The following is a 99,817-nucleotide window of genomic DNA, read 5'->3' on the forward strand; positions in this document are numbered from 1 at the left end:
GCAGGCTCTGGCACGCGCAGCGTGTTGCGTCTAGACCTGCGCCCGCAGGCGGAGAGACGAACATGCAGATCATCGGCCCCGAAATCGAACCCAGGCTGGACTGGCTGGCGCTGACCGACGCGCTGGCCCATGGCCACGAGCTGCCGCGCGCGGAAATCGCCGACAGTTTCCTGTATCGGGGCAAGGATACCTTGCTGACCCGCAGCGCCTGGATCGACGGGCTGGGGATGGCGGTCAAGCCGGCCACGATCTTTCCCGGCAACCCCGACCGTGGCGCGCCGCTGGTGAACGGGGCGGTCAACCTGCTGGACGATGCCACCGGACAGCTGCGGGCGCTGGTCGATTTCCATCTGGTGACGAAATGGAAAACCGCCGGAGACAGCCTGCTGTCGGCGCGGCGGCTGGCGCGGCCGGACGCGCGGCGGGTGCTGGTGATCGGCGCCGGCACCGTCGCGGAAAGCATGGTTCACGCCTATCGCGCCCTGATCCCCGATGCGCAGGTCAGCATCTGGAACCGCTCGCCCGCCGGGGCCGAGGCACTGGCGCAGCGGGTCTCGGCCAAGGCCGTGCGTGATCTGGAACCGGCGGTGCGCGACGCGGAAATCATCGCCACCGCCACCATGGCCACCCAGCCGGTGCTGCTGGGCGAATGGCTGTCGCCCGGCACTCATGTCGATCTGATCGGCGCCTTTCGTCCCGACATGCGCGAGGCCGACGACGAGCTGCTGAGGAATGCGCGGCTTTTCGTCGACAGCCGCGCCACCACGCTGGGCCATATCGGAGAAATCCAGATCCCGCTGGACGAGGGCGCGATCCGCGAAAGCGACATCCACGCCGATTTCTACGACCTGCCGGCGGGGGCGTATTCGCGCCGCTCGGACCATGAAATCACCGTCGCCAAGAACGGCGGCGGCGCGCATCTGGACCTGATGACCGCCGCCTGGATCCTGTCGGTGGCCGAGGGCTGATCGACTTACTGCGCGGGTGCAGGGCTGCGGGCCAGCCCCGCGGGCGCCTCGCGCACGGGCAGGTGGATCAGCGCCGAGAACGCGCCCACGCCGACGCCGACCCACCAGACCATGGTGTAGTCGCCATAGACGTCATACAGCTTGCCCCCCAGCCAGACGCCCAGGAACGACCCCAGCTGGTGCGACAGAAAGACGAAACCGTAAAGCGTCCCCATGTAGCGCAGCCCGTAGATATAGGCGACCAGCCCCGAGGTCAGCGGCACCGTCGCCAGCCACAGCGCCCCCATTGCCAGCGAAAACACCACCACCGTGACGGGCGTGATCGGGGTCAGGATGAACCAGGCCGCGATGATGGTGCGCAGCGTGTAGATCCCGGCCAGCAGGTATTTGCGGCTGTATTTGTTGCCCAGCCAGCCGGCGAGGATCGAGCCTCCGATATTGGCGATGCCGATCAGCGAAATCGCCACCGCCCCCAGCGCCGAGGTCGAGCCGATCCCCAGCGCCGCCAGCCCGCCGTCCGGGGAAATCGGGCCGCACATCTCGGTGATCATGGCGGGGAAATGCGCGGTGATGAAGGCCAGCTGGTAGCCGCAGGAAAAGAACCCGGCAAAGATCATCAGAAAGCTGGGGTCGACCATGGCGCGCTTGAGCACGCGGCCCATGCTTTCCTCAAGCTCGTGTTTCGGCGCGGGCTTGGTGTTGCCCAGCAGCGGCAGGAACAGCAGCACCGTCAGGATCAGCGCCGCAAAGACCATGAACACCTGCTGCCAGGGCAGGAACGCCATCAGCCCCTGCGCCAGCGGCGCCCCCACCACCTGCCCGGCCGAGCCGGCGGCGGTGGCGATCCCCAGCGCAAGGCTGCGGTTCTTGTCGCTGCTTGCGCGCCCGATCACCGCCAGCACCACGCCGAAGCCGGTGCCCGCGATGCCAAAGCCGACGGCGACCTCCCACAGCTGCATGGCCTCGGGGGTGGTGGCGACGGCGGTCATCAGCAGCCCCAGCGCGTAAAGTAACGCGCCCAGGATGATCGCCCAGCGGTCGCCCCAGCGTTCCCCCAGCGCCCCGAACAGCGGCTGCCCGAATCCCCAGGCGAGGTTTTGGATGGCGATCGCCAGGCTGAACTCGGCCCGCGGCCAGCCAAAGGTCTCGGCGACGGGGATCTGAAAGACGCCGAAACTCGCCCGCATGGCAAAGTTGATCAGCAGGATCATGCAGCCGCCGATCAGAATCGGGGTGAACAGCCGGGACTGGGATCTGGACATGGGTCAACGCTCCTGACGGATTGGCGCAACAGACACCCGCGGTGGTGGCGCGTCAAGCGGTCGCACCACCCAGCCGCCGCGCAGCCGCCAGCCCGGCGTGGCGGCCGGTGGCAAGGCAGGTGGTCAGCAGATAGCCGCCGGTCGGGGCCTCCCAGTCCAGCATCTCGCCGGCGGCAAAGACGCCGGGGCGGGCGCGCAGCTCAAGCGCCGGGGTCAGCGCCCCAAGCCGCACCCCCCCGGCCGAGGAAATCGCACGCTCAAGCCCTGCCGGGCCGGACACGCGCAGCGGCAGCGCCTTGATCAGCGCGGCCAGCGCCGCCGGGTCGTCCGGCAGCGGCCGGCCCCACTCCAGCAGCAGTGCCACCCTGACCGGATCGCGCAGCACCCGGCGCAGCCAGTTGCCGACCGACAACCGCCCGCGCGACTGCGCCAGCCGGGCCGTCAGCACCTCCACCAGCAAATCCGGCGCAAGATCGACCACCCCCGCCGCCCCGTCACGCAGCGCGGCCGAGATCTCATAGACCGCGCCGCCCTCGATCCCGTGCCTGGTCAGCACCCACTCGCCGCGGCTGGACAGGGCGCCTGCCGACAGCCGCGTCCCCTTGACCGCCGCCCCGAAATGCGGCGCCATCGCCGGCGACCAGCTAACCAGAAACCCCATGTTCGCCGGCCGGAACGACACCACATCGACGCCCGCATCCCGCAGCCAGCCGACCCAGGCGGCATCCGACCCCAGCCGAGGCCAGCTTGCACCCCCCAACGCCAGCACGGTGACGCCGGGCCGCAGCAGCCGCTCGCCCAAGGGCGTGTCGAACCGCAGCGCCTCGCCCGCAAACCCCTGCCAGCGCCAGCGGGTCCGCAGTTCGACCCCCTGCACCGCCAGCCGCCGCAACCACGCGCGCAACAGGGGCGAGGCTTTCATGCCCACCGGAAACACCCGCCGGGTCGAGCCGGTGAACAGCTCGACCCCCAGCAAGCGCGCCCAGCCGCTCACCTCTGCCGGCCCGAACCGGGCGACGATCGCGCGCAGTTCTTCATCATGCAAATATCCCGGGGGGGCGCGCAGCGCGGGGGCAGAGCCCCCCTGCACCCGCGCCGCAAACACCGCCGCATCCTCGTCCCGTGTCAGGTTCAGCCCCGATTTCCCGGCCATCAGGAACTTGCGCGCCGGGCTGGGCAGCGCCTCGGCGACCACCACGGGATGACCCGCCCCGGCCAGCGCCTCGGCCGCCATCAGCCCCGCGGGTCCGGCGCCGATGACCAGCGCCGGCGGCGATTCGGTCATCGCCGCCCCCGCGGCATCATCGCCAGCCGGATCAGCGCCCGTTCCATCACCGCGGCCGCCGGCGCACGCGAGGATGAACGCAGCGCCAGATCGGTATCGACCAGATGGCGCAACGCGTCCTCCAATGCCCGCATCCCCCAGGCCTGCGCCTGCCGGGTCATCCGGTCGCGCCGCGGCCCCCAGACCGGCGGGCGCAGCCGCCCAACCCCCGCCGCCGGGCCGCCGGGGTCTGCGGCGGCCATGTGCAGCGCCCGGAAATGCCGCAGCGCCGCGATGCAGATCGTCACCGGCAGGATGCCCTGTGTCGCCACCCGCTGCATCAGCGGCGCAAGCGCGTCGGCGCGCCCGTCGGCCACGGCGTCGATCAGGCTGTCCACGTCACCCTCGACCGTGGCGGGGGCGAGGGCGGCGATTTCCTCGGACGTCAGCGGCGAATCGTCTCCGTATTTGTAAAGCCCGATCTTTTCCAGAACCTGCCGGAAATCGCCCGGCTCAACGGCGCGGGCCAGCGCCAGCAGGTCGCGCATCGCCGCCTGGGGCACCGTGCGCAGCCCCGCCGCGTCTAGCAGCCGCATGATCTCGTCCTCGCCCATCGGGTCGTCGTAGATCGGCGCGACCACGGCGGATTTATGCGATTCAAACAGCTTGCGCAGGGCGGATGACTTGGCCAGCGCCCCCGCCGTCACCACGATCACCGCATCGCCCGGCGCCCATGCCTCCAGCGCCGAGGCGATGGCGGGGGCGGCGGTGTCGCCTGTATCCTCGACCAGCACCACGCGCGGGCCGGGGAAAAACCCGACCGCCTTGACCTCGTCCAGCAGCGAGGCACCGTCCTTGCGCAGATCGGCGCCCGACAGTCGGGTCAGGCGCATTTCCTCGTCCGCGCCCGGCCCGGTCAGCGCGGCCACCGATTCCGCCCGCTTCAAGGCCACCCGCATCGGATCCTGCCCATAGATCAGCAGCGCGGGCCTTGTCGGATCGGGGCGCGCCAGATAGCGCGCGATCTCGGCGCCCTTGAGCAGCATGGCCCTAGGGCACCATGGCCAGCAGCCGCGTCACCACCTGATCGGCCAGCATCACCGCCAGCCGGTCGCGGGCGTCCTGTTCGGCGGCATTGGTCGCGATGACGCTGCCCACGGCCGAGTGGCTGGAAAAATTGCTGACCTCGCCCTGCGCCACCACCGCGCCCGAGGCGCTGTCGGTCAGGGTAAAGGCGGCAGTGCCGTTCAGCGAATAGCGGGTAGTCACCTCGTCCGGGGTGATACCCTGCCCGACCGAGGCAATGCGCAGCGTATAGGCCAGATCGTAACCGGGGGACTGGTCCGGCCCCAGCCGTTCGGTCAGGCGGCGCAGAAAGGCATAGTCGTCGCGGGTCTTCGGTTCGGCGATGCGGATGCGGCCATGCAGTTTCGTCCCCGCGCCGCCCGGCCCGTAAACCGGCTGGAACCCGCAGGCGGACGCGGCGCCCAGTGCTGCCAGCCCGCCCAGCCGCGCCAGAAACCGGCGCCGAGGCTCAGACGACCACATTGACGATCCGCCCCGGCACCACGATCAGCTTTTTCACCGCCTGCCCGGCCAGATGGCGCTGCACGGTTTCATCGGCCAGCACCGCGGCCTCGACCGCCTCCTTGTCCATGCCGGCGGGCAGGGTGATTTCCCCGCGCCGCTTGCCGTTGATCTGGACCGGCAGGATCACGCTGTCGGCGACCAGCGCCGCCGGGTCGGCCTTGGGCCAGTGCGCATCGACCAGCAGCCCCTCGCCCCCGGCCCGTGCCCAGACATCCTCGGCCAGATGCGGCACCATCGGCCCCATCAGCTGCGCCATCAGCCGCAGCACCGCGCGCCGAGGCTCGCCCGAAGCCGGGGATTTCGCCACGGTGTTGGCCAGCTCATAGACCTTGGCCACTGCCTTGTTGAAGGCGAATCCGTCGATGGCCCGCGTCACCTCGTCGATGGCGCGGTGGGCGGCGCGGGTCAGCTGGGGGTCGTCGCGGTCCTCGGCCCCCGAATCCTCGGCCAGTCGGTGGACGCGGGCGAGGAACTTGGCCGCCGCCTCGGCCCCCGAGGCGGTCCATTCCACGTCCCGTTCCGGCGGGCTGTCCGACAGCATGAACCAGCGCGCGGTGTCGGCGCCGAAATTGGCGACGATATCCGCCGGGTCCACGACGTTTTTCTTGGATTTTGACATTTTCGCTGACGGTGTTACCCGAACGGTGTCACCCGTCTGCTTGTGAATGACTTGCCCTCCTCGGTGTTCGACCTCTTCAGGGAACACATAACTGAGGAACTTCCTTCCTCTAACCTGCACATTCGGATCGTCGTCAGGAACAGTGGTTGCGACCTGATAAATCTCATGCGTGACCATGCCCTGCGTGAACAACGCATCGAACGGCTCGCGCGCGGTTTCCGGCAGATGCCCGGTCTTGATCATCGCCCGCGCGAAGAACCGCGAATACAGCAGATGCAGGATCGCGTGCTCGATGCCGCCGATATACTGATCGACGTTCATCCAATAGGCCGCATCCTCGGCCACGGTCGGCGTCGTCGCGTGGGGCGCGGTGAAGCGCGCGTAATACCACGACGAATCGACGAAGGTGTCCATGGTGTCGGTTTCCCGCCGCGCGGGTCCGCCGCATTTGGGGCAGGTCGCCCGCGCCCATGTCGGGTGCCGGTCCAGAGGATTGCCCGGCCGGTCGAAGCTGACATCCTGCGGCAGCAGCACCGGCAGCTTGTCCTTGGATTCCGGCACCACGCCGCAGGTTTCGCAATGCACCACCGGGATCGGACAGCCCCAATAGCGCTGGCGCGAGATGCCCCAGTCGCGCAGGCGGAATTTCGTCACGCCCTCGCCCCAGCCTGCGGCCTCGGCATGGGCGATGGCGGCGTCGACCGCGGCCTCTCCGGTCTGGTCGGCCGCACCGGCAAAGCCGCGGACATAGGTCACGGCTTCGGTTTTCGGGGGCACCCACGGCTCGGCCGCGACCAGCGCGTCGGCCTGCGCCGCATCCATCCCCGGCTGGCCAAAGGTCGCGCGGATCGGCAAGCCGTATTTCACCGCGAAATCATGGTCGCGCTGGTCATGCGCGGGGCTGCCGAACAGCGCACCCGTGCCGTAATCCATCAGCACGAAATTCGCGACCCACACCGGCAGTTCCCACGAAGGGTCCAACGGATGGCGCACCCGGACCCCGGTATCCAGCCCGCGCTTTTCGGCGGTCTCGATCGCCTCTTCGGTGGTGCCGCCCTTGTGGAATTCCTCGGCGAAAGCCGCCAGCGCGGGGTTGTCCGCCGCCAAAGCCTTTGCCAGCGGATGATCCGGGGAAATCGCCACGAACGACGCCCCCATCAGCGTGTCCGGCCGGGTCGTGTAAACCTCGATCTGCGGGAAATCCGGGCGCTCCACCGTGTCAAAGCGGAACTGCAACCCGCGCGAGCGCCCGATCCAGTTCGCCTGCATCAGCCGGACCTTTTCCGGCCAGCCCTCAAGCCCGTCGATGGCCTCAAGCAGCTCCTCGGCGTAATCCGAGATGCGGAAAAACCACTGCGTCAGCTCGCGCCGCTCGACCGCGGCGTTCGACCGCCAGCCCTTGCCGTCGATCACCTGCTCGTTGGCCAGAACCGTCATGTCCACCGGATCCCAGTTGACCACCGCGGCCTTGCGATAGATCAGCCCGGCGCCCAGCATGTCCAGAAACAGCGCCTGCTGCTGGGCGACGTAATCGTCGTCGCAGGTGGCGAACTCGCGGCTCCAGTCGATCGACAGCCCCAGAGGCTTCAACTGCCCGCGCATTGTGGCAATATTGCCATAGGTCCAGTCGCGCGGATGGCCGCCCTGTTCCATCGCCGCGTTTTCCGCCGGCATCCCAAAGGCATCCCAGCCCATCGGATGCAGCACCGAAAACCCCTGCGCCCGCTTATACCGCGCCACCACGTCGCCCATGGTATAGTTGCGAACATGCCCCATGTGGATGCGCCCCGAGGGATAGGGGAACATTTCCAGCACGTAATACTTGGGCCGCTCGTCGCGGACGGCGCGGAAACTGCCCGCCTGTTCCCACGCGTCTTGCCAGCGCTTTTCGCTAGAGGCGGGATCATAGGGCATGGGACGAACTCCGGGCAGGGAAAATGCCCTGCGGGTTTAGCCGCCTGCCCCCGGCGCGTCCAGCGCCAGCTTGGTCCCCGTGCGCCGGCCCTACAGCCGCCCGTCGCGCACCCGCAGCTGCCGCGCGCGGGTCAGGATCGCGTCCTCGACCGCGCGAACCGTGTCGGGCGCCACCGCCGCGCCCCCCGGCCCCTGCATCGACAGCTTGAGCGAGCGCGCATCCAGCGCCGGGTCGGTTATCTGCACCGTGGCCCGATACGCCCGCCCCCCACCCGGAGGCGTCCCATACCCCGTCACGATCACCCCGGTGAACGGGTCCACCGACTGCACCGGCAGGAAATTCAGCACTTCAAGGCTGGCATTCCACAGATAGCGGTTCACCGCCACGGCGTCGTTGGCGTTGCGGCGGCTGCCGAAAATATCCCAGATGGTGCCGCTTTCGTTGCGCATGTCGGGATCGACGCGCTTGGTCGTCGGCCGCTTGTCGCCGCCACAGGCGGCCAGCGCGGCGCAAAGCCCGAAAGCGGTCGCCAGCGTCGCGGCACGTGCGATGTTCATGCGGTCCCCCATCCTTGACCCTGCCCGCCGTTCAGGTCGTGGCGCCCCTGCTTTAGCGCGGATCCCCCCACCCCCACAAGCGGCCAGTCGCAGCCGGTTTTCGGCCAAAGCGGGGGCCGCACCGCTGCCGCCGGATTGGTTCCATCAAAAAACTGTGGCCTCGCTGCATCACACATATGCCGAAAAGCTGCGGTTCGGGGCGCAAGCGTTGCATCATGGCGGGGGAAGGGCGAATTAATGCCCCATACCCAAGGCGGTAAAGCCGGTTTGGGCATCAGAGAGACAAGAGGGAACTTGATCATGAAAAAGGCTCTTCTCGCCACGACCGCCCTGGTGCTGTCCGCTGGCGTCGCCGCTGCCGACGTGACCATCTCGGGCTATGGCCGGACCGGTATCATCTACTATGAAGACCCGATCGCGGACAAAGAAACGCAGGTTGTTTCGCGCCTGCGCATGAATATCGACGCCTCGACCGAAACCGACGCCGGCGTTGAATTCGGTGCGCGCTTCCGCCTTCAGTGGGATCAGGGCGAGGAAGACACCCATGCGAACCCCGGCAAGCTGTGGATTAGCGCCCAGGGCCTGACCGTCGAAATCGGTAACGTTGATACCGCGATGGACTCGTCCAGCCTGATCTACGCCACCGAACTGGGTGCCTTTGACCGTTCGGTCGGCTTCAGCGCGATGGTTGGCGATTACTACGCCTATGCTGCAAAAAGCTATGGCGGCGAACCGGATCGTGTCGGTGTGGCTGTTGCTTATAGCTTCGGCGATCTGAACCTGCGCGCGTCCGTGGTCAACTATGACCAGACCATCGACGGAACTGACAAGGAAATTGGCCTTCTGGCCGAATACACTTGGGAAGACCGCTTGGAGCTGTCGGCTGCCTACACCAAGAATGCCGAAGGCTATGACGGCGAGGACCTGTTCTTCGTGGGCGCGCGTTATGCGGTCATGGACAACGCCCGTGTCGGCCTGAACTACGTTGACGCTGATGATCAGTCCTACGGGAAAACCGTTGCGCTGTATGGCGACTACACCCTCGCCGACGGCCTGACCAACATCGAAGCCTACGTCGCCAACAACGACCCGAGCACCGGCGTCACCAATGTCACCGACACCGCGTTCGGTATCGGCGTGAACTACGATCTGGGCGGTGCGCGTCTGGGCGCCTCGGTCCAGCGCGACTACGACAAGCTGGTCACCGCCGACATGGGTGTCCGCTTCAACTTCTGATCCGCGGATCGGTTGCAAGACCTGAAAGAGCGGGCCATGCGCCCGCTCTTTTTCTTTTCCGCCTCGCCGAACGGGGGACGCCATGGGACTAAGTGAAATCCGCCAGCAGATCGCCGCCGCCTGCGCCCTTGCCGGCCGCGACCCGGCACAGGTGACGCTGATCGCCGTCAGCAAACAGCAGCCCGACGACCGCGTGACCGCCGCGCTGGACGCGGGCCAGCGCGTGTTCGGCGAAAACTATGTGCAAGAGGCGCAGCGCAAATGGCCCCCCCTGCGCGACCGCTTTGCCGGGGTGGAACTGCATCTGGTCGGTCCGCTGCAATCCAACAAGGCCCGCGCCGCGGTGGAACTGTTCGACGCGATCCACAGTATCGACCGCCCCTCGCTCGCGCAGCGGCTGGCCCGGATGGTGCAGGACACCGGCCGCGCGCCCCGCATGTTCGTGCAGGTCAATACCGGCGATGAGCCGCAGAAAGCCGGCATTTCCCCCGCCCAGGCCGATGGTTTCATCGCCGAGTGCCTTGCGCTGGACCTGCCGGTGATCGGCTGCATGTGTATCCCCCCCGACAACGCCGACCCGACCCAGCATTTCCGCCTGCTGCGCGATATCGCCGCCCGCAACGGCCTGCCCGCCCTGTCCATGGGCATGAGCGCCGATTTCCAGACCGCCATCGCCCAGGGCGCCACCCACATCCGCGTCGGCAGCGCCATCTTTGGCGCGCGAACCACGGGATAACCCCGCAGCAGCCGACAGGCCCGCGCCGGCAACCACCGCACAGGCCGCATTCCTGCACAACCCGCCCGCGTTATCGAAAAGCCGCGCCCGGCGCCGCTTGGCATTTTGCAGGGTCGCCCGACCCCGCACCGCGTCGGCAGCGCGATCTTTGGCGCGCGAGCCACGGGATAACCCCGCAGCAGCCGACAGGCCCGCACCGGCAACCACCGCACAGGCCGCATTCCTGCGCAACCCGCCCGCGTTATCGAAAAGCCGCGCCCGGCGCCGTTTGGCACTTTGCAGGGTCGCCCGACCCCTCACCGCGCCGAATCACCCGGCGCGGGACCGGCGGCCCCCACGCAATGCCGCCACTAACAGACCTCGACGCCGTGCGGGTGTCGGCCAGCCAGCCCCGGCTCAGCCCGCCGCCGCGGTCTTTTCGGCCGGCGCCGGGTCGGGCGCAGAGCCTGGCGCTTCGGCCCCGGTCCGCAAGATGCCCGGCTCGGCGCCCGCGGCAATCGGCATCCCCCCCGCCACCGCGGTGGCAAAGCTGACCATGCGGCGGCCACCGGACAACGGCTTGACCCGCCACGACAGCAGCCCCTGATCCGGACCCGCGACCGCCCCCTGCAAGGGCGCATCGCCCCGGTCGGTCGCCAGCGCGCGCCGCAGATTCTGGAAACCGGGGCTGTCCGCGGCCGTCCGCCGCCACAGCTCGACATAGCCGCGCAGGCTTTGCGCGGTTTCGGTCCCCCAGATCTGCTCAAAGGCGCGATTGGCGCCCACCACCCGCCCGTCGCGGTCGAAGATCGCCACCGCCGCGTCGATTCCGTCCAGAATCTCGGCCCCCAGCGACAGTTCGGCCCGGAACCGCCGGGTCATCGCGATCTCGCTGGAAATATCCTCGAACAGAAAGGCGATGGCGCCGTCGGGGTGCGGGCGGCCGGTGACGCGATAGGTCTGGCCGCCGGGCAGGTTCCATGTCTCGACATGCCGCCCCGACGCCGCCCCGGCCTCAAGCGAGGCCATGGCGTTGCGCCAGCCGTTATAGTCGCGCGGTTCCGGCGCCATCCGCAATTCCCGCAGCCCGTCCAGCAGGGCAAACAGCGTCGGCCGCGCCGCCAGAAACCCGATGTCCAGCCGCGTCAGGTCGATCAACGCAGGGTTGAACAGTTGCAAGCGCCGGTCGCGGTCAAAGATCGCCAGCCCGATCGGCAGGTCGGCGAAAGTCTTGGTCAGCGTCTGGACGAATTCGCGCAGACTGCGTTCGGCCCGCACCGCGTCGTCGGCGGGCACCGCAAACACCGCGCGCTGCTGACCCGCCGGTTGCAGGTGGCAGTCGAACCAGCGCACCCGGTCTCCGATCCGCAGCTCGGCCCGAGGGCTGCCCTGTGCGTCGGTGGGCAGCTCGATCAGCCGGGGCAGGGGCCAGCTGGTTTCATCGGGATGGCGAGCCTCGGCCTGTTGCAGATATGCCGCGTTGGCCCATGTCACATGGCCGTCCCGATCCTCGCGCCAGATCAGCACCGGCGCCTGATCGACTGATTCGCGCAGCACCGACAGCTCTTGTTCCATCGCGGCAAGAGCGTGCGCGTTTACCATGATTCCGGCCTGTTCCAGATCGCGGTCGACCAGCTGCACCCGCAGGATTCCGTGTCCCGCATCCTCGATGTCCAGCCGCAGGCCGGACAGGCCGTCGCCGGCGCGCAGGGTGGCCGCGCCCTGGGCGGCGGCGAGGTCCAGCAGCAGATGCGGCTGGTCAAAGCGCTGCGCGAGCCAGCCCCACAGCTTGGCCCAGTCGTCCTGCCCCGGCAGCGCATCCAGCAGCGAACGCGCCGGGGCGGTGGCGTCGATCAGCCGCCGGTCGTGAAACAGCAGCGCGATCTGTTCCGAGGGCGGCAGCAGCGACGCGGCCGGGCCGGGCGACGCCCGACGCCCAAAGCGATGCGCCAGCCCCAGCCCCAGCAGGACCGAGACCACCCCCGTCAAAATCGCCGCTGCTACCGTGTAACCGTCCGTCATCCCCGGCCTTTTCGCGTTGCATCCCGAAAAGGTGATACTTCTTGCGCCTTAAAGAATGATTAATCGGCGTCCGTCTCCAGTTCAACCAGAGATTGTCGGGTTCGGCCCCAGCGCCACGCGGTCATCGGCCAGCAGCGCCGCTTCGGGCCAGGTTACCAGCGCGGTGGCCCCGTCGTGGTTGAAAAACGTCACCGCGCCGCCGCTGCGTTCCAGCAGCGTGCGGGCGATGAACAGGCCCAGACCCATGCCCTCATACGCATCGCCCTGGGTGCCGGGCTTGCGGGTGGTCAGGTAAGGTTCGCCCAGCCGGGCCAGCAGATGCGGCGGATAGCCTGGGCCGTCGTCGTGGATGGCGATGCGGATGCGGCCGTCGCCGTGGCTGGCCTGCACCTCGACGGTGTCGGCGGCGAAATCGACGGCGTTCTGCACCAGATTGCGCAGCGCGTGCATCACGCCGGCCTCGCGCCGGACGATCAGCGCGCCGGTGTCGCCCAGATTCATGCGGATATGCGCGCCGCGCTGCTGGTGGGGGGCGGCGGCCTCGGCCAGCAGGTCCGACAGCGGCGCCGAATGCAGCAGCAGGTCGTCCTTGCCCGCCTTGCCCATGCTGCGCATGATGTCGCGGCAGCGGTCGGCGGAACGGCGCAGCTCGGCCAGGTCGTCGGCGACGTCGGGGCGGTCGCCCAGATCCTCGGCCAGTTCGGCGGCGATCAGCTTGATGGTGGCCAGCGGCGTGCCCATTTCATGCGCGGCGGCCGCGACGACCCCGCCCAGATGTTGCAGGCGCTGTTCGCGTTCCAGCCCCATCTGGGTTGCGGCCAGCGCGGCCGAGGTAGCCATCAGATCGGCCGAAACCCGATAGACGAAGGCCGCGAAAAAGGCTCCGCCGATGAACAGCTCAAGCACGCGGCCGATATACAGGGCAAATTCCGGACGCAGAGGCGTCTGCGGCAGAAAGCTCAGCGGCACCGCGACGGTGGTCATCATCACCAGCATCGCCGCGGTCGAACCCGCCAGCATCAGGATGTGGCGCAGCGGCAACACGCTGGCACCAATCGTCAGCGGCGCCAGCACGAACAGCGCGAACGGGTTCATGATGCCGCCGGTCAGGGTCAGTACCGTGCCGGTCTGCACCGTGTCAAAGGCCAGCTGCGCCAGCGCCCGCCCGGTATCCGCGCGCCGATACCGATATGCCAGCCGCAGGTTCAGCGCCACCGCGACGCCCATCACCCCCAGCACCGCAGCCAGCGGGAACCGCGCACCCAGCGCCCACGCCCCGGCCACGACCGACGCCTGCCCGGCCAGCGCGATCCAGCGCGAGGCGACCAGCGTGCGCGGCCGGATCGGCCCGCGCCACGCCATCCGGGGCAGCGCCACCGGCCGCGAGGCCCGCTGCGCCGGGTCGGCAGTCAAGGTTTCGTCGGACCCCGGGGGGGATGGTGGCATCATTACGGCCTCGCCTAATCTGTGGAAAATTGATAACCGGCCTCACCGGGTTACGGCAATGCTGAGGAACGAGAAATGACCGAACGCAGAATGATGCTGCTTGGGGTGCTGGCCACATTGCTGGTGCTGCTGACGGGATGGCTGTGGTTGCGGCCGGCGGGCGGGGATCAATTCGCCGAATGCCGCAGGTCCACCGTTGCGGGAGGAACCGAATCTCTGGGCGGCAGTTTCACCCTGACCGATGAAAACGGGCAGCGGGTGACGGACCAGCAGGTCTTCGACCGGCCCTCGATCCTCTATATGGGCTATACCTATTGCCCCGATGTCTGCCCGCTGGATTCCGCCCGCAATGCCGCGGCGGTCGATCTGCTGGAAGAACGGGGAATGTCGGTCAAGCCGGTGTTCGTCTCGGTCGATCCGGCGCGTGATACTCCGGAACAATTGCAGTTCTTTACCGATGCCATCCACCCTGAAATGCTGGGGCTGACCGGCAGCCTGGAAGAGGTGACCGCCGTCAGCAAGGCATGGCGCGGCTATTTCCGGATCAACGATTCCGAGGACAAGGAAAACTATCTGGTCGATCATACAACCAACAGTTTCCTGGTGTTGCCGGGGCACGGCACGGTCGAATTCTTTACCCGCGATGCCAGCCCCGAACAGATGGCCGATCAGATTGCCTGTTTCATCGAGGCCGCCCGCTGAGGGGCAAATTGACGCAGGCGCGTTTTGCGCGATAATGGAAAGACCACAAGCGAGAATGGCATGACCGCAGACAATTCCACGCTTTCGGGGGCCGCAGGCAATGAACCCCTGCCCATCGGTGACGATCCCACCCTGCTGCTTGTCGACGACGACGAAGTTTTCGTGAACCGGCTGGCACGCGCGATGGAACGTCGCGGCTTTGCCACCCGCATTGCCACCAGCGTTGCCGCCGCCCGCGAAAGCGTGGCACAGGGCGCCCCCGCCTATGCGGTGGTCGACCTGCGGCTTGAGGATGGCAGCGGCCTGGATGTCGTCGACGCATTGCGCGCGCGCCGCGAGGATTGCCGCATTGTCGTGCTGACCGGATATGGCGCAATTGCCACCGCGGTTGCGGCAGTCAAGGCGGGGGCGGCCGATTACCTGCCCAAGCCCGCCGATGCCGACGAGGTGACGAATGCGCTGCTGGCGCAGGTATCGCGTTTCCCTCCGCCACCGGAAAACCCGATGTCGGCGGATCGGGTGCGCTGGGAACATATCCAGCGGGTGTATGAGCAATGCGACCGCAATGTCAGCGAAACAGCGCGGCGTCTGCATATGCATCGCCGGACATTGCAGCGGATATTGGCCAAACGCGGCCCGCGTTGAAATCAACTCTTGCGGGACGGATCGGAATTTGTCATTCGCTGGTTATTGATAATTTCCCGCGAAAGGAATGATCCGTGGAAATTGATGTCGACAACATGTCGCTGGATGATCTCCGCGCCCTGAAAACCCGCGTTGATCGCGCTATCGCTTCGTTCGACGCGCGCCGCCGGAAAGAGGCCCTGGCCGCGGCCGAGCGTGCCGCGCGCGAGCTTGGCTTCAATCTTTCCGACCTGACCGGTGCCGGCCGTGGCCGCCGCGGCGGCTCGGGGGCCGAGCGTGCGCCGAAATACATCAACCCGCAGGACGCGACGCAGACCTGGTCGGGTCGCGGCCGTCGGCCGGGCTGGGTGGTCGAGCATCTGGAAGCCGGGCGTAACCTTGAGGACCTGCTGGCCTGAGCAGGCGCGGGGACGGCGGGCGGGTTAACCGTCCAGCCGTCTCATCAGCGTGGCAAAGCGTTGCAGGAATGCGGCGCGGGTCTCGGTCGGGGGGCGCAGCCGCAGGGTCAGCCCCTGGATGCCCACGCCGCGGGGCAGGGGGAACAGGCGCTCGGCCTCGGCCGGGGTAAAGCCGGCGATGCCCTCGGCCTCGATCCGGGCTGAAATCCGGTCGGCGCGCTTGATCTGTGCGCGGACCGGCGCCGGAATGACCGCCGGCAGGCCAAAGCGGCGGTGGACCGCCGCGGCGATGCGCGCGTCCATGTCCTGATATTCGCGCCCTAGCGCCGCCTTGACCGGCGAAATCATGTCCCCGATCACATATTCCGGCGCATCATGCAGCAGCGCCGCCAACTGCCACTGCGGCAGCGTGCCGGGGTCAAGCCGGGTGTGGATTTCCTCGACCAGCAGCGAATGTTCGGCGACCGTATAGGCCCAGTCGCCGCGGGTCTGCCCGTTCCAGCGCGCGACAAAGGCCAGCCCGTGGGCGCTGTCCTCGATCTCGATGTCCATCGGCGTCGGGTCCAGCAGGTCCAGCCGGCGCCCCGACAGCATCCGCTGCCATGCCCGCGATTTCGCCATCACGCGCCCCCGCCGCTGCGCACCGCCACCGGCGCCGCGCCGAGCGGGTGGAAAAAGGCCGCCCGGCGGGGCGGCCCAAGATGCATTGTGCGGGGCACTGTCCGCGCCATCGCTCAGGACAGGGGCTGGCCTTCGGGACGCTCGGTCTGCGCCTGCTGGGCGCGGCGCGCGAGTTCCTGGCGATACAGCGCCACAAAGTCGATCGGATCCATGTTGAAGGGCGGAAAGCCGCCGTCGCGCACGATGTCCGACAACACCCGGCGCACAAAGGGGAACAGCATCCGCGGACATTCAATCATCAGGAACGGGTGCAGCTGGTCCTCGGGGACGCCCTCGATCTGGAACACGCCGGCGTAATCCAGTTCGCACAGGAACATCGTGGACTTGTCGGTCGAGTTCACCGAATTGACCCGGTATTTGCAGATCACCTCGAACTGGTTTTCGGCGCTGCGCTTGCGGGCGTCCAGGCTGACCTGCACCTGCATTTCCGGCGCGACTTCGCCGCCAAGGCCCTTTTGCGCGACGATGTTTTCAAAGGACAGGTCGCGGATATATTGCGCGAGAATGTTCATCCGCACTGCGGGCGGTTGCCCCGCGCCTGCCTGCCCGTCTGCGCGGCCGTCAGCGGGGGGTGCGCCCGAGGGGGCGCCGTTGGTGGTCTCGTCGGTCATGTCGGTCCTCGCATCAGCGTTTCGCAGCGGGTGTTACCATCCCGGCCCCGCGCGCTCAATGCCGCGTCCACCCCGAGCGGGGCCGCGACCCGCCACTCTGCCCGCCCGACTGTCCGCCAGCCTGCCCTTCACCCTGCCCGCGCAGCGGCGCGGGTCCGGCGTCGGGGTTGTCGTAATCCGCGCCATCGGACCGGGGAAAGCCGTCGTCAGGATCCTCGACCACCACGAATTCCGCGTCGATCACCGGCGGGCGATGCGGCTGCCGGGGCGGCCAGCCGGCGCTGGCCCTGCCCGCCGCAAGCACCCGCCGCCCCAGCAGCGACAGCAGCGCCGTGCGGACCGGCGCGATCAGCAGCAGAATTCCCAGCGCGTCGGTCAGAAACCCCGGCAGCACCAGCAGCCCGCCCCCCAGCATCGCCAGCGCCCCATGCGCCATCGGACGCGAGGGGTCGCGGACATCCTCGACCGCGCGTTGCAGATCGACCATCGCCGCCATGCCCTGCAACCGCATCGCCCAGATCCCGATCATCGCCGACAGGATCACCCACAGGATGGTAGCGGCAACGCCGATTTCGGAACCGATTTCGATGAACAGCGCGATCTCGGCGATCGGCCAGAGCAGCAGCAATATCAGTAACCACATCGTTGAACCCCGCAGCTGGGCCGCAACTGGACTCGCGGCCTGGTGCAACTTACATAGTCAGGCAACGCCATTACGCCAGACCAATCGCCCGAGGCCCGCACCATGTCGAATACGTTGCTTCAGATTCTGGTGCTGGCCGCCATCGCGGTATTCCTGATCCTGCGACTGCGCAATGTATTGGGCACGCGCGAGGGGTTCGAGCCGCCGCGCCAGCAGGCGCCCGGCCCGCGGCCGGCGCTGCGGGCCGTGCCGACGGAACCCGAAAGCGACATCCTTGACCATGTGCAGCCCGGCACCCCCGAGGCCGAGGCCCTGACCGCCATGCAGCGGATCGAGCCTGATTTCGCCGTCGGCCCGTTCCTGACGGGCGCGAAACAGGCGTATGAGATGATCCTGACCGGGTTCGAGCGCGGCGAGATCGACGAGATCCGGCCCTTTCTGGCCCCTCCGGTGGCCGAGGCGTTCGACGCCGTGATCGCCGACCGCAGCGCCCGTGGCATCACCACCGAGATGCAGTATCTGGGCACCCGCGAAATCGCCGTGCAGGCTGCCAGCCTTGATCCGGCGACGGGGCTTGCGTCGATCTCGGTCCGTTTCGTGGGCGAATTGATCGCCGCGCATCGCGACGCCGCGGGCGAGGTGGTCGAGGGCGACCCCAAGGCCGCCCGCAAGCAGCGCGATCTCTGGACCTTTGAGCGCCGGATGGGACAGGACGACCCCAACTGGCAGCTGGTCGCCACCGCCTGACATGGCCCGCCGCCGCAACCGGGGCGGGCTGTCGGACGAGGACCGGGCCTTGTGGGCGCATGTCGCCCGCAGCGTCACCCCCATGGCGGAAAACCAGCGCCGCCGGATCGAATCACCGCCGCCCGCCCCACAGCCCCCGGCAGCGGCGGCCCCGGCGTCGCCCGCACCGCGCCCTGTCCCGCCCGGCTTCGGGGTCGGCCGCGGCGCGGCGGCGGCGCCGGTCCATGTGGCGCGGGTGCGATCGCCGCATGAGCATCTGGCCGAACAGCCCCTGCGGATGGATGCGCGCGCCCATCGCTCGCTGACCCGGGGCAAGCTGCGCCCGGACGCGCGGCTGGACCTGCACGGAATGACGCTGGCCGTCGCCAAGACCCAGCTGACCGCGTTCATCCTGCGCTCGCAGGCCGCGGGGCATCGGCTGGTGCTTGTGATCACCGGCAAGGGCGAGCGCGGCGGCGGGGATCAGAGCCCGCTGCCCTTCCGCGCCGGCGCCCTGCGCCACGAGGTGCCGCACTGGCTGGCGATGCCGCCGCTGTCGCAGGCGGTGCTGCAAGTGGTGCCGGCGCATGTCCGGCACGGCGGCGGCGGCGCCTGTTATGTGTGGCTGCGGCGTGCGCGCTCCTAACCCATTAATCCTTAACGAACATTCCGGGTGAATACGCGGCGATTCGCGCGTAAAAGAAGCTCGGCGGCCCTTGTGCCGCGTGTGACCGGGGTTGTGACATGTTGGTGCTGCTGGGGTTGGCCAGCCTGATGATGCTGGCGGTGGCGTTCGACGTGATGTCGGACGGCGATCTGGACGATACCCAACAGGACGGCCCGGAAACGGACCTTCCCGACCCTGACGAGGGCGGGCAGCTGATCGTCGGCGGCGATGGCGGGGTCTGGCTGGACGGCACTCCGGGTGACGACACGATATTCGGGGGCGCGGGCGACGACGACATCCGCGCGGGTGCCGGGCATGATTATGTCGATGGCGGCGACGGCGACGACGTGATCCATGGCGACTGGTCAGTCGACGGGTTCGGCAACGATACGCTGCTGGGCGGTGCCGGCAACGACATGATCCACGGCAACGGCGGCGACGACTGGCTGTATGGCGGCACCGGCAACGACACGATCTTTGGCGGCGAGGGCGACGACTATCTTGACGGGGGCGAGGGCGACGACTGGCTGCACGGCGGTGCTGGCAACGACACGCTGCGCGCCGGCCCCGGCGCCGACGACCTGACAGGCGGCGAGGGCGACGACCTGCTGATCGCGGACGATGACGACATGGTCCGCGACTGGCTGCATGGGGGCGAGGGCGACGATACGCTGATCGGCGCCGGGGACGACTGGCTTGAGGGGGGGCCGGGCAGCGACCTGTTCCACCTGGTGGCCGGTGCGATCGTCGGGCAGCCGCCGGCGATCATTGCCGATTTCGATGCGGCCGAGGACCGGATCGAACTGCTGCTGGCGCCACAGGATCTGCACGCCGCGGCGGTGGCGATCGAATCGCAGCCGGACGGGACTGCCCTGATCCGGCTGAACGGTGCGGCGGTGGCGCATGTGCTGACTGCGGCGGGGCTGACGCTGGATCACGTGGCGCTGGTCACGACGCCGCTGGTCCAGCCGCCCGCCGCATATGCCTGAGCGGGCTTTCCTTTCGCCCCCACCTGCCCTATACGCGCCCGATCCGGCCCGACCGAATCGGGCGGACCACTCCACGGGCCTGCGCTGGACGACATCCCGGCCTGTGCCATCACCCTTTTGTTCAGGAGACCACGATGTCGATCACCGTCGAAGAAAAAGCCCGCGTCATGGGCGAATACGCCACCAAGAAAGGCGACACCGGCTCGCCCGAGGTGCAGGTGGCGGTTCTCAGCTCGCGCATCGCGACGCTGACCGAGCATTTCAAGACCCACAAGAAGGACAACCACTCGCGCCGTGGCCTTCTGATGATGGTCGCGCAGCGCCGCAAGCTGCTGGACTATCTCAAGCGCAAGGATGAGCAGCGCTATCTCGACCTGATCGCGCGCCTGGGTCTGCGCCGCTGAATTTGCGGCTTTCGCGTATGGACAGGAACGCCCGCGGCACATGCCGCGGGCGTTTTTCGTTGATGTGGCGAATGTTAAAATGCCGTTAATTCGAATCTGGATTCCCTGGGGCGGGGCACTAATGCTCAGACTGCAATCAGTCGGAGTTTGCGTCATGTTGATCCAGAATACCTTGAATTCCCTGGCCGAGTCGCCGGGTGTCGCCGCACCGGCGGCAGTCGTGGCCGTCTCGGGGGACTACACGCGGGGGCTCGCGCCGCACTCTTCGCCCGCGGCTGCCGCATTGCTGGCGCCGTTGGGCGAGGCTACGCGCTTTGATCTCGCCCCCGAAGCGGCTCGTCGCTCGGCCTTGCTGGGTCTCGTCGATGATACTTCAATCCGGTGGCCGGCCAATGAAAGCAGCATGGACATGATCATCCGCATCGCCAAGCTGGCCGACCGCCCTTGGCCCACCGACAAGGCGATCGAGGCGACCCGTCACGCCGAAGACACGGCCGAGCGGAAAACCCTGGCCGTGGCCTGACCCGTGGCTGCGACAGGCTGCGCCTGCGGGCGGCAATCCCGGCGGTTTGCCGCCCGCCCTGATTCCGCCCGCCGGCGGTAATGTCAAATCCCTTTCCTTGCGCCGCATTTTCGGCTATGGCCCGCCAATCTGTGACGTGCGGCCAGCCCCCGGCCGCGTGCAAAGGATAGGGGGCGGCGGCAATGGGGCCGCCACATGACACGGGCGGCCGGAGGGCCGGCGCGCCCAGAGGAAATCATATGTTCGACGAAGTTAAGAAATCGATCCAGTGGGGCCAGGAAACCCTGACGCTGGAAACGGGCAAGGTTGCCCGTCAGGCCGACGGTTCGGTCATCGCCACGCTGGGCGAGACCTCGGTCATGGCCAACGTGACTTTCGCGAAAGAGCCGAAGCCGGGGCAGGATTTTTTCCCGCTGACCGTGCATTACCAGGAAAAATACTACGCGGCAGGCAAGATCCCCGGCGGGTTCTTCAAGCGCGAGGCGCGGCCCACCGAAAAGGAAACCCTGACCGCGCGCCTGATCGACCGTCCGATCCGCCCGCTGTTCGCCCCCGGCTTCAAGCACGAAGTGCTGGTGATGTGCACGGTGCTGTCGCATGATCTGGTCAACGACCCCGACATCGTGGCGATGATCGCCGCTTCGGCCGCGCTGACCATTTCGGGCGTGCCCTTCATGGGGCCGATCGCCGGTGCCCGCGTCGGTTTCGCCAACGGCGAATACGTGCTGAACCCCGAAGTCGCCGACATGGACCGCCTGCGCAACAACCCCGAGCAGCGGCTGGATCTGGTCGTCGCCGGCACCCGCGATGCAGTGATGATGGTCGAATCCGAAGCCTATGAGCTGTCCGAAGAGGAAATGCTCGGCGCGGTGAAATTCGGCCACGAACAGATGCAGCCCGTCATCGACCTGATCGTCGAACTGGCCGAATCTGCCGCGAAAGAGCCCTTTGCCTTCAGCTCGCCGGATTATTCGGCGCTGTATGAACGCGTCCGGGCGCTGGGCGAAACCGACATGCGCGCCGCCTATGCGCTGCGTGACAAGGCCGAGCGCCGCGACGCGATCGAGGCCGCCCAGGCCAAGATCAAGGCCGGGCTGTCCGAGGACGAGCTGGCCGACGCCAACCTCGGCTCGGCGCTGAAAAAGCTGGAATCGGGCATCCTGCGCGGCGACATCATCCGCGGCGGCGCCCGGATCGACGGCCGCGACAACCGCACCGTCCGCGCCATCCAGTCCGAAGTCGGCGTGCTGCCGCGCACCCATGGCTCGGCCCTGTTCACCCGCGGTGAAACCCAGGCGCTGGTCGTGACCACGCTGGGCACCGGCGACGACGAACAGATCATCGACGCGCTGCACGGCAATTTCCGCGAAAACTTCCTGCTGCACTACAACTTCCCGCCCTATTCCGTGGGCGAGGTCGGCCGTGTCGGCAGCCCCGGCCGGCGCGAGATCGGCCACGGCAAGCTGGCGTGGCGCGCGCTGCAGGCGGTGCTGCCCAGCACCACCGATTTCCCCTATACCATCCGTCTGGTGTCCGAGATCACCGAATCCAACGGCTCGTCGTCGATGGCCTCGGTCTGCGGCGGTTCGCTGTCGATGATGGACGCGGGCGTGCCTCTCAAGGCGCCGGTCGCGGGCGTCGCCATGGGCCTGGTGCTGGAAGACGCCGACAACTGGGCCGTGCTGACCGACATCCTGGGCGATGAGGATCACCTGGGCGACATGGACTTCAAGGTCGCCGGGACCGAAAACGGCATCACCAGCCTGCAGATGGACATCAAGGTCCAGGGCATCACCCCGGCGATCATGGAACAGGCGCTGGCGCAGGCGAAAGACGGCCGGATGCACATCCTGGCCGAGATGGGCAAGGCCCTGACCGAGGGCCGGAACGAGTTTTCCGCCCACGCCCCGCGGATCGAGACGATGACCATCCCCACCGACAAGATCCGCGAAGTGATCGGGTCCGGCGGCAAGGTCATCCGCGAGATCGTCGAGGTTTCGGGCGCCAAGGTGGACATCAGCGACGACGGCACCATCAAGATCGCCTCGGCCAACGCCGATTCGATCAAGAAGGCCTATGAGCTGATCCACTCGATCGTGGCCGAACCCGAAGAGGGCAAGGTCTACACCGGCAAGGTGGTCAAGCTGGTCGATTTCGGCGCCTTCGTGAACTTTTTCGGCAAGCGCGACGGTCTGGTCCACGTGTCCCAGATCGCCACCCGCCGCCTGACCCACCCCAACGAGCTGCTGAAAGAGGGGCAAGAGGTCAAGGTCAAGCTGCTGGGCTTTGACGACCGCGGCAAGGTGCGCCTGGGCATGAAGATGGTCGACCAGGAAACCGGCGAGGAAGTCGCGCCGGAAAAGCGGGATGAGTCGCAGGGCGAGTGAGTCGCGGGAATTGAACTGATCGGAGCCCCGGCAGTGCCGGGGCTCCTTTACGTTATCCGCTTGAGGTTAGCAGGGTGCAGACAGATTGGCCGATTTTCGTGTTGACGCTGGAGGGCGACGAGGAACGCCGCCAGCCGTTGCTGGATCAGCTCAAGGAAATGGGCATTCCATACCGGTTAGTATTTGGTGTCGATAGCCGTCGAGGTATTCCACTTGAATATGAATCGATGATCGACCGCCGCGCTGCCAGGGTCCGATTGAGTCGTTCAATGACTAACGGGGAGTTTGGATGTGCTCTTTCTCACCAGTTAATTTATAGATTAATTTTAGATGAGGGCCAATCGGGCGCCTTGATTTTGGAGGATGATGTGGTTTTACAGAAGGGATTCGCATCGTATTTAAGGGAAGGTTTCCATCGAACTGCTACTCTGCTTCTGTTTGATTTTGGTCGCGCTCGGGCTCTGCCGTGGCAAAAAGAAGAAAAAGGGCGCTGGATCGTTTATCGCGTTGCTCAAACAGTATCGCGTACATCTGCATATTCTATCTCATCCCGTTCGGCGGAACAGCTCATAAAATTAAATACACCAGTTTCCTGCGTTGCTGATTGGCCTGGCGATCTCTATAAATTGCGCGCTTTTTTAGTTACGCCCAAGCTTGCGTCGCAGCGATGTGAAGATCTGGAGATGTCCCATCTGGAACTAGAGCGGCGCATGGTATCCAATGCACAAAAGGATCCAAAACGTTACTTTAAGCGAGATTACTGGCAGGGCTATTGGCGTCGGAAATTATCGCGACCTGTCGGGCGCTGATTCTGCGCGGCTTGCTTCTGAAAATAATATACGTTCAATTTCTTCTATGCGATTGCGCCTGCGCCGGAGCCGATTGGGAACTATAAAGCCAAATTTTCTTTCTCGCCCCTCTCTGCTCGCTTGCAAGTGTTCTATAACAATGTCAACGGTGCTTTGGTTTTTGCAGTCAAATATCCAGCAGAAAGATGCAGGAATTGTAGAAATACGAAATTCTTCCGGATTTTTTTGCAGAACCTTATCTAAAATTACTTGATCCCATTCTTCTGGGGCGCTTGCACATGCGGCAACCCACCTTTCCACAATCTCTGCTGCGCCCGGAGTGTCATTTAATAGCAGCGTTCCACTTAACAGCTCCCCTTCGGGTGTGCGATAGAAGGCAATATCGACATTTTGATATTCGCCCAAGTAATTCCAAGGATTCTGGTGGAAAACTGCGTCTACATCCACATAAAGTAAAGGTCCGGAATATTGCGCACGCATTTCTTGGATGATTGTAGGTTTCTGGGCCGCGTTCCGAACCCAGCCTCCAAGGCTTTCCACCGGGCGAATTTCATGTGGCAATGCAAGTAGGTCAAGGCAGCGGCGTAGCCGTTCAGCTTCCCGAGTATAGGTCTGGTCAGTAGTGTGGAATCCTATAACGGTCCCCGTAAATGGGTTGGTCGGTGTCTTTTGGCCCATAGACAATAGTTTCTGCACGGTTGGAAACGCAGCCGTCGTTGGCCTTTGCTGCAGGTAGTCTAGGAATGGAATCTTCACCTAGAATAATCTCCGAAAGATGAGAGGTTGGACAGAAGTTGCAATGAGTAGCCTATGGTAAGTAAGCTTGAACTTTCTGACGCACAGGAAATATTTAAGCGCTTCTCCACCGCCACCTCCAGCGCCAACGCAAACCCCGCAAGGATGCGATCCTGCCCTGCACCCAGCCCGCTGGGGGCGCGGTCGGTGGTTTCGTAGAATCGCGGCTCTGCGTGATTGTTCAGGTCGATTCCCGCCAGCACTATCTGCTGCGGCAATGCGGACAGCGCGATTTGCAGCGCCGAAAACGCCACCGTTCCCACGATCACCACCCCTTTGTCCGGGTCCGTGGTGATCGCCGAACCGTGGCCGCGCCGCACAAGGTGATCCAGCGCGGGATCGTCCAGCCGCCGCCGCTTTCTACCCAGCGGTCGCGCAAGATTCTCGATCAGCGCGACGGTCCGGTCCTGCAACGGTCCGGTGCCTCGCTCTGCCCATGCCCGCAGGGCGGCGGGTGACAGCATCAGCGGAATGTCGCGTGGCAGGGCTGCCAGCATCTCATGGTGGCGAAAGACAAAACGCTCGTCCTCGACAGCTACCGCAAGCGGGCGGATGCGCTGTGCCAGCAGCGCTGCTCCGTTGCACAGGATGGCGGTGCCGTCGCCCAGAGCCTCGATCCGCTGCCCGCGCAGCGAAGGGCCACTGCCCACGACCGCGATCATCCCGGCACCCTGCGGCAGGATCTCCGAAAACGGTACGGGTTGCAGAAGCGGCCGCCCCCGCCATGTCACCCGTGAGGCGGGCCGGTCGATGTCCAGCCCCGGCCATATGTCCTGCCGATGTGCGCGGGAAGGACCCAGCGCCTGAAAGGCCAGGCGGACCAGCTTGCGCGACAGGGGGCGGTCGGATCGGGTCATGCAAGCCGTCGATTTCGAAGGACGATGATTGATCTGATAGGGGAAGCGCTCGCCATAGCCAACCCTCCCGCCACAGGCTAGGACAGCCCGGACACTCATGCGAGGGACCATGATCTGCGGCGGGCTCGACATCGGCGGCACCAAGATCGAGGCGCGGTTGTTCGGGCCGGGGATGGAGCCGGGCGGCAGCCGGCGGGTGGCGACTCCGCGCGCTGACGCGGCGGCGTTCTTTGCGGCGCTGGCGGCGCAGGTGGCGTGGCTGCGCGCGCAGGGGGGCTTTGCCCTGCCCATCGGCATCGCCATGTCGGGGGTGGTGGAACCGGGCAACGGGCCCGACAGCGGGATCGTCCGCGCCGCGAACCTGCCGATCAGCGGCGAACATATGGACAGCCGCCTGCGCCAGATCGCCGGGCGGGCGCTGCCGGTGATGAACGACGCCATGGCGCTGGCGTTTTCGGAAGCGAACGGCGGGGCGGGCGCTGCGGCGGGGGCCTCGGTCGGGCTGGTGCTGGGCACGGGGCTGGCGGCGGGGCTGTGCATCGACGGCCGCCCGGCGCCGCGCCACGGCGGCATCGCGGTCGAGCTTGGCCATTGCGGGATGCCGGCGCGGGCCTTGGCGCGGCACGGGCTGGGGCTGTGGCCCTGCGGTTGCGGGCGGCAGGGCTGCATCGAAAGCTACGTCGCCGGGCCGGGGCTGGCGCGGCTGGCGGAAACGCTGGGGCAGGCGGGCGACCCGCAGGCGCTGGCCGTGCGCGACGACCCGGCGGCGCGGCGGGTGCTGGACACCTGGGCCGATCTTGCCGCCGAGGCGCTGGAGGTGCTGCAGATGACCCTTGCCCCGCCGGTGGTGGTGCTGGGCGGCGGGCTGTCGCGGATGCCGGGCGTGGTGGCGCGGCTGGAACGCGCGCTGGCCCCGCGGCTGATGGCGGGGGTGCCGCCGCCCGCGCTGCGGCTGGCGCGGTTCGGCGACGCCAGCGGCGTGCGCGGCGCGGCGCTGCTGGCGCTGCGCGAGGCCGGGGGGGGCGCGGCATGGACGCGCTGATCGCGCCCGCGCTGGCGTGGGTGGACGGCGCGCTGCGCCCCGGGCTGGGGCTGCGGCTGCGCGGGGGGCGTATCGAAGCAATCGCGCCGCTGGCGGGGGCGACGCCGGACCTGCGCGTGCATCTGGCGATGCCGGGGCCGACCGACCTGCAGGTGAACGGGGGTGGCGGGGTGCTGTTCAACGCGGACCCCTCGGCCACCGGTATCGCCGCCATCCGCGCCGCGCATCGCCGGCTTGGCACCCATGCGATCCTGCCCACCGTGATCACAGACGCCCCCGAGGTGCTGGAGGCCGCCGCCGATGCGGTGATCGCCGCGCGCGGCCAGCCGGGCATCGAGGGCATCCATATCGAGGGGCCCCATATCGCCCTCGGACACCGCGGCACCCACGATCCCCGCCATATCCGGCCGCTGGATGCGCGCACGCTGGCGGTGCTGGAACGGCTGCGCGCGGCGGGGGTGCCGGTGCTGCTGACGTTGGCGCCGGAGCTGGCCGATCCTGCGCTGCTTGCGCGGGCGCGGGCGCTGGGGGTGGTGATTTCGGCCGGGCATTCCTCGGCCAGCGCGGAACAGGCCGAGGCGGCGTTCGCGCAGGGCGTCACCATGGCCACGCATCTGTTCAACGCCATGCCGCCGCTGCACCACCGCGCGCCGGGGCTGGCGGCGGCGGCGATCCTGTCGGAGGCCTGGCTGGGGCTGATCGCCGACGGGCTGCATGTGGATTGGCCGATGCTGCGGCTGGCGATCGCGGCCCGGCCGCATAAGGGGCGCTGCTTTCTGGTCTCGGACGCGATGCCGACGGTGGGCGGGCCGGATGAATTCAGCCTGTATGGGCAGCGTATCCGGCTGGAAAATGGCCGGCTGGTCAACGACCAGGGCGCACTGGCCGGGGCGCATCTGGACATGGTGACGGCGCTGGCCCGGCTGCACCATCTGGGGGGCGTTGCGCTGGACGACTGCATCGCCATGGCGACCGATGTCCCGCGTGCGGCGATGGGGCTGGCGCCGTTGCAAATCGCGCCCGGCACGCCCGCCGGCGCGGTGGCGGTGCTGGACGCGGGGCTGGGCTTTGCCGGCTGGCTTGACGGGACGGGTTGACGGGGCGGGTTGACGAAATCGTGGCCTTGCCGAGCGGCGCGCGGCTCTGCAATGTGGCGCGCATGATCGACCGGACGCGCCCCTGCCACCTCATGCCGATCCGCCGCGGCGCCTGTCTGTTGCTGGCTGCCGTGCTGGCGCTGGGCGGGGCGGCCGCCACGGCGCAGGCCCCGGGACCGGGCAGCCAGCCTGCGCGCGAGGTCGGGGTGATGGCGCTTGCCCGCGATACCGTGCCGGTCAGCGTCACCCTGCCCGGCCGTGCCGTCGCCTATCAGGAAACCACCATCCGCCCGCAGGTCGGCGGCGAAATCGTGGACATCGCCTATCAGCCCGGCCGGCAGGTCAAGGCGGGCACCGTGCTGTTCCGGCTGGATGCCGACCAGCTGTCGGCCACGCTGTCCGCGGCCGAGGCCGCCGTGACCAGCGCCGAGGCCGCGGTCGAGGGCGCCAGCGCCACCGTCGCCCGCTATGACCGGCTGTCGGGCACCGGGGTCAGCCGGGCGGAACTGGAATCGGCGCAGGTGGCGCTGGCCAATGCCCGCGCCGCCCTGTCCCGGGCCGAGGCGGAACGCGAACTCGCCCAACTGGCGGTCAACCGCACCGAAATCCGCAGCCCCATCGACGGGATGGTCGATATCGCCCGCGTCTCGGTCGGCGATCTGGTCACGGCGAACCAGTCCGATCCGCTGACCACCGTCACCCAGCTGGACCCGATCTATGTCGATGTGACCGAATCGCGGGCCACCGTGCTGCGCAACCGCGAACGCCATGTGCAGGGCACGCTGATCCGCTCCACCGGGCCGCAGGCGCAGGTGATCCTGGAAACCGGGCAGGTCTATCCGGCGCAGGGGCTGGGCGTGGCCTCGGGGCGGCAGGTCTCGCCCACCACGGGGACGGTGCCGTTCCGCTGGCAGTTTCCCAACCCCGACCGGCTGATCCTGCCGGGCCAGTTCGTGCGCGTGCAGATGACCATCGGCCAGGTCGAGGGCGTGCTGGTCCCCCAAGGCCCGACCCGCCGCGCCGCCACCGGCCAGCTGACCGCATTCGTCGCCCGCGACGGCGTGGCCGATCAGGTGGTGCTGACCGAGGTCGGCACCCACAACGGCCACTGGATCGTGACCGAGGGCGTGGCCGAGGGCGACCTGCTGATCCTTGACGGGCTGACCAACCTCAACCACGGGCAGGCGATCACCACCATCCCCGTCTTGATCGACGCCCAGGGCGTGGTGCGCGAGGTGGAACAGCCGCCCGACACGGCCCCAGCCCCGACCGCCGCGGCGAACTGATGGCGCAGTTCTTCATCCACCGCCCGGTGTTCGCCTGGGTGCTGGCGATCGTGACGATGCTGGCCGGGCTGTGGGGGCTGATGAACCTGCCGGTGTCGCAATATCCCGACATCGCGCCGACCACCGTGCGGATCAGCGCCAGCTATCCCGGCGCGACTGCGGCGGCGGTGCAGAATTCCGTCACCACCCAGATCGAGGACACGCTGACCGGGCTTGAGGGGCTGCTCTATTTCGAATCCTCGTCGTTCAACGGGCGCTCGTCGCTGACGCTGACCTTTGACGACAGCGTGGACCCGACCGACGCGCTGAACGATGTGCAGTCGCGGGTGCGCAGCGTGGAATCGCGCCTGCCCACCCCGGTGCAGACCCGCGGGGTGTCGGTGACGCGCTCGACCTCGTCCATCCTGATGGTGGGGGCGCTGGTGTCGCCCGACGGGCGCTATTCAACGGTCGAACTGGGCAACCTGCTTGAGGAAGTGGTCGAGGGCCCGGTCAAGCGCGTGCCCGGCGTCGGCGGCATCGACATCTTCGGCTCGGGCTATGCGATGCGGATCTGGCTGGACCCGCTGCGGCTGGCGCAATACCAGCTGACGCCGGGCGACATCACCGGGGCGGTGGCGGAACAGAACTCGACCGTTTCGGTGGGTGCGCTGGGCAGCCAGCCGGTGGTGCCGGGCCAGCAGTTCACCGCCAACATGACCGCGCAAAGCCAGCTGACCTCGGTCGAGGATTTTGAACGGATCCTGCTGCGCACCGGCGAGGACGGCGCCTCGGTCTGGCTGAACGACGTGGCCGACATCGAGATCGGCCAGCAGGCTTACGGCGCCAACAGCCGCTTCAACGGGGCCAATGCCTCGGGGTTCGGGGTCAATCTGGAAACCGGCGCCAACGCCGTGGATACCGCCGCCGCGGTGCGCGAGGTGCTGGAATCGCTGCGGGTCGCGCTGCCCGAGGGGGTGGACCTGCGCGTCGCCTATGACACCTCGCCCTTTGTCGAGAAATCCATCGAAAAGGTCTATCACACCCTGTTCGAGGCGGTGGCGCTGGTCATCGCGGTCATCCTGATCTTCTTGCAGAAATGGCGCGCGACCATCATCCCGGTGGTGGTGGTGCCGGTGGTGCTGCTGGGCACCTTTGCGATGCTGTTCGCGCTGGGCTATTCCATCAACACGCTGACCATGTTCGCCATGGTGCTGGCCATCGGCCTGCTGGTCGACGACGCCATCGTCGTGGTCGAAAACGTCGAGCGCCTGATGCACGACGAAGGGCTGGACCAGGTGCGCGCGACCGAGATCGGCATGCGCCAGATCACCGGGGCGCTGATCGGCATCGCGGTGGTGCTGTCGGCGGTGTTCCTGCCCATGGCCTTCATGGCCGGCTCGACCGGGGTGGTTTACCGGCAGTTTTCGGTGACGATCATCACCGCAATGATGCTGTCGCTGGCGGCGGCGATGATCCTGACGCCCTCGCAGACTGCCTCGCTGCTGCGCCCCCATTCGGGCGAGGCGCGGTTTGCCCCGGCGCGCTGGTTCAACCGCAGCTTTGACGCCGTCACCGACTGGTATGCCGCGGTGGTCGCGCGCAGCGTGCGCTGGCCGTTTCTGGTCATCCTTGTGCTGGTGCTGTTGACCGCGGGCGTGTGGCAGCTGTTCCAGCGCATGAACTCGACCTTTCTGCCGACCGAGGATCAGGGCGTGCTGATGGCCCAGATCAACCTCTCCGAAGGCTCGACCACCCAGCAGACACTGGCCGTGGTGCAGGAGATCGAGGACTATCTGCTGAACGAGGAACCGGCCGTCGCCTCGACCTTTGGCGCCCTGGGTTTCGGGTTTTCGGGGACCGGGCAGGGGCGGGCAACGCTGTTCGTGCGGCTCAAGGATTTCGCCGAGCGCCCCGACCCGGGCCAGTCCGCCGCCGCCATCGTCCAGCGCGCGACCAAGCGTTTCGGCAGTCACCGCGCGGGGCGCATCAACATCGTGCAACCGCCGCCGATTCAGGGTCTGGGCAACACCGCCGGCTTTCAGATGTATCTGATCGACCAGTCGGCGCAGGGCACGGGCGCGCTACGCGCCGCCGCCACCCAGCTTGAGGAAACCGCCCAGGCCGACCCCCGGCTGACCAATATCCGCAGCTCGGGCGATCAGGACGACGCGGCGCTGCGGCTGGACATCGACGCGCAGCGGGCGGAATCGCTGGGCCTGTCGCTGGCCGAGGTGAACGGGATGCTGTCCACCATCTTTGCCGGGCGCGAGGTCAATGATTTCGCCATGGGCGCGACGCTGCGCCCCGTGATCGTGCAGGCGGCGGCGCCGTTCCGCATGCAGCCCGAGGATCTGACATCGTGGTATGCCCGCAACAACAAGGGCGAGATGGTGCCCTTCAGCGCCTTTCTGTCCACCCGCTGGGAACCGATCGCCCCCCGGCTGTCGCGGTTCGAGGGCACCGACGCCATCTCGATCACCGGCAGCGAGGCGCCCGGCACCACCTCGGGCCAGGCGATGGAGGCGATGGAGGAACTGGTCGCACAGATGCCGGGCGGCTACGGCATCGCCTGGACCGGCATCAGCTATCAGGAAAAACAGGCCGGCAATCAGGCGCCTTATCTTTACGCGCTGTCGGCGCTGGTGGTGTTCCTGTGCCTCGCCGCGCTTTACGAAAGCTGGACGGTGCCGTTTTCGGTGATGCTGGCGGTGCCGGTGGGCGTGCTGGGCGCGGTGGTGGCGGCGCTGCTGTTCGGACAGGCGAACGATGTGTATTTCAAGGTCGGCATCCTGACCACCATCGGGCTGGCCGCCAAGAACGCCATCCTGATCGTGGAATTCGCCCGCGATCTTGAGGTCCGGGGCCGCTCGACCACCGAGGCCGCGGTCGAGGCCGCCCGCCTGCGGCTGCGCCCGATCCTGATGACCTCGCTGGCCTTCATCCTGGGGGTGACGCCGCTGGCGGTGGCCACCGGGGCGGGGGCGGCGGCACAGAACGCCATCGGCATCGGGGTGATGGGCGGAATGACCTCGGCCACCTTCCTGGGCATCTTCATGGTGCCGGGGTTCTATGTCGCGGTGCGCCGCCTGACCGGCGGCCGGCCGCTGGCCGCCACCCGCCGCAGCGGCGAGACCACCACCGCCTGAGCGCCCATGAAAAAGCCGCCGCGAGGGAACGCGGCGGCGGGCTTGTCACTGCGGCCGGATCGGGATCAGCCCTTTTTCAGGCAGCGGTTGCCCAGCAGTTCGGCCACCTGAATTGCATTCAGCGCCGCGCCCTTGCGCAAATTATCGCTGACGCACCACAGGTTCAGCCCGTTTTCCACCGACGGATCCTGACGGATGCGGCTGACATAGGTGGCATCCTCGCCCGCGGCCTCGATCGGGGTGACGTAGCCGCCCGGCTCGCGCTTGTCGACGACCAGCACCCCGGGGGATTCGCGCAGGATGTCGCGGGCCTCGTCCTCGTCCAGGAAATCCTCGAACTCGACGTTGATCGATTCGGCATGGCCGACGAATACCGGTACCCGCACGCAGGTCGCCGTCACCTTGATCGAGGGGTCGATGATCTTCTTGGTCTCGACCACCATTTTCCATTCTTCCTTGGTGTCGCCGCTGTCCATGAAGGCGTCGATCTGGGGAATGGCGTTGAAGGCGATCTGGCGCTGGAACTTGGACGGCTCGACCTCTTGGCCGGGGACATACATCCCCTTGGTCTGGTTCCACAATTCGTCCATGCCGTCCTTGCCGGCGCCGGAAACCGACTGATAGGTGCTGACCACCACCCGCTTGATCCGCGCCCGGTCGTGCAGCGGCTTCAGCGCCACCACCATCTGCGCGGTCGAGCAGTTGGGGTTGGCGATGATCATTTTCTGGCGATAACCCTCGATCGCGTCCGGGTTCACCTCGGGGACGATCAGCGGCACCTCGGGGTCGTAGCGATAAAGCGACGAGTTATCGATCACCACGCAGCCCTGGCTGGCGGCGATGGGGGCGTATTTCCGGGTCGCCTCCGAGCCGATGGCGAACAGCGCGATGTCGTAGCCGGTGAAATCGAACCCGTCGATGTCCTTGGTTTTCAGGGTCTTGTCGCCATAGCTGACCTCGGTGCCAAGGCTCCGGCGTGACGCCAGAGCCACCACCTCATCGGCAGGAAACTGGCGCTCGGCCAGAATATTCAGCATTTCACGGCCCACGTTGCCCGTGGCGCCCGCGACGACAACCCTGTAGCCCATCGGCATCCCTTTCAAATCAAGACGGCGGGACATAGCCGAAATTGCACGCAAAGTGAAGGCGGCGCGGTGGCAATGGGTATTTGGACCAGAAAGAAGCCGCAGGGGTTTCTTTCTGGCATAAATACCCACAAGACAGGGCCGAAACAGCCCAAGGAAGCCGCCGATGACCGAACCCGAATTCGCGCCCGCAGGGGCGGACAGCCGCCCGCTGTGGCTGGTGTCGCAGGGCGATGCTGGGCCGCTTTGGCCCGAGGGGATCGACCCGGCGTTTCCGCTGGCCGCCGGGTTTTTGGGTAAGTCGGGGCAGCTGTGCCTGTTGCCCGGGCCGGGGGGCGTGGCGGGCGCGCTGTTCGGCATCGGCTGCCCCGCCACCCCTGCCGACCGGCCCGCGCGTGAGCGGTTCACCATGGCCCGCGCCGCCGAGGCGCTGCCCGAAGGCGCCTGGCGGATTGAGGGCGCGCCTGCAGGCTATGACCTGACCCATGCCGCGCTGGGCTGGCTGTTTGCCCAATATCGTTTCAACCGCTACAAACCGGCCGAGCCGCCCAAGGCGCGGCTGGTCTGCCCCAATGGCGTCGATGCGGTGCAGCTGCTGGCGATGGCCGCAGGCGAATATCTGGCCCGCGACCTGATCAACACCCCCGCCGCCGATCTGGGGCCGGCTGATCTGGAAGAAGTCGCGCGCGATCTTGCCGCCCGCCACGGGGCCGAGGTAAATGTGATCACAGGCGCCGCGCTGGCAAAGGGATTTCCGATGATCCACGCTGTCGGCCGTGCAGCTGGCCCGGGGCGCGCGCCGCGGCTGATCGAGCTGCGCTTTCCGGGCGGCGGCCCGGCGGTGGCGCTGGTCGGCAAGGGGGTCTGCTTTGACACCGGCGGGCTGGACATCAAGCCCTCGTCCTCGATGCTGCTGATGAAAAAGGACATGGGCGGCGCCGCCAATGTGCTGGGTCTGGCCGAGACGCTGGCCCGGCTGGGACGCGCCGGCGGGCTGCGGGTGCTGATCCCGGCGGTGGAAAACGCCGTCGCCGGCGACAGTTTCCGCCCCGGCGACGTGCTGACCAGCCGCAAGGGCCTGACGGTCGAGGTCAACAACACCGACGCCGAGGGCCGGCTGGTCCTGGCCGATGCGCTGGCCTGGGCGGCCGAGGAAACGCCCGCGCTGATGGTGTCGATGGCCACGCTGACCGGCGCGGCGCGGGTGGCCCTTGGCCCCGACCTGCCGCCGTTCTTTTGCGATGACGATGCGGCGGCGGATGCGCTGTATCGCGCCGGTTGTGATCACGCCGATCCGGTCTGGCGCCTGCCCTTTTGGGAGCCCTACGAGGCGATGATCGAGCCGGCCATCGCCGATCTGGACAACGCGCCCTCGGGCGGGTTTGCGGGCGCCATCACCGCCGCGCTGTTCCTGCGCCGTTTCGCCGAGGGCGCTGGACGCTATGTGCATTTCGACATCTACGGCTGGCAGCCTGCGGCCGCGCCGGGCCGGCCCAAGGGCGGCGTGGGGCAGGGGATGCGCGCGATCCTGCATGCGCTGCCCGAGTTGGTTTGATGGATCGCCGCCTGACCCCTGCGACTGATCGCGTGGCGCTGCGCGGCACCGGGGTGGCGCGGGATGTGATCACGGACGGAGAGCAGCGGCGGGTGGCGATGCCGTTGGTGGACCTGTGCCGCGCCCCCGACGGTCCCCGCGACCGGCAACTGCTGTTCGGCGCGGATGTGCTGCTGATCGAGGCGCGGGACGGCTGGGGTTTCGTGCAGGCCGCTGCGGACGGGTATTGCGGCTGGGTGCCTCTGGCGGCTCTGGGCGATGCAGGCGATGTGATCACACGCCGGGTCAGCGCGCCGGCGACGCATGTCTACCCCGCCCCCGACTTCAAGCAGCGGGAAACCCTGTCGCTGTCGCTGGGGTCGCGGCTGGCGGCGACCGGGGTCGAGGGGCGCTTTGCCCGGCTGGCAGGGGGCGGGTTCGTGCCGCTGCAACATCTGTCGGACCAGCCCGGCGACGCGGCAGAGATTGCGGTGTCGCTGCTGGGTACCCCCTATCTTTGGGGTGGCAACAGCCGCTGGGGCATCGACTGCTCGGGCCTCGTGCAGGCGGCGCTGCATGGCGCGGGTGTTGCCTGCCCGGGCGACAGCGACCTGCAATGCGCGGCCTTTCCCGAAGCCGCGATGATCCAGCGCGGCGACCTGCTGTTCTGGCCGGGTCATGTGGCGCTGGCGCTGGATTCGGCCACAATGATTCATGCCACCGCCTTTGCCATGGCTGTGATCACAGAACCGATCTCTGACGCCATCGCCCGGATCGAGGCCGCCGGCGAGGGGCCGTTCCTGGGTGCAAGACGACCGCGGCTGGACGACCGCATCAGCTTTCCGTAACTGTCGTGCGGAAATTAACCTGCAATTTACCCGCAGCAGGTAACGTGGTGCTGACGAAGGGGAATCGCATGGTGTATCTGTGGGTTCGGGCGGAAAGCCGCCCCAATGAGGACAGGGTCGGCATCACCCCCGATGGCGCGCGCGACCTGATCCGCCGCGGCTTTCGCGTCTCGGTCGAGGACAGCCCGCGCCGGGTGATCCCGACGGCGGAGTATCGCGCCGCGGGTGCCTCGATCGTGGCCGAGGGAACGTGGCCCGAGGCGCCGCAAGATGCGATCATCCTTGGCCTCAAGGAACTGCCCGATGACAGTTCGGCCCTGCCCCATCGCCACATCATGTTCGGCCATGCCTTCAAGGGCCAGCCCGCCGGGCAGACGCTGTTGCGGCGGTTTCGCGCGGGCGGCGGGCGGCTTTACGACCTGGAATATCTGCTGGACGACCACGGGCGGCGGCTGGCGGCCTTTGGTTACTGGGCGGGCTATGCCGGCGCGGCGGTATCGCTGAAATCCTGGGCGGCGCAGCAGCGGGGCGGCATCTGCGGCCCGGTCGGCACCTACCACGACAAGGATGCGCTGGCGGCCGAGCTGCGGGCCGAACTGGACGCCACCGGCCAACCCCGCCCCCGCGCCATCGTCATCGGCGCGCGCGGCCGCGTCGGCTCTGGCGCCGCCGATCTTTGCGGGGAAATGGGCATGCGGGTCACGAAATGGGATATGGAGGAGACCGCGCATGGCGGCCCCTTCCCGGAAATCCTGCTGCACGAGATCTTTCTCAACTGCATCCTGGCGCAGCCCGGCTGCCCGGTTTTCGTGCCGGAAACCGCGGTCAACCCGGGTCGCGCGCTGCGGGTGATCGGCGATATCGCTTGCGATCCGACCAGCGAATTCAACCCGGTGCGGGTCTATGACCGCACCACCGACTGGGCCGCTCCGGCGCTGCGGGTGGCGGACAACCCGCCGCTGGACGTGATGGCCATCGATAACCTGCCCTCGATGCTGCCGCGCGAATCCAGCCGCGATTATGCCTCGCAACTGTTGCCGGTGCTGCGCGAGCTCGACACCATCGACGCCGGCCCGTGGGGGCGGGCCGCGGCGATCTTTGACACGCATCTGAAAGGGCTTCAGCCATGACCATCCATTGGGTCGGAACCGGACTGTCCTCGATTCCCGGGCTGCGGCGGCTGCTGGGCGGCAAGGCCCCGGTCACCGTCTGGAACCGCACCGTCGAAAAGGCCGAATCCGCGGTGGGTGAGCTGACCGACGACATCCGCGAATTCTCGCCCGAACGGCTGGCGGCCGAGGTCCGGCCCGGCGACGTGGTGGTTTCCATGCTGCCCGCCGACCGCCACCCGGCGCTGGCGCGCATGTGCATCGAGCGGCGGGCGCATTTCGTCAGCTCGTCCTATATCTCGCCCGAGATGGCGGCGCTGGAACAGGCCGCGATGGATGCGGGCGTCGCGCTGGTGAATGAGGTCGGGCTGGACCCCGGCATCGACCACCTGATGGCGCACGAGCTGGTGGCGGATTACCGCCAGATCGCGCAACCCGGGGATGAGGTCAGCTTTACCAGCTATTGCGGCGGGATTCCGGCCCGACCCAACCCGTTCCGCTACAAGTTTTCATGGTCTCCGCTGGGGGTGCTGCGGGCGCTGCGTTCGCCCTCGCGATCATTGCGGGACGGGGCCGAGCGGATCGTCGACCGCCCCTGGCACGCGATCGAAGCTTACGACGCGCCGCTGCCCGAACCCGAGCGGTTCGAGGTCTATCCCAACCGCGATTCGGTCGAGTTCATCGGCCAATACGGCTTTGCCCCGGACTGGAAAATCCGTGATTTCGTGCGCGGCACCCTGCGCCTGCAAGGCTGGGCCGATGCCTGGGCCGGCGTCTTTGCCGAAATCGAGACGCTGGACGGCCCCGCGGGCGAATCCCGGCTGCGCGAAATGTCCGAGCAGTTCTGGACCGAAAACGCCTATGCCGAGGGTGAACCCGACCGGGTGGTGCTGTTCGTGCGCCTGACCGCGCGCCGGGGCGGGCAGGCGGTGTTCGACCGCGAATGGGCGCTGGATGCGCGCGGCAATGCGGACGGCAGCGCGATGGCGCAGCTGGTCTCGATCCCCGTCGCGCTGGCGGTGGATGCGGTGCTGGCGGGCGGGTTCCCCCCCGGCGTTCACCCCGCGCCCGACGATCCGGCGCTGGTCGCGGGCTGGCTGGACCAGATCCGCCAGCTTGCCGACCACATGGAAAAGCTGGACCATCTGGGGCGCTGACGCCCCCTTGCGCCGGGAACGATTCCCTGCGCCCGCGGTTTCCTCTGTTCGCACGAATTTGTTTCAGGGGGATATTGCCATGAAGCTGTTGCGTTCCGTGGCTGCTGCTGCGGCCTCGTTGTTGCCGGCATTGGGGGCTGCGCAGGATTTCAACGCCGCGCCGCCCAATGCGCCGGACCAGAGCCCTGCGTTCGAGGGTCAGGCCCGCGCGCCGGTCCTGACCGACGACATCGCGCTGAAAGCGGATGTGATCACAGACGGGCTGGACCATCCTTGGGCGATGGAGCAACTGCCCGATGGCAGTTGGCTGGTGACCGAACGGCCCGGACAGATGCGGGTGATTTCCCCGGGCGGCGAGCTGTCCGATCCGATTTCGGGCCTGCCAGAGGTGGCGGCGGTCGGCCAGGGCGGCTTGCTGGATGTGCTACTGGCCGAAGATTTCGCGCAATCGCGGCGGCTGTGGTTCAGCTATGCCGCGCCGGCCGAGGGCGGCAACCACACCGCCGTCGCCACCGCCACGCTGTCTGCCGACAATTCGGCGCTGGAGGGCGTCGAGCAGATCTTTGCGCAGGTGCCGGTTTATGACGGCAGGCTGCATTTCGGCAGCCGGCTGGTTCATGCAGGCGATGGCAATCTGTTCGTGACGCTGGGCGAGCGGTCGGACACTCCGATCCGCGACACCGCGCAGCAGGACGACAACCATCTGGGCAAGCTGCTGCGGATCGACGCGATGACCGGCGCGCCGGCCGAGGGCAACCCGGGGCTTGGCCTGCCCGAGGTCTGGGCCAAGGGTTTCCGCAATGTGCAGGCCGCCGCCCGCGATGCGCAGGGGCGGTTGTGGACGGTCGAACACGGACCCAAGGGCGGGGATGAGCTGAACCGGCCCGAGCCGGGGCTGAATTACGGCTGGCCTGTGATCACATATGGGCTGGATTATGACGGCAGCCCGATCAACGACGGCATCACCGCGCAGGACGGGATGGAGCAGCCGGTCTATTACTGGGATCCCGTGATCGCCCCCTCGGGGTTGGTGTTCTATGATGGCGAGATGTTCCCCGAATGGCAGGGCGACGCCCTGATCGGGAATCTGCAAACAGATCAGGCGTTTACCCGGCTGCGGCTTGACGGCGACCGCGTGACCGGCGAGGCGCGCCATCTTTCCGGACAGGGCCGGGTCCGCGACATCGCGGTGGCCGCGGACGGTGCGGTGATGCTGCTGACGGATGAGGACAACGGCGCCCTGCTGCGGGTCAGCCGGGAATGATCGCGCCTGCTGCGGGTGTGATCACATCCGCAGCAGCTCGTCACCCTCGGCGCCGGGGGTCAGGCCAAGCGCCTCCATCCCCGATTCCAGATGGTCGGCCAGTTGCGGCTCGCCCAGCAGGTAATCCTCGGTCGGCGTGGTCTTTTCGTTGCGGGCGGTTTCGATCGCCTCGGCCAGATCCGAGGCGTCAAAGGTGCCGCGCCCGATCCACATCACGGCGGTCAGTTCGGCCTGTTCATCCTCGGTCAGGGTGCCGATGAAATCGCGCAGCTCATAAGCGCTGCGGCTGCCGCTGCCGTCCATCCCGAAATCATATTCCCGGGCTCTCAGGACGACGAAGGCGATCTTGTCGGCGCTCAGTTCGAACATGGCTGTCCTCTCTTTCGGCGCATTGTCGCCCGGGGTCGCGTGTCGGTCAATCCTTGCGGCCGAACAGCCGCTCGATATCCGCAAGCTTCAGTTCCACCCAGGTCGGGCGGCCGTGGTTGCACTGCCCGGAACGCGGCGTCCGCTCCATCTCGCGCAAAAGCGCATTCATTTCATCGGCATTCAGGCTGCGCCCCGACCGGACCGAGCCATGGCAGGCCATCGAGGACAGCACCGCGTCCAGCCGCCCCTGCAACCGGTCCGAGGCCCCCGCATCGGCCAGATCGTCCGCGATGTCGCGCAGCAGCGCCGCGGCATCAAGCCGCCCCAGCGCGGCGGGGATTTCCCGCACCACCACGCAGCCGGGGCCGAACGCCTCGATCACCAGCCCCAGCCGGTCGAGCTCCGCCGCCATGGAAAGCAGCCGCTCGGCGCCATCGCCCAGCTCGACGATTTCGGGAATCAGCAGCGCCTGGCTGGGGATGCGGGCGGCGGCGGCCTGAGTTTTCAGCCGCTCATAGACCAGCCGTTCATGCGCGGCGTGCTGGTCCACGATCACGATGCCGTCCGCGGTCTGGGCGATGATCCAGTTTTCATGCAGCTGCGCGCGGGCGGCGCCAAGCGGCGCCTCGGTCGGCGGCGCGGCAGGTTCGACCCTTGCGGCGGCGGGAAACACCGGTGCGGATTGCGGCCATGGGGTGGGTGCCTCGGCGAACCCCGCCGCCGCGTCGGGCAGGGGGGTCAGCGGTGCCTGCGCCTGATAGGCCGCAAGGGTTGCGGCGGGCGAGGGTCGGGGTTCCGGCCGGAACGCCGCCAGCGTCGCCGCGCCGCCGGTGGTCGAGGCGCGGTGCCCGGCCCCCGCCAGCGCGTGGCGCAGGCTGGCCACCACCAACCCCCGCGCCGCGTCGGGTTCGCGAAACCGCACCTCGGCCTTGGCGGGATGCACGTTCACGTCCACCCCCTGCGGGTCGCAATCTACAAACAGCACCGCCGCCGGGTGCCGCCCCGCGGGCAGCACGTCGAAATACCCCGCCCGCAGCGCCCCGGTCAGCAGCTTGTCGCGCACCGGGCGCCCGTTGACGTAAAGATGCTGCGCCACCGCTGCGCCGCGCGAATAGGTGGGCAGCGCCGCCAGCCCGGTCAGCCGCAGCCCGTCGCGTTCGGCGTCGATGGGGATGGCGTTTTCAATGAACTCGCGCCCCATGACCCGGCCAATACGGGCAGACAGCGCGTCGAACAGATCGCCCTGTTCGGTATCGGCGCGAAACAGGATGCGGGCCGCGTCCTCGTCGGTCAGGGTGAATGCGACCGAGGGTTCGGCCATGGACAGGCGGCGCACCACCTCGGCGATGGCCTGGGTTTCGGCGCGGTCGCCGCGCAGGAACCGCAGCCGGGCGGGGGTGGCAAAGAACAGGTCGCGCAGCTCGACCACGGTGCCGCGGTTGCCGGCGGCGGGGCGGACGGGGCCGATGCGCCCGCCCTCGACCGTGATGCGCGCCGCATCCGCCCCCGCCGCGCGGCTGGTGATCGACAGCCGCGCCACCGCGCCGAGGCTGGGCAGCGCCTCGCCCCGGAAACCGAAGCTGCGGATGTCCAAGAGGTCCGAGCCGTCGATCTTTGACGTGGCGTGCCGGGCCAGCGCCAGCGGCAGATCGTCGGGCGCCATGCCGCAGCCGTCGTCGCTGACCCGGATCAGCCGCTTGCCGCCGCCCGCAATGGCGATGTCGATGCGCGTGGCCCCGGCGTCCAGCGCGTTTTCCACCAGTTCCTTGACGGCCGAGGCGGGGCGTTCGACCACCTCGCCCGCCGCGATGCGGTTGGCGGTGGATTCATCAAGCTGCCGGATCAGGGGCCGGATATTGGGCGAGGAATGCGTCATGCCCCCACATATAGCATCGAGGTCCATGGCGCGAAATTGATTCTGTTCAATACCGGCGGATTGTGGAACAGCCGGCGGCGCGCGGGCGTTGACCCTGCAACAGATACAGAACTGGAACCGGCCATGAAGATCACGAGCATGATAGTTGTTGTTGCCACCCTGGCACTGGCCGCCTGCGGTCCCAACGCCGCCACTCGCGCCACCACCGGCGCGGCGACCGGTGCCGTGGTTGCAGGCCCCGTGGGGGCTGTCGCCGGCGCCGCCGTGGGCGGCAGCGGCGTGGTCAGGGTCCGCTAAGTTTCAAGGCGCCTTTCCGGGTCCTTGAGGAACGCCGCCTGTCCCGGGCGGCGTTCCGCATTTCCAGTCCATTCCCGTTTCAGTCCATTGCCGCGGGTCGCCCGACCAGCACGAATTCCAGCGCCTCGGGGTCCAGCATTCGCTGCGCGACCCGCTGCACGTCCTGGGCGGTCACTGCGCGCACCCGGTCGTTGCGGGTGTTGATGTAGTCGGGGGTCATCCCCATCAGCTGCATTCCGGCAAGAATCCCCGCGATCCGGCGGTTGCCGTCGAAACGCAGCGGGTATTCGCCGGTCAGATAGGTCTTGGCGTCGGCCAGTTCCTGTTCCGTCACGCCGTCGCGGATCTCGCCCCAGATCTGGCGCAGCAGCGCCACGGCCTCGGGCGTGCGGTCGTTGGCGGTGGCCATGCCGCCGCCCCAGCTGTCCGCCAGCACCTGATTGGACAGGCTCGAGCCGACGCCATAGGTCAGCCCGCGCTTTTCCCGGATCTCGTCCATCAGCCGCGATGAAAACCCGCCTCCGCCAAGAATATGGTTCAACACCACCGCCGCGAAATAATCCGGGTCGTCGATGGGCAGCCCGGCTTGGGCAAAGCGCACCACCGTCTGCGGGCTGTCCCAGTCAATCACCGTGGTGGCGCCGGTCAGCTGCAATTCGGGGGGGCGCGGCAGCGGCGCCGTGGCCTGCGCCGGCAGAGCGCCCAAGATACGGTCCAGCAGCAGCCCCAGCGATTGCGCGTCGATGTCGCCTGCGGCCGAGACGATCACCCGGTCGCGGGCGATCACGCTTGCGTGGGCATCCAGCAGATCCTCGCGTGTCAGGGCCGATACCGATTCAGCGGTGCCGGTCAGGGACGAGCCATAGGGGTGGTCGCCCCACATCCGCCGCGCCATCTCGATTGCGGCGATGCTGCCGGGGTCGCTGTCCTGCGACCGGATCACCGACAGCGCCTGCGCGCGCACGCGTTCCACCGCATCCGCGTCGAAACGCGGCCGGGCCAGCGCGTCGGCCAGCAGATCGGCGGCGGCATCGCGGTTTTCGGTCAGGGTGCGAAAACCGACCATCACTGCATCGTCCGAGACGTCGAACGCGGCCGAGGCCGCCAGCGCCTCCATCGCTTCGGCAAAGGCCACGGCGTCGCGGTCGCCCGCGCCCTCCTCCAGCAGCGCGGTCATCAGGTGGATGGCGCCCCGCTTGCCCGGCGCATCGACCGAGGCGCCGCCGCGAAAGGCGATCTCGATGGCGACAAAGGGGATCGAGTGATCCTCGACCAGCCAGGCGTCGATGCCCCGCGGCGAGGTGACCTGCTGGATGTCGATGGCCTGCGCGGGCAGCGCCAGCAGCAGCGTCAGCGAGATGGCGGCAAAGGCGCGGCGGATCATTGCAGCTGCTCCGATTCGGTGTCGGGGGCGGTGTCGTCGGCAAGCCCGGCCGCTTGGGGCAAGGGCGGCGCGTCGGTTTCGGCCGGTTTCAGCAGGCTGGTCACCCCGGCGCGCTCGCCCAGGGCCAGATCGGCGGCGGCGCGCACATCCTCGGCGGTGACGGCGGCCAGCAGCTCGGGCCAGTCGTTCACGTCCTCGATCCCCAGTCCGATCGCCAGCCCTTGCCCATAGTCATAGGCCCGCCCATGCGCCGAATCGCGCTGATAGATGCGGGCGGCGCGCAGCTGCGTCTTGACCCGTTCCAACTGCGCCGGGTCCGGGCCGTCGCGCCGGAAATCCGCCAGCGCCTGCATCAGCGCCGATTCCGCCGCCGCATCGTCGCTGCCGGGCGGATAGGCCATCGAGACGCTGAAGGTGGTCGGGTCCACGCTCAGCCCGTCATAGCTGGCGCCGACCCACAGCGCCTTGCCGGTCAGCACCAGCCGCTGGCCGAGGTATGAGGTCTGGGCCGAACCCGCCAGCAGCTCGGCCAGCACGCTCAGCGCGGCGGCGGTGGCCTGATCGCCGGGGTTGCGTTCCGGCACGATCACGCTGCGCGACAGCACCGGCTGCGGCACGCGCGGGTCGCTCATCTCCATCCGCCGCTCGGCGCGCTGGGCGGGTTCCTGCGGGCGCGGGGCGCGGGCGGCGGCCTGTTTCGGGGGGATGGGGCCGTAATGGGTCTGCGCCAGCTGCCGCACCTCGTCGGCGGTCACGTCGCCCGCGACCACCAGCACCGCGGCATTCGGGGCATAGTGGCGGTCATACCAGTCCAGCGCATCCTCGCGCGTGAGGTCCATCATTTCCTGCCGCCAGCCGATCACCGGGTGGCCGTAGGGGTGGTTGTAGAACTGCACGGCCAGGCGTTCCTCGGCAAACAGCGCGCGGGGGTCGCTGTCGGTGCGCTGGGCGCGTTCCTCCAGCACCACCTGCCGTTCGGCCTGCCAGTCATCCTCGCCGATGCGCAGATTCGCCATGCGGTCGGCCTCCATCCCCATCACGAGGTCGAGCCGGTCCGAGGCGATGCGCTGGAAATAGGCGGTATAGTCATAGCTGGTAAAGGCGTTGTCCATGCCGCCATTGGCGGTGACGGTCTTCGACAGCTCGCCCGGGGCCAGCTTGTCGGTGCCCTTGAACATCAGGTGTTCAAGATAATGCGCCAGCCCCGACTTGCCCGGTTCCTCGTCGGCCGAGCCGATCCGATACCAGACCATCTGCACCACCACCGGGGCACGGTGATCCTCGATCACCACCGCCTGCATGCCGTTGTTGAGGGTGAAATGGGATACGCCCGGCGGCATCTCGGCCAGCGCGGGGGTGGCGGTGGCGGCAAGCAGAATGGCAAGGGTGCGGCGCATCAACGGGCTCCGATCTTTCGCGGGGTGGCAAGAGGTTGGCCGCTGGGCGCCCGGGGCGCAAGCCGCCCGCGGTCAAGCCATGGTGAGCGGGCGCGGCTGTCTTTGGTGCCCAAATATCCCGGGGGTGCGGGGGCAGCGCCCCCGTTGCGGCGTATCCATCCCGAGTCACCGCCGGAACGGGGGGCTTTCCGCCCCCCGCACCCCCCGGAGGATATTTTTACACCAAAGACTGGAACGTTCAGCGCGTCGAGGCAGGCGGAGGCGCGCTGGGGGTCTGGGCGCCGCTGCGGCGCCAGCGTTCGTTTTCGGCCCAGCTGTCCAGTGACTGCCGGTCGTAGACCCGGTAATAGGCGTTGGCGCCGGCGACGGCCTCCATCACGCGGCGGCGGTTGCGGCCGCGGAACGCCTCGTCCTCGGCAGAGGTGACCGCGCGGATGTCGGGCTGGATGCCGGCGCGCCCGGCATGGGCCACCAGCGCCGCGTCGGCCGCGCCGATTCCCTGCGCCGCCAGATGGCCGGGGTTGCCGCCAAGTGCCGCGATGGCATCGCCCTTGGGGTTCGGGTCGGTGATGTTGCCGCCGCCCGGGGTGGGTGTGGGCAGTTCGGCCAGATCGGGGGGCATTTCCAGCGTCCTTGTCGGGACGATGGCGAATTCCTCGGGGCCGTCGCCGGATTTGCCCAGATGCATCAGCCGGCCGTCGCCGCCACAGGCGGCCAGCGTCAGCATGGAAAGAGTCAACAGAACGGCCCGCATCGCACCACCAGTCAGAGCGTCGCCCCGCTTCTAGCGCGTCTTGCGGGCGCCGTCACGGGTCTTGTCGCCTTTCGGCTTTGTGCCGGGACCGGAACGCGGCTTTCCCGCGGTTTTCCCAGCAGTTTTTGCGGCGGGTTTCCCCGGTTTCGCGTCCGGCCCCGGCCCCGGCTGCACCACCAGCCCGATCGCGCCGGCAAAGATCGCGATGTCGGCCACGTTGAAGCTGTAGGGGTTGCGCCAGTCGGGCAGCGACATGTTCAGGAAATCGGCGACCGCCCCATAGACCATGCGGTCGATCACGTTCCCCAGCGCGCCGCCGATCAGCAGCCCCGCCGCGATCTGCGCCAGCCGCCCCGGCCGCACCCGCACCAGCCACACCGCCACCCAGACGCAGATCACCAGCGCCACGGCGATCAGCACCATGCGCATCACTTCTACATCCGAACTGAACAGCCCGAAATTCACCCCCTGGTTCCACGCCATGCGCAGGTTCAGCCACGGGTCGAACACGTCGATCGCCTGCACCTGCCCAAGGTTGAGCAGCTGCACCACGATCCATTTGCTCAGCTGGTCCAGCGCCAGCACGGCCACCGCGACCCATGCTGCCCAGCCCAGCCCCGGTTTCGGCGGCGGCGCGGGCGGGGTGCGGCGGCGCCTGGGCGCCGCGGGCTTGCGGGGCGCGGGTTTGGCCGGGGCAGGGGCCGGGGCTTGGGGCGTCTGGTCCGCCGCAGGGGTGTCTTCGCTGTGGCTCATCAGTGGCGAAAGTGGCGCTGTCCGGTAAACACCATGGCAAGGCCAAGCCGGTCGGCCGCCGCGATCACCTCGTCGTCGCGCATCGAGCCGCCGGGCTGGATCACCGCGCGGGCACCGGCGGCGGCCAGCGCCTCGATCCCGTCGGCAAAGGGGAAGAACGCGTCCGAGGCCACTGCCGCGCCCTCGGTCAGGGGCGCGCTCAGGCCAAGCGCCTCGGCCATGTCCTCGGATTTGCGGCGGCCGATGCGGGTGGAATCGACCCGGCTCATCTGGCCGGCGCCGATGCCGACGGTGGCAAGGTCGCGGGCATAGACAATGGCGTTGGATTTCACATGCTTGGCGACGGTCCAGGCGAACATGAGGTCGGCCAGTTCCGCCTCGGTCGGCTGGCGCCGGGTCACGACGCGCAGGTCGGCGCGGGTCACATGGCCGTTGTCGCGGTCCTGCACCAGAAAGCCGCCCGCCACCTGCCGAAAGGTCAGCCCGCCGGCCCGCGCATCGGGCAGACCGCCCGTGGTCAGCAGGCGCAGGTTCTTTTTGGCGGCAAAGACGGCACGGGCGGCGTCGTCGGCGTCGGGGGCGATCACCACCTCGGTGAAGATCTCGGTGATGGCGCGGGCGGTGGCTTCGTCCAGCGTCCGGTTCAGTGCGATGATCCCGCCAAAGGCCGAGGTGCGGTCGCAGTCGAAAGCCCGGCGATAGGCCGATTCGAGCGTGTCCGCCCGGGCCACGCCGCAGGGGTTGGCGTGCTTGATGATCGCGACCGCGGGGCCGTCGGCCGGGGCGAACTCGGCCACCAGCTCGAACGCGGCGTCGGTGTCGTTGATGTTGTTGTAGGACAGCTCCTTGCCCTGCCACTGCCGGGCGGTGGCGACGCCGGGGCGGCCTGATCCGTCGGTGTAGAAGGCCGCCGACTGATGCGGGTTTTCGCCATAGCGCAGCGGTTGCGCGAGGGTTCCGGCAAAGGCGCGGCGGCGGGGCGTGGTCTCGCCGATGGCGCCGGCCATCCAGCTGCTGACCGCGGCGTCATAGGCGGCGGTGCGGGCATAGGCCGCCTGCGCCATGCGCTGGCGGAAGGGCAGCGAGGTCGCGCCGTCGCCCGCGTCCAGTTCCGCCAGCAGCGCGGCATAGTCCTGCACGTCGACGATGGTGGTCACATAGGCGTGGTTCTTGGCCGCGGCACGGATCATCGCCGGGCCGCCGATGTCGATGTTTTCGACGCAGTCGTCATAGGCGGCGCCCTTGGCCACCGTCGTCTCGAACGGATACAGGTTCACCGCCAGCAGGTCGATGGCGCCGATGCCGTGGGTCTCCATCGCGGCGCGGTGGTCTTGGTTGTCGCGCAGCGCCAGCAGCCCGCCGTGCACCGCCGGGTGCAGCGTCTTGACACGGCCGTCCATCATCTCGGGGAAACCGGTGATCTCGGCCACGTCGCGCACCGTCAGCCCGGCCTCGCGCAAAGCCTTGGCGGTGCCGCCGGTGGACAGCAGCTCGACCCCGCGGGCGGCCAGAGCGCGGGCGAAATCGACCAGCCCTTCCTTGTCAGACACGGAAATCAGCGCGCGGCGCAGCGGGATGCGGTCGGTCATGGCGGGCCTTCGGATGGCGGTTCGGTTGCGCCGTTTCCTAGCGGCTGCACCGCCGACAGTCCAGCGCGGCGCCGTCCGGGGCTGGCGGTGCGGGCGCCGGCCCGCTAATTGCGCCCCATGAGCTTTGTCTATCATCCGACCGCCGAACAGCCGCGCCTGATCCACGACGACGACCAGATCCTGGTGGTGGAAAAACCCGCCGGGCTGCTGTCGGTGCCGGGTCGCGGGGAAGATCGCGCCGACTGCCTGATCGCCCGGCTGCGGCTGGCGTTCCCGACCGTGCTGCTGGTGCATCGGCTGGATCTGGATACCTCGGGGGTGATGGTGTTCGCGCTGACACCGCACGCGCAGAAACACCTGGGCCAGCAGTTCGAGCGGCGGCAGGTCAAGAAAGCCTATGTGGCGCGGGTCCGGGGGCGGCTGGCGCCCGCGACCGGGCGGGTGGACCTGCCGCTGATCGTGGACTGGCCGAACCGCCCGCGGCAAAAGGTGGATCACGATCAGGGCCGCCCGGCGCAGACCGACTGGCGGGTGATCCGCGCAGGCGACGATGAAACCCGCGTGCGGCTGTTCCCGCTGACCGGGCGCAGCCACCAGCTGCGGGTGCATATGGCCAGCCTCGGCCACCCGATCCTGGGCGATACGCTGTATGCGACCGGCGCGGCCGCTGATCATCCGCGGCTGATGCTGCACGCCGAATCGCTGCGCCTGCGCCACCCCGACAGCAACGTGATGCACGGTTTCACCGCCAAGCCGCCGTTCTAGGCCGCCCGCAGGGATCGTTTCGGCGCCGCGCACGTTGGGCCGCCGTCAAGGAGAGATCACCATGCGTATCCGCCATCTCGCGGCCGCTCTGGCCGCTGTTGCCGCGCTGTCCGCCTGCGCCCGGGCCGTCATGACCCGCGTCCCCCGCGGCATCACCCCGGTCGAGGGGTTTCAGGCCGACCGCTACATGGGCCGCTGGTATGAAATCGCCCGGCTGGACCACCGGTTCGAGCGCGGCATGACCGACGTCACCGCCGAATACCGGCTTGAACAGGACGGCACGGTGCAGGTGGTCAACAGCGGGCTGCGCAAGGGCCAGCGCCGGTCGGCCCGCGCCACGGCGCGGTTCCGGGGCGATCCCTCGGTCGCCAGCCTCGCGGTCACGTTTTTCCCCGGGTTTCCCGGCGGCTATCATGTATTCGCGCTGGATCAGGATTACCGCTGGGCGCTGGTCTCAGGGCCGGACCGCGGCTATCTGTGGATCCTCGCCCGCGACCCCGAGATCGAGCCGGGGCTTTACCGCGAACTGGTCGGAATCGCGCGGGATCGCGGCTTTCCGGTGGACCGGCTGATCCGGGTCAGGCACGGCGATGCGCCTGACCCCTGACCCGCACCCGCCCCCTGACGCGCCCCCTAAAGCACATAACGCGACAGATCGGCCGAGCGCGCGAGGTCGCCCAGCTGCGATTCGACGAAAGCGCCGTCCACCACCACCCGCTCGCCCCGGCGGTCGGGGGCGGTAAAGGACAGATCCTCGAACACCCGCTCGATCACCGTGTAAAGCCGGCGCGCGCCGATGTTTTCCACGCTGCCGTTCACCTCGGCGGCGATGCGGGCCAGGGCGGCGATGCCGTCCTCGGTAAAGCTGACCTCGACGCCCTCGGTCCGCATCAGCTCGGCATATTGCAGGGTCAGGGCGTTGTCGGTTTCGGTCAGGATGCGGATGAAGTCTGCCTCGGTCAGGGCCCGCAGCTCGACCCGGATCGGCAGGCGGCCCTGCAATTCGGGCAGCAGGTCGCTGGGCTTGGCGATGTGGAACGCCCCCGAGGCGATGAACAGGATGTGATCGGTGCGCACGGGGCCGTATTTCGTGGAAACCGTGGTGCCCTCGATCAGCGGCAGCAGGTCGCGCTGCACGCCCTCGCGCGAGATCTCGCCGCCGCGCGAATCGCTGCGGGCGCAGACCTTGTCGATCTCGTCGATAAAGACGATGCCCGATTGCTGCACCGATTCCAGCGCCGCGGCCTTGATCTGTTCGTCGTCCAGCAGCTTGTCGGCCTCTTCCGCGATCAGCAGGTCATAGGATTGCGCCACCGTGACCTTGCGCCGCACCCGGCGGCCGCCGAACGCCTTCATCAGCGCCGACAGGTCCATCATCTGCCCCATGCCGGGCTGGCCTGGAATCTCCATCCCCAAGGGGGATGAGCTGTCGTTCAGCTCCAGCTCGATCACCGTGTCGTCCAGCTCGCCGCGCTTGAGCTTGCCGCGAAACAGCTCGCGCGTCTGCTCGCGCGCACCCTCGCCGGCCAAGGCGGCGATCACCCGGTCCTCGGCGGCGGCGCGGGCGCGCGCGGTCACCTGCTCGCGCATCCGCTGGCGGGTCTCGACCATGGCGGCGTCGGCCAGGTCGCGGATGATCTGTTCCACGTCGCGGCCGACATAGCCGACCTCGGTGAACTTGGTGGCCTCGACCTTGACGAAAGGGGCGTGGGCCAGCTTCGCCAGCCGCCGGCTGATCTCGGTCTTGCCGACGCCGGTGGGGCCGATCATCAGGATGTTCTTGGGATAAACCTCGTCGCGCAGCTCGTCGGACAGCTGCTGGCGGCGCCAGCGGTTGCGCATCGCCACCGCGACCGCGCGCTTGGCATCGGCCTGCCCGATGATGAAGCGGTCAAGCTCGGCGGTGATCTGGCGGGGGGTCAGGTCGGTCATGGGCCGCAGGCTCCGTTCGTTCTTCATCATGAAAATATCCCGGGGTCCGGGGCAGCGCCCCGGTCCGGCGGCGCCGTCATCAGGCGCCGATCCGTTCCACGGTCAGGTTGCCGTTGGTATAGACGCAGATCTCGGCGGCGATCGCCATGGCGCGGCGGGCAATGGCCTCGGCGTCCAGATCGCCGTCCATCAGCGCCCGCGCCGCCGCCAGGGCGTAGTTCCCGCCCGAGCCGATGGCCGCCACATCATGTTCGGGTTCCAGCACGTCGCCGGCGCCGGTGACGACGTAAAGCTGGGCGCCGTCGGTGACGATCAGCATCGCCTCAAGGTTGCGCAGGTATTTGTCGGTGCGCCAGTCCTTGGCCAGTTCGACACAGGCGCGCTGCAACTGCCCGGGCGCGGATTCCAGCTTTTTCTCAAGCCGCTCCAGCAGGGTAAAGGCATCGGCGGTCGAGCCGGCAAACCCCACCACCACGTCGCGCCCGCCCGGCGACAGGCGGCGGACCTTGCGGGCGGTCGCCTTCATCACGGTCTGGCCGACACTGACCTGCCCGTCGCCGGCCACCACCACCTCGGCCCCGCGGCGCACCGCAAGGATGGTGGTGCCGTGCCAACCGGGGAAACGCTCGTCGCTCATCTCGTCCTCGTCCGTTGTCGCGCCATCAGATATGGGCGCGTGGCCGCTTTCGCAACGCGGGCGCGCGGATTATGGCTGGGCCCATGGAACCCACCCCGACCCTGCGCGTCCACCTGCACGGGCAGATGCTGGCCTCGGCCCGCGCCGGCAGGTTTCCGGCGATGGCGGTGCTGGCGGATACGGTGCGCGCGCAGGGCTGGCGGGTGGCGTTCGAGCCTGCGTCGGCCGCCCCCGACCCCGAGCCGCCGCCGGGCGATTATGCGCTGCTTTACATGCGGCGGCCGCTGCACCCGCGCTGCCTGACGCTGCGCCGCGCCTATCACTATCCGTTCTGGAGCATCGAGCCGGTGGCCGAGCGCTGGCGCTTTGCCGTCGCCCTTGCCGCGTTCGACCCGGGCAGCGTGGACCCGGCCCGCGCCGCCGCCTTTGTCCAGCGCCTGCGCCAGCGGGTGCTGCCCGGCCCGCCGCCCACCCGCGGCGACCATGTGCTGGTGCCCCTTCAGGGCCATATCCGCCGCGCCCGGTCGTTCCAGACCGCCAGCCCTGTCGAGATGCTGGATGCCGCCTGCCGCGTCAGCGACCGCCCGGTCGTGGCCACGCTGCACCCGTCCGAGCATTATGACCACGCCGACCACCAGGCGCTGGCACAGTTGCAGCGCCGCCACCCGAACCTGACCATCGGCGGCGACACCATGGCGCTGCTGCGCGACTGCGCATTCGTGGTGGCGCAGAACAGCGCGGTGGCGTTCGATGGGCTGATTCTGGACAAGCCGGTGGTGCTGTTCGCGCAGATCGACTTTCACCACCCCTGCCTGAACGTGGCGGACCTCGGCGCCCAGACCGCGCTTGCCGCCGCCGCGACTGCCCGGCCCGACCACGCGCCCTATCTGTGGTGGTTTCTCAAGCAGCGCGCCATCGACGCGCAGGCGCCGGATGCGGGGGCGCGGATGCTGGCGGCGATGCGGCGCGGCGGCTGGCCGATCTGAGCCTTCGGGGCTTGCGCCCGCCCGCCCGCTTGCCGCAGTTTCGGCCGGAATCGGGCAAGGGGCGGGTCATGTCGGAACATGTGGTCATCATCGGCGCGGGGCAGGGCGGCTTGCAGGTCGTGGCCAGCCTGCGGCAGGACGGGTTCGCGGGGCGCATCACCCTGATCGGGGACGAGCCGGGCCTGCCCTACCAGCGCCCGCCGCTGAGCAAGGGCTACATGGCCGATGGCGACGCCAGCCGGCTGGCGCTGAAACCGCAGGGGTTCTTTGAAACCGAGGGTGTGGATTACCGCCCCGAAACCACCGCCGCCCGGATCGACCTTGCCGCCGGCCGGGTCGTGCTGGCGGGGGGCGAGGCGCTGGGCTTTGACCGGCTGGTGCTGGCCACCGGCGCGCGCAACATCCGCCCGCCGCTGCCCGGGATCGAGCTGCCGGGGGTGCATCTGCTGCGCGGGCTGGCGGATGCGGCGGCGCTGCGGGATGCCATGGCGGGTGCACGGCGGGCGGTGGTGATCGGCGGCGGCTTCATCGGGCTTGAGTTCGCGGCCGTCGCCGCCGCGGCGGGTGTCGAGGTCACGGTGATCGAGGCCGCCCCCCGCCTGATGGCGCGCGCGGTGACGCCGCCGACCTCGGCGCGGTTTCTTGATTTCCACCGCGGCGCGGGGGTCGATGTGCGTCTGGGCGCGCTGGGCGCCGCGATCCTTGGTGACGAAAGCGCCAGCGGCGTGGCGCTGGCCGACGGCCACACCATCCCCGCCGATCTGGTGCTGGTCGCGGTGGGCGTGCGCCCGAATGTCGAGCTGGCGCAGGACGCAGGGCTTGCGGTCGCCGACGGCATCACCGTGGACGGGCATCTGCGGACCAGTGACCCGAGGGTCTTTGCCATCGGCGATTGCGCGAATTTCCCGCTGGGCGGGCGGCACGTCCGGCTGGAATCGGTGCAGGCCGCCGCCGACCACGCCCGCCATGTCGCGCGCACCATCGCGGGGGCCGAGCAGCCCCCTTATGACGCGCTGCCGTGGTTCTGGTCCGATCAGGGGCCATTGAAGTTGCAGATCGCCGGGCTTTCGGCCGGCTGGGATGCGACCCACCCCTTGCAGGACGCCACCGGCGCCACCGACACGGTGCTGGTGTTTCGCGAGGACCGGCTGATCGCGGTCGAGACGGTCAATCAGGCCGGCCGCCACATGGCCGCGCGCCGCCTGCTGGCGCAGCCCGGCGGCATTACCCGCGACACGCTGGCCGCCCATGACCATGACCTGCGCGCGGCACTGGCGGCGCGTTAAAGCGACAGGATCCGCGCGCCCGGGCAGTGTTCGCGCGCCAGATCGCAGATGTGGCTGTGGTGGGTCAGATAGATGACCTGACAGCGGCGCGAGACCTCGGACAGCGCCGCCAGCGCCCGCGCGCTGCGGGCGTCGTCAAAGGTTTCCATGATGTCGTCGGCGATCACCGGCACCGGCCCGTGCGCCGTGGCCCATTCATGGAAACCCGCGATGCGCAGCGCCAGATACAGCTGGAACCGCGTGCCCTTGGACATCATCGCGGGTTCCTTGGACCCGCCCTCGGCGGTCAGCGCGATCAGCCGCTCAGAGCCGTTGCCGGGCTGGGCGGTCAGGCCGGAATAGGCCCCCCCGGTGATCGCCGCGAACACGTCCGAGGCGCGGGCCAGCATCCCGCTGCGGTGGCGGTCGCGATAGCTGCGCAGCGCGTGGTCGGTGGCGATGACGCCGGCGCGGTCGCGCAGCCAGCGGCGCGATTCGTCCTCGATCTGCAACAGCAGGGCACGGCGGCGGGCCTCGATCAGCGCCACGCGGTCGTCGCCGGGCACATCGTCCAGCGCCGCCTGCGCGCGGTAAAGCGTCTGGCGGGCGGGTTCCAGCCGCGCCTCGGCCTCGGCGCAGTGGCTTTCGGCGCGGGCCAGCGTCTCGCGCAGGCTGTCGGCCGAGGCGGGGTCCAGCCGCGCGGCGGCTTCCTCGACGCTGGCGGTGCCAAGCGCGGTGCGGATCTGCGCAGACAGCCATGCGGCCCGGCGGCGCAATTCGTCGCGCCGGGCGATACGCGCCAGCGCCGCCTGTGCCCCGGCCAGATCCGAGGCCCCCAGTTGCGGCAGGATCGCCGCCGCCTCGGCGTCCAGCCGGGCGCGGCGCTGCTGCAACCCCGCGCCGATGGCCTTGGCGCGGGCAAGCTCGTCGCCAAGCGCCTGCTGGGCGGCATCAATGCGGCGGGCCTCGGCCAGACGGGCGACGGCGGCGGCGTGGCGGGCAAGGGGGGCGTCCGGCGGCAGCGCCAGCGCCCCGGCCAGCCGGTCGACGGCGGCGGCGAAGGCGGCCTGATCGTCCTGCATGGCGCTGGTGCGGTGGCGCAGTTCCTCGGCCCGCGCCAGTGCCGCGCCAAGCTCGCGCAGCAGCGGGATCAGCGCCCGCAGCCGCCCGGCGTCGGGGGGCGCGTCGGCCAGGAAACTGCCGGCGCAGGCCCGCGCCAGCGCCTGTTCCCAATCGTCCAGCGCCCGCTGTCGCGCGGCCTTTGCCCGCTGTCGTGCGGCAAGTTCGCGGGTCAGGCGCAGGCGTTCCGCCCGGCGCGCGCTTTCAGCCCCGGCGCGGTCCAGCAGGCGCTCGGCCTCGGCCGTCAGCTGGCGCAGGTCGCCGGCGGCTGGCTGGCCGGTGGCCCGCAGCGCCGCCGCCAGCGCATCCTGCGCCTGTGCGGCCTCGGCCTTGGCGCGGTCCGATTGGCGGCGGGCGGCGTCGGCCTCATCCGCCAGATCCAGCGCGCGGTCGCGGCGCGACAGCCAGCCGGGCAGTTCGGCCAGCGGGTCCAGAGGGTCGCAGCCGGGCAGGATCGCCCCCACCTGCGCGGCCAGATCGGCGCGCAGATCGGTCAGGGCGGATTCGGCCGCTGCCAATCCTTCGTCTGCCGCCCTAGCCAGACGCTCGGCCGCGCCCGCATCGGCGCGCGCGGCGTAAAGCCGGCCGATCTCGGCGGCGCGGTCGATCTGGGCGGTCAGCGCAAGGTCATGCGCCTGCATCGCCCCGTGGAACGTATCGGCTGAATCGCGGTCCAGCGCCGCCAGATGCGCAGCCCAGGCCGCATCCCGTTCCGCACGCAGCGCCTCGGCGCGGGCGGGGTCGGCGGGGCCGATGCTGTCGGCCAGCGCATCGCGTTCGGCGCGGCGTCGGCGCAGGTCATCCGCGCGCTCGGCTTTGACGCGGGCGGCGGTGTCGCGGGCCGCTGTCGCCGCATCCAGCCGCGCCTGCCAACCCGCCAACCGCTGGGCCGAGGGCACGGCCAGCGTCCGCAACCCATCCGCATCGCCCCGCCACGGCGCCAGCCGCGCCAGGGCGGCATCGCGGCGGGCCACCGCCTCGGCCAGCGCGGCGGCGGCCTGATCGCGGCGCAACGCCAGATCGGCGCGGTGCAGCGGTGCCATGGCGGCGCGCAGATCGGCGATGGCGCGATCCTCGGCGCCCTCGTCCTTTAGCGGACCACCGGCGGCGGCGAGTTCGTCGGCCCGCGCCTCGGCCTCGGCCCGCGCCGAGGCAAGATGCGCGGCCAGCCCCTCATGCGCGGTGGCAAGTTCCGCCAGATGGTCCAGCGCTGCCGGATCGACCCGCAGCGCGGTGGGGACGGTGCCCTTGGCGATGCGTTCGCCCAGCGTGGCGGCAGTGGCCTCGGCCCGCGTAAGCTCGGCCAGCCGTCGGGGCAGGTCATCGCGGGCGGCAAGAAAACGGACGCGCAGATCCTCGTCGAACGCGGGGTCGTCGGCCAGCGCCAGCGCCTGGGGGTCGGGGGTCAGCGCGGCCAGTTCATCGGCGATTCGGGTCAGCGCCTGCGTGTTGAGCGCGGTTTCGGTGCGCAGGCGCAGCTGTTCCTCGATCAGCCGCGGGACCGCCGTGTCCCAGCCGGGCGCCATGTCGGGCAGCAACTCCAGCGGCGCAAGCTCGGCGGCGACATCGGCCCATTCCGCCAGCCACGGCAGCGCATCCAGCGCCGCCTTGGCCGCATCGCGGGCGGCAACGGCGCGCGAGCGTGCACCCGCGGCCTCGTCATGGGCGGCGCGCGCAAGCCCCAGCGCATCGCGCCGCGCCCGATAGTCCGAGGCAAGCACGTCCAGCCCCCGCCGCTCGGCCGTCAGCGCATCCAGCGCGGCCAGATGTTCGCGCAGCGTGGTCTTGCGCCCGCCCTTGCGGTGGAAACCGTCCGCGTCCTCGCGCAGCCGGTCCAGCTGCTGGCCCAGCTCGGCCAGCCCGGCGCTGGCGGAAAACAGCAGCTGCCCCAAATCGCCCTGGCTGGACAGGATCGAATCGCCGCCGCGCTCCATCGTCATTGCGTCCAGCGCGAACATGTCGGCGCAGGAGGCGCGGTCGATGCCGCCCATGGCGCCGTGCAGCAGCGTGTCCGGGACCGGGCGGCCATCTGCATCGGACAGCGAATCGCGGTCCTTTTTCACCCGGCGCAGCTCGCGCGTCCCGCCGGGCAGGTCCAGCAGCGCCCCGATCTGCAAGGCCGGATAGGGGTGCAGGAAATTATAGCTGGTGGTGCGGCCGATACCGAACAGCAGGTCCAGCCACGCGTTCAACAGGGTGGACTTGCCGGCCTCGTTGGGGCCGTGGACGATATGCAGGTCGGGCTGGCCGGGGGTGGCGGGGCCAAAGTCCAGCACCCGGTCGGTAAAGCCGCCATAGCGGGTCAGGTCCAGCCGCAGCAGCCGCATCACGCCGCCCCGTCGTCGTGACTTGCGCCTGCAAGACGCGCGATCGCATCCTCGGTCCCTTCGCGCGCCAGCTCGGCCAGGGTCGCGTCCAGCGCGGCGGCATCGGCGCCGAAATTGCCGCGCAGCTCGGCGGGCAGCAGGCGCAGCAGGTCATCGGCTGCGGCGCGCAGCTCGGCGGTGAAATCGGGGCTACCCAGAACCTCGGCCGCGATCAGCCGCCCCAGCTCGGGCAGCGGGGCGCCGTCGGGTGCGGGCTGGTCGGCGCTGTCGAGCGTGCAGAGGCTCGAAAGTTTTTCGATCCAGACCCGGCCGGTGGCCTCGGCCGCCGCCTCGGCCTCGGCCTGCAACAGGTCAAGATCGCGCCGGATCCGCCAGGCCAGCGGCGTCGCCCCCACCAGCACCACCCGCGCCACCAGATGGGGCGAACGCGCGGTTTCACGCGCGCCTTCCAGCGCGGTGCGCAGCCGGGCGACCAGAGCGGGCCATTCCGTCAGCCCCGCGGCGTCCACGCGCAGCTCGGCGAACTCGGCGATGCTGGTCAGCCGGTCTTCGATCACCATGCCGCCGCCGGGCGGGATCGTCACCAGCACCACCCCGCGCGGGCCGGATTCGCCGATGTCGCGGCCCTGCGGGATGCCGGGCATCACGATCTGCGCCCGCCCGGCGACCTGCCGCGAAGGCTTGTGGATATGCCCCAGCGCCCAGTAATCATAGCCCCAGCGCCCCAGATCGACGGGGGAGACCGGCGCATAGGGGTCATGCCTGGCCGCGCCGCCAAGGCTTGTGTGCATCAGCCCGATATTCACCGCATCGGCGACCGGAGGCGGGTAATCCCCCAGCCGCGAGACCTCGGCCCGGTGATCGCGAAAGCTAAGCCCGTGCAGGACCACGGGGGTCGCGCCGTCGGGGCGAGGCAGGGCGATCGCCTCGGGCTGGTCGCCGTAGACATGGACGAGGTCGGGCAGCACCAGCTCGCGCGTGATCCGTGACAGCGCGTCGTGATTGCCGCGGATGATGTGGACCGCGATTCCGGCCTGATCCAGCCGCCCCAGCTGCGCGGCCAGAAACCGCGCCGTGGTCATCGAGGTCTGGTCGCCGTCGTAAAGATCGCCCGCCAGCAGCAGCGCATCCACCCGCTCGGCCAGACACAGATCGACGATGTTGACGAACGCCTGCCGTGTCGCGGTGCCGATCAGCTCGGCCACCTGCGGCGCCCGCAGCGCGAGCGAGCGCAGCGGGCTGTCCAGATGGATGTCGGCGGCATGGACGAAACGAAAGCTCATTTGCGCGGGACTGTTCCCCGGACCGGCGGCAAGTGCAAGCGGCGCCGGGATCATGGGTATTTGAACCAGAAAGAAATCCGCGCTTCTTTCTGGCTGAAATACCCTGGGGGGAGCGCGCAGCGCGGGGGGCGAAGCCCCCTTTCCTCAGTCGGCCAGCGTGGTGACGGCTTCGCCCTCGGGCAATTCCAGCTCGATCACCCACAGGTCGGGGTCGGTGGCGCGGCGGCGGGCGGCGGCGGCGTCGATGTCGCGGGGCGTGCCCTCGGCTTGCAGCGCCCAGATGCTTGCGTCGGTCATCGGGTCGTAATCCTGCCCCCACAGCTCGGCGCGGCCGTCCGGGCGCAGCACGGTCAGGCAGATCGCGCCCGCGGTGTCGTCGCCGCGGTGGACGACATAGGCGCCGCGCCCGGCCAGGTCCATCCGCCGCAGGATCGCCGCGACCCGCAGTCCTGCCGCCAGCCGCGGCTGCATCAGCCGTTGCCGTCGCGGAAGTCGAGGCCCATCTCGCGGAAGCGTTCCGCCTCGTCCAGCCAGTTCTCGCGCAGGACCACGCGCAGGAACAGATGCACGGGGCGGCCCATGAACTCGGTGATTTCCTCGCGCGCGGCGCGGCTGACGCCCTTGATCGTCTCGCCGCCCTTGCCCAGCACGATGCCCTTGTGGCCGGGGCGGCTGACATAGATCACCTGGTCGATGCGGGCGCTGCCGTCGTCGCGTTCCTGCCAGTGTTCGGTTTCCACGGTCAGCTGATAGGGGATTTCCTCGTGCAGGCGCAGGGTCAGCTTTTCGCGGGTGATCTCGGCCGCGATCATCCGCATCGGCAGGTCGGCGATCTGGTCCTCGGGGTAAAGCCACGGCCCCTCGGGCAGGGTCTCGGCCAGCCAGTCCATCAGGTCGCCCGTGCCGTGCCCGCGCTCGGCCGAGATCATGAAGCTGCGCTCGAACGGGAACGCCTCGTTCATGCGCTGCGACAGCGCCAGCAGGGTTTCGGCCTTGACCCGGTCGATCTTGTTGATCGCCAGCGCCACCGGCCGGCCCGAAGATCTTTCGCGCAGGTTGTCGAGGATTTCCTGCACGCCCGGGGTCAGCCCGCGATGCGCCTCGATCAGCAGCACGATGATGTCGGCGTCGGCGGCGCCGCCCCATGCGGCGGCCACCATGCTGCGGTCCAGCCGCCGGCGCGGGCGGAAGATGCCGGGCGTGTCCACGAACACCACCTGCGCCGGCCCGTGCATGGCGATGCCGCGGATGCGGGCGCGGGTGGTCTGGACCTTGTGGGTCACGATCGAGACCTTGGCCCCGACCATCCGGTTCAGCAGCGTCGATTTCCCGGCGTTGGGTTCCCCGATCAGCGCCACGAACCCGGCGCGGGTGGGGATTTCGGGCTGGGTGTCGGTCGGATGGTCGGTCATGGGATTTCCCCGATCTGGGCCAGCATCGCGCTTGCGGCGGCCTGTTCGATGTTGCGCTTGGTGCCGGTGCCGCTGGCCTCGGCCTCGCGCCCGTCGTCCAGCCGCACGATGATGCGGAATCGCGGCGCGTGGTCGGGGCCCGAGCGTTCGGCGATGCGGTAGTCGGGCGGCCCCATCCCCTGCGCCTGCGCCCATTCCTGCAACGCGGTCTTGGGGTTGAAGGCCGCGGCCTCGGCCGATTCCAGCCGCGGCCCCCACAGGCGCAGGATCATCGCCCGCGCGGCCTCGAATCCGGCGTCCAGATAGACGGCGGCGATCACCGCCTCCATCGCGTCGCCCAGCAGCGCGTCCTTGCGCCGGCCCCCGGTCATCATCTCGGAGCGGCCCAGCTTCATCACCTCGCCCAGGCCGATCTCGCGCGCGATCAGGGCGCAGGTCTCGCCGCGCACCAGCGCGTTCAGGCGGGGGGCCAGCTGACCCTCGGTCGCGGCCTGATCATGGGCCAGCAGCGCGTCGGCGATGGTCAGCCCCAGCACCCGGTCGCCCAGGAACTCCAGCCGCTGGTTGTCGGGGCGGGTGGCCGAGGACAGGCTGCCATGGGTCAGCGCCCGCACCAGCAGCGAGATATCCGCGAAATCATGCCCCAGCCGGGCGGAAAACGCGGCAAGCTCGGCCGAGAGCTTCACCCCGCCACCTCAGTGCACCGCATGGAAAAAGCGGTCGCCCCGCCACGTCCAGAAATACAGCAGCGAGGCCCCCGCGGACGAGAACATCACCCGGTCCGCCCGGCCGATCAGATATTCCGCCGGCACAAAGCCCAAGCCGCCCGCGATGGCCGGCACACGGCTGTCTTCCGAGTTGTCGCGATTGTCGCCCATGAAGAAATACGTCCCCGCCGGCACGGTGAACACCGGCGTGTCGTCCAGCGGCCAGTTGTCGAGGATGTTCAGCACGTCATGGCTGCGCCCGCCGGGCAGTTCCTCGGTAAACCGGGGCTTTTCGCAGGCGCCGCCCTCGGGCACGGGTTCGTTGGCGCAGCGCGGCATGGACCGCGCCGGGCCTTGCGGGGTTTTCGGCTCGGCAAAGATGCCGTTCGGGGTCTGCGGCACCGGCTGTCCGTTCAGGATCAGCTGGCCGGCCTGCATCTGCACGGTGTCGCCCGGCAGCCCGATCACCCGCTTGATGAAATCGACGTCGCGGGTGGGGTGGCGAAACACCACCACGTCGCCGCGTTCGGGTTCGGACCCCAGGATGCGGCCGGACACCGGGCACAGCGCAAAGGGGCAGGAATAGCGCGAATAGCCATAGGCCATCTTGTTGACGAACAGAAAATCGCCGATCAGCAGCGTGTCCTTCATCGATCCAGAGGGAATCCAGAACGGCTGGAAGAACAGGGTGCGGAAGATGCCCGCGATGACCAGCGCCCAGAACACGGTCTTGACCGTTTCCCAGATGCCGCCGTCCTTTTTCACGGTATTCGTGCGGGCCATGATGTCTCTCGTCAAAGGCAGGATCGGGGGTTCTTGGGGGCTGGACCGGGGCGAAGTCAAGCGCCCGCGCGTCCCGATTTCACCCGTTCGGCCAGCAAAGTGGGCAATACCGGGGGCAGAGGGGCGGATTCCGGCACCGCCTCGATCACCACGAAGGCCTGCGCCCAGGGGTCGTCGTCGGTCAGGGTGACGTGGATATGGGCGCGGTGGCCCGGCGGCGTCATCGCCGCCAGCCGCTTGGCCGCCCAGCCGGTCAGGGCCATCACCGGCTGGCCCGAGCGCAGGTTCGTCACCGCCATGTCGCGCCAGGCGATGCCCATGGAAAGCCCGGTCCCCAGCGCCTTGGAACACGCCTCTTTCGCGGCCCAGCGTTTCGCCAGCGTCGCGGCCTCATGCGGGCGGCGGGCGGCGCGGGCAAGTTCGGTTTCGGTGAACACGCGGTTGCGAAACCGGTCGCCGTGGCGGTCCAGCACCGCGGAAATGCGGTCGATATTGCACAGGTCGGTGCCGACGCCGAGGATCATTGCAGGGTCACGACCCCACCCCCCGCGCCGCATCCATCCGCGCCCGCATCTCGCGGATTGCGGGGCCGAGGCCGGTAAAGATCGACTCGGAGATCAGGAAATGGCCGATGTTCAGTTCCCGCAGTTCCGGCAGTGCGGCGATAGGGCCGACGGTGTCGAACGTCAGTCCGTGGCCCGCGTGGACTTCGAGTCCCAGCGAGGCGGCCAGTCGTGCGCCCGCGGCCAGCCCGGCCAGCTCGGCGTCGCGTTGGGCGTGGCGGCCCTCGGTGTCGAGGTCGCAATAGGCGCCGGTGTGCAGTTCGACCACTGCGGCGCCGATGCGGGCGGCGGCCTCGATCTGGCGCGGATCGTGGCCGATGAACATCGACACCCGGCAGCCGGCATCGCGCAGCGGTGCGATGAAATCGCGCAGCCGCGATTCGTCCGAGATGATGTCCAGCCCGCCCTCGGTCGTGCGCTCCTCGCGCTTTTCGGGGACGACGCAGACGGCGTGGGGGCGGTGGCGCAGGGCGATTGCCTGCATTTCCGCGGTCGCCGCCATCTCGAAATTCAGCGGCACGCGCAGGGTCTCGGCCAGTCTTGCGATGTCGTCGTCGGTGATGTGGCGGCGATCCTCGCGCAGATGGGCGGTGATGCCGTCGGCGCCGGCGTCCTGCGCGATCGCCGCCGCCCGCAACGGGTCGGGCCAGGGGGTGCCGCGCGCATTGCGCACCGTGGCCACATGGTCGATGTTCACGCCAAGCCGCAGCATGGTTTCTTTCCCCCCGATCAAGGACATTGCGCGCAACTCTATCCGGGGGCGCCGGCGGGGGATAGTCCCGGCAGGGTGGCGGTGGCCTGCACCCACCAGCCGGGGCTGGCGGCCAGGATCGCCTGCGCCGCCGCCTGCGCGGCGGGTGCGGTCGGGAACACTCCGAAACAGGTCGCGCCGGAGCCCGACATACGGGTGAACCGCGCCCCTTGCGCCGCCAGCGCGGCAAGGCAGTCGCCGACGACCGGGCGCAGCGAAAGCGCCGGCGCCTGAAGGTCGTTGCGGGTGGTTTCCAGCCAGCGCAGCAGCGAGCCGGCATCGGCCGAGGGCACAGGCCCGGCCATCGGGTCGCCGTCGCGGCGGTCCAGCGCGGCAAAGACAGCGGGCGTCGAGGTCTCTACGCGAGGGTTCACCAGCACCAGATGCAGCACCGGCAGGGGCAGGGGCTGGATCAGCTCGCCTACGCCGCGCATCCGCAGCGGGCGCGACAGCAGGCAGGCGGGCAGGTCGGCGCCAAGCGCCTCGGGGTGGGCGGGGTGGCGGCCAAGCGCGCGCAGCACCGCCGCCGCATCCGCCGTGCCGCCGCCGATGCCCGAGGCCGGGGGCAGGCGCTTGTCCAGCACCACATGCGCCCGCGCGCCCACCGCATCCAGCGCGCGCAGGCACAGATTGTCGGCGCCGGCGGGCACCGCATCCGCAAACGGCCCGGTCACGGTCAGCGAGGTTTCGGCCGCCGGCGTGACCTGCACGCGGTCCCCCAGCGCGGTGAACGCAACCAGCGAATCAAGCAGGTGATAGCCGTCCACCCGCCGCCCGGTGACATGCAGCGCCAGATTGATCTTGGCGGGCGCCAGCAGGGGGGCCAGCATTGGGACAGCTTTGCCCGGCGTGTCGGCGCACATCACCGCTTACCCGTCAGAGGCATCATCCGGCGCGCCATCCCCGCCGCCGTCCCCGGTGTCGGCCCCATCTTCGGGTTCCGGCGGCAGGCCGAAACCCTCGGGCAGGGTGCCGCCGTTCTCGGCCTCGGCGTTCAGCACCGCGTCCAGCCCGACATGCAGCTTGGCGCGGATGCGGGGCAGGTCGGTGTCGGTATCCTCGGGCTTGTAGAGGCTTTGCGCCCGCTGCCACTGGATTTCGGCCTCGCGCTTGCGGCCGGCCATCCAGTAGATGTCGCCCATGTGGTCGTTGACCAGACTGTCCTCGGACATCACGGCGACGGCGCGTTCCATCGGCGCCACCGCATCGGCAAAACGGCCCAGCCGGTAATAGGCCCATGCCAGCGAATCAAGGATATAGCCGTCGTCGGGGCGCAGCTCGACCGCGCGTTCGATCAGGGCCAGCGCCTCGTCCAGCCGCATGTTGCGGTCGACCCATGAATAGCCAAGATAGTTGAGGATCGGCGCCTGATCGGGTTGCAGTTCCAGCGCCGCCTGGAAATCGGCATCCGCGCCGTCGTAATCGCCCGAGCGTTCCCTTGAGATGCCGCGCGCGTAAAGCGCGAACCAGCTGGCCTGAGGGTCTTCTTGCGCCCGCAGGATCTCAAGCGCGCGGTCATAGGCGGGCACGGCCTCGGCAAAGCTGTCGTTCTGGCGCAGCACGTCGCCAAGCGAGACCCAGCCCTGCGCCAGTTGCGGATAGTTTTCCGTCAGCGCGCGGGCCGCGGCCTCGGCGTCGTCCAGCCGGTCGGCGCGGGCCAGAGTGTCGATGCGCGCCAGTTCCGACACCGGGCGCATCTGCCCGGTCTCGCGCAGCGCGTCATATTCGCGTTCCGCCAGATCGAACTGCCCGGCGGTCATCAAAAGCTGCGCCGACAGCAGCCGCGCATCGGGTTCATCCGGGTCCAGATATTGCGCCAGCCGCGCGTAAAGCAGGGCCAGAGGGTCGGTTTCCTGCCCGCCCATCAGCGCGCCGCCAAAGGTGACCAGCACCTGCGCCAGCCCCTCGCGCGCGTTGGCGATCACGTCGAATTGCAGGCGCTCGCCCGCGGCCAGCCGGTCGCGCAGCGCGGCCAGCTGCGGCTCGTCCTCGATCCGGTCCAGCGGCTCGAACAGGGCCAGCGCCTGATCGTTGCGTTCCAACTGCGACAACACCTGCACCCGCGCGGTCAGCCCTTGCAGATGGGTCGAGGCCACGGGGTTTTCCAGCAGCCGGGCCGCGCCCTCGTAATCGCCGACGCTGGCCTTGGCCAACGCCAGCTGGAATTGCGCCATGCCGCCGGCACCCGGTTCCTTGCCCATCTGTTCCAGCAGCGCAAAGGCGTCGCCGGCGCGCCCCGCACCCATCAGCGCCCAGGCGCGGAACAGCCCGTCAAGCAGCGGCCCGCCCGCGCTGGGGTCTGCGGGCATGGTGTCCAGCATCTCCAGCACCGCGGGCCAGTCCTCGGCCCGGGCGCGGTCCACCCGGCGCAGCAGCGCCGCCAGCTCGGTGCCGTCCCCGGTTTCGCTGCCGGCAGCGATCCGGTCGGCCAGCGCCACGGCCTGATCCACCATCCCGGCCGAGACCAGTGACACGATGGCGCCGTCTTGCAGGAATTCGTCATCGGGATCGGCCTCGACCGCCGCGACGAAATATCGCGCGGCGGCGGCAAAGTCGTTCTCGGCCGCGGCCTGGCGCGCGGCCAGATAGGCGCCGGCCTGACCCGAAACCGGCAGCGGGTCGGTGACCAGCCGCAGGTCCAGCCCCGGATAGGTGCCGTCCGTCGCCTGCGAGATCATCTGTCCCAGCACCTGCCCGGCCAACGTTCCGCCGGCGGCGGGGCCGGCAGCCGTCGCATCGGCGACGAGGGGCAAGGCCGCGGTCCCGCCCGGCAGGCCATGTGCGCCAGCGGGCAGTGCTGCCGGGCCAAGCATCGCGGCGATCGCCAGTATCAGGGAAGGATTCATCGAACGGCAACGTCCCGCATCAAGGGGTGACATGAGGCGCGACCCTAAACGCGGATGCGCCCGGCGGCAACGCCGCGCGGGCGCGGGCGGCGGTCTGCCGCCCTTCACATGTTCGGGTAGTTGGGGCCGTCGCCGCCCTGCGGCGTGGTCCAGACGATGTTCTGCGTGGGATCCTTGATGTCGCAGGTCTTGCAGTGGACGCAGTTCTGAAAGTTGATGACAAAGCGCGCGCCCTCGGGGACGGCGGCATCCTCGACCACCTCATAGACCCCGGCCGGGCAATAGCGCTGCGCCGGTTCCGCGTATTCGGGCAGGTTCACCCGGATCGGGACCGAGGGATCTTTCAGCTTCAGGTGGCTGGGCTGGCTTTCCTCGTGGTTGGTAAAGGAAAACGCGACGTTGGTCAGCCGGTCAAAGGACAGTTTCCCGTCCGGGCGCGGATAGTCGATCGGCTTGAACTTCGCGGCCTTGCCGGTAGCGGCGGCGTCGGTCTTGCCGTGTTTCCAGTTGCCCAGGATGTTGCCGCCGAACAGGCTGGCGCCCCACATGTCGATGCCGCCCAGCATCAGCGAGCCGATCATGCCGGTGCGCGACCACGCCGGCTTGACGTTGCGCACCCGCTTGAGGTCGCGGGCGATGGGGCCGGACCGCACGTCGGCCTCGTATTCCGCCAGCTCGTCGCCCTCGCGTCCGGCGGCGATGGCGGCGGCGGCGGCCTCGGCCGCGGCGATGCCCGACAGCATGGCGTTGTGGTTGCCCTTGATGCGCGGCACGTTCACCATCCCGGCCGAACAGCCCAGCAGCACCGCGCCGGGCACGGTCAGTTTCGGAATCGACTGCCAGCCGCCTTCGGAAATCGCCCGCGCGCCGTAAGCCACGCGCTTGCCGCCCTCAAGCAGCTCGGCGACCATCGGGTGATGCTTGAAGCGCTGGAACTCCATATAAGGATACAGATGCGGGTTTTCGTAGTTCAGATGGACCACAAAGCCGATCAGCACCTGATTGTTTTCAGCGTGATAGATAAAGGAACCGCCGCCCGCGTTCTTGCCCAGCGGCCAGCCCATCGTGTGGATGACGGTGCCTTCCTTGTGCTTGGCGGGGTCGATGTCCCAGATTTCCTTCATGCCGAGGCCGAATTTCTGCGGCTCGTGGCCCTGGGACAGGCCGCGGCCCTCGATCAGCTGGCGGGCAAGGCTGCCGCGCACGCCCTCGGCGATAAAGACGTATTTGCCGCGCAGCTCCATCCCCGGTTCATAGTTGGGGCCGGGGGTGCCGTCGGCTTCCTTGCCCATCTCGCCGGCGACGACGCCGGCCACGCGCTCGCCGTCCATCACCAGTTCCGATGCGGCCATGCCGGGAAAGATTTCGACGCCCAGTTCCTCGGCCTGCTCGGCCAGCCAGCGGCAGACATTGCCCATGCTGACGATGTAGTTGCCGTGGTTCGACATCAGCCTGGGCATCGGCCAGTTCGGGATGCGGATCGAGCCGGCCGGCCCCAGCATGACGAAGTGGTCGGCCTTGACCTCGGTGCGGATCGGGGCGCCGCGGTCCCGCCAGTCGGGGATCAGCCGGTCCAGCCCGCAGGGGTCCAGCACCGCGCCCGACAGGATATGGGCGCCGACCTCGGATCCTTTTTCCAGAACCACCACGTTCAAATCCGCGTCGATCTGTTTCAGACGGATCGCGGCCGACAGGCCGGCGGGCCCCGCACCGACGATCACGACATCGAATTCCATCGATTCGCGTTCGATCGTGGTCATGGTTTCGTCCTCCTGTGGCGTCTTTCGGCTGGGAATCGCCCCCGACATAAGGGGGATCGCGCCTTGAAACAATTGCTATTGCACCGGCGGCAAGCAGCCGGCGGGGGCAGCAGGGCGCTTGCGTCGGCCCAATGGCTGCGCCACGATGCTGCAAAACGCGGCTTCGCCACGATGCCGCAAAACGACGACGCCCCCAGCCTGACGCCCTCGCCCAAGGCCGGGGGCGTTTCTACACGAGGACCGGATGGAAAAGATACCGATGACCCGCGCCGGGTTCGATCAGCTCGACGCCGAGCTGCGCACGCTCAAGGCCGAGGACCGCCCCGCGGTGATCCGCGCCATCGCCGAGGCGCGCGAGCATGGCGACCTGTCGGAAAACGCCGAATACCACTCGGCCCGCGAAAAACAGTCCTTCATCGAGGGCCGGATCAAGGAGCTTGAGATGGTCATCTCGCGCGCCGAGGTGATCGACCCCGCGAAACTGTCCGGCAGCATCAAGTTCGGCGCCCGGGTCACGCTGGTGGACGAGGACACCGACGAGGAAAAGACCTATATGCTGGTCGGCGAGCAAGAGGCCGATCTGGAACGGGGGCTGCTGAACGTGCGCTCGCCGCTGGCCCGCGCGCTGATCGGCAAGGACGAGGGCGACAGCGTCGATGTCGTCACCCCCGGCGGGCAGAAAAGCTACGAGATCCTGTCGATCCGTTATGAATGAGCTGACCGGATGGCTGCACCGGCTGACCGCCGGCCGCGACCGCGCCGTGGTCGTGGGCGCGGCGGTGACGGGGGCATGGTTGCTGCTGGTGGCGCTGTTCTGGCTGTTCGGCCCCGAGGGTGCGCCGCTGTCCGGCCTGGCGCGGCTGCTGACGCTGGTCGGCGTGCTGGGGCCGGTGGCGCTGATCTGGCTGGCGGTCGCGCTGGCCGGAACCATCGCGGGGCTGCGCAGCGACGCGCTGCTGTTGCGCGCGCAGCTTGATCTGATGCGGGGCGGTGGTGCTGGCGGTGGCGATGATTCGGCGTCCGATGCGCCGCCGGTTCGCGCCGCTGCGTCCGCCCGGCCAGCCCAGCCCCGCGCCGCCGCGCGCCCGGTGCGTGCGGCGGAAACGCGGGGGGCCGACACGCAGCAGGGCGACCTGCCCTTTGAACAGCCAGCCGCGGTCGCGGTCGCGCCCGGTGATCTGATCGCGGCGCTGAATTTTCCCGACGGGCCCGACGACCACCGCGCCATCGCCGCGCTGCGGGCCTCGCTGGCCGACCCCGAGGCCGCCCGCACCATCCGCGCCGCGCAGGACGTGGTGACGCTGCTGGCGAAACACGGGATCTACGCCGACGACCTGGACCGCGCCGCGCTGTCGGCGCCGCTGTGGAGGCGGTTCCTTGAGGGCGAGCGCGGCCCGGCGCTGGCGTCGCTGGCCAGCGGCGACAGCGCCAGCGCGGAAATCGCCGCCGGGCTGATCCGCTCGGACGAGGTGTTTCGCGATGCCGCGCATCATTTCCTGCGGCAATACGACCGCACTCTTGCCCGTATCGCGCCGGAACTTTCGGACGAGGCGCTGGCGCTGTTGTCCGACACCCGCTCGGGTCGCGGTTTCGCGCTGTTGGCGCAGGTGACGGGGATGTTCGGCTGATGTCACGATCCGGGCCGGCGGACAGGATGCCGGCGAAAGACAGCGGGCCGACAGCGGCGGACCCGGCCGCGGCGCCGCGGCGCCGCAACCCCTCGCTGCGCCGCGCCGCGCTGGCCGGGGCGTTGAATTCGCTGCCCTTCCTGCTGGTGCTGGTGCCCTTTGCGATGCTGTTCGGGGTGGTGGCGACGGCCGCGGGGCTGGATATCCGGCAGGTGATGGGGTTTTCGGTGCTGGTGCTGGCCGGAGCCTCGCAGTTCAGCGCCGTCCAGCTGATGAGCGAACACGCCCCGGTGATCGTGGTGCTGCTGTCCTCGCTGGCGATCAACCTGCGGATGGCGATGTATTCGGCCTCGCTCACCCCGTGGCTGGGGCGGGCGCCGGGCTGGCAGCGGGCGGCGATCGCCTATCTGCTGGTGGACCAGACCTATGGGCTGGGGATGCAGAAATTCGAGCGTGATCCGCAGATGACCGTGGCCGAGCGGATGGCCTATCTGCTGGGGGCCTCGCCCCTGCTGTGCCTGCCGTGGATGGTGTTCACCTGGGTCGGCGCAACTGCGGGGCAGATGATCCCGGCGGACTGGCCGCTGGATTTCGCGGTGCCGATCACCTTTCTGGCGCTGATCGCGCCGATGCTGCGCACCATGGCCCATGTCGCGGCGGCGGGGGTGTCGGTGATCGCGGCGCTGGTGCTGTCGGGGCTGCCCTCGGGGACCGGGGTGCTGGTCGCGGGGTCGCTGGGCATGGTCGCGGGCGCCTGGGTCGAGGGCTGGCAGGCCCGCCGCGCCGCCGCCCGGCAGCTGGCAAAGGAGAGCCGGGGATGAGCGGATATTCAAACGCCGAGATCTGGTTCGTGATCCTTGCGCTGGGCGTGGGGACGTTCCTGCTGCGCTGGTCGTTCCTGGGCACCGCGGGCAGCCGCCCGGTCCCGGCATGGGCCGCGCGCTGGCTGCGCTATACCGCCGTCGCGGTGCTGCCGGCGCTGGTGGCGCCGCTGGTGATGTGGCCGCAGGCGACCGCAGGCAGCCCCGACCCGATCCGGCTGGCCTCGGCCGCCGCCACCGTCGCGGCGGGGCTGCTGACCCGCAGCACCCTGTGGGCGATCATCGCGGGCGGGGCGGTGCTGGGCACGGGGTTTTGGCTGGGCTGACGTCAGCCGGGGCTTCGCGCCCCCATCGTGGTATACGACGATCCCGAGGGATATTTTCAGACAGAAGATCGCCGCGCCGCGCCCGGGTGCGGCTTACCGCCCGCCGGTGCGGATCAGCCGGCCGTTCTGATAGCCCTCGATCGAGCCGTCCTTTTGGCGCAGCAGCACGTCGTGGTTGTTGTCGGGGTCGCCGTCCTGGTGGCGTTTCGACTGCACGCCCGGCAGGGTCAGGAACCAGTTGCGCAGCTTGAGCGGGCTGAAGCCGGTCGGCGCCGCCTCGAACCCCGGGACGCGGGCCAGTGCCTTGCCGGTGTTCACCGCGCAAAAGGATTTGGGCGACGGCCCCTGCGCCTCGACCGCGCGGATCGCGGCCTCGGCGATTTCGGGGCGGACAAGGATGGTATCTTCGGCCACCCAATAGGTCTCGCGCGCGTGGTAGTCGATGTAGAAGCGCTTGAAATTGTCGGTGATCCCGTAAAGCACGTCGTTGCGTTCGGGGATGCGGGGGTGTTCCCAGCTGCCCGCCGGGTCGTAGATGACCCGCTGGCTGCCGTTGACCATCAGCGCGGAATGCCCGCCTTCGCCGCGGGGGATGCCGATGACGGTGAACAGGGTGATCGAGGGCGGCTCGGTCGTGGTGTGGCGGGCGGCGCGCAGCGCGTCGTCGTCGTCCCAGGTGCGTTCGGCACAGGCGGCCACCGCGGCGGTCGCGGTCAGCGCCAGGAAAGCGCGCCGTTGCATCAGCATGATTGTCAGTCCCTCAAGCCACCGTCCCTGCCGGGCGGCGGCCGTCTTGTGGTTGCGTCGGAATCGGTGGCGTCAGGCGCCGGCGAGCGCGAGAAAGATCACCACGGCGATCGACAGCCCGCCCGCCCAGGCCATGAAACGGACAAAGCCCGCGAATGTCTGCTGCTGCGCGGTGGCGTCCATCGTGCCCGGCACATGCGCGGCGGCGGGATGGGTGGAATCATGCGTCGTGGCCATCTGTGGTCGGTCCCCTGCGGCTTTTTGTCCTGTCGCGCCCATGGCTAGCCCAATAAGGGGGCGCTGTCACGCCCTCCACAACACCGCGCCATGGGCGTCGTGGCCATCCTGCCGCACAATCCCGCGAGCGGCGAGCGCGTTCAGATGCGCCACTGCCTCGACCAGCGCGAGGCCGTATTCGGCGTCCCCGATGCGGCGCGAAAACAGCACGTCGAAACAGCCGACAGCGGTGCGGGGGCCGTCAGCAAGTGTCCGCGCCAGACGGCGCAGGGCCGATTCGTGGTTTTCTGCCAGCTGCGCCAGCCGCTGGGGCAGGCCGGTGAATGGCAGCTTGTGGCCGGGCAGCACCAGCTGGTCGGGCCGCGCCAGCGGAGCCAGCCGGGCGCAGCTGTCCAGCCAGTCCTGCACCGGGTTCGCCCCAGGTTCCGTCGGATAGACCCCGAGGTTGGGCGAGATCCCCGGCAGCAACTGGTCGCCTCCGATCACCAGATTGTCGTCCTGCGACCACAGGGTGACATGCTCGGCCGCGTGGCCTTCGCCCATCGCGACCAGCCAGCGGCGACCGGCCAGCTGCACGGTCTCGGCCTCGCGCAGGCGGCGGAAACCCAGCGGCAGCGGGTAGACCACGTCCGAGGTGTTCCACGGTCGCTCGGACGCGCGCTGCGCCAGCCGCTGGGGGTCCATCCCGGCGCGGCGCCAAAAGGCGATCTGTTCCGCGGTGGCGTTGTCCTGCACGTCCAGCGCCAGCATCCGGGCGAACAGCCACGCGGTGCGGCTGGTCCACAGCTCGGCCCCCTGTTCGACGAACCAGCCGGCCAGCCCGATATGGTCGGGGTGCTGGTGGGTGGCCAGCACCCGCACCACCGGCGCACCCGCCAGCGGCCCGGCCAGCAGCTGCCCCCAGATTTCGCGCGTGCGGCCGGTGTCAAAGCCGGTGTCAACCACCGTCCAGCCGTCATCGTCCCGCAGCGCATAGACGTTGACGTGATCCAGCCGCATCGGCAGCGGCAGGCGCATCCACAGCACGCCGTTGGCCACCTCGATTGCCTCGCCCTCGGGCGGAGGCTCGGGCCATGGGTGGCGGATGCCCTGCGCGGCGCGGGTGGGCGCGGTCATGCGCCCAATCCAAAGGCGTCGTCGGGAATCGCGGTCAGCTGGTCGATGCCGGCCGCGGCCTCGGCCAGGTCGCCGGCGTTCCGGGGCAGGATGCGGGTGATGTAGATGCGGGCCAGCGCCTCGCGCGCGCCCGCGCCCTTTTGCGCGGCGATCAGGTGGAAATGCGCGCCCAGCACCCGCGCGAATGCGGCAAGATAGGGCGTTGCCCCCGCCAGCCGGTCGGGCTGCGAGGCCGCCAGCAGCGATTGCGTCGCCGCCCGCAGCGCCTGCGCGGCCTCGGCCACCGGCGTGGCAAGGTCGGGCAGCGCAGGCGCTGCGGCATCGGCGCCCGCCGCCACCTCGTCGAGCAGGGCCAGCGCCATTTCGCCCCCGTCCATCATCTTGCGCAGCACGAGGTCGATGGCCTGGATGCCGTTGGTGCCTTCGTAGATCGGGGTGATGCGCACGTCGCGCAGATATTGCGCGGCGCCGGTTTCCTCGATGAAGCCCATGCCGCCGTGGACCTGCACCCCCGCATCGGCCACGCGGCAGCCGGTGTCGGTGCCGTAGGACTTGGCGATCGGGGTCAGAAAGGCGGCGCGGGCGGACCAAGTCTCATCCCCGGTAGCGGTGGCCATGTCCAGCGCCTGCGCGCAGGCCAGCCCGATGGCGCGGGCGGCGAACACCTCGGCCCGCGACACCGCCAGCATCCGGCGCACGTCGGGGTGGGTGATGATCGCGCCCATCTGCACACGCTCGGCCGCATAGGCGGCGGCCTGCTGCAACGCGGCCTCGGCCACGGCGACGCCCTGCATCCCCACCGCCAGCCGGGCCGCGTTCATCATGGTGAACATGGCGGCCATGCCCTTGTGTTCCTCGCCCACCAGCCAGCCCTGCGCGGCCTCAAAGCTCATCACGCAGGTGGGTGAGCCGTGAATGCCCATCTTGTGTTCGACCGACACCACCTTGAGGCTGTTGGCCACGCCGGGCTTGGCGTTTTCGTCGGGGATGTATTTCGGCACCATGAACAGGCTGATGCCGCGGGTGCCCTTGCCGCCGTCGGGCAGGCGCGCCAGCACCAGATGACAGGTGTTTTCGTTCACGTCGCTGTCGCCCCAGGTGATAAAGATCTTTTGCCCGGTGACGCGATAGGTGCCGTCGTCGCTGCGTTCGGCCCGCGTGGTCAGCGCGCCGACGTCGGAACCCGCCTGCGGCTCGGTCAGGTTCATGGTGCCGTTCCATTCGCCGGAAATCAGCTTGGGCAGGTAAAGCGCGCGCAGCTCGTCGCTGGCGTGGTGCTGCAACGCCTCGATCTGGCCCTGGGTCAGCAGCGGGTTCAGTTGCAGCGCCAGGCAGGCGCCGCCGATCATTTCGCCCACGGCGACGTTCAGCGTGTGCGGCAACCCGGCGCCGCCGTATTCGGGGTCCGCCGACAGCCCGATCCAGCCGCCCTCGGCCAGCGCCGCCATGCCGGTGTCAAAGCCGGGCGAGGACCGCACCGCGCCGTTTTCCAGCCGCGCCGGGGTCAGGTCGCCGTTGCGGTTCAACGGCGCCAGCACCTCGGTCGCCATGCGCCCGGCCTCGGTCAGGATCGCGGAAACCGTGTCGGGGGTGGCCTCGGCAAAGCGTTCGGTCGCGGCGATGCCGGACAGGGGCACGACAGAGTCCAGGATAAAGGCGATGTCTTCGACCGGCGCGCGATAGGCCATGGGCGTTTCCTCGTATGCGGCGCAGGGCGTTGCAATCCGGCCTCATGCGCGTATGTCCGTTCATCGGCCGCAACCCTAATGACCCGCCGGCCCGCCGCAAGCCCGCAAAGGACAAGATGCCCGCAGCCCCCACCCTGACCCTGCGTCCCGATGCCCAGGGCATCGCCAGCGCCGCGCGGCTGCTGGCCGATGGCGCGACCGTCGCCCTGCCGACGGAAACGGTCTATGGGCTGGCCGCGAATGCCCGCGACGGGGCGGCGGTGGCGCGGATCTATCAGGCCAAGGGGCGGCCGGCGTTCAACCCGCTGATCGTGCATTGCGTGGATATGGCGGCCGCCGGGCGGATCGGCGTGCTGGGGGGCGAGGCCGAGGCACTGGCCCGCGCATTCTGGCCCGGGCCGCTGACGCTGGTGGTGCCGCTGCGGGCGGATGCGGGCATCGCCGGGATCGTGACGGCGGGGCTGGACAGCGTCGGGCTGCGGGTGCCGGCGCATAGGCTGGCGCAGGCGGTGCTGCGGGAATCGGGGCTGGCGCTGGCAATGCCCTCGGCCAACGCCTCGGGGCGGATCAGCCCGACCACGGCGGCGCATGTGCTGGACCCGGACGGCGGGCTGGCGGGGCGCATCGCCGCGGTGCTGGACGGCGGCGCCTGTCCGGTCGGGGTCGAATCGACCATCATCGGCTGGCGGGACGGGGCGGCGGTGCTGCTGCGCCCGGGCGGCATCGCGGCCGAGGATATCGAGGCGGTGCTGGGCCACCCCTTGGCCCGCGCCGCCATGGGCGGGGATACGCCCGATTCGCCGGGCCAGCTGCTGAGCCACTACGCCCCCGCGGCCCCGGTCCGGCTGGACGCGCAAGAGGCGCAGGCGGGCGAGACGCTGATCGGTTTCGGCCCGGTGGCCGGGGATCTGACGCTGTCCGCCTCGGGCGATCTGGCCGAGGCCGCCGCCCGGCTGTTCGACGTGCTGCGCGAGGCCGACCGCCGCGGCCTGCCCATCGCGGTGGCGCCGATCCCCGCGCAGGGGCTGGGGCTGGCGATCAACGACCGGCTGGCCCGCGCGGCGGCGCCGCGGTGACCCGGGCGCCGCGCCATTGCGGCGGCGCGCCCCTGCGCCTAGCCTTGCGCCCATGACCGCCGCGCCGATCTGGAAAGACATCGAAGTTGACGCCGCCACCGCGCTGGCGCTGCTGGACTGGCAGCGCGAGATGGGCGCGGACGAGCCGATCCTTGACGCGCCGGTGGACCGCTACGCCGAGGTTGCCCCCGCCCCCGCGCCGCCCGCTCCGCAGCCGGCGCTGCCCGGGATGCCCGCCGCCCCCGCCGCCGCGGCGCCCGCGCCCCAGATCGACCTGCCGGCGCAGGCCACGGCGATGGCTGCCCGTGCCGGCAGCCTGTCCGAACTCGCGTCGCTGATGCAGGATTTCGACGGGCTCGACATCCGCCGGGGCGCCCGCAACTTTGTCTTTGCCGACGGCAACCCGGGTGCGCGGGTGATGATCCTGGGCGAGGCCCCGGGCGAGGAAGAGGACCGGCAGGGCCGCCCATTCGTCGGGCGCGCCGGGCAGCTGCTGGACCAGATGTTCGCCGCCATCGGCCTGTCGCGGCAGGCGGTGGATGCGGAACGCGCGCTTTACATCACCAATGTGCTGCCCTGGCGCCCGCCCGGCAACCGCCGCCCGGAACAGGCGGAAATCGACGCGATGCTGCCCTTTGTCGCCCGCCACGTCGAGCTGGCGGCGCCGGATTTTCTGGTGCTGATGGGCAACACCCCCTGTCAGGCGGTGCTGGGGCGGCAGGGGATCCTGCGGCTGCGCGGGCAATGGACGCAAGGTTTCGACCGCCCGGTGCTGCCGATGACGCACCCTGCCTATCTGCTGCGCAACCCCATCGCCAAGCGCGATTCCTGGGTGGACCTGCTGTCGCTTCAGGCCCGGCTTCAGCCCGGCGCGCAGCCCTGATATTCGACCGCGCCGCCGGACCCGTCGACCAGCGTCAGCCGCACCGCGTCCCGGTCCAGCGCAAAGGGCTTCCCCGAGGGCGCCACGAAATCCGAGGTCGCGGTGATCCGCCCCCCTGATTCGGCGATGTCGGGCGAGGATACCCAGATCCCGCCATCGTCATGTTCCAGCGCCGCCGCGACATCCTCGCCCGGGCCGGCGGGTGCCGTGACGGCGACGCGCAGCCCGTCCTCGATCTCGGTCACCCGGCAGTCCAGCAACGCGGGCTGAGGCTGCGGCACCTGGGCCAGCGCAGCCTCGATCCCCGGGTCGGGGGTCTCGGCAAGCGCAGGCGCGTCCAGCGTCAGATGCGCGGGCACGCAGATCGATTCGCACAGGCCCAGCTCGACCCCGACCCGGCCGGTCAGGGGCGCGCCGGGGGCGGCGGGGGTGATCTCGATCGGCAGGATCAGCGCATCGTGATAGCCCAGCGTGCGCTCTCCGGCGGATTCGATGATCTCGGGCACCGGCCAGTGCAGCGTGGCGGCGGTGATGTTCCCGGCGCCGTCCCAGTCGAACCCGGGCGGCACGCCGCTGTCGCCGGGGCTGCGCCAGTAGGTCTTCCACCCCGGTTGCAGCTTCAGTTCCAGCGCGGTCATCCAGGTGCCCGCGGCAGAGGGATAGGCGGGCAGCAGACGGGCCGATGTCAGCCCCGGCGGCAGATCCTGCGCGCCAGAGGCAAGGGGCAGCGCCAGCAGGGCGGCCAGAAACGGGGCGACAAGGGCGGTGCGAAAGCTCATGCCCCGGATGTAGGTGCGGCGGCGACTGGGCGAAAGTCACAACTGCGCCATGGCCGGCCGCGCGGCGGCGGGCGCCACCCCGCAGGGCTTGCGCCGCGGGCAGGGGATGCCGATGTTGCACAGGAAAGGATGCCCCATGACCGACACCCCGATCCCTGCCGCCGATGATCGCGGCGCCGCCCGCGACAATCTGACCGGCAAGGTGCTGATCGCGATGCCGGGCATGTCCGACCCGCGCTTTGCCCACGCGGTGGTGCTGATCTGCGCACATGGCGACGAAGGCGCGATGGGAATTGTCCTCAACAAGCCGCTGCCCGACATCGGCTTTGCCGAGCTGATGGACCAGCTGGGGATCCCGACCGGGGACGAGGATCCCCCGGTCCCCGTGCATTTCGGCGGCCCGGTCGAGCCGGGGCGCGGCTTTGTGCTGCACCCGCTGCCCGGCGACGAGCCCGAGGACGAAGGCTTGGGCCGCGTCCGCATCGGCGGGCTGGAACTGGGGGTGACCACGACCCGCAACATCCTGGAAGACATCGCGCAGGGCCGCGGCCCCGACCGCGCGGTGCTGTCGCTGGGCTATACCGGCTGGGGCGCGGGACAGCTGGAAAGCGAAATGCTTGCCAACGGCTGGCTGACCGCCGAGGTCGGCGACGATCTGATCTTCGGCGCCGACAATGGCCGCAAATGGCATGACGCGCTGAAATCGCTGGGGGTGGATCCGCTGGCGCTGTCGGCCTCGGCCGGGCGGGCCTGAAGGGGGCTTTGCCCCCCGCGCTGCGCGCTCCCCCCAGGATATTTCCACACCAAAGAGGGGCGGGGTTCTTCATCACGCAAATATCCTCGGGGGGATCGCCGCAGGCGATGGGGGGCAGACGGCCCCCCCGGCGACGGTGGCGCTTGCCCGCCCCGTCCCGGTTTGCGATAGAGAGGACGTTCGTGAACCGGAGGCCAGCCATGATGTTCCGCGCCCGCCATCTGCTTGGCGTCGAACAGCTGTCCCCGCCCGAGATCACCACGCTGCTGGATCTTGCCGAAACCTATGTCGCGCTGAACCGCAGCACGGTGAAACACGGCGATGCGTTGCAGGGGCTGACGCAGATCAACCTGTTTTTCGAGGCCTCGACCCGCACCCAGTCCAGCTTTGAGCTGGCCGGCAAACGGCTGGGCGCAGATGTGATGAACATGGCCGTCGCCCATTCCAGCGTGAAAAAGGGCGAGACGCTGATCGACACCGCCCTGACCCTGAATGCGATGCAGCCCGATCTGCTGGTGGTGCGCCACCCCCATTCCGGCGCCGTCAACCTGCTGGCGGAAAAGGTGAATTGCGCGGTGGTGAACGCGGGTGACGGACGGCATGAACACCCCACCCAGGCGCTGCTGGACGCGCTGACCATTCGCCGCGCCAAGGGGCGGCTGCACCGGCTGACCGTGGCCATCTGCGGCGACATCGCGCATTCGCGGGTGGCGCGGTCGAACCTGATCCTGCTGGGCAAGATGGAAAACCGGGTGCGGCTGGTCGGGCCGGCGACGCTGATGCCCTCGGGCGCGGGCGAGTGGGGCTGCGAGGTCCATCACGACATGGAAGAAGGGCTGCGCGACGCCGATGTGGTGATGATGCTGCGCCTGCAAAAGGAACGGATGGACGGCGGCTTCATCCCCTCGGAGCGCGAGTATTACCACCGCTGGGGGCTGGACGCGGAAAAGCTGGCCCGCGCGAAACCCGACGCCATCGTGATGCATCCCGGCCCGATGAACCGCGGCGTGGAAATCGACGGCACCATCGCCGACGACATCAACCGCAGCGTGATCCAGCACCAGGTCGAGATGGGCGTGGCGGTGCGCATGGCCGCCATGGACCTGCTGGCGCGCAACCTGCGGGCCGAACGCGGGGCGCGGGCGGCGGGGATGATGGTGTGAATAAATTCGGCCGCCTCAAGCGCGTGGATCTTCGTAGCGGCTGGCTTAGCGAAGCGCTGGATTTCACCCCGTGGCTCGCTTCGGATGAAAACCTCTCATTACTGGGAGAGGCGCTGGGTATCGAACTTGAACTCGAAGCGCAGGAGCGGTCCGTCGGGCCTTTTCGGGCCGATATCTTGTGCAAGGATACTGCGGATGGAAGCTGGGTTCTGATCGAAAACCAACTGGAACGAACCGACCATACTCATCTGGGACAATTGATTACCTATGCTGCCGGTTTGCACGCGGTCACCATTGTATGGATTGCGGCTAGGTTCACGGAAGAGCACCGGGCCGCCTGTGACTGGCTGAACGAATTTACAACAGAGAATGTGCGCATCTTCGGACTGGAGGTCGAGCTTTGGCAGATCGGGGAAAGCCCTGTTGCGCCGAAATTCAATATAGTCAGCAAGCCGAATGACTGGAGTAGATCGGTTACAACCGATGCCGGCCTTACGGTAGTTCGAGAAATGCAGTTGCGCTACTGGACGTCCGTTGAGGAAATGATCCGCGACCGACGCGGTCCGCTGAACGCCGTAAAGCCCCCAGCGGAATCATGGGTCGGCCATGGTATCGGACGAAGCGGGGTAAGCTTGAATTTTGTCATGAACCGCCCTCAGAAACTGGTCCGGGTCGAGATTTACATGACAGGCCGCTACGCCAAGTCCGATTATAATCAGCTTGCCGCGCAACAGAACGTAATCGAAGAAAGCTTGGGCTCTCCGCTTGTGTGGGAGCCGATGCCGGACAGGAGAGACGCACGAATCTCGCTTGCATTGAATCCGGCAGATCCGACTGACGAGACTGACTGGCCCCGCCAACATGAATGGTTGGTTGATATGGCAGGGCGTTTTCATGCCGTATTCAGACCAGTCGTCAAGAACTTCGGGCGCGATCTTCAATTCATGGATACCAGCGAGGCGAAAGGATGATCCTGCATTTCCAGAACGCCCGCCTGATCGACCCCGAGGCGCTGAGCGACGAACCCGGCAGCCTGACCGTCGAGGACGGCGTGATCGTGGCGCTGGACGACGACGCCCCCGAGGGCGCGCGCGTGGTCGATTGCGACGGGCGTTGTCTTGCGCCCGGGATCGTCGATTGGGGCGTCAAGATCGGCGAGCCGGGCGAGCGGCACCGCGAATCCATGCGCTCGGCCGCACTGGCGGCGGCGGCGGGCGGGGTCACGACGATCGTCGCCCGCCCCGACACGCTGCCCCCGATCGACACGCCGGAATCGCTGGAATTCGTCACCCGCCGCGCCGCCGGGCAGCTGGTGCGCATCCGCCATCAGGCGGCGCTGACCCGCGGCCGCGAGGGGCGCGAGATGGTCGAGATGGGGTTTTTGCGCGACGTGGGCGCACTGGCCTTTACCGACGGGGTGCGGGTGGTCGAAAGCACCAAGCTGCTGACGCGCTGCATGACCTATGCCCGCGATCTGGGCGCGCTGATCGTGGGTCATCCGCAGGATCCCGGGCTGTCGCGGGGCGCGGCGGCGACCAGCGGCAAGTTCGCCTCGCTCTACGGGCTGCCCTCGGTCACGCCCTTGGCGGAACGCATGGGGCTGGAACGTGATCTGGCGCTGGTCGAGGCGACGGGGGTGCGCTGGCACGCCGACCAGATCACCACCGCCGATTCGCTGGTGGTGCTGGACCGGGCGCGGGCGGCGGGGCTGGACGTGACCGCGGGCACCTCGATCCACCATCTGACGCTGAACGAATTCGATGTGGGCGATTACCGCACCTTTTTCCGCCTGACCCCGCCCCTGCGATCCGAGGACGACCGCATGGCCATGGTCGAGGCCGTGGCCGAGGGCCGCATCGACGTGATCGGCAGTTTCCACACCCCCCAGGACGAAGAGGCCAAGCGCCTGCCCTTTGAGGTCGCGGCCCCGGGTGCGGTGGGGCTGGAAACCCTGCTGCCCGCGGCGATGCGGCTTTACCATCAGGGCGGCGTCGGGCTGGCGCAGCTGTGGCGGGCGATGTCGCTGAACCCCTCGCGGCGGCTGGGGCTGGATGCGGGGCGGCTGGCGATGGGCGCCCCTGCCGATCTGGTGCTGTTCGACCCGGATGCGCCCTTTGTCCTTGACCGTTTCGCCCTGCAATCCAAGTCCAAGAACACCCCCTTTGACGGCGCGCGGATGGAGGGAAGGGTGCTGGGCACCTGGGTCGGCGGTGCGCGGGTGTTCGGTCATGGCTGATTCGCTGGTAATGATCGCGGCGGTGGGGCTGGGCTATCTGCTGGGTGCGGTGCCGTTCGGGGTGCTGGTGACGCGGGCGCTGGGGCTGGGCGATCTGCGCAGCATCGGCTCGGGCAATATCGGCGCGACCAATGTGCTGCGGACGGGCAACAAGGGCGCCGCGCTGGCCACGCTGCTGCTGGACGGAGGCAAGGGCGCGGCGGCGGTGCTGCTGGCGCGCTGGCTGGGGGGCGAAAGCGCGGCGCTGGTCGCCGGGGGCGCGGCGTTTCTGGGGCATCTCTACCCGGTCTGGCTGGGATTCCGCGGCGGCAAGGGCGTCGCCACCTTTCTGGGCACGGTGGGCGCGCTGTCATGGCCGCTGGGGCTGGCGCTGTGCGGGATATGGCTGCTGACGGCGGTGCTGACCCGCATTTCCTCGCTGTCGGCGCTGGTGGCGGCTGCGGCTGCGCCGGTGCTGGCGCTGATCGCGGGCAAGGGCGGCGTGGCGGCGGCGGCGCTGTTCATGGCGGCGCTGATCCTTTTGCGCCACCGCGAAAACATCGCCCGGCTGCGTGCGGGGACCGAGCCGCGCATCGGGCGCCGGTCCTAGGCGCGGCTGCAACAACGCGACAAGGAAGAATGCAATGCTCGGGACCATATCGGCGGACTGGATCGCGATAGAGGTCTTGCAGGGCGGGGCGCTGCTGCAAGGCTGGGCGATCGGGCCCGGGGGCGAGGTTCTGGCGCAGGCAAGGGGCACCGGCGGCAATAACGGCGGCGATCTTGAACCGGCGGTGTTGGAACTGGCCGGGGGCTGGCTCGCGCACGGGCGGGCGACGCTGGTGCTGGTCAGCGGCGCAATGGCGGCGGGGCTGCGCGACGTTCCCTGCCCGCCGCTTTCGCTGCCGCTTTGGCCCGTGCCTGCAAAGGATCCCCGGCTCGACCTCCGGCTGGTGCCGGGGCTGGCGCAGCGCGCTCGGGTCAAGGGGATGATGCGAGGGGCCGAAACGCGAATTGCCGGGGTGCTGGCGGCGCGGCCCGGCTGGGACGGGGTGATCTGCCTGCCCGGCCCGGAAACCCATTGGGCCGAGCTTTCGGCCGCCGAGGTGGTGGGTTTTCGCAGCTACATGACCGCCGAGCTGTTCGGGTTGATTGCCCCGACCGGGGATCCCGGGCCACAGGACGCATCGGACGAGACTGCTTTCGCCGAGGCGCTGGCCCGAGGAATGGCCCGGCCGCAGGCGCTGGCCGGGCGGCTGTCGCAGCTGCGGGCAGAAGGGGTTCTGGACGCCCACCCGGCCGATGCCGGCGCGCAGCTGTGGGGGCTGCTGATCGGGGCAGAGCTTGCCGCCGCGCGCGGCTGGTGGCTGGGGCGCGACGTGGTGATCGTGGGCGAGGGTCGGCTGGCCCAGCTTTATGCAACGGCGCTGGCGGCGCAGGGCGTCGGCACGCAGCAGATCGACGCGGACATGGCCGCGCTGGCCGGGCTGGCACAGGCCCGAGGGTTGCTGCGCAATCAGACTTAGGCGATCCGCCCGAACAGCGCCGCCGTCGCGACACCCGCCCCGCAACGGCAAAATCCGCCGTGGGCAGGCCGCTCCGGGGGCCATGCCCGATTGTCGCGCAGGTGGCAGAACGCCCGGCCTCGCATGACCGTGACGGCGGCGAATTGCGCCGATGCGCGGCCGATGGCCGCGGCGTGACCGGGCCCGTTCCGCCCCGCAATCAGGCAGATGCACCGGGCCGTGACTGCGCTTCTTCCTTGTGGAAATATCCTGCGGGGGTCCGGCCGCTGTCAGATCAGGTTGCGTTCGTGATAGGTGCGCAGGAATGATTGGATGCGCCGGTCTTCGGGTTCGCGCAGGATCCGCGAGGGCACGTCCACGTCGACCAGCTCGCCCGCCTCAAGAAACGCTATTTGGTCGGCGACATGGGCGGCAAAGCCCATCTCGTGCGTCACCACAACCATGGTCATGCCGCCCGCGGCCAATGCCTTCATCACGTTCAGCACCTCGCCCACCAGTTCAGGGTCCAGCGCGCTGGTGGGTTCGTCAAACAGCATCAGCCGCGGGTCCATCGCCACCGCGCGGGCAATCGCCACCCGCTGCTGCTGGCCGCCCGACAGGCGCGAGGGGTGGTTGCCCATCCGATCCGACAGCCCGACGCGGGTCAGCGCCTCGGCCGCGCGTTCCATCGCGTCGCGCTTGCGCATCCCGCGCACGCGGATCAGCCCCTCGGCCACGTTTTCCTGCGCGGTCATGTGCGGCCACAGGTTGAACTGCTGGAACACCATGCCGATGGTGGACCGCATCTGGCGCAGCCGCCGCGGGGCCATGCGGCGCCCGCCGGGGGTTTCATAGCCGATCAGCTGCCCGTCGATCAGCACCTCGCCGGAATCGTATTCCTCAAGAAAGTTGATGCAGCGCAGCAGCGACGACTTGCCCGATCCGGACGGCCCGATCAGGCAGGTGACCTTGCCGGGCGGGATCGACAGGTCGATGTCTTTCAGCGCGTGGAACTGGCCGTAGTATTTGTTGACCTTGCGGATCTCGACAGAGGAAGCCTCGACCATCTCAGGTCCTTTCGATCAGGTGGCGGGTGATGCGGCGTTCCAGCCGGCGGCCGAGGCGCGAGATGACCTCGACAAAGACCCAGAAGAACAGCGCCAGCGCAAAGTAACCTTCCAGATAGGTAAAGGTCATCGTGGCCATGTATTGGGTCTGATACATCACCTCGGGCACGGTGATGATCGACAGGATCACGGTTTCCTTGGTCAGGATGATCGAGAAATTGATCAGCGCCGGCAGCGCCGACACCAACCCCACCGGCAACAGGATGCGGCGCACGATGGCCATTTCGGTCATGCCGATGGCGCGGCCGGCCTCGATCAGCCCAAGGGGAACGGCGCGAAACGCCGAGCGGAAGATTTCCGCGAAATAGGGGCTGCCATAGATGGTCAGTCCCAGCAGCCCGGCGGGCAGCGGGTCCAGCCGCAGCCCGATCATCGGGCCGCCGTAATACAGCAGGAACAGCTGCACCAGAAACGGGGTGCCGCGGATCAGCTCGATATATGTCTGCAAGGCCCAGCGGACGGCGCGGCCGCCGTAACGCTGCGCCACCGCGATCAGCAGCCCAAGGGCGGCGCCGAACACCGTGCCCAGCAGCCAGCAGATGATGGTCAGGCGGAACCCCGACAGCAGCCTTGGCCCGTATTCACTGAAGATCGACAGGTCCATCACACGGCCATCCTGTGTTCGAGCCAGCGCCCCAGCGCCGCCAGGCAAAGGTTGATCGCCAGATACAGGCAGGCTGCGGCCAGATACGCCTCGAGCGGGCGAAAGGTCACGCCGGCCTGCGCCTGACTGGCGCGGGTGATTTCCATCACCCCCACCACCGACACCAGCGAGGACGCCTTGACCAGCAGGATCAGCTCGTTGATCAGCTGCGGGATCGACAGCGCCACGGCCTGCGGCAGGATGATGCGGGTCCAGCTGTGGCGAGGGGCCATGCCGATGGCGATGGCGGCCTCGGTCTGGCCCTTGGGCAGCGCCATGATCGCGCCGCGCCAGATTTCCGAGATATAGGCCGAGGCGACGATCGCGGTCGTCATCACCGCCGCCACGATGGCGGGCACGTCGATCCCGATCACCGGCAGCAGGAAGAACACCACCAGCAGCTGCACCAGCATCGGCACGCCGCGCAGATAGCTGACCCAGATCGCGGCGGCGATACGGGCGGGGCGCGATTTCGACAGCGCCAGTACGCAGACAAAGGCGCCGATCACCAGCCCCAGCGCGATGCCAAGGCCCGACACCAGCAGCGTATAGCGGGCAGCCATGGTCAGCGGCCAGAAGGCGTCAAGAAAGGTCGATAGCGAAAACATCGTTCCTCCCCGCGGTTGGGGTTGCGGGCGGGGGCTGGCCCCGCCCGCGGCTGGTCCTTGGGTCGATCAGTTCTTGGGCACTTCGCGGGGCAGCTCCGTATAGGCGCCCAGCCATTTTTCCTGGATTTCCTTGACGCGGCCGTCGTCGGTCATCTTCAGCAGGGCCTCGTTGATGGCGTCGCCCAGGCTGGCGCTGTCGTCACCGGGGCGCAGCACCCAGGCGAAATAGGTCGGGTCGCCGAACTGCGCCGGCTCGAACAGGGCGAAATGCTCGGGGCGGGCCTTCACCAGCGTGGTGGCGTTGGGCATCGAGGCCGCCACCGCATCCAGCCGCCCGGCGGCCAGATCGGCAAAGGCTTCGTCGTTGGTGCCGTATTCCTTGACGTTCACCCCGCCAAGGCTGTCGCCGAACGCGCTGAGCTGCTTGAACTGCGCGGTGCCCTGCTGGACGCCCACGGTCTTGCCCTTGATGTCCTCGGGCTTGACCAGATCCGAGTTGACCGGCTTGATCAGCGACACGGTCGCATCGGCGATCGGGATGGTAAAGGTATAACGCTCAAGCCGTTCCGAGGTGATGGTGACGGGGGCGATCACGATGTCGAACTTGCCGACCTCAAGCCCCGGCAGCTCGGCCGTCCACGGGATGTCCTGATAGACCGGCTCGACGCCCAGCTCGGCGGTCACGCCGTCGAACAGATCCTTGGTCATGCCCTGATAAACGCCGTCGATGATCATGTCGAAGGGCGCATAATGCATGTCGGTGGCGGTCACGATCTTGCCCGCGGCCTTTACGTCGGCCAGCTGGTCGGCGACGGCCGGCCCGGCAAGCGACAGTGCAGTCAGGCCCAGCAGCGCGGCCTTGAGCGATTTGGTCAGTGTCATGGTGTTTTTCTCCCTGTGTAACAAACAGCGATGATCGCCGGCGCAGTTTGACGCAAGCCGCGCCGCCGGTAAACAGCGGCGCGGGCGCATGTTACAGGATCGCGGGCAGGTTCAACCCGTGTTCGCGGGCGCAGTCCAGCGCGATCTGATAGCCCGCATCGGCGTGACGCATGACGCCGGTTGCAGGGTCGTTCCACAGCACACGGCCAAGGCGACGATCGGCATCTTCCGTGCCGTCGCAGCAGATCACCATGCCCGAATGCTGGCTGAACCCCATGCCGACGCCGCCGCCGTGGTGCAGCGACACCCAGGTCGCCCCCGACGCCGTGTTCAGCAGCGCGTTCAGCAGCGGCCAGTCGGAAACCGCGTCCGAGCCGTCCTGCATCGCCTCGGTTTCCCGGTTGGGCGAGGCGACCGAGCCGCTGTCCAGATGGTCGCGGCCGATGACGATCGGCGCCTTCAACTCGCCATTCCTGACCATTTCGTTAAAGGCCAGCCCCAGCCGGTGGCGGTCGCCCAGACCCACCCAGCAGATCCGCGCCGGCAGGCCCTGAAAGGCGATGCGCTCGCGCGCCATGTCCAGCCAGTTGTGCAGGTGCTTGTCGTCGGGGATCAGTTCCTTGACCTTCTGGTCGGTCTTGTAAATGTCCTCGGGGTCGCCCGACAGCGCCGCCCAGCGGAACGGGCCGATGCCCTTGCAAAACAGCGGCCGGATATAGGCGGGGACAAAGCCCGGAAAGGCAAAGGCGCGGTCGAACCCTTCTTCCAGCGCCATCTGGCGGATGTTGTTGCCATAATCGACGGTCGGGATGCCGGCGTCGTGGAACGCCACCATCGCCTCGACCTGAATCCGCATCGACCGGCGCGCGGCCTGTTCCACGGCCTTGGGGTCGGTTTCCTGACGCGCGCGCCATTCGGCGACGGTCCAGCCCAGCGGCAGATAGCCATGCACCGGGTCGTGGGCCGAGGTCTGGTCGGTCACGATGTCGGGGCGCACGCCGCGACGCACCAGTTCCGGGAACACCTCGGCGGCGTTGCCGATCAGCGCCACGGATTTCGCCTCGCCCGCCTTGGTCCAGCGGTCGATCATTTCCAGCGCTTCGTCCAGAGAGTGGGTCTTTTCATCGACATAGCGGGTGCGCAGGCGGAAATCAGCGCGAGTCTCGTCGCACTCGACCGCCAGACAGCAGGCCCCGGCCATCACGGCGGCCAGCGGCTGCGCGCCGCCCATGCCGCCAAGCCCCGCGGTCAGCACCCATTTGCCGGTCAGGCTGCCGCCGTAATGCTGGCGGCCGGCCTCGACAAAGGTCTCGTAGGTGCCCTGCACGATGCCTTGGCTGCCGATATAGATCCACGACCCCGCGGTCATCTGGCCATACATCGCCAGACCTTTTTTATCGAGTTCGTTGAAATGATCCCAGTTCGCCCAGTGGGGGACAAGGTTCGAGTTCGCGATCAGCACCCGCGGCGCGTCCTTGTGGGTCTGGAACACGCCGACCGGCTTGCCCGACTGCACCAGCAGCGTCTGGTCGGATTCAAGGCCCCGCAGGCTGTCCACGATCAGGTCGAAATCCTTCCAGGTGCGGGCGGCGCGACCGATGCCGCCGTAAACCACCAGCTCATGCGGGTTTTCGGCCACGTCGGGATGCAGGTTGTTCATCAGCATCCGCAGGGGCGCCTCGGTCAGCCAGGATTTCGCGGTGATCTCGGTCCCGGTGGCGGGATAGATGTCGCGGGCGTTGTGGCGCGGGTTGTCGGTGGGGTTCTGGGTGGGTTTGTCCATGTTCGTCTCCGATCAGGCCAGCATGTTGCCGGAAATGATGATACGCTGGATCTCGCTGGATCCTTCATAGATCCGCATGATCCGCAGGTCGCGGTTGATGCGTTCGACGGGGAAATCGGCGGTGTAGCCATAGCCGCCATGCAGTTGCAGCGCGGTGTCGGCGATGCGGCCCGCCGATTCCGAGGCCGCAAGTTTCGCCATGCTGGACGCAAGCGAGAACCGCGCGCCAGTCGTGTGGGCTGCGTCGCGCTGGCGGGCGGCGTCCTGCGCCAGCAGCAGGGCGGAACGGAACGCCACGCCCATGTCGGCGATCATCCAGGCGATGCCCTGACGTGCGGCCAGCGCCTGCCCGCCGATCACCCGGTCCTTGGCATAGGCGATGGCGGATTCCATGGCCGTCCGCGCCAGCCCCAGACATTGCGCCGCGACCTCGATGCGGCCGTTGTCCAGAACCTGCATGGCGGTGCGGAAACCCCGGCCTTCCTCGCCCAGCAGCGCGTCCTCGGGCAGGTGGCAGTCCAGCGACAGGGTGAACACATGGCCGCCTTTCAGCCCCATGGTGCGTTCTGGCGGGCCGGCCTCGAAACCCGGCGTGTCCTTGGGCAGGATGAAGGCCGAAATCCCACGGTGCCCCGCGTTGGGGTCGGTCACCGCATAGACCACCAGGAAATCCGCGACGCCCCCGTTCGAGATGAAGCATTTCGAGCCGGCAAGATGCCAGCCGGTGTCGGTGCGCCGCGCGCGGGTCTTCATGTCGGCGGGGTCGGACCCGGCGGTGGGTTCGGTCAGGGCAAACGCGCCCAGTGCCTCGCCCGTCGCGGCCTTGGGCAGCCAGTGCTGTTTCTGCGCCTCTGTCCCGCCCAGCAGGATCGAATCGGTGGCCAGATAATGCGCCGTCATCGCCGAGGCGGTGGACCCGCAGGCCCCCGCCACGATCGACACCGCCCGCAGCAGCGCCGGGGCCGAGACGCCCGAGCCGCCGTATTCCTCGGGCAGGTTCGCGCCCATCATCCCGGCCTCGGCCAGCACCCTCAGCTGGTCGTGAACGAATGCGCCGGTGGCATCGGTCTGGGCGGCTTTCGTGGCGATCTGCTCGGCGCAGATGCGTTCCAGCAGGTCGCAGAACAGCCGTTCTTCCTCGGCCAGCATGTGCCAGTCGTCGCTCATGCGATGTCCTCCAGTCCCAGTTCTTGCAGAATGGCGGCGCGGTCGGCGCCCAGTTGCGGGGCAGCGGTGGCGGACACCGGCTTTTCCCCGTCGAAACGCACCGGCTGGCCGACGGTGGGGGCCTGGCCCAGCACCGGATGGGGCAGGGGCGTGACCAGCCCGCGCGCGGTGGCGTGGGGGTTTTCGGCCGCCTGCGCGATGTCCCAGATCGGCGCCGCCGGCAGCCCCACGCCCGATAGCGCGGCGATGGCGTCCTTGGTGGTCAGGTTCCGCGACCACGCCTCGATCAGCGCCTTCAGCGCCGGTTCGTTTTCGGTGCGGGTCTCGTCGGTGGCGAAACGCGGGTCGCCTGCGGCCTCGGGCGCGCCGATCAGCGTGGCCAGAGTCGCAAACTGCCGCGGGTTCAGCACCGCGACCACCACCTGCCCGTCGCTGGTCGCAAAACAGCCAAACGGCGTGGACAGCGGGTGGCGGTTGCCGACCCGTGCGGGCAGCTGGCCCGCGTAAAGATGCAGCGCGTGGCTGGTGGTCAGCATGGAAAACAGCGCGTCATACATCGCCACGTCCAGCGAGGCGCCCGCGCCGGTGCGGTCGCGGTTGACCAGCGCCGCCATGATCCCCCAGCTGGCGAACAGCCCGGCCAGCAGGTCGGCGATGCTTTCGCCGGTCTTCAGCGGCCCGCCGCCTTCCTCGCCCGTCCCTGCCATCAGCCCGGACATGGCCTGCACCACCAGATCATAGGCCGGCAGATCGCGGAACGGGCCGTCCTGCCCGAACCCGGAAATCGAGCAATAGATCAGCCGCGGATTGGCGGCGCGCAGCGTGTCCGCGCCCAGCCCCAGCCGCGCGGCCACGCCGGGGCGAAAGTTTTCCACCACTACGTCGACACGGGCAGCGATGTCCTGCGCCAGCGCCAGATCGGCGGGGGCCTTGAGGTCCAGCGTCAGGCTTTTCTTGCCGCGGTTGTTCAGCGCGAACAACGCGCTTTCGCCGTCCTTGAAGGGGCCGATATGGCGGTAATCGTCGCCGTGGGGCGGCTCCAGCTTGATGATTTCCGCGCCCAGATCGGCCAGCAGTGCGGTGCAATACGGCCCGGCCAGCACCCGGGTCAGGTCCAGCACCTTGATGCCCTGCAACGGCTTCATGATTTCAGCCCTTCTGCCAGCGCCTCGATCCTTGTCAGGATGTCACGCAGGGGAACCCGCAGCGCCTCGGCCTTGGCCTCGTCATAGGCAAAGGGCGGGGTCTCGGTCGCCAGATGGGTGGATTGCGCCAGCTCCATCTGGATGGCGTGGACGCCCTGCGCGGGCTGGCCGTAATGCCGCGTCGTCCAGCCGCCCTTGAAGCGGCCGTTCAGCACCCAGCGGCGGCCGGTCGCGGCTGCGACCTCCTGCGCGGCGGCCTCGATGGAGGCCGCGCAGGACGTTCCCCCGGCGGTGCCGATGTTGAAATCGGGCAGTGTGCCGTCGAAAAGGAACGGGATCACCGAGCGGATCGAGTGGCAGTCGTAAAGGATCGCAACCCCGTGTTTCGCCCGCACCCGCGCAATCTCGGCGGCCAGCGCGGCGTGATAGGGGGCGTGGAAACGGGTTTTTCGGTCCTCGATCTCGGCGGCCGAGGGTTCCTGCGTCCAGATCGGCGCGCCGTCGAAATCCGTCAGCGGCACCAGCCCGGTGGTGTTCTGGCCGGGATACAGGCTCGCATCATCCGGGCCGCGGTTGGCGTCGATGACATAGCGGTGAAAGGTTGCGCGCACGGTGGTCGCGCCGGGCAGCAGCCCGTCATACAGCCGGTGGATATGCCAGTCGGTGTCGGCCAGCAGCCGGCCGCGGTCGTTCAGCCGGGCGCGGATGTCGTCGGGCAGATAGGTGCCGGTGTGGGGCAGGCCCAGAATGACCAGGCTGTCGCCTTGGGTGACCTCGACCGGGGTCATGCCACGTCCTCCATGATCCCCTCGGGCAGGGCCGCAAGCAGCGCGCCGGAACGCACCAGCTCGGCCACATCCGCCAGATCATCCGCCATGTAGCGGTCCTGTCCCAGCGGCGGGATCGCATCGCGCAGCCGCGCCAGCACCGCCTGCAACGGGTCCGAGGTCTTCAGCGGCGCCCGGAACTCGACCCCGGCGGCCGCGCAAAGCACCTCGATCCCGATGATCTGGGTCAGGTTGTCGCACATCCGCCGCAGGCGGCGCGCGCCATGGGCGGCCATGGACACGTGGTCTTCCTGATTGGCGCTGGTGGGCGTCGAATCGGTCGAGCAGGGGTTCGCCAGATGCTTGTTCTCGCTCATCAGCGCGGCGCTGGTCACCTCGGCGATCATCAGCCCGCTGTTCAGGCCGGGGTCGGGGGTCAGGAACGGCGGCAGGTCGTGGCTGAGCGCCGGGTCCACCATCAGCGCGATGCGGCGCTGGGAAATCGCGCCGATTTCCGCGATGGCCAGCGCGATCTGGTCAGCGGCAAAGCCCACCGGTTCCGCGTGAAAGTTCCCGCCCGAGACGATGCGGTCGGCACCGACCAGCACCAGCGGGTTGTCGGTGGCGGCGTTGGATTCGATTTCCAGCGTGCGGCCGGCCTGCGTCAGCAGGTCAAGGCAGGCGCCGGTCACCTGCGGCTGGCAGCGGATGCAATAGGGATCCTGCACGCGGGTGTCGCCGACGCGGTGGCTTTCGCGAATCTCGGACCCCTCCATCAGCGCGCGGATGGCGGCGGCCGCATTGATCTGGCCGCGATGGCCGCGCAATTCATGGATTTCCGCAAGGAAAGGCGCGGTCGAGCCCATGATCGCGTCGGTGGACAGCGACGACGACACCAGCGCATTCAGCGCCGCGCGCCGGGCCATGAACAGCCCCTCAAGCGCAAAGGCGGTGGAGACTTGCGTGCCGTTGATCAGCGCCAGCCCCTCTTTCGCGGCCAGCACCAGCGGCTCCAGCCCGGCGGCGGCCAGCGCATCGGCGGCCGGCATCTCGGTGCCCTGATGATGCGCGCGACCCTCGCCCAGCATGGCGGCGGCCATATGCGCCAGCGGCGCCAGATCGCCCGAGGCCCCCACGGACCCCTGCGCCGGGATCACCGGCAGCACGCCCTTCGCCAGCATGGATTCCAGCAGCGCCACCACCACCGGCCGCACGCCCGAGGCGCCGCGGCCCAGCGACAGCAGCTTCAGCGCCATGATCAGCCGGACGGTTTCCGGTGCAACGGATTCGCCCACGCCGCAGCAATGCGACAGGATCAGGTTGCGTTGCAGGGTCGCGGTATCTTCAGCCGCGATCTTGATCGAGGCGAGTTTGCCAAAGCCGGTGTTGACCCCATAGACGGGTTCGTCGCCCTGCGCGGCGGCGGCAATGCGAGCGGCGGATTCCTTGATGCCGGCGTGGGCGCTGTCGGCCAGCTTGACGGCCAGCCCCTCGCGCCAGACACGCTCAAGCTCGGCCAGGGTGACTGTGCCGGGGGTCAGGATCAGTTCATCAGACATGCGTGCCTCCGAGGATGCGGGCGTAAAGCGGGTTGAAGCCGACGCGATAGGACAGCTCGGCCGGATGGGCGATGTCCCAGACCGCCAGATCGGCGCGCAGCCCGGGGGCGATGCGGCCGCGGTCGGACAGGCCAAGCGCGCGGGCGCCGTTCAGCGTGACCCCGCGCAGACATTCGGCGGGGGTCATGCGAAACAGCGTCGCGCCCATGTTCATGGTCAGCAGGATCGAGGTCACCGGCGAGGTGCCGGGGTTGCAGTCGGTCGCCAGCGCGATGGGCACGCCTGCGTCGCGCAGGGGCTGGATCGGCGGCAGCTGCGTCTCGCGCAGCGTGTAATAGGCGCCGGGCAGCAGCACCGCGACGGTGCCGTGTTCGGCCATCGCGTCGATGCCGTCCTGCCCCAGAAATTCCAGATGGTCGGCGGAAATCGCGCCGTTGCGGGCGGCCATCGCGGCGCCGCCAAGGTCGGACAGCTGTTCGGCGTGCAGCTTGATCCTCAGCCCCAGTTTTGCGGCGTGGTCAAAGACCTGCTGCATCTCGTCCACGGAAAAGGCGATGCCTTCGCAGAACCCGTCCACCGCGTCGATCAGCCCCTCGGCGTGCGCACGCTCCATCCCGGCAATCACCACGTCCGAGATATAGGCAGCGCGGCGGTCGCTGTATTCGGGGGGCAGGGCATGGGCGGCCAGCCAGGTTGTGATCACATTCACCGGACGCTGGCGGCCGATCTCGCGGGCGACGCGCAGCATCTTCAGCTCGCTGTCCACATCCAGCCCGTAGCCGGACTTGATTTCCAGGGTGGTGACGCCCTCGGCCAGCAGGTGATCGACGCGGGGCAGGGCGCGGGCCAGCAGCGTTTCTTCGTCCGCGGCGCGGGTGTCGCGGACGCTGGACAGGATGCCGCCGCCGGCGCGGGCGATTTCTTCGTAGCTGGCACCTTCGAGCCGCATCTCGAATTCTCGGGCGCGGTCGCCGCCGAACACGATATGGGTGTGGCAATCGACCAGCCCCGGGGTGACCACCCGCCCGCCAAGATCGGTCGAGGGCGCATCGGCATATTCCCCCGGCAGGTCCGAATCGGCCCCCGCCCAGGCGATCAGCCCGCCGTCCATCGCGATGGCCTGGCCCCTATCCACCCGGTAACCCGCTGAATCTGCGTCCATAACTACCACGGCGGCATTGCGCAAAATCTGCATGGCTGCGGGCTCCTTTGCTTGGGTCGGGGTCGGTTGTCGGAAATATGTCTAATGTTGAATTTCCTCTATGTCCAAACTTATTTCGATGTTATGTGTGGACTTGTTGTGGATGGATGGAGGAAGCGATGACCGTGATCTGGGCCGAACAGGCGCTGCTGCCGCAGGGATGGGCCGACGGGGTGCGGGTCGAGCTGGGCGCTGACGGCCGCATCGCCAGCGTTGCCGCCGACGCCGCGCCGCAGGGGCATCGGGTCGGGCTGCTGCTGCCGGCGATGGCGAACCTGCATTCCCACGCATTCCAGCGCGCCATGGCGGGGCTGTCGGAATCGCGCGGGGACCAGCCCAGCGACAGTTTCTGGACCTGGCGGCAGATCATGTTCCGCTTTCTGGACCACCTGACCCCCGACGATGTGGAATCCATCGCCGCGCTGGTGCAGATGGAAATGCTCGAAGCGGGCTATGCCACCAACGTGGAATTCCACTATCTGCACCACCGGCCGGGCGGCGCGGCCTATGACGACCCGGCGGAAATGGCCGCACGAATCGCCGCGGCGGCGCAGCGGACCGGCATCGGGCTGACGCTGCTGCCGGTGCATTACCAGTTCGGCGGGCTGGACCGGCGGCCGTTGGGCCCGGGGCAGGCCCGTTTCGGCACCACCCCGGACGAGTTCGCGCGGCTGCTGGATGCCTCGGAATCGGCGCTGGCGGCGCTGCCGCCCGATGCCGGCATCGGCGTGGCGCCGCATTCCCTGCGCGCCGTGTCGCCCGAGGGGCTGGCGCTTTGCGCCGGGCTGCGCCCCGAGCGGCCGCTGCACATGCACCTGGCCGAGCAGATCCCCGAAATCGAAGAGGTCCGCGCCGCCACTGGCCAGCGCCCGGTCGAATGGCTGCTGGACCACGCCGACCCCGACCGCCGCTGGACCCTGATCCACCTGACCCACATGACCGAGGACGAGACCCGCCGCCTTGCCGCCACCGGCGCGGTCGCCGGCCTGTGCCCGATCACCGAGGCAAGCCTGGGCGACGGCATCTTCAACGGCACCATCTGGCGCGACGCCGGCGGGCGGCTGGGGTTCGGCTCGGACAGCAACATCCGCATCAGCCTGGCCGAGGAGCTGCGCGGGCTGGAATACAGCCAGCGCCTGCGTGACCGCGGCCGGGCAATCCTGGCCGAACCCGGACGCTCGACCGGGCGGGTGCTGTATGAATCGGGGCTGGACGGCGGCGCCTCGGCCGCGGGGCGCGCGACGGGCGCCATCGCCGAGGGGCTGTGGGGCGACCTGCTGGCCGTGGGCACCGACAACCCGGTGATGGTCGGACGGCGCGGCGACGCGGCGCTGGACAGCCTGGTGTTTGCCGGTGGCGACGGGCTGGCGTCCGAGGTGTGGGCCGCCGGCCGCCATGTGGTCACCAACGGACGCCATATTGCGCACGACCGGATTGCGGCCGATTATATGGACTGTATCAGGCGGTTGCAGGACAGGCTGTGAACGACGCGCGCACACGCATTCCGTCCAAGGCGCAGGCGATCGAGACCGAGGTCCGCCGCCGCATCGTCGAGCGCGAATGGCGGCAGGGCCAGCGCATCCCGGACGAGGCCGATCTGGCGGTCGAGTTCGAGGCCGCGCGGTCGACCGTCAACAAGGCGTTGCAGCGGCTGGCGGACGAAGGGCTGCTGGACCGCCGCCGCCGCGCGGGGACAAAGGTGGCGGTGGACCCGGTGCGCAAGGCGACCTTTGCCATTTCCATCGTGCGCGAACAGGTGGAACAGGCCGGCATGGCCTATACCCACCGCGTTGTCGCGCAGCGCCGCACTCCGGTCCCGCAGGACATCGCCACCCGGCTTGGCATCGCGCCCGGCACGCCGCTGATCCACATGCGCGCGCTGCATTACGGCGACGGCAAGCCCTTTCAGCTTGAGGACCGCTGGCTGAACCCGGATGCCGTGCGCGGGCTGGAACGCGCTGATTTCTGGCAGCTGAACGCCAATGAATGGCTGGTGCGCAATACCCCCTATCTGCGCGCCGAGATGAGCTTTTCCGCCGAAAACGCCAGCCGCAGGGATGCGCGGCTGTTGCAGACGCAGGTCGGGCAGGCGTTGCTGGTGCTGCACCGCAGCACCTGGAACGACCTCGGGCCGGTGACTTCGGTGCGCGTGGCCTATCCACCCGGCCACGTGGTCACGACGGAAAGGGCAAGCGAATGAAACCATGGCACTATCCGGCCAGCGCCCGCCGGTTCCAGCCGTGGAAGAACGGCGGGGGCGAGACCGCGGAAATCATGGTGTCGCCCGCCGGCGCAGGGTTCGACGATTTCGACTGGCGGATCAGCACGGCGATCGTCGCGCAATCGGGGCCGTTTTCCGGCTTTCCCGGCGTGGACCGGGTGCTGACCGTGATCGAGGGCGGAGCGATGGACCTGACCGTCGCGGGCCAGCCGCAGCATCTTGACGCAGGCTCGGCCCCCTTTGCCTTTCCGGGCGATGCCCCGGCCGAGGCCATGCTGACCGGCCCGCCGCTGCTGGATTTCAACGTGATGGTGCGCCGGCCGCTGCGGGCAACCGTCCGTCGGGGCCAGCTGGAACCACAGCCGGGGCAGGGCGCGCGCGCATATCTGGCGCTGCTGCTCGAAGATGCTGGCGGGATGGCGCGGCTGGACCTGATCGACCTGCTGTCCGCACCGCCGGCAACGCGGACCGCGCTGGCCGGCGCCCTGGCGCTAGAGGTGGTGATCGGATCTTAGCGAACCGGCTGGTCGCGCTGCCACCAGCTGGAAAATCCGAAAATCGCCGGATGCGCAGTCCCCCGCGCATCCGGCGACGCTCAGCCCGCGTCGCGCATCGGCTTCAGCGCGACGGCCCAGCGGCGCAGCTCGTCCAGCATGGCGGTCGCGGAATTGTCGATCAGCTCATTGGAATTGAAGCGCCCGGCATCATCCAGCAGCGAGCCGACCATCGGCACCATGACGCCCTCGACCATCGGCATCATCTTCAGCGTCGTGGCCTGCAACTTTGCCGCCTGCACCGCGCGCAACCCACCCGAAACCCCGCCATAGCTGACGAAACCGCAGGGTTTGTGGTTCCACTCGCGATAGACATAGCTCAGCGCGTTCACCAGCGAGGGTGGCGGGAAATAGTTGTATTCCGGCATCACGAAGACATAGGCATCCGCCGCCGCCACGCTTTCGGACCAGCGCCGGGTGTGATCGTGGTGATAATCCTGCCGGGCCGGATGGGTCGGCTCGTCGTAAAGCGGCAGGGCAAAATCCTGCAAATCGACCAGCGCCACCTCGAAACCCGCATGGGCGTTGGCAAAGCCGGTGAACCACTTGGCGACCGAGGGACCGATCCGGCCCGGCCTGGTCGAGGCGATGATGACGTGAAGTCTGGGATTCAAGGCGTTTCTCCTGATGTGACGGCAAGGCTGCGCCGGGGGTATTTGAGCCAGAAAGAAATCCCGCCCGCACAAGAGGCCCGCACAAGGGGATGACGCGCTTCTTTCTGGTGCAAATACCCATGCGGCTCATGCCCCATGCGCGACACTGGATAGTCCGGGCGGCGCTGCGGGGAAAGAGGGTCAGCCGCGCGCCCGCCGGCGCTGGTCCCTGACCGCCACGACCAGTGCGGCCAGGATCACCAGCCCGATCAGCGCAAAGCCTGCCGCCACGGCGACTGTCCAATCCGACACCGCCAGCACCGCGAAGACGGCTGCGGTGATGATCGCGATCCCCACCGATGTGCCGATCCGCTGCCCGGTCTGCATGACCGCGCCCGAACTGCCCGCATATTCCAGCGGCACCTCCTCCAGGGTGAGGGTCTGGTTGGGGCTGATCACCGCCCCCTGCGCCAGCCCCAGAAAGGACAGGGTGAGCAGCAGCCACCAGACGCTGACCCCATGCGTCTGCCCCAGCACGACCACCGCGATGCTCAGCGCCAGCCCGACCAAGGCCAGCACCAGCCCCCAGCTGACGATGGCGCGGCCCCAGCGCCCGACCCGCCGCCCGGCCCAGTTCGCGGCCCAGGCCGACAGCAGCGCCGCCGGGATCCCGATGAGCCCCGAGGCAAAGGCGGATTTTCCCACGCCTTGCTGGACATACAGCGCGACCAGCACCCAGATGCTGGTCATCCCCATGAAATACAGGGTCATCACGATCGAGCCGTTCGTAAAGCTGCGGGTGCGAAAGATGCGCAGATCGACCATCGGGCTTTGCCCCAGCCGTGTCTGGCGCCGTTCCCATGCGACCCATGCCCACAGCATCACCGCTCCGGCGGGCAGCAGCCCCCAGGCAAGCGCCGTTTCCCCCGCCTGCATGAACGGCCAGAGGATCGCAAGGATCGCCAGCCCCAGCAGCGCCGCCCCGACGGGATCAAGCGCCCGCCACACCCCCGCCGGTGCCGGCCGGAACAGCGGTTTGGGGAACCAGGCAAGCCCCAGCAGGATCGCGGCGATCCCGATCGGAACATTGACGAGGAACGTCAGCCTCCACCCCAGATCATGGCCTCCGAACTGGATCAGCACGCCGCCCAGCACCGGGCCGATGGCCACCGAAAACCCGACCGCCGTGCCCAGTAGCCCAAAGGCGCGGCCGCGCTCGGCGCCGCGGAAATATTGCTGGATCATCCCCAGCCCCTGCGGATTCAGCAGGCCCGAGCCGATGCCCTGCAACAGCCGCGCCGCGTTCAGCCAGCGTGTATCGGGCGCCAGCCCGGCACCGACCGAGGCAAGCGTGAACACGCCGACCCCGACCAGAAAGAACCCTCCGCGCCCCAGAATGTCGCCCGCCCGCCCGGCGGCGACCAGGATCACGCCGAATGTCAGCGCATATCCCGACAGCACCCACTGCATGGCCGACTGTCCGGCCCCAAGACCGCTTTGGATCGAGGGCAGCGCCACGTTGACGATGCTGACCCCGACCAGCGACATGAAGATCACCGCAAGCAGCACCCCCAGAACGCGCCAGCGATCCCGGTCGGACAGTTGCCCGGGGGCGGGCGCCACCCCGGGGTCTGGCCGATCGGGTTCGTATCGCTGGTCCACGCCGCTCTCCTGCGCCTGAAACATGCCCCGGTTGTTTCCCCAACCCCACCCCCGGTCAAGCCCGGCACCGGCTTACAAATCTTTGGCTTTTCCGTGCGGCGACGTCGCCCGCCCGCATCCGGCGCGCACCCCGGCGCCCGGCTTGCGGCCGCCTGTTTCATTCACCTTGCCGAAAATATCCATCTGCCCTTGCCGCGCAAAAGCTGGTGGCGGCACTTGTCCCCGGGCGCGCAGCCGGCCTGAAAGCGGTTGCCTTGTCCGGGCGACGGCCTATCACCAAGGGGGGCGTGCGGCGACCGTCGCGCGCGGGAATGGACGCAAAGGCAAGGGGGCGGCGGCATGGCGCAGACGATTCTCATCACCGGGGCGGGCAGCGGCATCGGCCGGGTCACGGCGCAGGGTTTTCTGGCCGCGGGCTGGCGCGTCGGGCTGATCGGCCGACGCGAGTCCACCCTGCGGGATACCGCGGGCGGCCATCGGGATGCGCTGGTGCTGCCTTGCGATGTCAGCGACGCGGGCGCGGTCGATGCGGCGTTCGACCGGGCCGCGGCGCAGTGGGGGCGGCTGGACGTGCTGTTCAACAACGCCGGCACCGGGCTGCGCCCCCAGACCCCGGACGAAATCGACCCCGACGAATTCCGCCGCGTGATCGAGGTCAACGTGACCGGAGTGCTGATCTGCGCCCGTGCCGCGTTCCGCATCATGCGTGCGCAGGATCCGCAGGGCGGGCGGATCATCAACAACGGTTCGGTGTCGGCATATGCGCCGCGGCCCGGCTCGATCGCCTATACTGCCTCGAAACATGCGGTGACCGGGATCACCCGCTCGATCGCGCTGGACGGGCGGCCTTTTGACATCGCCTGCGGGCAGATCGACATCGGCAATGCGATGACCGACATGGCGGTGCCGATGGCCAGTGGCATCCTGCAAGCGGACGGTTCGACCCGGGCCGAGCCGGTGATGGACGTGCAGCCGGTGGCCGAGGCGGTGCTGCACATGGCGTCGCTGCCACGGGGCGCCAATGTGCTGAACATGACGGTGATGGCGACGAACATGCCGTTCGTCGGGCGCGGCTGAAACGCGGCGGTCGGCGCGGCGGTCAGCGGGTCGGAACCGGCGTTTCGCCCCGGTAATCGTAAAAGCCGCGCCCGGTCTTGCGTCCCAGCCACCCGGCCTCGACGTATTTCACCAGCAGCGGGCAGGGGCGGTATTTCGTGTCGGCCAGCCCGTCGTGCAGCACGTTCATGATCGCCAGACAGGTGTCCAGCCCGATGAAATCGGCCAGCTCCAGCGGGCCCATCGGGTGGTTCGCCCCCAGTTTCATCGATTCGTCGATGGAACGGACGTTACCCACGCCCTCATACAGCACATAGACCGCCTCGTTCATCATCGGCACCAGAACCCGGTTCACGATAAAGGCGGGGAAATCCTCGGCGCTGGCGGAAATCTTGCCCAGCGAATCGACCACGCCGACCAGGGTCTTATAGGTTTCCTCGTTCGTGGCGATGCCGCGGATCAGTTCCACCAGCTGCATCACCGGCACCGGGTTCATGAAATGGAACCCCATGAAGCGTTCCGGCCGGTCGGTGCGGCTGGCCAGACGGGTGATCGAGATCGACGAGGTGTTCGAGGTCAGGATCGTTTCGGGCTTGAGATACGGCAGCACCGACGCAAAGATCTTGTTCTTGACGTCCTCGCGTTCGGTCGCGGCCTCGATCACCAGATCGGTGGCGCCGATGTCGGCCATCTCGGTGGTGGTGCGGATGCGGGCCATGGCCGCCGCCTTGTCCTCGGCCGAAACCTTGCCGCGGCTGACCTGCCGGTCAAGGTTCTTGTCGATCGTCGCGACCGCCGCCTGCATCGCCTCGACCGAGATGTCGTTCAGCAGCACGTCATACCCGGCCAGCGCGAAGACATGGGCAATCCCGTTGCCCATCTGCCCGGCGCCGATCACGCCCACCGATTGCACCGCCATGCGCCATTCTCCCTTGAGATACTGCGCGACGATAGGGTCCGCAGGGCCGAGTGTTCAATCACTTTCCGCCCGGCGCGGGGCCGGGCGGAAAAAGCCGTCGTTCCGGGCTTACAGTTTTTCGGTCAGTTCCGGCAGGACGTTGAAGATGTCTCCGACGATGCCGTAGTCGGCGATCTGGAAGATCGGGGCTTCCTCGTCCTTGTTGATGGCGACGATGACCTTGCTGTCCTTCATCCCGGCCAGGTGCTGGATCGCGCCCGAGATGCCGGCGGCGATATACAGTTCCGGCGCGACCACCTTGCCGGTCTGTCCGACCTGCCAGTCGTTCGGGGCATAGCCCGAATCGACTGCGGCGCGGGATGCGCCGACGGCGGCGCCCAGCTTGTCGGCCAGCGCCTCGATCAGGGCAAAGTTTTCCTTGGACCCCACCGCGCGCCCGCCCGAGACGATGCGCTT

The 99,817-nt window shown here is 68.8% G+C and carries 96 protein-coding genes; 43 read left to right on the forward strand and 53 right to left on the reverse strand.

Annotation, left to right across the window (positions count from 1 at the left end; all coding sequences use genetic code 11):
• Window positions 1–62: 62 nt before the first annotated feature.
• A complete protein-coding gene (locus tag BLW83_RS12705; RefSeq protein ID WP_090848608.1) occupies window positions 63–968 on the forward strand; it encodes an ornithine cyclodeaminase family protein in 906 nt (301 codons plus the stop codon).
• 5 nt (window positions 969–973) lie between these two features.
• Here the strand turns inward: BLW83_RS12705 and BLW83_RS12710 are convergent, their stop codons facing one another.
• The 6 genes from BLW83_RS12710 to BLW83_RS12735 all read right to left on the reverse strand — a co-directional run bounded on the left by BLW83_RS12710 (window position 974) and on the right by BLW83_RS12735 (window position 8,175).
• Window positions 974–2,230, reverse strand: a complete 1,257-nt coding sequence (locus tag BLW83_RS12710) for an MFS transporter (RefSeq protein ID WP_090848609.1) — start codon at window positions 2,228–2,230, stop codon at window positions 974–976.
• Between the two features lie 52 nt (window positions 2,231–2,282).
• Window positions 2,283–3,515, reverse strand: a complete 1,233-nt coding sequence (locus BLW83_RS12715) for a TIGR03862 family flavoprotein (protein WP_090848610.1) — start codon at window positions 3,513–3,515, stop codon at window positions 2,283–2,285.
• Window positions 3,512–4,540: a DNA polymerase III subunit delta gene (gene holA, locus BLW83_RS12720; protein ID WP_090848611.1), complete on the reverse strand. Its 1,029-nt coding sequence runs from the start codon at window positions 4,538–4,540 to the stop codon at window positions 3,512–3,514. The genes BLW83_RS12715 and holA overlap by 4 nt, the downstream gene beginning before the upstream one ends.
• Before the next feature lie 4 nt (window positions 4,541–4,544).
• Window positions 4,545–5,042: an LPS assembly lipoprotein LptE gene (lptE, locus tag BLW83_RS12725; RefSeq protein ID WP_090848612.1), complete on the reverse strand. Its 498-nt coding sequence runs from the start codon at window positions 5,040–5,042 to the stop codon at window positions 4,545–4,547.
• The gene (gene leuS / locus BLW83_RS12730; RefSeq protein WP_090848613.1) at window positions 5,029–7,617 is read right to left on the reverse strand and encodes a leucine--tRNA ligase; all 2,589 of its coding nucleotides are present in this window, start codon (window positions 7,615–7,617) and stop codon (window positions 5,029–5,031) included. The genes lptE and leuS overlap by 14 nt, the downstream gene beginning before the upstream one ends.
• Window positions 7,618–7,707: 90 nt before the next feature.
• Window positions 7,708–8,175 carry a DUF3576 domain-containing protein gene (locus BLW83_RS12735; RefSeq protein WP_090848696.1) on the reverse strand — a complete coding sequence of 156 codons (468 nt, stop codon included), beginning with the start codon at window positions 8,173–8,175 and terminating at the stop codon, window positions 7,708–7,710.
• A 300-nt stretch (window positions 8,176–8,475) separates the two neighbouring features.
• Here BLW83_RS12735 and BLW83_RS12740 point away from each other — a divergent pair, with 300 nt between their 5' ends.
• Both BLW83_RS12740 and BLW83_RS12745 read left to right on the forward strand, forming a co-directional pair.
• Window positions 8,476–9,411, forward strand: a complete 936-nt coding sequence (locus BLW83_RS12740) for a porin (protein WP_177172569.1) — start codon at window positions 8,476–8,478, stop codon at window positions 9,409–9,411.
• Between the two features lie 82 nt (window positions 9,412–9,493).
• Window positions 9,494–10,147, forward strand: a complete 654-nt coding sequence (locus BLW83_RS12745) for a YggS family pyridoxal phosphate-dependent enzyme (protein WP_090848615.1) — start codon at window positions 9,494–9,496, stop codon at window positions 10,145–10,147.
• Window positions 10,148–10,543: 396 nt separating this feature from the next.
• Here the strand turns inward: BLW83_RS12745 and BLW83_RS12750 are convergent, their stop codons facing one another.
• Together BLW83_RS12750 and BLW83_RS12755 are read right to left on the reverse strand one after the other, a co-directional pair.
• On the reverse strand, window positions 10,544–12,148 hold the full coding sequence (locus tag BLW83_RS12750; protein WP_090848616.1) for a PAS domain-containing protein: 1,605 nt from the start codon (window positions 12,146–12,148) through the stop codon (window positions 10,544–10,546).
• Between the two features lie 81 nt (window positions 12,149–12,229).
• The gene (locus tag BLW83_RS12755; protein WP_245728857.1) at window positions 12,230–13,594 is read right to left on the reverse strand and encodes an ActS/PrrB/RegB family redox-sensitive histidine kinase; all 1,365 of its coding nucleotides are present in this window, start codon (window positions 13,592–13,594) and stop codon (window positions 12,230–12,232) included.
• A 75-nt stretch (window positions 13,595–13,669) separates the two neighbouring features.
• Between BLW83_RS12755 and BLW83_RS12760 the strand changes: the two genes are divergently transcribed.
• The 3 genes from BLW83_RS12760 (at window position 13,670) to BLW83_RS12770 (ending at window position 15,339) form a co-directional block, all read left to right on the forward strand.
• Entirely contained in the window at window positions 13,670–14,296 is a 627-nt protein-coding gene (locus BLW83_RS12760; protein ID WP_090848617.1) for an SCO family protein, read from the forward strand.
• Between the two features lie 60 nt (window positions 14,297–14,356).
• Window positions 14,357–14,941: an ActR/PrrA/RegA family redox response regulator transcription factor gene (locus tag BLW83_RS12765; RefSeq protein WP_090848618.1), complete on the forward strand. Its 585-nt coding sequence runs from the start codon at window positions 14,357–14,359 to the stop codon at window positions 14,939–14,941.
• A gap of 74 nt (window positions 14,942–15,015) precedes the next feature.
• Complete coding sequence (locus BLW83_RS12770; RefSeq protein ID WP_090848619.1) at window positions 15,016–15,339, forward strand: H-NS histone family protein; 324 nt, start codon at window positions 15,016–15,018, stop codon at window positions 15,337–15,339.
• Between the two features lie 24 nt (window positions 15,340–15,363).
• Here BLW83_RS12770 and BLW83_RS12775 read toward each other — a convergent pair whose 3' ends face one another.
• The 3 genes from BLW83_RS12775 to BLW83_RS12785 all read right to left on the reverse strand — a co-directional run bounded on the left by BLW83_RS12775 (window position 15,364) and on the right by BLW83_RS12785 (window position 17,274).
• On the reverse strand, window positions 15,364–15,960 hold the full coding sequence (locus BLW83_RS12775; RefSeq protein ID WP_090848620.1) for an HD domain-containing protein: 597 nt from the start codon (window positions 15,958–15,960) through the stop codon (window positions 15,364–15,366).
• 113 nt (window positions 15,961–16,073) lie between these two features.
• Window positions 16,074–16,631 carry a protein-export chaperone SecB gene (gene secB / locus BLW83_RS12780; RefSeq protein ID WP_090848621.1) on the reverse strand — a complete coding sequence of 186 codons (558 nt, stop codon included), beginning with the start codon at window positions 16,629–16,631 and terminating at the stop codon, window positions 16,074–16,076.
• Window positions 16,632–16,686: 55 nt separating this feature from the next.
• Entirely contained in the window at window positions 16,687–17,274 is a 588-nt protein-coding gene (locus BLW83_RS12785; RefSeq protein ID WP_090848622.1) for an FxsA family protein, read from the reverse strand.
• Between the two features lie 102 nt (window positions 17,275–17,376).
• On the opposite strand from BLW83_RS12785, the gene BLW83_RS12790 reads away from it, so the two are divergent.
• From BLW83_RS12790 to BLW83_RS12815, 7 genes are all read left to right on the forward strand, one after another.
• Entirely contained in the window at window positions 17,377–18,021 is a 645-nt protein-coding gene (locus BLW83_RS12790) for a Tim44/TimA family putative adaptor protein (RefSeq protein ID WP_090848623.1), read from the forward strand.
• Between the two features lies 1 nt (window position 18,022).
• Window positions 18,023–18,646: a Smr/MutS family protein gene (locus BLW83_RS12795; protein ID WP_090848624.1), complete on the forward strand. Its 624-nt coding sequence runs from the start codon at window positions 18,023–18,025 to the stop codon at window positions 18,644–18,646.
• A 98-nt stretch (window positions 18,647–18,744) separates the two neighbouring features.
• Window positions 18,745–19,656, forward strand: a complete 912-nt coding sequence (locus BLW83_RS16025) for a calcium-binding protein (protein WP_143042839.1) — start codon at window positions 18,745–18,747, stop codon at window positions 19,654–19,656.
• Window positions 19,657–19,790: 134 nt separating this feature from the next.
• Window positions 19,791–20,060, forward strand: coding sequence for a 30S ribosomal protein S15 (rpsO, locus tag BLW83_RS12805; RefSeq protein WP_090848625.1), 270 nt, complete (start codon window positions 19,791–19,793; stop codon window positions 20,058–20,060).
• Window positions 20,061–20,214: 154 nt separating this feature from the next.
• Window positions 20,215–20,583 carry a hypothetical protein gene (locus BLW83_RS15520; protein WP_143042840.1) on the forward strand — a complete coding sequence of 123 codons (369 nt, stop codon included), beginning with the start codon at window positions 20,215–20,217 and terminating at the stop codon, window positions 20,581–20,583.
• Between the two features lie 239 nt (window positions 20,584–20,822).
• Window positions 20,823–22,970 carry a polyribonucleotide nucleotidyltransferase gene (gene pnp, locus BLW83_RS12810; protein ID WP_090848626.1) on the forward strand — a complete coding sequence of 716 codons (2,148 nt, stop codon included), beginning with the start codon at window positions 20,823–20,825 and terminating at the stop codon, window positions 22,968–22,970.
• A 74-nt stretch (window positions 22,971–23,044) separates the two neighbouring features.
• Window positions 23,045–23,779, forward strand: a complete 735-nt coding sequence (locus tag BLW83_RS12815; RefSeq protein ID WP_090848627.1) for a glycosyltransferase family 25 protein — start codon at window positions 23,045–23,047, stop codon at window positions 23,777–23,779.
• Here BLW83_RS12815 and BLW83_RS15525 read toward each other — a convergent pair.
• Window positions 23,756–24,535: a putative nucleotide-diphospho-sugar transferase gene (locus BLW83_RS15525; RefSeq protein ID WP_143042841.1), complete on the reverse strand. Its 780-nt coding sequence runs from the start codon at window positions 24,533–24,535 to the stop codon at window positions 23,756–23,758. The two genes, BLW83_RS12815 and BLW83_RS15525, sit on opposite strands and share 24 nt — an antisense overlap.
• Window positions 24,532–25,431, reverse strand: a complete 900-nt coding sequence (locus tag BLW83_RS12820) for a hypothetical protein (RefSeq protein ID WP_090848628.1) — start codon at window positions 25,429–25,431, stop codon at window positions 24,532–24,534. Before BLW83_RS12820 ends, BLW83_RS15525 begins: the two co-directional genes overlap by 4 nt.
• 97 nt (window positions 25,432–25,528) lie before the next feature.
• On the opposite strand from BLW83_RS12820, the gene BLW83_RS12825 reads away from it, so the two are divergent.
• The 4 genes from BLW83_RS12825 to BLW83_RS12840 all read left to right on the forward strand — a co-directional run bounded on the left by BLW83_RS12825 (window position 25,529) and on the right by BLW83_RS12840 (window position 31,984).
• Window positions 25,529–26,473, forward strand: coding sequence for an ROK family protein (locus BLW83_RS12825; protein WP_090848629.1), 945 nt, complete (start codon window positions 25,529–25,531; stop codon window positions 26,471–26,473).
• Window positions 26,461–27,570, forward strand: a complete 1,110-nt coding sequence (locus BLW83_RS15755) for an N-acetylglucosamine-6-phosphate deacetylase (protein ID WP_090848630.1) — start codon at window positions 26,461–26,463, stop codon at window positions 27,568–27,570. Before BLW83_RS12825 ends, BLW83_RS15755 begins: the two co-directional genes overlap by 13 nt.
• Before the next feature lie 62 nt (window positions 27,571–27,632).
• Window positions 27,633–28,856 carry an efflux RND transporter periplasmic adaptor subunit gene (locus BLW83_RS12835; RefSeq protein ID WP_245728858.1) on the forward strand — a complete coding sequence of 408 codons (1,224 nt, stop codon included), beginning with the start codon at window positions 27,633–27,635 and terminating at the stop codon, window positions 28,854–28,856.
• Window positions 28,856–31,984 carry an efflux RND transporter permease subunit gene (locus BLW83_RS12840; RefSeq protein WP_090848631.1) on the forward strand — a complete coding sequence of 1,043 codons (3,129 nt, stop codon included), beginning with the start codon at window positions 28,856–28,858 and terminating at the stop codon, window positions 31,982–31,984. Before BLW83_RS12835 ends, BLW83_RS12840 begins: the two co-directional genes overlap by 1 nt.
• Before the next feature lie 65 nt (window positions 31,985–32,049).
• On the opposite strand, the gene BLW83_RS12845 is transcribed toward BLW83_RS12840, so the two are convergent.
• Window positions 32,050–33,072 carry an aspartate-semialdehyde dehydrogenase gene (locus BLW83_RS12845; RefSeq protein ID WP_090848700.1) on the reverse strand — a complete coding sequence of 341 codons (1,023 nt, stop codon included), beginning with the start codon at window positions 33,070–33,072 and terminating at the stop codon, window positions 32,050–32,052.
• Window positions 33,073–33,235: 163 nt separating this feature from the next.
• Between BLW83_RS12845 and BLW83_RS12850 the strand changes: the two genes are divergently transcribed.
• The 5 genes from BLW83_RS12850 to BLW83_RS12870 all read left to right on the forward strand — a co-directional run bounded on the left by BLW83_RS12850 (window position 33,236) and on the right by BLW83_RS12870 (window position 38,981).
• On the forward strand, window positions 33,236–34,624 hold the full coding sequence (locus tag BLW83_RS12850) for a leucyl aminopeptidase family protein (protein ID WP_090848632.1): 1,389 nt from the start codon (window positions 33,236–33,238) through the stop codon (window positions 34,622–34,624).
• Window positions 34,624–35,451 (forward strand): C40 family peptidase, encoded by an 828-nt coding sequence (locus BLW83_RS12855; RefSeq protein WP_090848633.1) that lies wholly within the window; start codon window positions 34,624–34,626, stop codon window positions 35,449–35,451. Before BLW83_RS12850 ends, BLW83_RS12855 begins: the two co-directional genes overlap by 1 nt.
• 68 nt (window positions 35,452–35,519) lie before the next feature.
• On the forward strand, window positions 35,520–36,581 hold the full coding sequence (locus BLW83_RS12860; RefSeq protein ID WP_090848701.1) for a saccharopine dehydrogenase: 1,062 nt from the start codon (window positions 35,520–35,522) through the stop codon (window positions 36,579–36,581).
• On the forward strand, window positions 36,578–37,717 hold the full coding sequence (locus tag BLW83_RS12865; RefSeq protein WP_090848634.1) for a saccharopine dehydrogenase family protein: 1,140 nt from the start codon (window positions 36,578–36,580) through the stop codon (window positions 37,715–37,717). Before BLW83_RS12860 ends, BLW83_RS12865 begins: the two co-directional genes overlap by 4 nt.
• A gap of 79 nt (window positions 37,718–37,796) precedes the next feature.
• Complete coding sequence (locus tag BLW83_RS12870; RefSeq protein WP_090848635.1) at window positions 37,797–38,981, forward strand: PQQ-dependent sugar dehydrogenase; 1,185 nt, start codon at window positions 37,797–37,799, stop codon at window positions 38,979–38,981.
• A 21-nt stretch (window positions 38,982–39,002) separates the two neighbouring features.
• On the opposite strand, the gene BLW83_RS12875 is transcribed toward BLW83_RS12870, so the two are convergent.
• Together BLW83_RS12875 and mutL are read right to left on the reverse strand one after the other, a co-directional pair.
• Complete coding sequence (locus tag BLW83_RS12875; protein ID WP_090848636.1) at window positions 39,003–39,350, reverse strand: DUF3775 domain-containing protein; 348 nt, start codon at window positions 39,348–39,350, stop codon at window positions 39,003–39,005.
• A 46-nt stretch (window positions 39,351–39,396) separates the two neighbouring features.
• Complete coding sequence (gene mutL, locus BLW83_RS12880) at window positions 39,397–41,226, reverse strand: DNA mismatch repair endonuclease MutL (protein ID WP_090848637.1); 1,830 nt, start codon at window positions 41,224–41,226, stop codon at window positions 39,397–39,399.
• On the opposite strand from mutL, the gene BLW83_RS15535 reads away from it, so the two are divergent.
• Window positions 41,218–41,523 carry a hypothetical protein gene (locus tag BLW83_RS15535; RefSeq protein ID WP_143042842.1) on the forward strand — a complete coding sequence of 102 codons (306 nt, stop codon included), beginning with the start codon at window positions 41,218–41,220 and terminating at the stop codon, window positions 41,521–41,523. The two genes, mutL and BLW83_RS15535, sit on opposite strands and share 9 nt — an antisense overlap.
• Window positions 41,524–41,602: 79 nt before the next feature.
• Here BLW83_RS15535 and BLW83_RS12885 read toward each other — a convergent pair whose 3' ends face one another.
• From BLW83_RS12885 to purH, 5 genes are all read right to left on the reverse strand, one after another.
• Window positions 41,603–42,907: a M16 family metallopeptidase gene (locus tag BLW83_RS12885; RefSeq protein ID WP_090848638.1), complete on the reverse strand. Its 1,305-nt coding sequence runs from the start codon at window positions 42,905–42,907 to the stop codon at window positions 41,603–41,605.
• Window positions 42,904–44,304, reverse strand: a complete 1,401-nt coding sequence (locus BLW83_RS12890; protein WP_090848639.1) for a M16 family metallopeptidase — start codon at window positions 44,302–44,304, stop codon at window positions 42,904–42,906. The genes BLW83_RS12885 and BLW83_RS12890 overlap by 4 nt, the downstream gene beginning before the upstream one ends.
• Window positions 44,305–44,542: 238 nt before the next feature.
• Window positions 44,543–45,058: a DUF3035 domain-containing protein gene (locus tag BLW83_RS12895; protein ID WP_090848640.1), complete on the reverse strand. Its 516-nt coding sequence runs from the start codon at window positions 45,056–45,058 to the stop codon at window positions 44,543–44,545.
• A 30-nt stretch (window positions 45,059–45,088) separates the two neighbouring features.
• Entirely contained in the window at window positions 45,089–45,811 is a 723-nt protein-coding gene (lspA, locus tag BLW83_RS12900) for a signal peptidase II (RefSeq protein ID WP_090848641.1), read from the reverse strand.
• Window positions 45,811–47,400, reverse strand: coding sequence for a bifunctional phosphoribosylaminoimidazolecarboxamide formyltransferase/IMP cyclohydrolase (gene purH / locus BLW83_RS12905; RefSeq protein WP_090848642.1), 1,590 nt, complete (start codon window positions 47,398–47,400; stop codon window positions 45,811–45,813). The genes lspA and purH overlap by 1 nt, the downstream gene beginning before the upstream one ends.
• 117 nt (window positions 47,401–47,517) lie before the next feature.
• Here purH and BLW83_RS12910 point away from each other — a divergent pair, with 117 nt between their 5' ends.
• The gene (locus tag BLW83_RS12910; RefSeq protein ID WP_090848643.1) at window positions 47,518–48,165 is read left to right on the forward strand and encodes a pseudouridine synthase; all 648 of its coding nucleotides are present in this window, start codon (window positions 47,518–47,520) and stop codon (window positions 48,163–48,165) included.
• 61 nt (window positions 48,166–48,226) lie between these two features.
• On the forward strand, window positions 48,227–48,772 hold the full coding sequence (locus tag BLW83_RS12915) for a lipocalin family protein (protein ID WP_090848644.1): 546 nt from the start codon (window positions 48,227–48,229) through the stop codon (window positions 48,770–48,772).
• A gap of 26 nt (window positions 48,773–48,798) precedes the next feature.
• Here BLW83_RS12915 and hslU read toward each other — a convergent pair whose 3' ends face one another.
• Together hslU and hslV are read right to left on the reverse strand one after the other, a co-directional pair.
• Complete coding sequence (hslU, locus tag BLW83_RS12920; protein WP_090848702.1) at window positions 48,799–50,097, reverse strand: ATP-dependent protease ATPase subunit HslU; 1,299 nt, start codon at window positions 50,095–50,097, stop codon at window positions 48,799–48,801.
• A 79-nt stretch (window positions 50,098–50,176) separates the two neighbouring features.
• The gene (hslV, locus tag BLW83_RS12925) at window positions 50,177–50,734 is read right to left on the reverse strand and encodes an ATP-dependent protease subunit HslV (RefSeq protein ID WP_090848645.1); all 558 of its coding nucleotides are present in this window, start codon (window positions 50,732–50,734) and stop codon (window positions 50,177–50,179) included.
• Window positions 50,735–50,817: 83 nt separating this feature from the next.
• Between hslV and BLW83_RS12930 the strand changes: the two genes are divergently transcribed.
• The gene (locus BLW83_RS12930; RefSeq protein ID WP_090848646.1) at window positions 50,818–51,720 is read left to right on the forward strand and encodes a hypothetical protein; all 903 of its coding nucleotides are present in this window, start codon (window positions 50,818–50,820) and stop codon (window positions 51,718–51,720) included.
• A 68-nt stretch (window positions 51,721–51,788) separates the two neighbouring features.
• The gene (locus tag BLW83_RS12935; RefSeq protein ID WP_090848647.1) at window positions 51,789–53,006 is read left to right on the forward strand and encodes an NAD(P)/FAD-dependent oxidoreductase; all 1,218 of its coding nucleotides are present in this window, start codon (window positions 51,789–51,791) and stop codon (window positions 53,004–53,006) included.
• Here the strand turns inward: BLW83_RS12935 and BLW83_RS12940 are convergent.
• The 11 genes from BLW83_RS12940 to BLW83_RS12990 form a co-directional block, all read right to left on the reverse strand.
• On the reverse strand, window positions 53,003–56,431 hold the full coding sequence (locus tag BLW83_RS12940; protein ID WP_090848648.1) for a YhaN family protein: 3,429 nt from the start codon (window positions 56,429–56,431) through the stop codon (window positions 53,003–53,005). The two genes, BLW83_RS12935 and BLW83_RS12940, sit on opposite strands and share 4 nt — an antisense overlap.
• A complete protein-coding gene (locus BLW83_RS12945; protein ID WP_090848703.1) occupies window positions 56,431–57,714 on the reverse strand; it encodes a metallophosphoesterase family protein in 1,284 nt (427 codons plus the stop codon). The genes BLW83_RS12940 and BLW83_RS12945 overlap by 1 nt, the downstream gene beginning before the upstream one ends.
• Before the next feature lie 144 nt (window positions 57,715–57,858).
• A complete protein-coding gene (locus BLW83_RS12950; RefSeq protein ID WP_245728859.1) occupies window positions 57,859–58,185 on the reverse strand; it encodes a DUF1491 family protein in 327 nt (108 codons plus the stop codon).
• Window positions 58,185–59,126 (reverse strand): GTPase Era, encoded by a 942-nt coding sequence (era, locus tag BLW83_RS12955; protein ID WP_090848649.1) that lies wholly within the window; start codon window positions 59,124–59,126, stop codon window positions 58,185–58,187. Before era ends, BLW83_RS12950 begins: the two co-directional genes overlap by 1 nt.
• Entirely contained in the window at window positions 59,123–59,812 is a 690-nt protein-coding gene (gene rnc / locus BLW83_RS12960) for a ribonuclease III (RefSeq protein WP_090848650.1), read from the reverse strand. The genes era and rnc overlap by 4 nt, the downstream gene beginning before the upstream one ends.
• A 9-nt stretch (window positions 59,813–59,821) precedes the next feature.
• Window positions 59,822–60,616, reverse strand: coding sequence for a signal peptidase I (gene lepB / locus BLW83_RS12965; protein WP_090848651.1), 795 nt, complete (start codon window positions 60,614–60,616; stop codon window positions 59,822–59,824).
• A 56-nt stretch (window positions 60,617–60,672) separates the two neighbouring features.
• Window positions 60,673–61,140, reverse strand: coding sequence for a holo-ACP synthase (gene acpS, locus BLW83_RS12970; RefSeq protein ID WP_090848652.1), 468 nt, complete (start codon window positions 61,138–61,140; stop codon window positions 60,673–60,675).
• A gap of 7 nt (window positions 61,141–61,147) precedes the next feature.
• Window positions 61,148–61,918 carry a pyridoxine 5'-phosphate synthase gene (locus BLW83_RS12975; protein ID WP_245728861.1) on the reverse strand — a complete coding sequence of 257 codons (771 nt, stop codon included), beginning with the start codon at window positions 61,916–61,918 and terminating at the stop codon, window positions 61,148–61,150.
• An 11-nt stretch (window positions 61,919–61,929) separates the two neighbouring features.
• The gene (locus BLW83_RS12980; RefSeq protein ID WP_090848653.1) at window positions 61,930–62,760 is read right to left on the reverse strand and encodes a 4-(cytidine 5'-diphospho)-2-C-methyl-D-erythritol kinase; all 831 of its coding nucleotides are present in this window, start codon (window positions 62,758–62,760) and stop codon (window positions 61,930–61,932) included.
• Window positions 62,761–62,799: 39 nt separating this feature from the next.
• Window positions 62,800–64,776: a tetratricopeptide repeat protein gene (locus BLW83_RS12985; RefSeq protein ID WP_177172570.1), complete on the reverse strand. Its 1,977-nt coding sequence runs from the start codon at window positions 64,774–64,776 to the stop codon at window positions 62,800–62,802.
• 104 nt (window positions 64,777–64,880) lie between these two features.
• A complete protein-coding gene (locus BLW83_RS12990; protein ID WP_090848655.1) occupies window positions 64,881–66,536 on the reverse strand; it encodes an electron transfer flavoprotein-ubiquinone oxidoreductase in 1,656 nt (551 codons plus the stop codon).
• Window positions 66,537–66,780: 244 nt separating this feature from the next.
• Between BLW83_RS12990 and greA the strand changes: the two genes are divergently transcribed.
• Genes greA through BLW83_RS13010 form a run of 4 tightly spaced genes read left to right on the forward strand, consistent with a single transcriptional unit; the run spans window position 66,781 to window position 69,311 of the window.
• On the forward strand, window positions 66,781–67,251 hold the full coding sequence (greA, locus tag BLW83_RS12995) for a transcription elongation factor GreA (protein WP_090848656.1): 471 nt from the start codon (window positions 66,781–66,783) through the stop codon (window positions 67,249–67,251).
• On the forward strand, window positions 67,244–68,164 hold the full coding sequence (locus BLW83_RS13000; protein WP_090848657.1) for a hypothetical protein: 921 nt from the start codon (window positions 67,244–67,246) through the stop codon (window positions 68,162–68,164). Before greA ends, BLW83_RS13000 begins: the two co-directional genes overlap by 8 nt.
• Window positions 68,165–68,190: 26 nt before the next feature.
• The gene (locus BLW83_RS13005; RefSeq protein WP_090848658.1) at window positions 68,191–68,985 is read left to right on the forward strand and encodes an AzlC family ABC transporter permease; all 795 of its coding nucleotides are present in this window, start codon (window positions 68,191–68,193) and stop codon (window positions 68,983–68,985) included.
• A complete protein-coding gene (locus BLW83_RS13010) occupies window positions 68,982–69,311 on the forward strand; it encodes an AzlD domain-containing protein (protein WP_090848659.1) in 330 nt (109 codons plus the stop codon). The genes BLW83_RS13005 and BLW83_RS13010 overlap by 4 nt, the downstream gene beginning before the upstream one ends.
• 93 nt (window positions 69,312–69,404) lie before the next feature.
• Here BLW83_RS13010 and BLW83_RS13015 read toward each other — a convergent pair whose 3' ends face one another.
• The 4 genes from BLW83_RS13015 to BLW83_RS13030 all read right to left on the reverse strand — a co-directional run bounded on the left by BLW83_RS13015 (window position 69,405) and on the right by BLW83_RS13030 (window position 73,099).
• Window positions 69,405–70,058 (reverse strand): type 1 periplasmic-binding domain-containing protein, encoded by a 654-nt coding sequence (locus BLW83_RS13015; RefSeq protein WP_245728863.1) that lies wholly within the window; start codon window positions 70,056–70,058, stop codon window positions 69,405–69,407.
• Window positions 70,059–70,130: 72 nt separating this feature from the next.
• Window positions 70,131–70,295, reverse strand: coding sequence for an aa3-type cytochrome c oxidase subunit IV (locus BLW83_RS13020; protein WP_090848660.1), 165 nt, complete (start codon window positions 70,293–70,295; stop codon window positions 70,131–70,133).
• Window positions 70,296–70,361: 66 nt separating this feature from the next.
• Complete coding sequence (locus tag BLW83_RS13025) at window positions 70,362–71,411, reverse strand: MBL fold metallo-hydrolase (RefSeq protein ID WP_090848661.1); 1,050 nt, start codon at window positions 71,409–71,411, stop codon at window positions 70,362–70,364.
• Window positions 71,408–73,099 (reverse strand): acyl-CoA dehydrogenase, encoded by a 1,692-nt coding sequence (locus BLW83_RS13030; RefSeq protein WP_090848662.1) that lies wholly within the window; start codon window positions 73,097–73,099, stop codon window positions 71,408–71,410. Before BLW83_RS13030 ends, BLW83_RS13025 begins: the two co-directional genes overlap by 4 nt.
• A 116-nt stretch (window positions 73,100–73,215) precedes the next feature.
• Here BLW83_RS13030 and BLW83_RS13035 point away from each other — a divergent pair, with 116 nt between their 5' ends.
• Both BLW83_RS13035 and BLW83_RS13040 read left to right on the forward strand, forming a co-directional pair.
• The gene (locus tag BLW83_RS13035) at window positions 73,216–74,175 is read left to right on the forward strand and encodes an L-threonylcarbamoyladenylate synthase (protein ID WP_090848707.1); all 960 of its coding nucleotides are present in this window, start codon (window positions 73,216–73,218) and stop codon (window positions 74,173–74,175) included.
• A 52-nt stretch (window positions 74,176–74,227) separates the two neighbouring features.
• On the forward strand, window positions 74,228–75,058 hold the full coding sequence (locus BLW83_RS13040; protein ID WP_090848663.1) for a uracil-DNA glycosylase: 831 nt from the start codon (window positions 74,228–74,230) through the stop codon (window positions 75,056–75,058).
• Here BLW83_RS13040 and BLW83_RS13045 read toward each other — a convergent pair.
• On the reverse strand, window positions 75,037–75,837 hold the full coding sequence (locus tag BLW83_RS13045) for a protein-disulfide reductase DsbD domain-containing protein (protein ID WP_090848664.1): 801 nt from the start codon (window positions 75,835–75,837) through the stop codon (window positions 75,037–75,039). The genes BLW83_RS13040 and BLW83_RS13045 overlap by 22 nt on opposite strands.
• A 136-nt stretch (window positions 75,838–75,973) precedes the next feature.
• Between BLW83_RS13045 and BLW83_RS13050 the strand changes: the two genes are divergently transcribed.
• The 6 genes from BLW83_RS13050 (at window position 75,974) to BLW83_RS13075 (ending at window position 81,495) form a co-directional block, all read left to right on the forward strand.
• A complete protein-coding gene (locus BLW83_RS13050) occupies window positions 75,974–76,591 on the forward strand; it encodes a YqgE/AlgH family protein (RefSeq protein ID WP_090848708.1) in 618 nt (205 codons plus the stop codon).
• Between the two features lie 200 nt (window positions 76,592–76,791).
• A complete protein-coding gene (locus BLW83_RS13055) occupies window positions 76,792–77,754 on the forward strand; it encodes an aspartate carbamoyltransferase catalytic subunit (RefSeq protein WP_090848665.1) in 963 nt (320 codons plus the stop codon).
• Window positions 77,751–78,725 carry a DUF4268 domain-containing protein gene (locus BLW83_RS13060; protein WP_177172571.1) on the forward strand — a complete coding sequence of 325 codons (975 nt, stop codon included), beginning with the start codon at window positions 77,751–77,753 and terminating at the stop codon, window positions 78,723–78,725. Before BLW83_RS13055 ends, BLW83_RS13060 begins: the two co-directional genes overlap by 4 nt.
• Entirely contained in the window at window positions 78,722–79,990 is a 1,269-nt protein-coding gene (gene pyrC, locus BLW83_RS13065) for a dihydroorotase (protein ID WP_090848666.1), read from the forward strand. Before BLW83_RS13060 ends, pyrC begins: the two co-directional genes overlap by 4 nt.
• Window positions 79,983–80,579 (forward strand): glycerol-3-phosphate 1-O-acyltransferase PlsY, encoded by a 597-nt coding sequence (gene plsY / locus BLW83_RS13070; RefSeq protein WP_090848667.1) that lies wholly within the window; start codon window positions 79,983–79,985, stop codon window positions 80,577–80,579. Before pyrC ends, plsY begins: the two co-directional genes overlap by 8 nt.
• A 34-nt stretch (window positions 80,580–80,613) precedes the next feature.
• Window positions 80,614–81,495 carry a 2-dehydro-3-deoxygalactonokinase gene (locus BLW83_RS13075; RefSeq protein WP_090848668.1) on the forward strand — a complete coding sequence of 294 codons (882 nt, stop codon included), beginning with the start codon at window positions 80,614–80,616 and terminating at the stop codon, window positions 81,493–81,495.
• Between the two features lie 269 nt (window positions 81,496–81,764).
• Here the strand turns inward: BLW83_RS13075 and BLW83_RS13080 are convergent, their stop codons facing one another.
• The 10 genes from BLW83_RS13080 to hutI form a co-directional block, all read right to left on the reverse strand.
• Window positions 81,765–82,541, reverse strand: coding sequence for an amino acid ABC transporter ATP-binding protein (locus tag BLW83_RS13080; protein ID WP_090848669.1), 777 nt, complete (start codon window positions 82,539–82,541; stop codon window positions 81,765–81,767).
• A 1-nt stretch (window position 82,542) separates the two neighbouring features.
• Window positions 82,543–83,205, reverse strand: coding sequence for an amino acid ABC transporter permease (locus BLW83_RS13085; protein ID WP_090848670.1), 663 nt, complete (start codon window positions 83,203–83,205; stop codon window positions 82,543–82,545).
• Window positions 83,205–83,852: an amino acid ABC transporter permease gene (locus BLW83_RS13090; RefSeq protein ID WP_090848671.1), complete on the reverse strand. Its 648-nt coding sequence runs from the start codon at window positions 83,850–83,852 to the stop codon at window positions 83,205–83,207. The genes BLW83_RS13085 and BLW83_RS13090 overlap by 1 nt, the downstream gene beginning before the upstream one ends.
• A 66-nt stretch (window positions 83,853–83,918) precedes the next feature.
• A complete protein-coding gene (locus tag BLW83_RS13095; RefSeq protein ID WP_090848672.1) occupies window positions 83,919–84,734 on the reverse strand; it encodes a transporter substrate-binding domain-containing protein in 816 nt (271 codons plus the stop codon).
• Window positions 84,735–84,825: 91 nt separating this feature from the next.
• Window positions 84,826–86,517, reverse strand: a complete 1,692-nt coding sequence (hutU, locus tag BLW83_RS13100) for a urocanate hydratase (RefSeq protein ID WP_090848673.1) — start codon at window positions 86,515–86,517, stop codon at window positions 84,826–84,828.
• 12 nt (window positions 86,518–86,529) lie between these two features.
• Window positions 86,530–87,684, reverse strand: a complete 1,155-nt coding sequence (locus BLW83_RS13105; RefSeq protein WP_090848674.1) for an acyl-CoA dehydrogenase family protein — start codon at window positions 87,682–87,684, stop codon at window positions 86,530–86,532.
• On the reverse strand, window positions 87,681–88,829 hold the full coding sequence (locus tag BLW83_RS13110) for a CaiB/BaiF CoA transferase family protein (protein WP_090848675.1): 1,149 nt from the start codon (window positions 88,827–88,829) through the stop codon (window positions 87,681–87,683). The genes BLW83_RS13105 and BLW83_RS13110 overlap by 4 nt, the downstream gene beginning before the upstream one ends.
• Window positions 88,826–89,617 (reverse strand): N-formylglutamate deformylase, encoded by a 792-nt coding sequence (hutG, locus tag BLW83_RS13115; RefSeq protein WP_090848676.1) that lies wholly within the window; start codon window positions 89,615–89,617, stop codon window positions 88,826–88,828. The genes BLW83_RS13110 and hutG overlap by 4 nt, the downstream gene beginning before the upstream one ends.
• Window positions 89,614–91,155 carry a histidine ammonia-lyase gene (gene hutH, locus BLW83_RS13120; RefSeq protein WP_090848677.1) on the reverse strand — a complete coding sequence of 514 codons (1,542 nt, stop codon included), beginning with the start codon at window positions 91,153–91,155 and terminating at the stop codon, window positions 89,614–89,616. The genes hutG and hutH overlap by 4 nt, the downstream gene beginning before the upstream one ends.
• A complete protein-coding gene (gene hutI, locus BLW83_RS13125; RefSeq protein WP_090848678.1) occupies window positions 91,148–92,350 on the reverse strand; it encodes an imidazolonepropionase in 1,203 nt (400 codons plus the stop codon). The genes hutH and hutI overlap by 8 nt, the downstream gene beginning before the upstream one ends.
• Before the next feature lie 125 nt (window positions 92,351–92,475).
• Here hutI and BLW83_RS13130 point away from each other — a divergent pair, with 125 nt between their 5' ends.
• The 3 genes from BLW83_RS13130 to BLW83_RS13140 are packed head-to-tail and all read left to right on the forward strand — an operon-like array spanning window position 92,476 to window position 95,092.
• Window positions 92,476–93,840, forward strand: a complete 1,365-nt coding sequence (locus BLW83_RS13130; protein ID WP_090848710.1) for a formimidoylglutamate deiminase — start codon at window positions 92,476–92,478, stop codon at window positions 93,838–93,840.
• Window positions 93,837–94,556, forward strand: coding sequence for a histidine utilization transcriptional repressor HutC (locus BLW83_RS13135; RefSeq protein ID WP_090848679.1), 720 nt, complete (start codon window positions 93,837–93,839; stop codon window positions 94,554–94,556). Before BLW83_RS13130 ends, BLW83_RS13135 begins: the two co-directional genes overlap by 4 nt.
• On the forward strand, window positions 94,553–95,092 hold the full coding sequence (locus tag BLW83_RS13140) for a HutD/Ves family protein (RefSeq protein WP_090848680.1): 540 nt from the start codon (window positions 94,553–94,555) through the stop codon (window positions 95,090–95,092). Before BLW83_RS13135 ends, BLW83_RS13140 begins: the two co-directional genes overlap by 4 nt.
• A gap of 80 nt (window positions 95,093–95,172) precedes the next feature.
• Here the strand turns inward: BLW83_RS13140 and BLW83_RS13145 are convergent, their stop codons facing one another.
• A complete protein-coding gene (locus BLW83_RS13145; protein ID WP_090848681.1) occupies window positions 95,173–95,745 on the reverse strand; it encodes an NADPH-dependent FMN reductase in 573 nt (190 codons plus the stop codon).
• A gap of 180 nt (window positions 95,746–95,925) precedes the next feature.
• A complete protein-coding gene (locus BLW83_RS13150; protein ID WP_090848682.1) occupies window positions 95,926–97,410 on the reverse strand; it encodes an MFS transporter in 1,485 nt (494 codons plus the stop codon).
• A 315-nt stretch (window positions 97,411–97,725) separates the two neighbouring features.
• Here BLW83_RS13150 and BLW83_RS13155 point away from each other — a divergent pair, with 315 nt between their 5' ends.
• Window positions 97,726–98,463, forward strand: a complete 738-nt coding sequence (locus BLW83_RS13155) for an SDR family oxidoreductase (RefSeq protein WP_090848683.1) — start codon at window positions 97,726–97,728, stop codon at window positions 98,461–98,463.
• A gap of 22 nt (window positions 98,464–98,485) precedes the next feature.
• On the opposite strand, the gene BLW83_RS13160 is transcribed toward BLW83_RS13155, so the two are convergent.
• Together BLW83_RS13160 and BLW83_RS13165 are read right to left on the reverse strand one after the other, a co-directional pair.
• Entirely contained in the window at window positions 98,486–99,361 is an 876-nt protein-coding gene (locus tag BLW83_RS13160) for a 3-hydroxybutyryl-CoA dehydrogenase (protein ID WP_090848684.1), read from the reverse strand.
• 108 nt (window positions 99,362–99,469) lie between these two features.
• A partial coding sequence (locus BLW83_RS13165; protein ID WP_218139130.1) for an electron transfer flavoprotein subunit alpha/FixB family protein occupies window positions 99,470–99,817 on the reverse strand: 348 nt, incomplete at its 5' end.

Source organism: Paracoccus alkenifer (genome assembly GCF_900108405.1).
GTDB classification, from domain to species: domain Bacteria; phylum Pseudomonadota; class Alphaproteobacteria; order Rhodobacterales; family Rhodobacteraceae; genus Paracoccus; species Paracoccus alkenifer.

What these genes read in the sequence shown, in the direction of transcription:
- BLW83_RS12705 (WP_090848608.1), top strand. Translation starts at nt 63, where the DNA reads ATGCAGATCATCGGCCCCGAAATCGAACCCAGGCTGGACTGGCTGGCG.
- BLW83_RS12710 (WP_090848609.1), bottom strand. Translation starts at nt 2,230, where the DNA reads ATGTCCAGATCCCAGTCCCGGCTGTTCACCCCGATTCTGATCGGCGGC.
- BLW83_RS12715 (WP_090848610.1), bottom strand. Translation starts at nt 3,515, where the DNA reads ATGACCGAATCGCCGCCGGCGCTGGTCATCGGCGCCGGACCCGCGGGG.
- holA (WP_090848611.1), bottom strand. Translation starts at nt 4,540, where the DNA reads ATGCTGCTCAAGGGCGCCGAGATCGCGCGCTATCTGGCGCGCCCCGAT.
- lptE (WP_090848612.1), bottom strand. Translation starts at nt 5,042, where the DNA reads ATGTGGTCGTCTGAGCCTCGGCGCCGGTTTCTGGCGCGGCTGGGCGGG.
- leuS (WP_090848613.1), bottom strand. Translation starts at nt 7,617, where the DNA reads ATGCCCTATGATCCCGCCTCTAGCGAAAAGCGCTGGCAAGACGCGTGG.
- BLW83_RS12735 (WP_090848696.1), bottom strand. Translation starts at nt 8,175, where the DNA reads ATGAACATCGCACGTGCCGCGACGCTGGCGACCGCTTTCGGGCTTTGC.
- BLW83_RS12740 (WP_177172569.1), top strand. Translation starts at nt 8,476, where the DNA reads ATGAAAAAGGCTCTTCTCGCCACGACCGCCCTGGTGCTGTCCGCTGGC.
- BLW83_RS12745 (WP_090848615.1), top strand. Translation starts at nt 9,494, where the DNA reads ATGGGACTAAGTGAAATCCGCCAGCAGATCGCCGCCGCCTGCGCCCTT.
- BLW83_RS12750 (WP_090848616.1), bottom strand. Translation starts at nt 12,148, where the DNA reads ATGACGGACGGTTACACGGTAGCAGCGGCGATTTTGACGGGGGTGGTC.
- BLW83_RS12755 (WP_245728857.1), bottom strand. Translation starts at nt 13,594, where the DNA reads ATGCCACCATCCCCCCCGGGGTCCGACGAAACCTTGACTGCCGACCCG.
- BLW83_RS12760 (WP_090848617.1), top strand. Translation starts at nt 13,670, where the DNA reads ATGACCGAACGCAGAATGATGCTGCTTGGGGTGCTGGCCACATTGCTG.
- BLW83_RS12765 (WP_090848618.1), top strand. Translation starts at nt 14,357, where the DNA reads ATGACCGCAGACAATTCCACGCTTTCGGGGGCCGCAGGCAATGAACCC.
- BLW83_RS12775 (WP_090848620.1), bottom strand. Translation starts at nt 15,960, where the DNA reads ATGGCGAAATCGCGGGCATGGCAGCGGATGCTGTCGGGGCGCCGGCTG.
- secB (WP_090848621.1), bottom strand. Translation starts at nt 16,631, where the DNA reads ATGACCGACGAGACCACCAACGGCGCCCCCTCGGGCGCACCCCCCGCT.
- BLW83_RS12785 (WP_090848622.1), bottom strand. Translation starts at nt 17,274, where the DNA reads ATGTGGTTACTGATATTGCTGCTGCTCTGGCCGATCGCCGAGATCGCG.
- BLW83_RS12790 (WP_090848623.1), top strand. Translation starts at nt 17,377, where the DNA reads ATGTCGAATACGTTGCTTCAGATTCTGGTGCTGGCCGCCATCGCGGTA.
- BLW83_RS12795 (WP_090848624.1), top strand. Translation starts at nt 18,023, where the DNA reads ATGGCCCGCCGCCGCAACCGGGGCGGGCTGTCGGACGAGGACCGGGCC.
- BLW83_RS16025 (WP_143042839.1), top strand. Translation starts at nt 18,745, where the DNA reads ATGTTGGTGCTGCTGGGGTTGGCCAGCCTGATGATGCTGGCGGTGGCG.
- rpsO (WP_090848625.1), top strand. Translation starts at nt 19,791, where the DNA reads ATGTCGATCACCGTCGAAGAAAAAGCCCGCGTCATGGGCGAATACGCC.
- BLW83_RS15520 (WP_143042840.1), top strand. Translation starts at nt 20,215, where the DNA reads ATGTTGATCCAGAATACCTTGAATTCCCTGGCCGAGTCGCCGGGTGTC.
- pnp (WP_090848626.1), top strand. Translation starts at nt 20,823, where the DNA reads ATGTTCGACGAAGTTAAGAAATCGATCCAGTGGGGCCAGGAAACCCTG.
- BLW83_RS12820 (WP_090848628.1), bottom strand. Translation starts at nt 25,431, where the DNA reads ATGACCCGATCCGACCGCCCCCTGTCGCGCAAGCTGGTCCGCCTGGCC.
- BLW83_RS12825 (WP_090848629.1), top strand. Translation starts at nt 25,529, where the DNA reads ATGCGAGGGACCATGATCTGCGGCGGGCTCGACATCGGCGGCACCAAG.
- BLW83_RS15755 (WP_090848630.1), top strand. Translation starts at nt 26,461, where the DNA reads ATGGACGCGCTGATCGCGCCCGCGCTGGCGTGGGTGGACGGCGCGCTG.
- BLW83_RS12835 (WP_245728858.1), top strand. Translation starts at nt 27,633, where the DNA reads ATGATCGACCGGACGCGCCCCTGCCACCTCATGCCGATCCGCCGCGGC.
- BLW83_RS12840 (WP_090848631.1), top strand. Translation starts at nt 28,856, where the DNA reads ATGGCGCAGTTCTTCATCCACCGCCCGGTGTTCGCCTGGGTGCTGGCG.
- BLW83_RS12845 (WP_090848700.1), bottom strand. Translation starts at nt 33,072, where the DNA reads ATGGGCTACAGGGTTGTCGTCGCGGGCGCCACGGGCAACGTGGGCCGT.
- BLW83_RS12850 (WP_090848632.1), top strand. Translation starts at nt 33,236, where the DNA reads ATGACCGAACCCGAATTCGCGCCCGCAGGGGCGGACAGCCGCCCGCTG.
- BLW83_RS12855 (WP_090848633.1), top strand. Translation starts at nt 34,624, where the DNA reads ATGGATCGCCGCCTGACCCCTGCGACTGATCGCGTGGCGCTGCGCGGC.
- BLW83_RS12860 (WP_090848701.1), top strand. Translation starts at nt 35,520, where the DNA reads ATGGTGTATCTGTGGGTTCGGGCGGAAAGCCGCCCCAATGAGGACAGG.
- BLW83_RS12865 (WP_090848634.1), top strand. Translation starts at nt 36,578, where the DNA reads ATGACCATCCATTGGGTCGGAACCGGACTGTCCTCGATTCCCGGGCTG.
- BLW83_RS12870 (WP_090848635.1), top strand. Translation starts at nt 37,797, where the DNA reads ATGAAGCTGTTGCGTTCCGTGGCTGCTGCTGCGGCCTCGTTGTTGCCG.
- BLW83_RS12875 (WP_090848636.1), bottom strand. Translation starts at nt 39,350, where the DNA reads ATGTTCGAACTGAGCGCCGACAAGATCGCCTTCGTCGTCCTGAGAGCC.
- BLW83_RS15535 (WP_143042842.1), top strand. Translation starts at nt 41,218, where the DNA reads ATGCGTCATGCCCCCACATATAGCATCGAGGTCCATGGCGCGAAATTG.
- mutL (WP_090848637.1), bottom strand. Translation starts at nt 41,226, where the DNA reads ATGACGCATTCCTCGCCCAATATCCGGCCCCTGATCCGGCAGCTTGAT.
- BLW83_RS12885 (WP_090848638.1), bottom strand. Translation starts at nt 42,907, where the DNA reads ATGATCCGCCGCGCCTTTGCCGCCATCTCGCTGACGCTGCTGCTGGCG.
- BLW83_RS12890 (WP_090848639.1), bottom strand. Translation starts at nt 44,304, where the DNA reads ATGCGCCGCACCCTTGCCATTCTGCTTGCCGCCACCGCCACCCCCGCG.
- BLW83_RS12895 (WP_090848640.1), bottom strand. Translation starts at nt 45,058, where the DNA reads ATGCGGGCCGTTCTGTTGACTCTTTCCATGCTGACGCTGGCCGCCTGT.
- lspA (WP_090848641.1), bottom strand. Translation starts at nt 45,811, where the DNA reads ATGAGCCACAGCGAAGACACCCCTGCGGCGGACCAGACGCCCCAAGCC.
- purH (WP_090848642.1), bottom strand. Translation starts at nt 47,400, where the DNA reads ATGACCGACCGCATCCCGCTGCGCCGCGCGCTGATTTCCGTGTCTGAC.
- BLW83_RS12910 (WP_090848643.1), top strand. Translation starts at nt 47,518, where the DNA reads ATGAGCTTTGTCTATCATCCGACCGCCGAACAGCCGCGCCTGATCCAC.
- BLW83_RS12915 (WP_090848644.1), top strand. Translation starts at nt 48,227, where the DNA reads ATGCGTATCCGCCATCTCGCGGCCGCTCTGGCCGCTGTTGCCGCGCTG.
- hslU (WP_090848702.1), bottom strand. Translation starts at nt 50,097, where the DNA reads ATGACCGACCTGACCCCCCGCCAGATCACCGCCGAGCTTGACCGCTTC.
- hslV (WP_090848645.1), bottom strand. Translation starts at nt 50,734, where the DNA reads ATGAGCGACGAGCGTTTCCCCGGTTGGCACGGCACCACCATCCTTGCG.
- BLW83_RS12930 (WP_090848646.1), top strand. Translation starts at nt 50,818, where the DNA reads ATGGAACCCACCCCGACCCTGCGCGTCCACCTGCACGGGCAGATGCTG.
- BLW83_RS12935 (WP_090848647.1), top strand. Translation starts at nt 51,789, where the DNA reads ATGTCGGAACATGTGGTCATCATCGGCGCGGGGCAGGGCGGCTTGCAG.
- BLW83_RS12940 (WP_090848648.1), bottom strand. Translation starts at nt 56,431, where the DNA reads ATGCGGCTGCTGCGGCTGGACCTGACCCGCTATGGCGGCTTTACCGAC.
- BLW83_RS12945 (WP_090848703.1), bottom strand. Translation starts at nt 57,714, where the DNA reads ATGAGCTTTCGTTTCGTCCATGCCGCCGACATCCATCTGGACAGCCCG.
- BLW83_RS12950 (WP_245728859.1), bottom strand. Translation starts at nt 58,185, where the DNA reads ATGCAGCCGCGGCTGGCGGCAGGACTGCGGGTCGCGGCGATCCTGCGG.
- era (WP_090848649.1), bottom strand. Translation starts at nt 59,126, where the DNA reads ATGACCGACCATCCGACCGACACCCAGCCCGAAATCCCCACCCGCGCC.
- lepB (WP_090848651.1), bottom strand. Translation starts at nt 60,616, where the DNA reads ATGGCCCGCACGAATACCGTGAAAAAGGACGGCGGCATCTGGGAAACG.
- acpS (WP_090848652.1), bottom strand. Translation starts at nt 61,140, where the DNA reads ATGATCCTCGGCGTCGGCACCGACCTGTGCAATATCGACCGCATTTCC.
- BLW83_RS12975 (WP_245728861.1), bottom strand. Translation starts at nt 61,918, where the DNA reads ATGTCCTTGATCGGGGGGAAAGAAACCATGCTGCGGCTTGGCGTGAAC.
- BLW83_RS12980 (WP_090848653.1), bottom strand. Translation starts at nt 62,760, where the DNA reads ATGCTGGCCCCCCTGCTGGCGCCCGCCAAGATCAATCTGGCGCTGCAT.
- BLW83_RS12985 (WP_177172570.1), bottom strand. Translation starts at nt 64,776, where the DNA reads ATGAATCCTTCCCTGATACTGGCGATCGCCGCGATGCTTGGCCCGGCA.
- BLW83_RS12990 (WP_090848655.1), bottom strand. Translation starts at nt 66,536, where the DNA reads ATGACCACGATCGAACGCGAATCGATGGAATTCGATGTCGTGATCGTC.
- greA (WP_090848656.1), top strand. Translation starts at nt 66,781, where the DNA reads ATGGAAAAGATACCGATGACCCGCGCCGGGTTCGATCAGCTCGACGCC.
- BLW83_RS13000 (WP_090848657.1), top strand. Translation starts at nt 67,244, where the DNA reads ATGAATGAGCTGACCGGATGGCTGCACCGGCTGACCGCCGGCCGCGAC.
- BLW83_RS13005 (WP_090848658.1), top strand. Translation starts at nt 68,191, where the DNA reads ATGCCGGCGAAAGACAGCGGGCCGACAGCGGCGGACCCGGCCGCGGCG.
- BLW83_RS13010 (WP_090848659.1), top strand. Translation starts at nt 68,982, where the DNA reads ATGAGCGGATATTCAAACGCCGAGATCTGGTTCGTGATCCTTGCGCTG.
- BLW83_RS13015 (WP_245728863.1), bottom strand. Translation starts at nt 70,058, where the DNA reads ATGCTGATGCAACGGCGCGCTTTCCTGGCGCTGACCGCGACCGCCGCG.
- BLW83_RS13020 (WP_090848660.1), bottom strand. Translation starts at nt 70,295, where the DNA reads ATGGCCACGACGCATGATTCCACCCATCCCGCCGCCGCGCATGTGCCG.
- BLW83_RS13025 (WP_090848661.1), bottom strand. Translation starts at nt 71,411, where the DNA reads ATGACCGCGCCCACCCGCGCCGCGCAGGGCATCCGCCACCCATGGCCC.
- BLW83_RS13030 (WP_090848662.1), bottom strand. Translation starts at nt 73,099, where the DNA reads ATGGCCTATCGCGCGCCGGTCGAAGACATCGCCTTTATCCTGGACTCT.
- BLW83_RS13035 (WP_090848707.1), top strand. Translation starts at nt 73,216, where the DNA reads ATGCCCGCAGCCCCCACCCTGACCCTGCGTCCCGATGCCCAGGGCATC.
- BLW83_RS13040 (WP_090848663.1), top strand. Translation starts at nt 74,228, where the DNA reads ATGACCGCCGCGCCGATCTGGAAAGACATCGAAGTTGACGCCGCCACC.
- BLW83_RS13045 (WP_090848664.1), bottom strand. Translation starts at nt 75,837, where the DNA reads ATGAGCTTTCGCACCGCCCTTGTCGCCCCGTTTCTGGCCGCCCTGCTG.
- BLW83_RS13050 (WP_090848708.1), top strand. Translation starts at nt 75,974, where the DNA reads ATGACCGACACCCCGATCCCTGCCGCCGATGATCGCGGCGCCGCCCGC.
- BLW83_RS13055 (WP_090848665.1), top strand. Translation starts at nt 76,792, where the DNA reads ATGATGTTCCGCGCCCGCCATCTGCTTGGCGTCGAACAGCTGTCCCCG.
- pyrC (WP_090848666.1), top strand. Translation starts at nt 78,722, where the DNA reads ATGATCCTGCATTTCCAGAACGCCCGCCTGATCGACCCCGAGGCGCTG.
- plsY (WP_090848667.1), top strand. Translation starts at nt 79,983, where the DNA reads ATGGCTGATTCGCTGGTAATGATCGCGGCGGTGGGGCTGGGCTATCTG.
- BLW83_RS13075 (WP_090848668.1), top strand. Translation starts at nt 80,614, where the DNA reads ATGCTCGGGACCATATCGGCGGACTGGATCGCGATAGAGGTCTTGCAG.
- BLW83_RS13080 (WP_090848669.1), bottom strand. Translation starts at nt 82,541, where the DNA reads ATGGTCGAGGCTTCCTCTGTCGAGATCCGCAAGGTCAACAAATACTAC.
- BLW83_RS13085 (WP_090848670.1), bottom strand. Translation starts at nt 83,205, where the DNA reads ATGGACCTGTCGATCTTCAGTGAATACGGGCCAAGGCTGCTGTCGGGG.
- BLW83_RS13090 (WP_090848671.1), bottom strand. Translation starts at nt 83,852, where the DNA reads ATGTTTTCGCTATCGACCTTTCTTGACGCCTTCTGGCCGCTGACCATG.
- BLW83_RS13095 (WP_090848672.1), bottom strand. Translation starts at nt 84,734, where the DNA reads ATGACACTGACCAAATCGCTCAAGGCCGCGCTGCTGGGCCTGACTGCA.
- hutU (WP_090848673.1), bottom strand. Translation starts at nt 86,517, where the DNA reads ATGGACAAACCCACCCAGAACCCCACCGACAACCCGCGCCACAACGCC.
- BLW83_RS13105 (WP_090848674.1), bottom strand. Translation starts at nt 87,684, where the DNA reads ATGAGCGACGACTGGCACATGCTGGCCGAGGAAGAACGGCTGTTCTGC.
- BLW83_RS13110 (WP_090848675.1), bottom strand. Translation starts at nt 88,829, where the DNA reads ATGAAGCCGTTGCAGGGCATCAAGGTGCTGGACCTGACCCGGGTGCTG.
- hutG (WP_090848676.1), bottom strand. Translation starts at nt 89,617, where the DNA reads ATGACCCCGGTCGAGGTCACCCAAGGCGACAGCCTGGTCATTCTGGGC.
- hutH (WP_090848677.1), bottom strand. Translation starts at nt 91,155, where the DNA reads ATGTCTGATGAACTGATCCTGACCCCCGGCACAGTCACCCTGGCCGAG.
- hutI (WP_090848678.1), bottom strand. Translation starts at nt 92,350, where the DNA reads ATGCAGATTTTGCGCAATGCCGCCGTGGTAGTTATGGACGCAGATTCA.
- BLW83_RS13130 (WP_090848710.1), top strand. Translation starts at nt 92,476, where the DNA reads ATGACCGTGATCTGGGCCGAACAGGCGCTGCTGCCGCAGGGATGGGCC.
- BLW83_RS13140 (WP_090848680.1), top strand. Translation starts at nt 94,553, where the DNA reads ATGAAACCATGGCACTATCCGGCCAGCGCCCGCCGGTTCCAGCCGTGG.
- BLW83_RS13150 (WP_090848682.1), bottom strand. Translation starts at nt 97,410, where the DNA reads ATGTTTCAGGCGCAGGAGAGCGGCGTGGACCAGCGATACGAACCCGAT.
- BLW83_RS13155 (WP_090848683.1), top strand. Translation starts at nt 97,726, where the DNA reads ATGGCGCAGACGATTCTCATCACCGGGGCGGGCAGCGGCATCGGCCGG.
- BLW83_RS13160 (WP_090848684.1), bottom strand. Translation starts at nt 99,361, where the DNA reads ATGGCGGTGCAATCGGTGGGCGTGATCGGCGCCGGGCAGATGGGCAAC.